114 protein-coding genes and 1 tRNA gene (1 of these 115 running past the window's edge) are annotated in these 112,249 nt (G+C 66.4%); 59 read left to right on the top strand and 56 right to left on the bottom strand.

What is annotated here, in order from left to right; translation table 11 throughout:
* From CR156_RS14080 to pilG, 7 genes are all read right to left on the bottom strand, one after another.
* On the bottom strand, nucleotides 1–275 hold the 5' portion of the coding sequence (locus tag CR156_RS14080) for a chemotaxis protein CheW (protein WP_100553281.1). 190 nt of this gene lie to the left of the window's left edge; 275 of the gene's 465 nt are visible here — the first part of the coding sequence; the start codon lies at nucleotides 273–275; its stop codon lies beyond the left edge, outside the window.
* A complete protein-coding gene (locus CR156_RS14085) occupies nucleotides 272–1,606 on the bottom strand; it encodes a chemotaxis protein CheB (protein ID WP_100554178.1) in 1,335 nt (444 codons plus the stop codon). Before CR156_RS14085 ends, CR156_RS14080 begins: the two co-directional genes overlap by 4 nt.
* Nucleotides 1,593–8,276: an Hpt domain-containing protein gene (locus CR156_RS14090; RefSeq protein WP_100553282.1), complete on the bottom strand. Its 6,684-nt coding sequence runs from the start codon at nucleotides 8,274–8,276 to the stop codon at nucleotides 1,593–1,595. Before CR156_RS14090 ends, CR156_RS14085 begins: the two co-directional genes overlap by 14 nt.
* 100 nt (nucleotides 8,277–8,376) lie before the next feature.
* Nucleotides 8,377–10,413, bottom strand: coding sequence for a methyl-accepting chemotaxis protein (locus tag CR156_RS14095; protein ID WP_089236528.1), 2,037 nt, complete (start codon nucleotides 10,411–10,413; stop codon nucleotides 8,377–8,379).
* A gap of 41 nt (nucleotides 10,414–10,454) precedes the next feature.
* Nucleotides 10,455–10,985 carry a chemotaxis protein CheW gene (locus CR156_RS14100; RefSeq protein ID WP_025877750.1) on the bottom strand — a complete coding sequence of 177 codons (531 nt, stop codon included), beginning with the start codon at nucleotides 10,983–10,985 and terminating at the stop codon, nucleotides 10,455–10,457.
* Complete coding sequence (locus CR156_RS14105) at nucleotides 10,985–11,347, bottom strand: response regulator (RefSeq protein ID WP_025877749.1); 363 nt, start codon at nucleotides 11,345–11,347, stop codon at nucleotides 10,985–10,987. Before CR156_RS14105 ends, CR156_RS14100 begins: the two co-directional genes overlap by 1 nt.
* A gap of 18 nt (nucleotides 11,348–11,365) precedes the next feature.
* Nucleotides 11,366–11,767: a twitching motility response regulator PilG gene (gene pilG, locus CR156_RS14110; protein WP_005418455.1), complete on the bottom strand. Its 402-nt coding sequence runs from the start codon at nucleotides 11,765–11,767 to the stop codon at nucleotides 11,366–11,368.
* Between the two features lie 240 nt (nucleotides 11,768–12,007).
* Here pilG and gshB point away from each other — a divergent pair, with 240 nt between their 5' ends.
* On the top strand, nucleotides 12,008–12,955 hold the full coding sequence (gene gshB, locus CR156_RS14115; RefSeq protein ID WP_100553283.1) for a glutathione synthase: 948 nt from the start codon (nucleotides 12,008–12,010) through the stop codon (nucleotides 12,953–12,955).
* Nucleotides 12,955–13,839, top strand: a complete 885-nt coding sequence (locus CR156_RS14120; RefSeq protein ID WP_100553284.1) for an energy transducer TonB family protein — start codon at nucleotides 12,955–12,957, stop codon at nucleotides 13,837–13,839. The genes gshB and CR156_RS14120 overlap by 1 nt, the downstream gene beginning before the upstream one ends.
* Nucleotides 13,840–14,359: 520 nt before the next feature.
* Here the strand turns inward: CR156_RS14120 and tsaB are convergent.
* The 4 genes from tsaB to mrcB form a co-directional block, all read right to left on the bottom strand.
* A complete protein-coding gene (gene tsaB / locus CR156_RS14125) occupies nucleotides 14,360–15,073 on the bottom strand; it encodes a tRNA (adenosine(37)-N6)-threonylcarbamoyltransferase complex dimerization subunit type 1 TsaB (protein WP_100553285.1) in 714 nt (237 codons plus the stop codon).
* Between the two features lie 9 nt (nucleotides 15,074–15,082).
* Nucleotides 15,083–17,131, bottom strand: coding sequence for an ATP-dependent DNA helicase (locus CR156_RS14130; RefSeq protein WP_100554179.1), 2,049 nt, complete (start codon nucleotides 17,129–17,131; stop codon nucleotides 15,083–15,085).
* A gap of 574 nt (nucleotides 17,132–17,705) precedes the next feature.
* The gene (locus CR156_RS14135) at nucleotides 17,706–18,242 is read right to left on the bottom strand and encodes a hypothetical protein (protein ID WP_100553286.1); all 537 of its coding nucleotides are present in this window, start codon (nucleotides 18,240–18,242) and stop codon (nucleotides 17,706–17,708) included.
* On the bottom strand, nucleotides 18,239–20,680 hold the full coding sequence (mrcB, locus tag CR156_RS14140; protein ID WP_100553287.1) for a penicillin-binding protein 1B: 2,442 nt from the start codon (nucleotides 20,678–20,680) through the stop codon (nucleotides 18,239–18,241). The genes CR156_RS14135 and mrcB overlap by 4 nt, the downstream gene beginning before the upstream one ends.
* 95 nt (nucleotides 20,681–20,775) lie before the next feature.
* On the opposite strand from mrcB, the gene CR156_RS14145 reads away from it, so the two are divergent.
* The gene (locus CR156_RS14145) at nucleotides 20,776–22,875 is read left to right on the top strand and encodes a glycosyltransferase (protein ID WP_100553288.1); all 2,100 of its coding nucleotides are present in this window, start codon (nucleotides 20,776–20,778) and stop codon (nucleotides 22,873–22,875) included.
* Here the strand turns inward: CR156_RS14145 and CR156_RS14150 are convergent.
* The gene (locus CR156_RS14150) at nucleotides 22,872–24,437 is read right to left on the bottom strand and encodes a hypothetical protein (protein WP_100553289.1); all 1,566 of its coding nucleotides are present in this window, start codon (nucleotides 24,435–24,437) and stop codon (nucleotides 22,872–22,874) included. The genes CR156_RS14145 and CR156_RS14150 overlap by 4 nt on opposite strands.
* Nucleotides 24,438–24,467: 30 nt before the next feature.
* A complete protein-coding gene (locus CR156_RS14155) occupies nucleotides 24,468–26,624 on the bottom strand; it encodes a RelA/SpoT family protein (protein WP_165780994.1) in 2,157 nt (718 codons plus the stop codon).
* 130 nt (nucleotides 26,625–26,754) lie between these two features.
* Between CR156_RS14155 and CR156_RS14160 the strand changes: the two genes are divergently transcribed.
* Entirely contained in the window at nucleotides 26,755–27,291 is a 537-nt protein-coding gene (locus CR156_RS14160) for a hypothetical protein (RefSeq protein WP_100553291.1), read from the top strand.
* 107 nt (nucleotides 27,292–27,398) lie between these two features.
* Here CR156_RS14160 and hrpA read toward each other — a convergent pair whose 3' ends face one another.
* The gene (gene hrpA / locus CR156_RS14165; RefSeq protein WP_100553292.1) at nucleotides 27,399–31,484 is read right to left on the bottom strand and encodes an ATP-dependent RNA helicase HrpA; all 4,086 of its coding nucleotides are present in this window, start codon (nucleotides 31,482–31,484) and stop codon (nucleotides 27,399–27,401) included.
* Between the two features lie 86 nt (nucleotides 31,485–31,570).
* On the opposite strand from hrpA, the gene CR156_RS14170 reads away from it, so the two are divergent.
* The 6 genes from CR156_RS14170 (at nucleotide 31,571) to CR156_RS14195 (ending at nucleotide 38,498) form a co-directional block, all read left to right on the top strand.
* Complete coding sequence (locus CR156_RS14170; RefSeq protein WP_025879374.1) at nucleotides 31,571–32,119, top strand: Dps family protein; 549 nt, start codon at nucleotides 31,571–31,573, stop codon at nucleotides 32,117–32,119.
* Between the two features lie 579 nt (nucleotides 32,120–32,698).
* Nucleotides 32,699–34,504 carry a DNA helicase RecQ gene (gene recQ / locus CR156_RS14175; protein ID WP_099818829.1) on the top strand — a complete coding sequence of 602 codons (1,806 nt, stop codon included), beginning with the start codon at nucleotides 32,699–32,701 and terminating at the stop codon, nucleotides 34,502–34,504.
* A 164-nt stretch (nucleotides 34,505–34,668) separates the two neighbouring features.
* On the top strand, nucleotides 34,669–35,055 hold the full coding sequence (locus CR156_RS14180; RefSeq protein WP_089236541.1) for a CopL family metal-binding regulatory protein: 387 nt from the start codon (nucleotides 34,669–34,671) through the stop codon (nucleotides 35,053–35,055).
* Nucleotides 35,056–35,130: 75 nt separating this feature from the next.
* Nucleotides 35,131–36,942, top strand: coding sequence for a copper resistance system multicopper oxidase (locus tag CR156_RS14185; RefSeq protein WP_100553293.1), 1,812 nt, complete (start codon nucleotides 35,131–35,133; stop codon nucleotides 36,940–36,942).
* Complete coding sequence (locus tag CR156_RS14190; RefSeq protein WP_100553294.1) at nucleotides 36,939–37,904, top strand: copper resistance protein B; 966 nt, start codon at nucleotides 36,939–36,941, stop codon at nucleotides 37,902–37,904. Before CR156_RS14185 ends, CR156_RS14190 begins: the two co-directional genes overlap by 4 nt.
* An 81-nt stretch (nucleotides 37,905–37,985) precedes the next feature.
* The gene (locus CR156_RS14195; RefSeq protein ID WP_100553295.1) at nucleotides 37,986–38,498 is read left to right on the top strand and encodes a GNAT family N-acetyltransferase; all 513 of its coding nucleotides are present in this window, start codon (nucleotides 37,986–37,988) and stop codon (nucleotides 38,496–38,498) included.
* Nucleotides 38,499–38,504: 6 nt separating this feature from the next.
* Here the strand turns inward: CR156_RS14195 and CR156_RS14200 are convergent, their stop codons facing one another.
* A complete protein-coding gene (locus CR156_RS14200) occupies nucleotides 38,505–38,828 on the bottom strand; it encodes a TFIIB-type zinc ribbon-containing protein (protein ID WP_025874650.1) in 324 nt (107 codons plus the stop codon).
* A 278-nt stretch (nucleotides 38,829–39,106) separates the two neighbouring features.
* Here CR156_RS14200 and CR156_RS14205 point away from each other — a divergent pair, with 278 nt between their 5' ends.
* Nucleotides 39,107–39,529, top strand: coding sequence for a response regulator (locus tag CR156_RS14205; protein ID WP_100553296.1), 423 nt, complete (start codon nucleotides 39,107–39,109; stop codon nucleotides 39,527–39,529).
* Nucleotides 39,530–39,592: 63 nt separating this feature from the next.
* Here the strand turns inward: CR156_RS14205 and CR156_RS14210 are convergent, their stop codons facing one another.
* From CR156_RS14210 to CR156_RS14240, 7 genes are all read right to left on the bottom strand, one after another.
* Nucleotides 39,593–40,528: an alpha/beta hydrolase gene (locus CR156_RS14210; protein ID WP_100553297.1), complete on the bottom strand. Its 936-nt coding sequence runs from the start codon at nucleotides 40,526–40,528 to the stop codon at nucleotides 39,593–39,595.
* An 87-nt stretch (nucleotides 40,529–40,615) separates the two neighbouring features.
* A complete protein-coding gene (locus CR156_RS14215; protein ID WP_100553298.1) occupies nucleotides 40,616–41,461 on the bottom strand; it encodes an alpha/beta hydrolase in 846 nt (281 codons plus the stop codon).
* Between the two features lie 146 nt (nucleotides 41,462–41,607).
* Entirely contained in the window at nucleotides 41,608–42,072 is a 465-nt protein-coding gene (locus tag CR156_RS14220) for a lysis system i-spanin subunit Rz (protein ID WP_100553299.1), read from the bottom strand.
* A 3-nt stretch (nucleotides 42,073–42,075) separates the two neighbouring features.
* Nucleotides 42,076–42,612 carry a glycoside hydrolase family protein gene (locus CR156_RS14225; protein WP_100553300.1) on the bottom strand — a complete coding sequence of 179 codons (537 nt, stop codon included), beginning with the start codon at nucleotides 42,610–42,612 and terminating at the stop codon, nucleotides 42,076–42,078.
* A complete protein-coding gene (locus CR156_RS14230; protein WP_025874660.1) occupies nucleotides 42,609–42,806 on the bottom strand; it encodes a hypothetical protein in 198 nt (65 codons plus the stop codon). The genes CR156_RS14225 and CR156_RS14230 overlap by 4 nt, the downstream gene beginning before the upstream one ends.
* 124 nt (nucleotides 42,807–42,930) lie before the next feature.
* Nucleotides 42,931–43,359, bottom strand: coding sequence for a hypothetical protein (locus tag CR156_RS14235; protein ID WP_100553301.1), 429 nt, complete (start codon nucleotides 43,357–43,359; stop codon nucleotides 42,931–42,933).
* A complete protein-coding gene (locus tag CR156_RS14240; protein WP_025874662.1) occupies nucleotides 43,349–43,609 on the bottom strand; it encodes a helix-turn-helix domain-containing protein in 261 nt (86 codons plus the stop codon). The genes CR156_RS14235 and CR156_RS14240 overlap by 11 nt, the downstream gene beginning before the upstream one ends.
* A gap of 85 nt (nucleotides 43,610–43,694) precedes the next feature.
* Here CR156_RS14240 and CR156_RS14245 point away from each other — a divergent pair, with 85 nt between their 5' ends.
* From CR156_RS14245 to CR156_RS22755, 3 genes are all read left to right on the top strand, one after another.
* Nucleotides 43,695–44,201, top strand: a complete 507-nt coding sequence (locus CR156_RS14245) for a hypothetical protein (RefSeq protein ID WP_100553302.1) — start codon at nucleotides 43,695–43,697, stop codon at nucleotides 44,199–44,201.
* Between the two features lie 88 nt (nucleotides 44,202–44,289).
* Nucleotides 44,290–44,523, top strand: coding sequence for a hypothetical protein (locus tag CR156_RS14250; protein ID WP_025874663.1), 234 nt, complete (start codon nucleotides 44,290–44,292; stop codon nucleotides 44,521–44,523).
* Nucleotides 44,524–44,614: 91 nt separating this feature from the next.
* A complete protein-coding gene (locus CR156_RS22755; RefSeq protein WP_133120090.1) occupies nucleotides 44,615–44,806 on the top strand; it encodes a hypothetical protein in 192 nt (63 codons plus the stop codon).
* A 139-nt stretch (nucleotides 44,807–44,945) separates the two neighbouring features.
* On the opposite strand, the gene CR156_RS14255 is transcribed toward CR156_RS22755, so the two are convergent.
* Entirely contained in the window at nucleotides 44,946–45,455 is a 510-nt protein-coding gene (locus CR156_RS14255) for a hypothetical protein (protein WP_100553303.1), read from the bottom strand.
* Nucleotides 45,456–45,915: 460 nt separating this feature from the next.
* Nucleotides 45,916–46,344: a BLUF domain-containing protein gene (locus tag CR156_RS14265; protein ID WP_100553305.1), complete on the bottom strand. Its 429-nt coding sequence runs from the start codon at nucleotides 46,342–46,344 to the stop codon at nucleotides 45,916–45,918.
* Nucleotides 46,345–46,470: 126 nt separating this feature from the next.
* Between CR156_RS14265 and CR156_RS14270 the strand changes: the two genes are divergently transcribed.
* Together CR156_RS14270 and CR156_RS14275 are read left to right on the top strand one after the other, a co-directional pair.
* Complete coding sequence (locus CR156_RS14270) at nucleotides 46,471–47,136, top strand: SOS response-associated peptidase (protein WP_100553306.1); 666 nt, start codon at nucleotides 46,471–46,473, stop codon at nucleotides 47,134–47,136.
* Nucleotides 47,137–47,835: 699 nt separating this feature from the next.
* Entirely contained in the window at nucleotides 47,836–48,591 is a 756-nt protein-coding gene (locus tag CR156_RS14275) for a DUF5677 domain-containing protein (protein WP_100553307.1), read from the top strand.
* Between the two features lie 50 nt (nucleotides 48,592–48,641).
* On the opposite strand, the gene CR156_RS14280 is transcribed toward CR156_RS14275, so the two are convergent.
* The 4 genes from CR156_RS14280 to CR156_RS14295 are packed head-to-tail and all read right to left on the bottom strand — an operon-like array spanning nucleotide 48,642 to nucleotide 52,291.
* The gene (locus tag CR156_RS14280) at nucleotides 48,642–49,352 is read right to left on the bottom strand and encodes a DNA-methyltransferase (RefSeq protein ID WP_100553308.1); all 711 of its coding nucleotides are present in this window, start codon (nucleotides 49,350–49,352) and stop codon (nucleotides 48,642–48,644) included.
* Entirely contained in the window at nucleotides 49,270–49,527 is a 258-nt protein-coding gene (locus CR156_RS14285; protein WP_331273765.1) for a Com family DNA-binding transcriptional regulator, read from the bottom strand. The genes CR156_RS14280 and CR156_RS14285 overlap by 83 nt, the downstream gene beginning before the upstream one ends.
* Complete coding sequence (locus CR156_RS14290; protein WP_100553309.1) at nucleotides 49,524–50,534, bottom strand: phage portal protein; 1,011 nt, start codon at nucleotides 50,532–50,534, stop codon at nucleotides 49,524–49,526. The genes CR156_RS14285 and CR156_RS14290 overlap by 4 nt, the downstream gene beginning before the upstream one ends.
* Entirely contained in the window at nucleotides 50,534–52,291 is a 1,758-nt protein-coding gene (locus tag CR156_RS14295; RefSeq protein ID WP_165780995.1) for a terminase ATPase subunit family protein, read from the bottom strand. The genes CR156_RS14290 and CR156_RS14295 overlap by 1 nt, the downstream gene beginning before the upstream one ends.
* A 154-nt stretch (nucleotides 52,292–52,445) precedes the next feature.
* Between CR156_RS14295 and CR156_RS14300 the strand changes: the two genes are divergently transcribed.
* The 25 genes from CR156_RS14300 (at nucleotide 52,446) to CR156_RS14415 (ending at nucleotide 71,997) form a co-directional block, all read left to right on the top strand.
* Entirely contained in the window at nucleotides 52,446–53,309 is an 864-nt protein-coding gene (locus CR156_RS14300) for a GPO family capsid scaffolding protein (protein ID WP_100553311.1), read from the top strand.
* A 33-nt stretch (nucleotides 53,310–53,342) separates the two neighbouring features.
* Nucleotides 53,343–54,392: a phage major capsid protein, P2 family gene (locus CR156_RS14305; protein WP_100553312.1), complete on the top strand. Its 1,050-nt coding sequence runs from the start codon at nucleotides 53,343–53,345 to the stop codon at nucleotides 54,390–54,392.
* Nucleotides 54,393–54,396: 4 nt separating this feature from the next.
* Nucleotides 54,397–55,104 (top strand): phage terminase small subunit, encoded by a 708-nt coding sequence (gene gpM, locus CR156_RS14310; RefSeq protein WP_100553313.1) that lies wholly within the window; start codon nucleotides 54,397–54,399, stop codon nucleotides 55,102–55,104.
* A gap of 104 nt (nucleotides 55,105–55,208) precedes the next feature.
* Nucleotides 55,209–55,676, top strand: a complete 468-nt coding sequence (locus CR156_RS14315; RefSeq protein ID WP_100553314.1) for a head completion/stabilization protein — start codon at nucleotides 55,209–55,211, stop codon at nucleotides 55,674–55,676.
* Nucleotides 55,676–55,891: a tail protein X gene (locus CR156_RS14320; RefSeq protein ID WP_033833604.1), complete on the top strand. Its 216-nt coding sequence runs from the start codon at nucleotides 55,676–55,678 to the stop codon at nucleotides 55,889–55,891. The genes CR156_RS14315 and CR156_RS14320 overlap by 1 nt, the downstream gene beginning before the upstream one ends.
* Before the next feature lie 2 nt (nucleotides 55,892–55,893).
* Nucleotides 55,894–56,247: a putative holin gene (locus CR156_RS14325; protein ID WP_033833603.1), complete on the top strand. Its 354-nt coding sequence runs from the start codon at nucleotides 55,894–55,896 to the stop codon at nucleotides 56,245–56,247.
* Complete coding sequence (locus tag CR156_RS14330) at nucleotides 56,240–56,515, top strand: phage holin family protein (RefSeq protein ID WP_100553315.1); 276 nt, start codon at nucleotides 56,240–56,242, stop codon at nucleotides 56,513–56,515. The genes CR156_RS14325 and CR156_RS14330 overlap by 8 nt, the downstream gene beginning before the upstream one ends.
* 1 nt (nucleotide 56,516) lies before the next feature.
* On the top strand, nucleotides 56,517–57,152 hold the full coding sequence (locus CR156_RS14335; RefSeq protein ID WP_165780996.1) for a glycoside hydrolase family 19 protein: 636 nt from the start codon (nucleotides 56,517–56,519) through the stop codon (nucleotides 57,150–57,152).
* Nucleotides 57,152–57,673, top strand: coding sequence for a hypothetical protein (locus tag CR156_RS14340; protein WP_100553316.1), 522 nt, complete (start codon nucleotides 57,152–57,154; stop codon nucleotides 57,671–57,673). Before CR156_RS14335 ends, CR156_RS14340 begins: the two co-directional genes overlap by 1 nt.
* Entirely contained in the window at nucleotides 57,670–58,155 is a 486-nt protein-coding gene (locus CR156_RS14345; protein ID WP_165780997.1) for a phage tail protein, read from the top strand. Before CR156_RS14340 ends, CR156_RS14345 begins: the two co-directional genes overlap by 4 nt.
* Nucleotides 58,152–58,613, top strand: coding sequence for a phage virion morphogenesis protein (locus CR156_RS14350; protein ID WP_100553318.1), 462 nt, complete (start codon nucleotides 58,152–58,154; stop codon nucleotides 58,611–58,613). The genes CR156_RS14345 and CR156_RS14350 overlap by 4 nt, the downstream gene beginning before the upstream one ends.
* 86 nt (nucleotides 58,614–58,699) lie before the next feature.
* Entirely contained in the window at nucleotides 58,700–59,590 is an 891-nt protein-coding gene (locus tag CR156_RS14355; protein WP_100553319.1) for a baseplate assembly protein, read from the top strand.
* Nucleotides 59,583–60,134, top strand: a complete 552-nt coding sequence (locus CR156_RS14360) for a phage tail protein I (RefSeq protein ID WP_100553320.1) — start codon at nucleotides 59,583–59,585, stop codon at nucleotides 60,132–60,134. The genes CR156_RS14355 and CR156_RS14360 overlap by 8 nt, the downstream gene beginning before the upstream one ends.
* 5 nt (nucleotides 60,135–60,139) lie before the next feature.
* Nucleotides 60,140–63,340, top strand: coding sequence for a tail fiber protein (locus tag CR156_RS23195; protein WP_243381834.1), 3,201 nt, complete (start codon nucleotides 60,140–60,142; stop codon nucleotides 63,338–63,340).
* 10 nt (nucleotides 63,341–63,350) lie between these two features.
* On the top strand, nucleotides 63,351–63,926 hold the full coding sequence (locus CR156_RS14370; RefSeq protein WP_100553321.1) for a hypothetical protein: 576 nt from the start codon (nucleotides 63,351–63,353) through the stop codon (nucleotides 63,924–63,926).
* Between the two features lie 111 nt (nucleotides 63,927–64,037).
* Complete coding sequence (locus CR156_RS14375) at nucleotides 64,038–64,604, top strand: phage baseplate assembly protein V (protein WP_100553322.1); 567 nt, start codon at nucleotides 64,038–64,040, stop codon at nucleotides 64,602–64,604.
* The gene (locus tag CR156_RS14380) at nucleotides 64,601–64,960 is read left to right on the top strand and encodes a GPW/gp25 family protein (RefSeq protein ID WP_100553323.1); all 360 of its coding nucleotides are present in this window, start codon (nucleotides 64,601–64,603) and stop codon (nucleotides 64,958–64,960) included. The genes CR156_RS14375 and CR156_RS14380 overlap by 4 nt, the downstream gene beginning before the upstream one ends.
* 15 nt (nucleotides 64,961–64,975) lie before the next feature.
* Entirely contained in the window at nucleotides 64,976–66,148 is a 1,173-nt protein-coding gene (locus tag CR156_RS14385; protein ID WP_100553324.1) for a phage tail sheath protein, read from the top strand.
* Between the two features lie 22 nt (nucleotides 66,149–66,170).
* A complete protein-coding gene (locus tag CR156_RS14390) occupies nucleotides 66,171–66,680 on the top strand; it encodes a phage major tail tube protein (RefSeq protein WP_100553325.1) in 510 nt (169 codons plus the stop codon).
* 60 nt (nucleotides 66,681–66,740) lie between these two features.
* Nucleotides 66,741–67,067 (top strand): phage tail assembly protein, encoded by a 327-nt coding sequence (locus CR156_RS14395; RefSeq protein WP_100553326.1) that lies wholly within the window; start codon nucleotides 66,741–66,743, stop codon nucleotides 67,065–67,067.
* A gap of 8 nt (nucleotides 67,068–67,075) precedes the next feature.
* Nucleotides 67,076–67,192 (top strand): GpE family phage tail protein, encoded by a 117-nt coding sequence (locus CR156_RS14400; protein ID WP_100553327.1) that lies wholly within the window; start codon nucleotides 67,076–67,078, stop codon nucleotides 67,190–67,192.
* Between the two features lie 12 nt (nucleotides 67,193–67,204).
* The gene (locus tag CR156_RS22985) at nucleotides 67,205–67,342 is read left to right on the top strand and encodes a hypothetical protein (RefSeq protein WP_165780998.1); all 138 of its coding nucleotides are present in this window, start codon (nucleotides 67,205–67,207) and stop codon (nucleotides 67,340–67,342) included.
* Between the two features lie 22 nt (nucleotides 67,343–67,364).
* The gene (locus tag CR156_RS14405; protein ID WP_100553328.1) at nucleotides 67,365–70,568 is read left to right on the top strand and encodes a phage tail tape measure protein; all 3,204 of its coding nucleotides are present in this window, start codon (nucleotides 67,365–67,367) and stop codon (nucleotides 70,566–70,568) included.
* Between the two features lie 11 nt (nucleotides 70,569–70,579).
* Nucleotides 70,580–70,978 (top strand): phage tail protein, encoded by a 399-nt coding sequence (locus tag CR156_RS14410; protein ID WP_100553329.1) that lies wholly within the window; start codon nucleotides 70,580–70,582, stop codon nucleotides 70,976–70,978.
* A complete protein-coding gene (locus CR156_RS14415; RefSeq protein ID WP_100553330.1) occupies nucleotides 70,975–71,997 on the top strand; it encodes a phage late control D family protein in 1,023 nt (340 codons plus the stop codon). The genes CR156_RS14410 and CR156_RS14415 overlap by 4 nt, the downstream gene beginning before the upstream one ends.
* Nucleotides 71,998–72,314: 317 nt before the next feature.
* Here CR156_RS14415 and CR156_RS14420 read toward each other — a convergent pair whose 3' ends face one another.
* On the bottom strand, nucleotides 72,315–72,776 hold the full coding sequence (locus CR156_RS14420) for a helix-turn-helix domain-containing protein (RefSeq protein WP_100553331.1): 462 nt from the start codon (nucleotides 72,774–72,776) through the stop codon (nucleotides 72,315–72,317).
* A 117-nt stretch (nucleotides 72,777–72,893) separates the two neighbouring features.
* On the opposite strand from CR156_RS14420, the gene CR156_RS14425 reads away from it, so the two are divergent.
* From CR156_RS14425 to CR156_RS14445, 5 genes are read left to right on the top strand one after another with little or no spacing between them, the layout of a single operon-like run.
* Nucleotides 72,894–73,076, top strand: coding sequence for a helix-turn-helix domain-containing protein (locus tag CR156_RS14425; protein WP_207764201.1), 183 nt, complete (start codon nucleotides 72,894–72,896; stop codon nucleotides 73,074–73,076).
* Between the two features lie 9 nt (nucleotides 73,077–73,085).
* Nucleotides 73,086–73,412: an ogr/Delta-like zinc finger family protein gene (locus tag CR156_RS14430; protein WP_108724049.1), complete on the top strand. Its 327-nt coding sequence runs from the start codon at nucleotides 73,086–73,088 to the stop codon at nucleotides 73,410–73,412.
* 11 nt (nucleotides 73,413–73,423) lie between these two features.
* Nucleotides 73,424–73,744 carry a hypothetical protein gene (locus CR156_RS14435; RefSeq protein ID WP_100553332.1) on the top strand — a complete coding sequence of 107 codons (321 nt, stop codon included), beginning with the start codon at nucleotides 73,424–73,426 and terminating at the stop codon, nucleotides 73,742–73,744.
* Nucleotides 73,741–73,959 (top strand): hypothetical protein, encoded by a 219-nt coding sequence (locus CR156_RS14440; protein ID WP_032975115.1) that lies wholly within the window; start codon nucleotides 73,741–73,743, stop codon nucleotides 73,957–73,959. Before CR156_RS14435 ends, CR156_RS14440 begins: the two co-directional genes overlap by 4 nt.
* 7 nt (nucleotides 73,960–73,966) lie before the next feature.
* Entirely contained in the window at nucleotides 73,967–76,669 is a 2,703-nt protein-coding gene (locus CR156_RS14445; RefSeq protein WP_100553333.1) for a toprim domain-containing protein, read from the top strand.
* Nucleotides 76,670–76,719: 50 nt separating this feature from the next.
* Here CR156_RS14445 and CR156_RS14450 read toward each other — a convergent pair whose 3' ends face one another.
* The gene (locus CR156_RS14450) at nucleotides 76,720–77,022 is read right to left on the bottom strand and encodes an addiction module antidote protein (RefSeq protein WP_100553334.1); all 303 of its coding nucleotides are present in this window, start codon (nucleotides 77,020–77,022) and stop codon (nucleotides 76,720–76,722) included.
* 75 nt (nucleotides 77,023–77,097) lie between these two features.
* The gene (locus CR156_RS14455; protein ID WP_100553335.1) at nucleotides 77,098–77,385 is read right to left on the bottom strand and encodes a type II toxin-antitoxin system RelE/ParE family toxin; all 288 of its coding nucleotides are present in this window, start codon (nucleotides 77,383–77,385) and stop codon (nucleotides 77,098–77,100) included.
* Between the two features lie 382 nt (nucleotides 77,386–77,767).
* On the opposite strand from CR156_RS14455, the gene CR156_RS14460 reads away from it, so the two are divergent.
* From CR156_RS14460 to CR156_RS14495, 8 genes are all read left to right on the top strand, one after another.
* Nucleotides 77,768–78,007 carry a hypothetical protein gene (locus tag CR156_RS14460; RefSeq protein ID WP_100553336.1) on the top strand — a complete coding sequence of 80 codons (240 nt, stop codon included), beginning with the start codon at nucleotides 77,768–77,770 and terminating at the stop codon, nucleotides 78,005–78,007.
* Nucleotides 78,004–78,276: a hypothetical protein gene (locus tag CR156_RS14465; protein ID WP_032975121.1), complete on the top strand. Its 273-nt coding sequence runs from the start codon at nucleotides 78,004–78,006 to the stop codon at nucleotides 78,274–78,276. Before CR156_RS14460 ends, CR156_RS14465 begins: the two co-directional genes overlap by 4 nt.
* A gap of 70 nt (nucleotides 78,277–78,346) precedes the next feature.
* Nucleotides 78,347–78,754 (top strand): hypothetical protein, encoded by a 408-nt coding sequence (locus CR156_RS14470; protein WP_100553337.1) that lies wholly within the window; start codon nucleotides 78,347–78,349, stop codon nucleotides 78,752–78,754.
* Nucleotides 78,747–79,127, top strand: a complete 381-nt coding sequence (locus CR156_RS14475) for a hypothetical protein (protein ID WP_133120091.1) — start codon at nucleotides 78,747–78,749, stop codon at nucleotides 79,125–79,127. The genes CR156_RS14470 and CR156_RS14475 overlap by 8 nt, the downstream gene beginning before the upstream one ends.
* Nucleotides 79,124–79,402 (top strand): hypothetical protein, encoded by a 279-nt coding sequence (locus CR156_RS14480; protein WP_100553339.1) that lies wholly within the window; start codon nucleotides 79,124–79,126, stop codon nucleotides 79,400–79,402. Before CR156_RS14475 ends, CR156_RS14480 begins: the two co-directional genes overlap by 4 nt.
* Entirely contained in the window at nucleotides 79,402–79,605 is a 204-nt protein-coding gene (locus CR156_RS14485; RefSeq protein ID WP_243381836.1) for a DUF7696 family protein, read from the top strand. The genes CR156_RS14480 and CR156_RS14485 overlap by 1 nt, the downstream gene beginning before the upstream one ends.
* On the top strand, nucleotides 79,602–79,823 hold the full coding sequence (locus tag CR156_RS14490; RefSeq protein WP_100553340.1) for a hypothetical protein: 222 nt from the start codon (nucleotides 79,602–79,604) through the stop codon (nucleotides 79,821–79,823). Before CR156_RS14485 ends, CR156_RS14490 begins: the two co-directional genes overlap by 4 nt.
* Nucleotides 79,823–81,019: a site-specific integrase gene (locus tag CR156_RS14495; RefSeq protein WP_100553341.1), complete on the top strand. Its 1,197-nt coding sequence runs from the start codon at nucleotides 79,823–79,825 to the stop codon at nucleotides 81,017–81,019. The genes CR156_RS14490 and CR156_RS14495 overlap by 1 nt, the downstream gene beginning before the upstream one ends.
* Before the next feature lie 67 nt (nucleotides 81,020–81,086).
* On the opposite strand, the gene CR156_RS14500 is transcribed toward CR156_RS14495, so the two are convergent.
* Nucleotides 81,087–81,162, bottom strand: a tRNA-Lys gene (locus tag CR156_RS14500).
* Between the two features lie 146 nt (nucleotides 81,163–81,308).
* Between CR156_RS14500 and CR156_RS14505 the strand changes: the two genes are divergently transcribed.
* A complete protein-coding gene (locus CR156_RS14505; RefSeq protein WP_100553342.1) occupies nucleotides 81,309–82,268 on the top strand; it encodes a DUF2268 domain-containing putative Zn-dependent protease in 960 nt (319 codons plus the stop codon).
* Between the two features lie 72 nt (nucleotides 82,269–82,340).
* Here CR156_RS14505 and queC read toward each other — a convergent pair whose 3' ends face one another.
* The 19 genes from queC to aspS all read right to left on the bottom strand — a co-directional run bounded on the left by queC (nucleotide 82,341) and on the right by aspS (nucleotide 98,980).
* Nucleotides 82,341–83,006: a 7-cyano-7-deazaguanine synthase QueC gene (gene queC / locus CR156_RS14510; RefSeq protein ID WP_100553343.1), complete on the bottom strand. Its 666-nt coding sequence runs from the start codon at nucleotides 83,004–83,006 to the stop codon at nucleotides 82,341–82,343.
* A gap of 77 nt (nucleotides 83,007–83,083) precedes the next feature.
* On the bottom strand, nucleotides 83,084–83,785 hold the full coding sequence (gene queE, locus CR156_RS14515) for a 7-carboxy-7-deazaguanine synthase QueE (protein WP_100553344.1): 702 nt from the start codon (nucleotides 83,783–83,785) through the stop codon (nucleotides 83,084–83,086).
* Nucleotides 83,786–83,924: 139 nt separating this feature from the next.
* Nucleotides 83,925–84,743, bottom strand: a complete 819-nt coding sequence (ybgF, locus tag CR156_RS14520) for a tol-pal system protein YbgF (RefSeq protein ID WP_088100990.1) — start codon at nucleotides 84,741–84,743, stop codon at nucleotides 83,925–83,927.
* A gap of 3 nt (nucleotides 84,744–84,746) precedes the next feature.
* Entirely contained in the window at nucleotides 84,747–85,265 is a 519-nt protein-coding gene (gene pal, locus CR156_RS14525; RefSeq protein ID WP_100553345.1) for a peptidoglycan-associated lipoprotein Pal, read from the bottom strand.
* Nucleotides 85,266–85,329: 64 nt separating this feature from the next.
* On the bottom strand, nucleotides 85,330–86,649 hold the full coding sequence (tolB, locus tag CR156_RS14530; RefSeq protein WP_100460130.1) for a Tol-Pal system beta propeller repeat protein TolB: 1,320 nt from the start codon (nucleotides 86,647–86,649) through the stop codon (nucleotides 85,330–85,332).
* Nucleotides 86,650–86,792: 143 nt separating this feature from the next.
* A complete protein-coding gene (locus CR156_RS14535; protein WP_100553346.1) occupies nucleotides 86,793–87,209 on the bottom strand; it encodes a TonB C-terminal domain-containing protein in 417 nt (138 codons plus the stop codon).
* 9 nt (nucleotides 87,210–87,218) lie between these two features.
* Nucleotides 87,219–88,271: a cell envelope integrity protein TolA gene (tolA, locus tag CR156_RS14540; protein WP_100553347.1), complete on the bottom strand. Its 1,053-nt coding sequence runs from the start codon at nucleotides 88,269–88,271 to the stop codon at nucleotides 87,219–87,221.
* Entirely contained in the window at nucleotides 88,261–88,689 is a 429-nt protein-coding gene (gene tolR / locus CR156_RS14545) for a protein TolR (protein WP_100553348.1), read from the bottom strand. The genes tolA and tolR overlap by 11 nt, the downstream gene beginning before the upstream one ends.
* 24 nt (nucleotides 88,690–88,713) lie before the next feature.
* Nucleotides 88,714–89,493: a protein TolQ gene (gene tolQ, locus CR156_RS14550; protein WP_025874672.1), complete on the bottom strand. Its 780-nt coding sequence runs from the start codon at nucleotides 89,491–89,493 to the stop codon at nucleotides 88,714–88,716.
* A 10-nt stretch (nucleotides 89,494–89,503) separates the two neighbouring features.
* Nucleotides 89,504–89,953 (bottom strand): tol-pal system-associated acyl-CoA thioesterase, encoded by a 450-nt coding sequence (gene ybgC, locus CR156_RS14555; protein ID WP_100553349.1) that lies wholly within the window; start codon nucleotides 89,951–89,953, stop codon nucleotides 89,504–89,506.
* Nucleotides 89,943–90,983: a Holliday junction branch migration DNA helicase RuvB gene (ruvB, locus tag CR156_RS14560; protein WP_089236560.1), complete on the bottom strand. Its 1,041-nt coding sequence runs from the start codon at nucleotides 90,981–90,983 to the stop codon at nucleotides 89,943–89,945. Before ruvB ends, ybgC begins: the two co-directional genes overlap by 11 nt.
* A 514-nt stretch (nucleotides 90,984–91,497) precedes the next feature.
* Nucleotides 91,498–93,417, bottom strand: a complete 1,920-nt coding sequence (locus tag CR156_RS14570) for a potassium transporter Kup (RefSeq protein ID WP_089236561.1) — start codon at nucleotides 93,415–93,417, stop codon at nucleotides 91,498–91,500.
* A 49-nt stretch (nucleotides 93,418–93,466) separates the two neighbouring features.
* A complete protein-coding gene (gene ruvA / locus CR156_RS14575) occupies nucleotides 93,467–94,060 on the bottom strand; it encodes a Holliday junction branch migration protein RuvA (protein ID WP_089236562.1) in 594 nt (197 codons plus the stop codon).
* A 13-nt stretch (nucleotides 94,061–94,073) separates the two neighbouring features.
* The gene (gene ruvC / locus CR156_RS14580) at nucleotides 94,074–94,595 is read right to left on the bottom strand and encodes a crossover junction endodeoxyribonuclease RuvC (RefSeq protein WP_089236563.1); all 522 of its coding nucleotides are present in this window, start codon (nucleotides 94,593–94,595) and stop codon (nucleotides 94,074–94,076) included.
* 129 nt (nucleotides 94,596–94,724) lie between these two features.
* Complete coding sequence (locus tag CR156_RS14585; RefSeq protein WP_089236564.1) at nucleotides 94,725–95,456, bottom strand: YebC/PmpR family DNA-binding transcriptional regulator; 732 nt, start codon at nucleotides 95,454–95,456, stop codon at nucleotides 94,725–94,727.
* Nucleotides 95,457–95,609: 153 nt separating this feature from the next.
* The gene (locus tag CR156_RS14590; protein WP_025874679.1) at nucleotides 95,610–96,242 is read right to left on the bottom strand and encodes an esterase/lipase family protein; all 633 of its coding nucleotides are present in this window, start codon (nucleotides 96,240–96,242) and stop codon (nucleotides 95,610–95,612) included.
* A 77-nt stretch (nucleotides 96,243–96,319) separates the two neighbouring features.
* Nucleotides 96,320–96,841 (bottom strand): GNAT family N-acetyltransferase, encoded by a 522-nt coding sequence (locus CR156_RS14595; protein WP_100553351.1) that lies wholly within the window; start codon nucleotides 96,839–96,841, stop codon nucleotides 96,320–96,322.
* A 32-nt stretch (nucleotides 96,842–96,873) separates the two neighbouring features.
* Nucleotides 96,874–97,212: a DNA primase gene (locus CR156_RS14600; RefSeq protein WP_100553352.1), complete on the bottom strand. Its 339-nt coding sequence runs from the start codon at nucleotides 97,210–97,212 to the stop codon at nucleotides 96,874–96,876.
* Between the two features lie 16 nt (nucleotides 97,213–97,228).
* Nucleotides 97,229–98,980, bottom strand: a complete 1,752-nt coding sequence (aspS, locus tag CR156_RS14605) for an aspartate--tRNA ligase (RefSeq protein WP_089236568.1) — start codon at nucleotides 98,978–98,980, stop codon at nucleotides 97,229–97,231.
* Nucleotides 98,981–99,140: 160 nt separating this feature from the next.
* On the opposite strand from aspS, the gene CR156_RS14610 reads away from it, so the two are divergent.
* The gene (locus CR156_RS14610) at nucleotides 99,141–99,893 is read left to right on the top strand and encodes a DUF3011 domain-containing protein (RefSeq protein ID WP_100553353.1); all 753 of its coding nucleotides are present in this window, start codon (nucleotides 99,141–99,143) and stop codon (nucleotides 99,891–99,893) included.
* Between the two features lie 99 nt (nucleotides 99,894–99,992).
* Here the strand turns inward: CR156_RS14610 and CR156_RS14615 are convergent, their stop codons facing one another.
* The 3 genes from CR156_RS14615 to blaL2 form a co-directional block, all read right to left on the bottom strand.
* Complete coding sequence (locus tag CR156_RS14615) at nucleotides 99,993–100,634, bottom strand: hypothetical protein (RefSeq protein ID WP_100553354.1); 642 nt, start codon at nucleotides 100,632–100,634, stop codon at nucleotides 99,993–99,995.
* Nucleotides 100,635–100,690: 56 nt separating this feature from the next.
* Entirely contained in the window at nucleotides 100,691–101,905 is a 1,215-nt protein-coding gene (locus CR156_RS14620; RefSeq protein ID WP_100553355.1) for a cation:proton antiporter, read from the bottom strand.
* 117 nt (nucleotides 101,906–102,022) lie between these two features.
* Nucleotides 102,023–102,934: a L2 family extended-spectrum class A beta-lactamase gene (gene blaL2, locus CR156_RS14625; RefSeq protein ID WP_100553356.1), complete on the bottom strand. Its 912-nt coding sequence runs from the start codon at nucleotides 102,932–102,934 to the stop codon at nucleotides 102,023–102,025.
* A 175-nt stretch (nucleotides 102,935–103,109) separates the two neighbouring features.
* Between blaL2 and ampR the strand changes: the two genes are divergently transcribed.
* Entirely contained in the window at nucleotides 103,110–103,973 is an 864-nt protein-coding gene (gene ampR / locus CR156_RS14630) for a LysR family transcriptional regulator AmpR (protein WP_100553357.1), read from the top strand.
* 91 nt (nucleotides 103,974–104,064) lie between these two features.
* Here the strand turns inward: ampR and CR156_RS14635 are convergent, their stop codons facing one another.
* A complete protein-coding gene (locus CR156_RS14635) occupies nucleotides 104,065–105,930 on the bottom strand; it encodes an ABC-F family ATP-binding cassette domain-containing protein (protein ID WP_100553358.1) in 1,866 nt (621 codons plus the stop codon).
* 334 nt (nucleotides 105,931–106,264) lie between these two features.
* On the opposite strand from CR156_RS14635, the gene CR156_RS14640 reads away from it, so the two are divergent.
* Nucleotides 106,265–108,652, top strand: a complete 2,388-nt coding sequence (locus CR156_RS14640; protein ID WP_100553359.1) for a TonB-dependent receptor plug domain-containing protein — start codon at nucleotides 106,265–106,267, stop codon at nucleotides 108,650–108,652.
* A gap of 170 nt (nucleotides 108,653–108,822) precedes the next feature.
* On the top strand, nucleotides 108,823–110,523 hold the full coding sequence (gene ybaL, locus CR156_RS14645) for a YbaL family putative K(+) efflux transporter (protein ID WP_099820893.1): 1,701 nt from the start codon (nucleotides 108,823–108,825) through the stop codon (nucleotides 110,521–110,523).
* 386 nt (nucleotides 110,524–110,909) lie between these two features.
* On the opposite strand, the gene CR156_RS14655 is transcribed toward ybaL, so the two are convergent.
* Nucleotides 110,910–112,196 (bottom strand): O-acetylhomoserine aminocarboxypropyltransferase/cysteine synthase family protein, encoded by a 1,287-nt coding sequence (locus CR156_RS14655; protein ID WP_100553361.1) that lies wholly within the window; start codon nucleotides 112,194–112,196, stop codon nucleotides 110,910–110,912.
* Nucleotides 112,197–112,249: the final 53 nt, after the last annotated feature.

Raw genomic sequence — 112,249 nt, forward strand, 5'->3', positions numbered from 1 at the left:
CGCTCCGGGTTGCCGCTGAGGGTCTTGAGCACCACCACCTTGTTGTGGCCGGCCACCGTCTCTTCGCCCAACCCGGAGAGCCGTGCGAACGACACCAGCGGCACCTGCCAGCCGTGCCAGCCGATCTCACCCACCAGCCAGCGCGGAGCGTCGGCCACCGCCTGCACCGGTACCCGCGACATCATCTCGGCCACGGTTGCATTGGGCAGCAGGACCCGTTCGGCACCGGCCGAGATCAGGACGCCGCGGATCTCATCATTGCTGGCGTAGCTCATGCCGCATCTCCGTCGTCATCCAGGCCCCAGCGCGCGGCGATCACCTGCGCCAGTTCCTGCGGTTCACCGGCCACCATGCCGGCAGCGACCACGGCCGTCGCCGCAGCCGGGTCGTAGCAGCCTTCGCCCACCTGCCCGGCTACCCAGGCGCCGGCGGCGGCGAGGTCCAACGCCGGGCCCACATGGGCCAGGTCGGCACCACTGAGCAGCACCAGCGCGCTGTGTTCGGCCGACAACGCGGCAATCGAGATGCCCTGCGCTTCAGTCTGGAAATACAGGCCATCGGCAGCAGCGTGCACGCCGATGTCATCGGCCAGCACATGCACTTCGCCCGCGGTGGCGCGCTGGCCGGCTTCGGCCAACTGCACCGGCAGCGGTGATACGCGCGCCATCTGCTTGACCAGGTTGCCGTAGCGGCCGCCGTCCAGGCGCATGTGCACCAGCACCGGCACGGCCAGCCCGCTGGGCAGTGCCGCGAGCAGGCGGCGCAACGCATCGGGGCCGCCGATACCGGCCAGGACCAGCAGCGCACCGGCGCGGCTGCCTGCGGGTGCGGCGGCGTCCAGGTCGACCAGTGACAGATGCTCGGTGTCGAACGCCGGTTCCGGCGCCGCGACCGTCGCAGCAGCACGCGGCTCTGCCGGCGCATCGCTGGCCTCGTCGACCAGCGACCAGGCCGTGTGATCGGTGAACGCCGTCGGTGGAGCTGCCGGCACCGGCGGCGGTGCAGCCGCTGCATCAGCGGGCGTCGCCGTCTCCGCCAGCACCGGCTGCAGCGCCGCCAGTGCCTGCTCCAGCGCGATCGGCTCATGCAGATGTGCCGGCGGCGAATAGAGGCCATCTGCCGGCACGTCGTCGGCCCACGAACGGGCCTGTTCCAGGTGCGGCTGCAGCGCGGCTTCCTTCGGCACCGGCGGCGGCGTCGACGGCCGGCCCGGCTCAAGCTGCAGTGCCGGTTCGTCCTCGGCACCCGGCGGCAGCACCTGCTGGTGGCCGTGCAGCTTGGCGGCCAGGTGGCGGCCCCAGCGCTGCGCTTCCCACCCATCGCGGCGCGCGGCCAGTTCAGCCTCGTCGAACACCAGGGTCAACCCGGGCGCCGACAGCGCCGGTTCCAGGCGCTCCAGCGCATCTTCAATGGCCGCTTCCAGCGCGATCACCACGAACTGCGGGCGTGCATCCTGCAGCGCCTGCGGCTCCAGCGTGATGGGATCGTCTTCCAGCACGATCTGCACGTCGGCATGGGCCAACGCCTCGCGCAGGCGCTCGCGCGCCGCGCCCGGGCGGGCCAGCAGGGCTACGGCCGGAACCGGATCGAGGTCACTCACGGACACGGGCAATCCCCAGCAAGTCGTACACGTTACGCATCAGGTCCAGCTCCTGGTACGGCTTGCCCAGGTAGCGCTGCACACCGATTTCGAAGGCGCGCTGGCGGTGCTTGTCGCCGCTGCGCGAGGTGATCATCACGATCGGCACGTCCTTGTAGCGCGGGTCGGCGCGCATTGCGGTAGCCAGCTCGTAACCGTCCATCCGCGGCATTTCGATATCCAGCAGCATCAGGTCCGGCACGCGCTCTTCCAGCTGTTCCAGGGCTTCGACGCCATCGCGGGCGACGCTCACCTCGAAGTTGTGACGCTCCAGGATGCGGCCGGTGACCTTGCGCATGGTCAGCGAATCGTCCACCACCATCACCAACGGCACCTGGCGTTCCTGGCGGGGTGCATTGACCAGCACCGGCGCGGTCGGGTTGGCCAGGAAGCGACGCACCAGCGGGGCCACGTCCAGGATCACCACCACGCGGCCATCGCCGGTGATGGTGGCGCCATAGATGCCCGGTACCGAGGCGATCTGCAGGCCCACCGGCTTGACCACGACTTCGCGGTTGCCCAGCACCTGGTCGATCGCAACGGCGGCGCGCAGGTCGCCCGCGCGGACCAGCAGCAGCGGCACCTGGGCCTGGCCGTCGGCGCGCGCCGGCGCCTGGCCGACCAGACTGCCGAGGTCGTACAGCGGATAGTCTTCGCCGCTGTAGCGGTAGCTGCTGTCGGCCGCTTCGAAGCGTTCGTGCGACAGCCGTCCAATGCCACTGACCGACGCCACCGGTACTGCGAAGGTGGTTTCGCCGATCTGCACGAACACCGCCTGGGTGACCGCCAGCGTCTGCGGCAGGCGCAGGGTGAAACGCACGCCCTGGCCACGTACCGACTGGATGTCGACCGAGCCGCCGAGCTGGCGCACTTCGTTGCCGACCACGTCCATGCCGACGCCACGGCCCGCCAGCTGGCTGACCTGGTCGGCAGTGGAGAAGCCCGAAGCAAAGATCAGGTTGTCCAGTTCCTGCTCGCTCGGCTGCGCATCGGCAGGCAGCAAGCCGCGTTCGATGGCGCGACGGCGGATCGCTTCACGATCCAGGCCAGCGCCATCGTCGGCCACGTCCAGCACGATTTCCGAGCCCTCGCGGTGCAGGCGGATGGCGATTTCGCCCTCTTCCGGCTTGCCGGCGGCACGACGTTGTTCCGGCGCTTCCAGGCCATGGGCAACCGAGTTGCGCAGCATGTGCTCCAGCGGCGCAACCATGCGATCAAGCACGTTGCGGTCGAGTTCGCCGTGGGTGCCTTCCAGGGTCAGGTGGACCTGCTTGCCGGTGTCCATGCCGGCCTGGCGGACCACCCGGCGCAGGCGCGGCACCAGGCCGTCGAACGGCACCATGCGCGCGCGCATCAGGCCGTCCTGCAGTTCCGAACTGACACGCGACTGCTGCTGCAGGAGCGAATCGTACTGGCGCGACAGATCGTCCAGCACGCCCTGCAGGCCACCCAGATCGGCGGCGGACTCGTTCAGCGCGCGGCTGAGCTGCTGCAGGGTGGAGAAACGGTCCAGTTCCAGCGGATCGAACTTGTGGTCGGCCTGGTCCTGCTCGCGTTGGTAGCGGGCAACGATCTGCGCTTCGGTTTCCAGGTCCAGGCGACGCAGCTGGTCGCGCAGACGCGCGTTGGTGCGTTCCAGCTCGCCCATCGCGCCGCGGAAGGCGCCGAGCTGCTGTTCCAGGCGCGAACGGTAGATCGCCACTTCACCGGCGTGGTTGACCAGGCGGTCGAGCAGATCGGCGCGCACACGCACCTGTTCCTGCTGCGGACGGGCCAGCGGGTCTTCTTCGGTGGAGCCTTCCACCGGCAACGGTGCCGACAACGGGGCGTCGACCACGGCCACGGCCGGAGTCGCCTGCGGGGCCTGCTCCGCCACGACGGCAGCAGCGGCTGCAGCTGCGCTGGCAGCGGCGGCGATGTCGGTCGTGGTCCGTGCTTCAAAGGCATCGAGCAGATCCTGTGCCGGCTCGACAATGCGGTGTTCGCCAGTGCGGGTCAGCAGCTGGTGCAGACGATCGAAACCGCGTTCCAGCAACTGCACGTCACGACGTTCGATCTCGGTACGCCCGCCGGCGACAGCCTCCAGCAGCGATTCGATGCTGTGGCCGAGATCGCCGATGGCGTTGATGCCCGCCATGCGCGCGCCGCCCTTCAGCGTATGCAGATCGCGCTGCAGGCCGGCCAGGGCTTCGCGGTCCTGCGGCGCTTCGCGCAGTTCGCTGATCAGCCCATCGCAATGATCCAGCAGGTCCTTGCCTTCCTCGACGAAGATGTCGACCAGCTCGCGGTCATAGACGCTGAAGTCGAGCAGGTCGGCGCTTTCTTCGGTCTCGGACTCGGTCTCGGACTCGGTCTGGGCCTCGAGCACAGCCGTATCCGCCGGCACCGCCGCGTCGGCGCTGTCGACGGCGACAGGTTCGGCGTCGATCGCCGCAGCCTCCATCGCGACCGGCACCACGATCATGCCGCTGTCCACCACGGCAGCCTGGCCCGGAGCATCTTCCAGTTCGAAGAAACGCGAGGGCGAAATGGCGTCCTGCGCCGTCTCCACGGGCCCGACGTCTTCCACCGTCGCCGGGGACGGCTGGTCGGTGCTCTCTCCTTCACCGACCGCCGCCTCCCCGCCGACGTCCGCATCCTCGGCAAAGGCTTCCGCCTCGCCAGGCGCGAGTTCGCTGGCCTGCAGGCCGAGCACGGGCCATTGCCCGTCTTCGTCCCGGTCCTGCTCCTCATCGATCACGTGAAGGCCGGCCTCGAGCGCGGCTTCCAGCGTGACCGGGTCTGCGAAGCCCGGCACAGCCATTTCATCCTGCAGGCTGGACAGCTCGCTGTCGAGCGGCACTGCAGCAGCGTCTTCATCCACCGCCATTTCAGGTGTGAACGGCAGCGGCGTATTCAGGTCGTTTGCGACATCCAGGTCGCGGTCGTCAACCGGCAGCGCGCTGGCGTCCAGATACGGCGACAGATCGTCCACCGCAGTCAACGCGGCGTCCTCCAACGCAGTGTCTTCCGATGTCACCACCGCCTGTCCGGCTTCAATCTCCGCGGCAACGAGCGTGGCAGCAGCCACTTCCAACGTCGATTCCGGTGCCGGGGCGTCCGGCATCGAAGGCCATCCTGCGTCGAAGTAACGCGACAGATCATCGCTGCCGGTCAACTCAGCGGACTCCAGGCCCGCGTCGCTCAACGCGTCCTCGCTGACCTGCACTGCATCCAGCACGTCGGCATCGGCAGCATCGACATCATCGGTATCACGCCCGGCTTCCGGCTCGATCCCGACCTCATGCGTCGACACGTCCACATCGGTATCGGCATCGGCGACCAGCGAAAGCAGCTGGTCGTCTTCGTCTTCGTCTTCGTCCTCATCCTCGACGTCCAGCCCGGTCATCGGCCAGCGTGCTTCCGGCAGTTCACCGGCCAGCGCCTGCAGGCGCTGCGCCAGTTCAGCCTGCGGCGCAATCCGCGGCTGCTCGGCCTGCAGCGCGTCCATGGTCGCGTTGATCGCCTGCGCGGTCTCGTCCAGGGCCGCCACGGCGTCATCACCGGGCACCACCTCGGCGGCCAGCGCGCGCTTGATGTACGACTCGGCGCCGCCGGTAACGGCGGTGATTTCCGGCACTTCGGTCATCGCGAAGGCGCCGTTCATGGTGTGCACCGCACGCAGCAACGCGTCGCTGACCGGGTGCGGCGCCTGTTGCGCCGAGCGCAACCAGCCCTGCAGCGTGGCCTGGTGCAGTTCCACCTCGGCTTCCAGGATCTCGCGCAGCACGCTGTCGATGTTGGCCGGCGTACCCGCCGCTTCGACAGCGCTCTCTGCCGGGACATCGACAACCGGCTCGGCGCTGCCAACGGGCTCGACAGCATCGGCCGCTGCCACCAGCGCCGGTGCAGCAGCGCCCGGCAGCGCAACGTAGAACGTCTCTTCGCCTGCACCTACGCGATCGGCGATGGCCTGCATCGCCTGCAGGTCCACGCTGACACGCTGGCCGTCGCGCAGTGCCGCGTTCAACTGCGGCAGTGCCGTGTATGCGTGATCGACCATCGCCAGCACCGCCGGCGTGGGGGCACGGGTGCCATCGAGCACGCGATTGAGCATGCCCTCGATCTTCCACGCGAACTCACCCAGGGTACGCGCGCCGACCAGGCGGCCACTGCCCTTCAGGGTGTGGAAGATGCGCCGGATCGGCCGCAGCCGATCCATGTTGTCCGGCTGCATGCGCCATGCCGGCAGCAGCGTGCCGAGATTGCCCAGCTCGTCGTCGAATTCTTCCAGGAACACCTCGCGGATGTCCTGGTCGATGTTTTCGGCATCGTCGTCGAAACCCGCCTCGAACCCGCCCTCGGCCACGGCCGGCGGTACGGTTTCGGTCGGCCCGGCAGTTGCCTGCATGGCCTGGGGGTTGAAGTCGGCGGCGGCGGCATTCAGCTCTGCGAAGAACTGCGCATCGGCTTCGCTGAAGTCGATTGGCGCAATGGTATCCACATCGACCAGAGACACGGTCGGCGCAGCCGCCGATGCCGGCAGGTCTTCGGACGCGCGCAGATCAGCGACCGGTTCGACGTAAGCCTCAGCCTCGGTCTCGGCGGTGGCGTCGGTCAATTCGGCAACGGCCAAGCCATCGTTCGCCTGCGGCACCGCAACTGCGTCAACGAGCTCCAGCGTCGCAGGCGACTCCTGTTCGTCGTCCAGCGACAGCGTTTCCATCGCCTCCAGCGAAAGCACGTCATCGGCGTTGTCCAGCAGGCTGCTGTCGAAACGGAACACCACATCGTCGTTCAGCAGCGGCGGACCGTCCTGTTCGGCGGCAACCGGATCGAACGCTGGCGAAATGACCGCATCCAGCGGCGCAGCAAACGACGCCTCGTCCAACGAGGTCGCCAGGAGGGCGTCATCGTTGACGTCTACAGCGGTTGCCTGCGCGTCGGCCTCTTCCAGCACCGGCGCTTCGGACAACGTCCAGGCAGCGGCGTTGGACTGTTCGACGGACAGCGGATCGAAGCTGACCGGATCGAAGCTGGCGAACGTCGGCGCACGCTCGTCGCTGTGTTCGGCAGCCGTACCTGCCGGCGCGTCGAACCCGCCCAGTTCCCATTGCGGCACTTCCGGCGCGGGTGCGCTGGAGGCGGCAAACAGCAGTGGCGCCGGGGTGTCGCGCGGTTCGGCAGGGACAGCCGGCGTAGCCAGCGATCCGAACATCAGGCCATTGTCGGCTGCCGGGGCCTCCGGCAGCGGATCAAAGGTGAAATCGGGCAGCGAGGCGGGCACGTCGCCCGGCGTCGGCGCGGCGGCCTGCACGATGGCGTCCAGCGGTTCGATCTGCAGCGGAACAGCCGGCACGGGCACGGCTTCGCGCTCGACCGGCTGCACCGGCTCGGCTGCGGCCACGCCACGCTCGGGCAGCGGCCAGTAGCGCAGCGCTTCCAGGCTGCTGCGGGTGATGTCGAGGATGTCCTCGCGACCCGGACGGCGGTCGCGCAGCGCTTCCAGGTAGTACTCCAGGCTGGCCATGGCATCGGCCAGGGTGTCCAGCTGGCGTCCACTGGGCACGCGCTGGCGACCGATCAGTTCGGCTTCGATGTACTGCTGCACGCCGCGCAGGTAGTCGGCGGCGGTGCCCAGATCGAGCATGCGCAATGCGCCGGAGACATCGCCGAGCAGGCGCGGCACATCCTGCAGCTCCGCGTGGTTCCAGCTGGTTTCAATGAAGGCGACGAAATGCTCGCGGGCGGCGGCGAAATTGGCGATCGCCTCGTGCGCCAGCACTTCCACCGTGCGCCGGTTCTCCACCGCGCTCGGATCATCCTGGCCACTGCCACTGGCACCGAGGTGTGCGACCTGGTCGTCCAGCGATGCATCGACATAAAGCAGCGCACCAGCGATATCCAGCAGCATGTCTTCGTCGATCTGCTGGCGGCCTTCGACAACCCCGCGCAGTGCATCACGCTGCTGCACGACCACGCCGCGCGCGGCGCCGAGGCCGAGCATGCCCAGCGTATCGGCCACCGAGCCCAGCTTGGTCACCTGCTCCTGCAGCTGTTGCGGCGCGCCGTCGGTACGCAGGTGCAGGTCCAGGGCGTCCTTGACCTGCAGCAGTTCTTCCTTGACCGCATTGCCAACGGTATCCAGCAGCTCGCGGTTGCGGCCGCTGAGGCTGCCACGTGCGTGGTCCAGTTCCGCTTCAGTGGCGGTCACCGAATCGGGCGCGAACGCGAACAGCACGCTGTCGTTGATCAGCGCTTCGCCACGGGCGGCGCGGATCTCGTTGAGCAGCGGCTGCAGCACGATCGGAATGTCACGGTGCCCGTTCTGCAGGCGCTCCAGGTAATCGGGCAGCAGCACGCTGCCGCGCATCAGGGTGGCGCAGGCCTCATCGCGCTCTGCCACCTCGCCCTTGCCGACAGCAATGGCGAGCTGTTCCAGCTCTTCGGCCACCATCGCCGGTGCATACAGTTCAACCATGCGCAGCGTGCCCTGCACCTGGTGCAGGTAGCCGGCGCAGATGCGCATGCGGCTGCTGTCGCCCGGGTCTTCGGCGAAGTACTCGACCTCGTTGCGCACCAGGCGCAGGGTCTCGTCCAGTTCGGGCTTGACCCAGCCCAGGGCCGCGTGGCTCATCGCATCGCGCAGGCTGCTCATGGATGCGCTCCGGTCGCCGCCGCGCGACGGTCGCGCGGATCCTGGCGTGGGAAATGGAAATGCTTCATCGACTGGTTCCTTGCTCGCCGCCCTGCCCGTGTCACGCCGGCAGCTTGAAGTCGGCCACCGAACGACGCAGGTCGGCCGCCAGCTGCGCCAGGTGGCCGATCGACTCGGCGGTCTGCCCGGCACCCTGCGAGGTCTGGCCGGTGATCTGGCGGATCACGCCCATCGTGCGGGTGATGTCCGACGCCGCCGACGACTGCTGCTGCGCGGCGATGGAGATGTTCTTGATGAGGGTGTTGAGTGCATTGGACACGCGCTCGATCTCGGTCAGTGCGGTACCGGCGTCTTCGGCCAGGCGTGCACCGGACACCACTTCGGCGGTGGTCTGTTCCATGGAGGTGACCGCTTCGTTGGTATCGGCCTGAATGGCCTGGACCAGGTTCTCGATGCGTCGGGTCGCACCGGAGGTGCGCTCTGCCAGGCGCTGCACTTCGTCGGCCACGACCGCGAAACCGCGACCGGCTTCACCGGCCGACGCCGCCTGCACAGCCGCGTTCAACGCCAGGATGTTGGTCTGCTCGGAAATGTCGTTGATCAGTTCCACGATCGAGCCGATCTCCTGCGAGGACTCGCCCAGGCGCTTGATGCGCTTGGAGGTTTCCTGGATCTGGTCGCGGATCTGGTCCATGCCCTGGATGGTCTCGCGGACCACGCCGGCACCTTCGGCGGCGATCACCACCGAACGCTGTGCCACGTCGGCCGACTCGGCCGAGTTGCGCGATACCTGCTCGATGCTGGCGGCGATTTCGCCGATCCGGTCCGACGCCGAGGTGATCTGGTTGGCCTGGTGGCCGGCCGCTTCGGCCAGCTGCATCGCCGTTGCCTGCGTTTCCTGGGTCGACAGCGCGACCTTGGCCGAGGTGTCGTTGATGGTGGTCACCAGGTGGCGCAGTTCATCCACCGCGTAGTTGATGGCGTCTGCGATCGCGCCAGTCATGTCCTCGGTCACCGAGGCTTTCACGGTCAGGTCGCCCTCACCGAGCGAGGAGATTTCATCCAGCAGCCGCATGATCGCCTGCTGGTTGCGGCTGTTGAACTCCACCTGGGTCTGGTAGCGCAGTTCCTGTTCGCGCGAGCGGCTGCGCACGTTGGTGGAGACGAAGCCGATGATCGCGATCAGCGACAGCGCACCGGATACCACGCCGATCCAGAAATTCGGGAACAGGCGGGTGTCGGACACCGAGCCGAACGAGGAGAACGCTTCGAACAGCTTGCGGCTGTCGGTCAGCATCTTCGCCGAACCCTGGCCCAGCGTGGCGGCAGCGGACTGCGCGGCGAACAGCTGGCGCGAGCTGGCCAGGATCGCGTCGGCGTCCTGCTTCATCGCCTCCCACTTCTGCTGCGACTGCTCCAGCGCCGCAACGGCGGCAGCGCCGCGCACGGCGGTGATGCCCAGATCCTCGTTGCCATTGCGCAGCGCATCGAGCACCTGCGAGAACACGGTGATGTCGCGGGCCAGCGCGTCACCGGCAGCGGCCGCAGCCGTGCCGCCGGCGCGTATTTCAGTCACGCGACGCGCCATCGAACCGGCCACCACCACCTGCTGCAGGGCACTGTAGACCTGCGACGCCGGGGCGCCGGAGGCGGACATCGCACGCACCAGTTCGTTCAACTGGGCCTGCAGGCCCGGCACCGCGCCGGAGAAGTTGTTGGCGTTGCCGGCCAGGGCCAGCACTGCCGGTTCACTGGCGACCAGCTGGCCTGCCTGCTTGCCCAGCGGCGTCCAGGTGTCGGCCAGGGTCGAGATCGCCCGCGACACGCCGGGCTCGTTGCCGTAGCGCCCCTGCAGGGTCGATACGTTCTGCTCGATCGCGTTGCGGGTGGCCTTGAAGGCGGTGAAGGCCTGCGCGTTGCCGCCCACCGCGTCACGACCCTGGTTGGCCAGCTGCTGCGACAGCACCTGCAGGTCCGCGGCCTTGGAGCCGGCATCGGCCAGGCGGCTGCCCTGCCAGGTGGACACACCCGTGTTCACGCCGAACAGGATCATCGACAGCGCCAACAGCGCCAGCCAGAGGTTGCTGCCGCCCAGCCGCAGCTTGCCGGACTTGGTGGCATCCGAAGCAGTACTCATCGTTCAACCTCGATTTTCAATGCAGGGGGCGATGCCCGGCCTCAGGCCGCGGCTTGCCGGAATTCAGGGGTGCGCGACAGCAGCGAGAGCGAGAACACGCCCCAGTCGTTGCCATCGGCATGGAAAGCGCGATCGACGAAGTGCCCGTAGCGTCCTTCAGCCAGTGAACCGGCCTCGATCTGCTGGGTCAGCTCGAAACTGCGCTGGCCGAACAGTTCGTCAATGGTCAGGGCGACGTCGCCACCGGCCTGGCGCATGATCAGCACGCGCTGGCCTTCCTGCTGGACGGTGCGCGCACCTTCCAGGAAGTACTTCAGGTCGACCACCGGGAACAGGTTGCCGCGCAGGTTGCCCACGCCCAGCAGCCAGGGCTGCGCGCAGGGCACCGGGGTCACCGGCGGCATCGGTACGATCTCCACCACTTCGCGGAAATCGGACACCAGCCGGCGCTGGCCGACACGGAATCCGACGCCACGCCACAGGTCCTGGGCGAACTGTCGCCCGGGCAGCTGCACCGCGTGGGCCAGGCTGCGCCGTTCGTAGGCTTCAAGAATGTCGAAGGGCGAGCGCATCAGGCCACCAGCTCGTTGATCCGCGCGATGAGTTCTTCCTCGCGCGGCGGCTTGACGATGTAATCGGCGGCGCCCTGGCGCAGCCCCCAGGCCTTGTCGGTTTCCATCGCCTTGGTGCTGACGATGATGACCGGGATGTGCTTGATCGCGGCGTCGCGGGCCATCGCCCGGGTCGCCTGGAAACCGCTCATGCCCGGCAGCACCACGTCCATCAGGACCAGCTGCGGCACCTGGTCGCGGACCAGCTGCAGGCCATCTTCGGCATTGTCCGCTTCCAGCACCTCATGGCCGGCACGGCGCAGCCATTGGGTGAACACCGCGCGGTCGGTCGGTGAATCCTCGATCAGGACGATACGAGCCATTGTGCCTTTCCCCCCTGGTCAGGCGTTGACGTACGTGCGGATGGCACCCAGCAGTTCTTCGCGCGTGAATGGCTTGGTCAGATATTGCTCCGAGCCGACGATGCGCCCCCGCGCCTTGTCGAACAGACCATCCTTGGACGACAGCATGATCACCGGGGTCGCCTTGAACAGCTGGTTGCCCTTGATCAGTGCGCAGGTCTGGTAGCCATCCAGGCGCGGCATCATGATGTCGACGAAGATGATCTGCGGCTGCTGGTCGGCGATCTTGGCCAAGGCCTCGAAACCGTCCGTTGCGGTCACTACTTCGCAGCCTTCGCGCTTCAGTAGTGTTTCCGCAGTCCTGCGGATGGTCTTCGAGTCATCGATGACCATCACCCGGAGTCCTGCGAGCTCCCCGCCCGCAGTCGTGTTTTCAGTCATTGCCATTCCCCAAGCGCGCGGCCCAATCTTTGGCGGGAGCCGCTGCGAAAGCGTATCTATATCGCACTTCCCGCGCCCGCTTCAAGGGCGGTCCGTGGCGCGGGGCGTGGCGCCGGGCTGAACGTGACCGGATTGGCAATCACTGCGCAGCCGGGCAAGGGACGCTGCGTTGCACATTGCCGGGGAGGCGCACAGCCGGCGTTGCCGCTACCATCAACGCCTTGCCTGACAGGTGCGCCCATGCCGTTGAACGTCATCGTGGTGATGGATCCCATCGCCCACATCAAGATCGCCAAGGACACCACGTTCGCCATGCTGCTGGAAGCCCAGCGCCGCGGCCATGCCCTGCACTACGTGCGCCCGGGCGGGCTGGCGCTGGAAGGCGGGGTGGCCGTGGCCTGGACCGCCCCCTTGCAGGTGCGCGACGACCCGGCCGGCTGGTACGAGCTGGGCGCATTCAGCCGGATTGAATTCGGCCCCGGCCAGATCGTGCTGATGCGCAAGGACCCACCGGTCGACGCCGAGTACGTCTACGACACCCAGGTGCTGGATGTCGCTGCCGCCGCCGGTGCCTGCGTGGTCAACAACCCGCAGGGCCTGCGCGACTACAACGAGAAGCTGGCAGCGCTGCTGTTCCCGCAGTGCTGCCCGCCAACCCTGGTCAGCCGCGATGCCAAGGCGCTGAAGGCCTTCGCGCTGGAACACGGCCAGGCCGTGCTGAAGCCGCTGGATGGCATGGGTGGGCGCTCGATCTTCCGCAGCGGCCAGGGCGATCCCAACCTGAACGTGATCCTGGAAACGCTGACCGACGGCGGTCGCAAGCTCGCCCTGGCCCAGAAGTTCATTCCCGACATCACCGCCGGCGACAAGCGCATCCTGCTGGTCGATGGCGAGCCGGTCGACTACTGCCTGGCGCGCATTCCGCAGGGCGATGAGTTCCGCGGCAACCTGGCCGCCGGTGGCCGCGGCGAAGGCCGCCCGCTGAGCGAACGCGACCGCTGGATCGCCGCCCAGGTCGGCCCGGAGATGAAGCGTCGTGGCATGCGTTTCGTCGGCCTGGACGTCATCGGTGACTTCCTGACCGAGGTCAACGTGACCAGCCCGACCTGCGTGCGCGAACTGGACGCGCAGTACGGCCTGAACATCGCCGGCACCCTGTTCGACGCGATCGAGGCCGATCTGCACTGATGGATGCCGCACCTGCCGTCCTCGCCCCGCCGCCGCGCGAAGCGCAGCGGCTGGGAGCCACCATCGCCCTGTCGGTGCTGGTGCACGCCCTGCTGATCCTCGGGGTCGGTTTTGCCGTGAAAGGCGATGCGCCACTGGTGCCGACCCTGGAAGTGATCTTCAGCCAGACCCGCACCGCGTTGACCCCGAAGCAAGCGGATTTCCTGGCCGCCGCCAGCCAGGAGGGCGGTGGCGAACATGATCGTGCGCAGCGCCCACGCGACAACCAGGCCGGCATCGTGCCGCAGGCGCAGTCCGGCATCAGCCCGGTACCGCAGCAGCAACAGTCGGCAGCACCGGTGCCGCCACCGCAGGCGCGCGTGGTCAGCAGCCGCAATGGCCAGGACACGGTGGCCCTGGCGCAGTCGCGCCCTACCCCGTTGCAGCCCACGCCGGATGCACCATTGACCGCACGCGAACAGCGCGATGCCGAGATGGCGCGGCTGGCGGCGGAAGTGCACCTGCGTTCGGCGCAGTACGCCAAGCGCCCGAACCGGAAATTCGTTTCGGCCAGTACGCGCGAATACGCCTACGCCAATTACCTTCGCGCGTGGGTGGACCGCGCAGAGCAGGTCGGCAACCTGAACTACCCCGACGAAGCGCGGCAGCGCCGGCTGGGCGGGCAGGTGGTGATCAGCGTGGGGGTACGCCGCGATGGCAGCGTGGAAAGCAGCCGCATCCTGCGCTCCAGCGGCACGCCCCTGCTTGATGAGGCGGCGCTGCGGGTGATCCAGCTGGCGCAGCCGTTCCCGCCGTTGCCCAACAGCGACGATCAGATCGACATTCTGCAGGTCACGCGCACGTGGGTGTTCCTGCCGGGCGGCGAACTGCGCGACGACCGGTAAGGTTTTCTGCCCGGGCCTGCGGCCCGGAACCCGCTGGAAGCAACTGCCACTGCAACGGCAAGATCAAGAGCGGCGGTTGGGCTGTTGGTTTGGCGGGGCGGTGTGGGCTTGCAGGACACGCCGTAAACCCGTCCATGGGGGCTCGATGGCGCCATCCATGGCGCCAACGGTCCTGCAAGCCCACACCGCCCCACCCCTGACAGATCGCGGCGCATCTTTGCTGTTGGTAGCTGCCGACCTTGGTCGACACGAGGCATCCACGCCATGCCTGCACGGTAGATCCACGCCACGCGTGGATGCGAGCGAAGCGATCTGCTTTTGACTTTGATTTTGTTTTTTTGATTTTGCGTGGCGGACGCGCACGGAAACTGTCCGTGGCCGGGCGGGTGGGTTGCGCAGGGGCGTGAGCCGCATGGATGCGGCGACCGAGCTTACATGGACGTACTTGCAGCGTCCCCTGCGCAGCCCACCCGCCCGGCCAACCCACGGCTTCTGCTTTCAGCGACCCGCCACGAGGGGCTCAGCCGTTGGCTTTCGCCTTCGCGGCCCGCGCAGCCTGCTGCTCGACCAGCGTCAGCGCCACGTTGTCACGCAGGTACGCCGGCTCGACCTTCTCCGCAGCAATGCCTTCGCCGCGTGCGAACGCCGGCACCGCCAGTGCCAGCACATCTGCTGCATGCGGCAGCGCCGTCGCATCGAAGCGGTGCAGACCCGCACCCAGCTGCGCGACCAGCGCGCCCTCCGCCGCGGCAAAACCGGTGCCGACCCCGTAGACGGATGCGTCTTCCGGCAACGACACCGCCGCCGGTACGCATACGCGCTCGGCATCACGCGCCACCGGCAGTCCATCCACGCGCTCGAAACGTGCCACGTACAACTCGCCCATCCGCGCATCGATCGCCGACAGGATCTGCTTTTCTTCCATCGGCGCGCGCAGTGCCAGCACCTGCAGCGTCGACACCGGCAGCAACGGGCGATCCAGCGCCAGCGCGATGCCCTGTGCCAAGGCGATCGCCAGGCGCACGCCGGTGAACGCACCGGGACCACGACTGAGCGCGATGCCGTCCAGCTGGCGGCGGCTGATGCCGGCCTCGGCCAGCAGCTCCTCCGCCCAAGGCAGACTCAGTTCGGCATGCCGGCGGGGGGCGATCTCGAAGCGTTCCAGTACCTGCCCATCGACATGCAGGGCTACGGAACAGGCTTCGGTGGCGGTTTCAAAGGCGAGCAGTTTCATCGGATCGGGTCAGAACAGGGGGAACGTGGCACCGGGGGCCGGCTCCGGGCCCGCCACGGCGGCGGTCGGGGCTGCGGCATCTGCCACGGGGCCCCATTGTGGCGCAAAGAAGGCCTGCACATCGGCCAGTGCCCGGGTTCGCCGGAACGGCGGCAGCGACTGCAGGAAGACCTTGCCATAGCCACGGTTGAGCAGACGCGGGTCGCACAGCACCAGCACGCCGCGGTCGGTCTCGCTGCGGATCAGGCGGCCAACGCCCTGCTTCAGGGCAATGACCGCCTGCGGCAACTGCTCGTCGCGGAACGGATTGCCGCCCTGGGTACGTATTGCTTCCAGCCGCGCCTCATACACCGGATCATCGGGCGTGGCGAAAGGCAGCTTGTCGATCACCACCACGCTCAATGCCTCGCCGACCACATCCACGCCCTCGCGGAAGCTGGCCGATCCCAGCAGCACGCCATTGCCGGATTCACGGAAACGCTGCAGCAGGGTCGCGCGCGGCGCTTCGCCCTGCACGAACAGCGGCCAGGGTCCATCACGCAATGCCTCGGCTGCTTCGCGCAGCGCACGATGCGAAGCGAACAACAGGAACGCCCTGCCCTGCGACGCCTGCAGCACCGGGCGCAGCACCTGGATCAATGCGGTTCCGAAACCGCGTGCGGCCGGATCCGGCAGATTTTCAGGCAGATAGCACAGTGCCTGCTCGGGCCAGTTGAACGGGCTGGGCTGCACCAGTGTCTGCGGATCGTCCAGGCCCAGGCGCGTGGCGATGTGCTCGAAGCCGCCGCCAACGGTCAGCGTGGCCGAGGTGAAAATCCATGCAGCATGACTGCGCTCGCGATGTTCGCGCAGCGGCGCGGACACATCCATCGGCGTGCGCTGGCAGCGGAAACCGCGCGGGGTCAACTCGTACCAGAGCACGTCGCCGGCGGCGGCGCTCGTTTCGGCGGGATCGGCATCGAAGTCGAGCGCGGGTTCTTCATCGCCCAGCCAACGGCCCAGCCGCGAAATCGCCTCGCGCGCGCGCGCATGGCAGGCATCCAGGCCGGCAGCGGCTTCGCGCAACGGTTGCAATGCCTGCTCCAGCACCACCAGGCTGGACATCACCGCATCGAAACCCTCGCGTACCTGCGGCATCGCCAACGCCCGCCACTGCGTACCGCGCGCGGGCAAGCCTTCCATCGCAGCACGCAGCGCAGACAAGGCCTGCTGCAGATGATCGACCGGTTCCTGCAATGCCGACTGCGCGCCACCCACGCCGCGCGCTTCAACCAGACAGTCACGGCCCAGCTCCTGCCAGGGGCGCATGCCGAAGCCCTCGCCGAAGAACTGCGCGGCCAGCTCGGGCAGCTGATGGGCCTCGTCGATGACGAAGGCCTGCGCGCCGGGCAACAGCTCACCGAAGCCCTCCTGCTTCAGCGCGAGATCGGCGAGCAGCAGATGGTGGTTGACCACGACCAGGTCGGCGGCCTGAGCACGCTGGCGGGCACGCACGACGAAGCAGTCATCCCAGAAGGGACACTCGTTGCCCAGGCAGTTGTCGACGGTGGAGGTGACCATCGGCAGCAGCGGCGAGTCATCGGCCAGGCCATCGAGTTCAGCGATATCGCCCGAATCCGAGCGGCCAGACCAGGCCAGGATGCGCTGGAACTGTGCCGCCTGTTCGGGGCTGGAGAATCGCGGTTCACCGCGTGCCTGCTGCAGGCGATAGCGGCACAGGTAATTGCTGCGTCCCTTCAGCAAGGCACTGCGCAGGCCGACGCCCAGCGCCTGGCGCACGCGCGGCAGGTCACGGTGATAGAGCTGGTCCTGCAGCGCGCGGGTACCGGTGGAAATGATGGTGCGCATTCCGGACAGCAGCACCGGCACCAGATAGGCAAAGGTCTTGCCGGTGCCGGTACCGGCTTCGGCGAGCAGCAGGTCGCGCTGCTGCATCGACGCGGCAATGGCCTCGGTCAGGCGCAGCTGCGCAGGACGCGGGACGAATGCATCCAGATGGGAGGCGAGCGCGCCGCCTTCGCTGAGGGCTTCGCGGCTGGCATGGACAAGGTCGGACATCAGATGGAAAGGATACCCGGCCGGGCGCTGCCCGGCACCCGTTTCAAGCCGGAGCACAGGCAAAAGCAACGGCAACCGCGTTTGTTCATGGCTCTGGGTTGCTACGTGCTGGGGTGGGTCGGACAGGACAGGCAGGACACGCCGTGAACCCATCCCTGGGGGCTCGATGGCGCCATCCATGGCGCCAACGGTCCTGCCTGCCCTGCCCGCCCCACCCTCGACAGTTTCCCGGTGACGGGAGGCAAAGGCGGAGCAGAAGCGGCTGGTGTAACGGGGAAAGTAGAAGGGGTCGGAGCTGTTTTCCTGCGGAAAACGGCTCCGACCCCTTAGCGAGCGCGCGCAGCGCGCGACCCGCGTTTGAGTTTGATTTTGTTCTTGCCTGCGGCGGCCACAGGAAACTGTCCGTGGCCGGGTGGGTGGGCTGGGCAGGGGCGTGAGCCGCATGGATGCGGCGACCGAGCTTACATGGACGTACTTGCAGCGTCCCCTGCCCAGTCCATCCACCCGGCCAACCCACATCAGACCATCAGCCCGCCCGCCGCAGAGGGGGCAGCGCCCGATGGAGGGGAATACCTCAGTACCGCTTGATCCCCGGCACCGTGCAACCTTCAATCTGCGCATGCGCCGACACCGCATTCTCCTTCTCGCCCCGCGCCAGGCGCGCCTGTTCGATCGTCGCCCAGTGCCGACGGCACAGCGGCCCCGTCTTCGAACCCAGGTCCACGGCCTTGCGCGCGAACGTTTCCGCCTCCGCCCACTGGCCCTGCAGCAGCGCCAGTTCCGCGCGTTCCTGCAATACCGACGGATCACCAGCCACGATCTGCAACGCCTGGTCCAGGCTGCCGGCCGCGCCGGCCAGATCGTTGGCCTGGCGCTGGGTCAGCGCCGTCTGCCGCAGATCCTCGACCTGCGAATCGCGCAGCGGCTGCACCGACAGTTCCTTGTCATCCGGGCCCGCGGCGGCTTCCACGGCTGCCAGTCGCTGTGCGGGCGTGGTGGTGTCCACCGGCTTGACCACCTGCGGCGCGCTGCTCACGCAGGCCGCCAGGGCCAGGCTGAGGCCACTCAGGACCAGGGGCTGGAACAGCGAACGGATAGTCATCGGCATCATCGGCTTGGAGGAGGAGTCGCTGCAGCGGGTGCTGCGGCAGGTTCAGTGGCGGGTTCCGGTTTACGGTCGAGGCCGAACCAGCTGCGCCAGCCGCCGCCCTCGCCTTCGGCACCACCCTGCGCGTCCGGCACGGCGGCCGGTGCACACGGCTCGTAAGCCGGCGCGTAGCCGACCACGAACGGGAACCGCCGCGCGCCCGGGCAGCCCTCGTCGGTACTGTTGGTACCGGTCGCCGCAACCGGTTGCCAGTCAAGGCCCTTGTTGCTGACCTTCAACGGCGCGGTCGGCAGGCGCTGGAAGATGCCCGACCACACCCGCATCGCACCGGTGGCGCCGTACAGACCCGCCTGTTCGTTCTGGTCGTTGCCCATCCAGATCACCGCCAGATGGTCGCCGGTATAACCCGCATACCAGCTGTCGCGGCCATCGTTGGTGGTGCCGGTCTTGCCGGCCGGCTGCAGGCGGCCCAGGCCATCGGCATTCAAGCGTTGCGCGGTACCGCTGGCCACCACCTGCTGCAGGCCGATGCTGATCAGGTTGGCGGCGATGGAGTCACCTTCCTGTGCCGGTGCAGGCGTCTTGTCGTAGCGCTTGAGCAGCTTGCCCTGCGGATCAAGGACGCCACGCACCGCGTGCAGCGGCTGGATCTCGCCGCCCGATGCCAGGAACTGGTACAGCTGCGCCATCGCGTACGGGCTCTGGTCAGTCGAGCCGAGGATCACCGCCGGATTCGGCTCGGCCTTGATGCCAGCCAGCACATGGATCAACTGGGTCACCCGCTCCGGGCCAACCTGCATGCCCACGCGTACCGTGGCCTGGTTGTAGGAATGGGCCAGCGCGTCGATCAGGCGCACGGTGCCATGGCTGCGGTTGTCCGCATTGCCGGGGTTCCAGTTGCGGCCACGGCTGAGCTGCACGGTCACCGGCGAATCGTCGACCCAGCTGGCCAGCGAATAACGGTCCGGCTGCGCGAGTGCCAACAGGTACACGAACGGCTTGAGCAGCGAGCCGACCGGGCGCTGCGCCTCGATGGCGCGGTTGAAGCCGACCTCGGATACTTCGCGGCTGCCGATCACCGCCACCACGTCACCGTTGTGCACGTCGGTCATCACCAGGCCGGCCTGCAGCTCGGGCCGACGCTTGCTTTCCAGCGACTTGATGGTGCGCGTGACCGCGCCTTCGGCATAGGCCTGCGCGGACGGCGACATGCCGCTCATCACGCTCAGGCCGGCGCCCTGCAGGGCAGATTCCGGATAGTCGTGGCCAAGCTGACGACGCACCAGGTCGACGTAGGCGGGGAAGCGGTTGGCTGCCACCAGGCCCGGGGTCTTGGGCACGCCCAGCGGCGCCTTCAACGCACGCTGGTACTCGGCATCATCGATCAGGGTCGCCTCGTGCAGCTTGCCCAGCACGAAGTTGCGACGGTCCAGCGCACGCTCGGGATTGCGGCGCGGGTCGTAGTACGACGGCCCCTTGACCAGGCCGATCAACAGCGCGATCTGCTCGGTTTCCAGCGAGGAAAGATCGCGCCCGAACCAGAACTCGGCACCGGAGGACATGCCGTGGATCGCCTGGCTGCCGCGCTGGCCCAGATACACCTGGTTGAGGTAGGCCTCGAAGATGGTGCGCTTGTCATAGCGCGCTTCCATGATCAACGCATACAGCACTTCGTTGAACTTGCGGGTATAGGTCTGTTCCTTGCCGATACCCAGCAGGCCACTGCGGGCCAGCTGCTGGGTCAGGGTGGAAGCGCCCTGCCGGCTCTGCCCGCCGGAACGGACCGTCACCCAGACCGCGCGCGCGATGCCGGACAGATCGATGCCGTGATGGCGGTTGAAATCCTTGTCCTCGACCGCCTGCAGGCCAGTGACCAACAGGTCCGGGGCCTCGTTCATGCGGATCAGGCGGCGCTCTTCCTGCTTCTGCCCATACAGCGTGGCGATGCGCGCAGGATCCATGCGGGCCGCCTTCAGCGCCTTGCGGCTGTCGGCGTCGCGCAGCGAGGCGATGCTGCCGCCGGACAGCGACAGCTCGACCCGACGCGCCGCGACCTGGCCGTCGACATCGTTGTAGCCGCGGCTGGAGATGACGAAGCGGCCGCCCTGCACCGCATAGGTTGCCGGTTCCTTGCCCTGGCCATCATCGCGATAGGCCGAGGCGGCCAGCTCGGTCTTCAGGGTCGCCGCATCCATCGCCTTGCCGGGTATCAGCACCAGCGGGCGTGCATAGACGCGCGTCGGGATCTGCCAGCGCAGTTCACCGAAACGTTGCGTCACCTGTTGGTTCAGGTACAGCGTATAGGGGATCAGGAAACCCAATCCCAACGCGACCGCCGCCATGCTCCAGGTGATCAGCCGGCGGCGCCAGAGCGGACCGGTGTCCTGCTGGTCGTCGTCGTCGAAATCGTCGATATCGTCTGAATCGTAGCGTCGGGGCACGGGAATGCGACAATGTAGGGTCTGGCGAGTCTACCCCAGCCGCTGCGGCAGGCGAATTCTCCCGGCCCCCCTGCTTAAGCTGGAGTTGCACCCGGATGGCGATGTCCCTGGCCGAAATCCGCTACCTGATCAATCGCCTGACCGGGCTGGCCCGCCGCAGCCTGGCCAGCCTGCGCACCCGCGGCTGGCGGGCCACCTGGCAGCGGATCCGCGTGCACAGCCAGCGCGCCGTCCCAGCACCGCGTAAACCGTTGTACCTGCCACCGGCACAGCCGTTCGCTCCCTTCACGGTGCCGACCAGCGATACGCCGGACGTCAGCATCGTCATTCCGGTCTACAACCACGTCGACCATACCCTGGCCTGCCTGCGCGCCCTGGCCGCGCACCCGCCGTCGGTGCCCTGCGAGATCCTCGTCGTGGACGACGGCAGCAGCGACGCGACGGTGCAGTGGATGCCGCAGATCAGCGGCCTGCGCTACGAAGTGCGCGAGCGCAACGGTGGCTTCATCGAGGCCTGCAACGATGGCGTGTCGCGCACGCGCGGTCGCTACGTGGTGCTGCTCAACAACGATACGGTGCCGCAGCCGGGCTGGCTGGAGGCATTGCTGGACACCTTTGCGACCGTCGCCGATGCCGGCCTGGTCGGCAGCCAGCTGCTGTACCCCGACGGCCGCCTGCAGGAATCGGGCGGGGTGATCTTCGCCGATGGCAGCGGCTGGAGCTACGGCCGTTTCGAAGCGGCCGATGATCCCCGCTTCGCCAGCCTGCGCGACGTCGATTACTGCTCCGGCGCCGCGCTGATGCTGCCCCGCGCACTGTGGCAACAACTGGGCGGCTTCGACACCCGCTACAAGCCGGCCTACTACGAAGACACCGACCTGGCCTTCCGCGTACGTGCGCAGGGCCTGCGCGTGCTGGTGCAGCCGGCCAGCCGGGTGATCCACGATGAAGGCACCAGCAACGGCACCGATACCGGCAGCGGCGTGAAGGCCTACCAGGTACGCAACCAAGGTGTTTTCGCAGCCAGATGGGCGGCTGAACTGGCCTCCCATCCGAAGGTCGGCGCGGTGCCCTCGCCGGCGCTGCTGCTGCGCGGCCGGCGCCAGGTGCTGATCCTCGATGAGGAAGTGCCGCGCCCGGAGCGCGACTCCGGCTCGCTGCGGCAGGTCAACCTGATCCGCCTGCTGTTGCAGGGCGGCGCCCACGTGGTGTTCGTGCCCACCCGGCGCGAACACGGCGGCGTGGCGACCGAAGCACTGCAGCGGATGGGCGTGGAAGTCTGGTACACGCCCTTCCTGGACGGTGTTGCAGGCTGGCTGCGCAGCCACGGCACCCGCTTCAACGTGGTGATGATGGTGCGCCACCACGTCGCCAACGAATGCCTGCCGCTGCTCAAACGCTATGCACCGCAGGCCCGCACCGTGTTCGACACCGTCGACCTGCACTACCTGCGCGAGCGCCGTGGTGCGGAAGTGGCGGGCGATGCTGGCCTGCTGCGCAACGCCGAACGCACCCGCGCCAGCGAACTGGCAGTGATGGACCGGTGCGACATCACCGTGCTGGTCAGCGCCGCCGAGCGCGAACAGCTGCAGGCCGATGCACCCCAGGTGCGGGTGGAGCTGATCTCCAACCTGCATGAGGTTGCCGGCGCGGGCGCGCCGTTCGCGCAGCGCCACGACCTGGTGTTCGTCGGCGGCTTCCGCCATCCGCCGAACCTGGATGCGATGGAGTGGTTCATCGGCGACGTGTTCCCGCGCATCCGCGGTGCGCTGCCGCAGGTGCGCCTGCATTGCATCGGTGCCGGCGCACCTGACACGCTGCAGGCCCTGGCAGCCAACCAGCCGGGCGTAGTGATGCATGGCTTCGTCGAAGACATCGTTCCGTACATGGACGGTGCCCGCATCGCCATCGCGCCGCTGCGTTTCGGCGCTGGCGTGAAGGGCAAGATCAATCTGAGCATGGCCCATGGCCAGCCCGTGGTCGGCACCACCTGCGCGGTGGAAGGCATGCATCTGCGTGCCGGCCAGGATGTGCTGGTGGCCGACGATGCAACGGGCTTTGCCGATGCGGTGGTCCGCCTGTACCAGGACCCCGTTCTCTGGCAGCAGCTGGCCGCCGCTGGCCTGGCCAACGTGGCCGAGCATTTCTCGCTGGATGCCGCGTCGGCGACCGTGCAGCGGGTGTTCTTCGACTAGTCGATGTGACCGCCTGCGTGCCGCAGGCGGTCCTCGAACGCGGCAAGCTCGGCCAGATCCGGCTGCAACCGCCGCACCTGCTCCACGGCCGAGGCGGCAAATTCCACATCCCCGCGGCCCAGCCGTTCGCTGCCGATCGCCAGCCAGCGCTGCGCCAGACGGGCACGCGCATCGGGCAATCCTGCGGCGGTCGGCGCCAGCGTCTGCCAGGCCTGCAGGCACGCACCTGCGGCCTGCACCCGGTTCTGTCGCAGGTTGTCATCGAAGCAGGACCTGCTGGCGGGCAGCAGACGCGCGGCCGCCGCCTTGACCCGGCTGTCGCGCGGCGCCAGTGCCTGCGCTTCGCGCAACGCATCGAAGGCGCTGTGACCGGGGGGGCTGATCCACTGCCCGGCACGCTCGGCACGATCGATCTGGCGCAACCGATCACGCAGCTGGCGCTCACGCTGGGCAGCGCTGATGCCCGGCTGCTGCAACGACTGGCGTGCCTGTCGCGCACGCTGCAGGCGCTGTGCCAGCTGCTGCTGCGCCGTCTGCGAGGCGCCCAGCCCTGCCGCCAGCGCAGCATCCTTGTCGGCCGCCTCGAACTGGAAGTCGTCAGCCCGCTTCTGGCTGCGCGCCAGCAACGCCTGCACGGTCTGCTCGCGCCCACGCAGTGCAGTGGGATCATCGGCGGTGACCGCCAGCACGGCCTGGAAACTGTCGGCAGCCGTCTCGAGCTGCTGACGTTTGAGCGCACGCTGACCTTGCTGCAGCCGCTGGTCGACGGCCTGGGCCAGCGCTTCCTGGCTGGCAGGAAGCTCGGAATGACCTGCATCGAACTGGCGTGCTCGCTGCAGGATCGCAGCCGCCGTGGCCAGTTCGCCGCGCGCGGCCTGGGCACGTGCCTGCTGCAGCAGGTCGCTCAATGCATCCTCGCGACCTTCCAGCGCAGGCAGATAGTCCGGCTGCAGCGCCAGCACACGCTGGAACAACGGCAGCGCGCTGCTATCGCCGTCGTCCAGCCGCCCGGCTGCAAAGGCATTGCGGGCCTGCGCAAGCAGCGCGCCGATGCCAGCGCCGGCACGACGACGCGCCTGCAGTTGCTGCGCCACCGCGTCTGCCTCGGCACGCGGCACCTGCAGCTCACGCGCCAACGCCAAGGCCTGCGCACTGCCGTCCAGGTCGCCCGCCTGCAGCCGCTCACGCGATTGCTGCAACGCCGCCGCGCCGGTGCGGGCCAGGCCCTGCCGCGCCTGCGGGCGGTCGCCATCCAGGGCCAGCACCGCCTGGTAGCGCTCGCGTGCGCCGCTGCCGTCGGCCGCAGTCAGGCGTCCTTCCGCCAGCGCGCGATCGCCCTCGGCCAGCAGTTGCTCTATCTGTGGCTCATCCCAGAACCAGTCGGCCAGCGGCTTGCGCACCAGCACCAGCAGCACGAACACCGCTGCAGCAGCCAACAGCGCCCAACGCCACACCCGGCGCGCATGGCGCGCCTGCAGCCACCACCAGCGGCTTTCGCGGCGAACGCGATCGAGCGCCGGATGTGCGGCGCCGTGTGAGCGATGCGGGGGCTCGCGTTCCATGCGTGCAGGGTAGCCGGGGCAGCGTGAAGCTCAGCCCAGACGACGCGCCTCGCTGACGCCCGGCAGCGCATCGAGCTTGCCCAGCAGATTCGACAACTGGCCGTAGTCGCTGACCTTCAGCCGCAGGCGCAGATGCGCGCGGCCGCTGTTGCGGACGTTGTCGCTGTGGATGTCCAGCACGTAGGCGTCTTCCTGTGCGATCAGGTTGGTGATGTCCTTCAGCAGCCAGCGGCGGTCAACTGCCTCGACCACCACGTCCACTTCATAGCCGCCGCCGGCCTGGCCCCATTCCACCGGCAGGATCCGCTGCGGGCTGGTCGCAGCCAGCCGCGCCAGTGCGACGCAGTCTGCACGATGCACCGTGACACCCCGGCTACGGGTCAGGTAGCCGACAATCGGTTCGCCTGCCACCGGCTGGCAGCAGCGCGCCAGCTGCACCAGCAGGTTGCCCACGCCCTGTACGGTGAACTTGGACTTGCCCAGGTTCTCGCGGCGCGCGGTCGGCCGCGGCAGGGTTGGCGGCGTGACCGGCTGGCTGGCCGCACGCTCGGCTTCCAGCAGCGAACGGCTGACCTGGTTGGGGCCGGTATCGCCGAGGGCGACCTGGATGTACAGGTCGTCGACACTGTCGGCATGGAATTTCTTCGCCGCCGCGGACAGGTCCGAATGCTGCAGGCCCAGCCGTTTCAGTTCGCGCTCCAGCAGCTCGCGCCCCGCCTGCACGTTGCGCGCACGGTCCAGCTTGTGGAACCAGCTGCGCACCTTCTCGCGCGAGCGGTTGCTGGCCAGGAAGCCGTTGGCCGGCATCAGCCAGTCGCGGCGCGGGTCGGCCTCCTTGCCGGTCAGGATCTCGACCCGATCACCGCTGCGCAGCCGGTAGGTCAACGGCACGATGCGGCCGTTGACCTTGGCGCCACGGCAGCGGTGCCCGACCATGGTGTGCACCTGGTAGGCAAAATCCAGCGGTGTGGCACCCTGCGGCAGGTCCAGCACCTCGTCCTTCGGGGTCAACGCGTAGACCCGGTCTTCGGTCAGCTCGGCATCGAGCGCGCCGGCCAGTTCATTGCCCTGCCCGTCCTGTGCCTGCTCCAGCAGCTGCCGCATCCAGGTGATCTTGCGATCGAACGACTTCTCCGCGCCCTTGCCTCCCTCCTTGTACTTCCAGTGCGCGGCCACGCCCAGCTCGGCCTGTGCGTGCATGTCGTGGGTCCGGATCTGCACTTCGATGGTGCGCCCTTCCGGGCCGACCACCGCCGTGTGCAGCGAGCGGTAGTCGTTGGCCTTGGGCCGGGCGATGTAATCGTCGAACTCGCTCGGCACCGGCGCCCACAGCGCATGCACCACCCCGAGCGCGGCGTAGCAGGCGGCCACGTCGTCGACCATCACCCGTACCGCACGGATGTCATACAGCTGGTCGAAGGCCAGGCGCTTCTTCTGCATCTTCCGCCAGATGCTGTAGATGTGCTTGGGTCGGCCACTGACCTCGGCGTGGATGCCCTGCACGCCCAGTTCGCGCGACAGCACCTTCTTCACGTTCTCGACGTAGCGCTCGCGGGCGATACGCGTTTCGTCGACCTCGCGCGCGATGCGCCGGTAGGTGTCCGGTTCCAGGTGGCGGAACGCCAGGTCTTCCAGTTCCCATTTCAGTTGCCAGATGCCCAGCCGGTTGGCCAGCGGCGCATGGATGTCGCGGGTCAACTGGGCCAGCGCGCGGCGCTGCTCCTCATCGAGCTTGTCGGCCGCGCGCATGCGCGCCAGCTGCCGGGCCAGCAGGATCGGCACCACCCGCAGGTCGCGGATGATGGCCAGCAGCAACCGGCGCAGGCCCTCGCTGTTGCGGCCCGCCTCGCGACCGGCGTGCAGGGCCCACACCGGGTCGGCCGCATCCTGGCCGTCGAGCAGGCCGATCACCGCCGCCTTGTGGCTGCCCAACGGCAGTGTGTCGAGGTGGACGCGCAGGCCGGGCAGATCGAACAGCAGGGCCGCCACCACGGCGCCCTCGTCTGCCGAGAGCATCGCCAGCGCGTCCAGGGTATCGCCCAGCACCGACCAGCTGGCACGCATCTGCGGGTCGCAGTCCGGCGATTCCCAATGCCCGCGCAGGGCCTGGCGCAGCGGAGCAGGCAGCACGGCTGCCGAGGGACGGTTCAACAAGGCATCCAGGCCGGGGACGGAAGCGCGGTTCACAGCATCGAGCAGGCAAGACAGAAGCCCCTACACTAGCGCCGCAGCCGTTCAGGAACAATCGCCACGGCCACCATCGCCGGGAATGTGGACATGCCGCTACACTCGCCGACATCCACGGGAGAGTTCCGCCATGCCTTCGATCACCCTGCCTTTCCGCCCGCGCCTGCTGGCCTGTGCCGCCCTGCTGCTGTCCCTGTCGGCACCCGCGCTGGCCCAGCGCGTGGTGCAGGGTGACCTGCAGCAGCAGATGTCAGCGGCCGAATTCAAGGCCGCCGGCCTGGACAAACTCAATGCCGCCGAGCTGGCCACGCTGAACCGCTGGCTGCAGGGCAAGGTTGAAGCCGCCACCACCGAAGCCGTCGCTGCGGTGCGCGAAGAAGCGCGCGAGGAAGGCCGTCAGGAAGTGATCGTGAAGAACCGCGGCTTCTTCGACTTCGGCAGCAACGAGCCGATCAGCGGCGTGCTGCAGGGCGAATTCCGCGGCTTCGGCAAGGGCCGGATCTACGTGCTGGACAATGGCCAGCAGTGGGAACAGACCGATGCCACCTCGGTTTCCGGCGTACGCAAGCAGTCGCCGAAGGTCAGCATCAGCCCCGGGGTGATGGGCGTGTGGTACCTGAAGGTCGAAGGCGTGAACACCCAGCCCAAGGTGCGCCGCACCAAGTAACGGCGCCATCGGCCGCTACCGCCGGGACCCGCAGTAGATCCACGCCATGCGTGGATGGCATTCCGCTTGACCCCACCGGCGAGCACCCGGCGGGGTCGGGCCAAGGGTTACGAGGCCTGGCGCAGTGCGGTCACCCGCTGCGCCAGTTTCTTCGCCGAAACGCCGGTGCGTGCGCCCAGCTCCTGCGCGAACAACGACACCCTCAGTTCTTCCAGGTCCCAGCGCAGTGCCTGCCACTGCGGCCGCTCGCGCAGGCCCTGCCGCTCGCCCACCTGCAACGCCTCCAGGAACGGATGCAGTTCCAGCATGCGCGCCTGGTCACGCGGCGGATCGCGCTTGGCACGTTCGGTACGCAGGATCATCGCTTTCAGGTAGCGCGGGTACTGCGCCAAGGCGTCAGCCGGCGTGTCACGCAGGAAACCCGGATGGATCAGCCCGACCAGCTGCGCTTCCATGTCATCCAGATTGCCGCGCGCCCAGCCCATCAACGGCGCCTCCAGCATCGGCTTCAATTCGGCCACCAGGGCGAGAATCGATTCGGCCAGCTTCAACCGCTGCATGGCTTCGCCGAACAGCGTTTTTGCTGCGTGTTCGCGGCGCTGTTCGAATGCCACCGCATCGCGGATATCGCCCAGGCCGTCGGCCAGTACGGCATTCATCGCTGCATCGACCAGATCGCCACGCAGGCGCTCCTGGGTTTCGATCGAGGCGTACAACAGGCCGGTTTTCGCTGCGACCGGCAACTGCTTGCGTGCCTGCTTGATCTTCTCGCCCAGGCCGATCTCCAGCAGCCGGCGCACGCCGAGCGGGTGTAATTCCTCGGCCTGTTGGCGATCGGCGTAGATACGCAATGCGACGCTGTCACCCTCATCCTTCAGCGCGGGATAGGCCGGCACGCCGGCTTCGCCCGGCACCTGCAGCGGAATCGGCGTGGCCGGGAACGTGCGCAGACCATCGGCCGCCATCTCGCGCCCGGCACGCGCGGCGAACGCATCGCCGGCCTGGCCGCCGAATTTCGCACGCAGCACATCCAGATCGCGCGACGTCGCCAGCACCTTGCCCTGCTCATCGCGCAGGCGCAGGTTCATGTGCAGGTGCGGCTCGATTGAACCGGGCTCGAAATCGGTCGCGGCCACGCTTGCCCCGGTTGCCCGTGACAGGAAGCGCGCCAGCTCACCGGTGATCGCATCGGCGCTGGGTTGCGAGAACGCTTCGTAGAAGGCGCGCGCGAAATCCGGCGCTGGCACGTAGTTGCGCCGCATCGCCTTGGGCAGGCTGCGGATCAACGCCGCCGCCTTGTCGGCAACGAAACCGGGCGCGAGCCATCCCAACTGCACCGCATCCAGCGCGTTGAGCAGATGCAACGGAACGTCCAGGGTCACGCCGTCATCCTCGGCGCCCGGCTCGAAACGGTAGTGCAGCGGCAGCCGCGCCTGGCCCAGGGCCAGGTACTTCGGGTAGCGCTCCTGCTCGCTGCCTTCACCCGGCAGCAGATCCACCAGCGACCAGTGCAGTCCCTTGCGCTGTTCCGGCGGCAACGCCTTCCACCACGCATCCAGCCCGGACGCGGAGTGGATCTGCGGCGGCACCCGGTCCAGGTACCAGCGTGCCTGCCAGTCCTCGTCGGCGACGATGCCGGCACGGCGCAGCTTGGCTTCTTCCTCGCGGGCCTGCTCCAGCACCTTCTGGTTGTCCGCCACGAAGCTGGCACGGGTGTTGATCTCACCGGTCACCAGTGCCTGGCGCACGAAGATGTCGTGCGCTTCGCCGGCATTGATGCGGCCGTAATGCACCGGTTTCTTCGGTGCCAGCACCAGCCCGAACAGGCTGATCTGTTCGGAGGCCAGCACCTGGCCCTGCGCACGCGACCAATGCGGATCGAAGTGCTTGCGCAGCAGCAGGTGCGGCAGTTCGGCAATCACCCAGTCCGGCTCGATTGCCGCCAGGGTCATGCCCCATACCTTCTGCGTATCCAGCAGGTTGGCCGCCAGCAGCCACGGCGGCGGCCGCTTGGACAGCGTCGAGCCGGGGAACGGCAGGAAACGCCGCTGGCGCGGCGCCTGGAAATCGCCCTTCTCGCTGCGATGGCCGATCTGCGTGGGCAGGCCCGCCACCAGCGCCCGATGCAGGGTCTGGTAGGCAGTGGCGCGGACACGTTCGCTGTAACCACCGCCGTCGGGCACCTGGTCCTTCTGCGCACGCGCGGCGACCGGCGCGGGCGCCGTTTCGGCCTTGCCCTCGCGGGCCAGGCGCGCGGCACGGTGCAGCTGGCCACGGGTCGCCTTTACCGCAGTGGCATCGTCGCGTGCGGCTGGCGGGGCACTGCTGCCAGCCAGCAGCGGCGCCATCGATACCTCATTGGTCTCTTCCTTCCAGCCCAGTTCCTCGCACAGCAGGCGCAGCTGCCGGTGCAGCTCGCGCCATTCACGCATGCGCAGGAAACCAAGGAAATGGCGGCCGCACCAATCACGCAGCTTTGATTGCGTCAGATCCTCATGGGACTGGCGATAGGCATCCCACAGGCGCAACACACCGACGAACTCGGAGCGGCCGTCAGCGAACTGTGCATGTGCGTTGTCGGCGGCGCCACGCGCTTCGGGCGGTCGCTCGCGCGGATCCTGGATGCCCAGGAACGAGGCGATCACCAGCATCGGCCGCAGACAACCGGCCGCCTGTGCGGCCACCAGCATGCGTGCCAGCTTCACGTCCACCGGCAGGCGCGCCATCTGCTTGCCGATCGCGGTCAGATGGCGCTCACTGTCGATCGCCCCCAGCTCGGTCAGATGCTGCCAACCATCAGCGACGGCCCGCTCATCCGGCGCCTCAAGGAACGGGAAGTCCTCGATGCGGCCCAGGCCGAGCTGCAGCATGCGCAGGATCACCCCGGCCAGGCTGGAGCGACGGATCTCCGGATCAGTGAACTCCGGCCGTGCCTGGAAATCGGCCTCGGCATAAAGGCGATAGCAGATGCCCTCGGCCACGCGGCCACAGCGGCCCTTGCGCTGGTTGGCACTGGCCTGCGAGATCGGCTCGATGTGCAGGCGGTCAAGCTTGTTGCGCGGGCTGTAACGCTTGACGCGGGCGAAACCGGGGTCGACCACATAACGGATGCGCGGCACCGTCAGCGACGTCTCGGCCACGTTGGTGGCCAGCACGATGCGCCGGTTCGGGCCCGGGTTGAACACCCGGTCCTGGTCCTGGTTGGACAGCCGCGCGTACAGCGGCAGCACTTCGGTATTGCGGTACTTGCGCCGTTCCAGTGACTGGTGCGCATCGCGGATCTCGCGCTCGCCCGGCAGGAAGATCAGCACGTCACCGCGCGAATCCAGGCGGGTGATTTCATCGATGGCCGAGACGATGGCATCGTTGACCGTGCGCTCGCCCTGCTCTTCGCCCTCGCCTTCCAGCGCGCGATAGCGCACGTCCACCGGATAGGTGCGGCCTTCGACGCTGATTACCGGTGCGTTGTCGAAATGCTGGGCGAAACGCTCGGTGTCGATGGTCGCCGACGTGACGATCAGCTTCAGGTCCGGGCGCTTGCGCAGCAGCTGCTTGAGATAGCCGAGCAGGAAGTCGATGTTGAGGCTGCGCTCATGCGCTTCATCGACAATGATCGTGTCGTAGTTCGACAACCAGCGGTCGCTGGCGATCTCCGCCAGCAGGATGCCGTCGGTCATGAACTTGATACGGGTGTCTTCGCCGACCTTGTCGTTGAAGCGCACCTGGTAGCCCACCAGCTGGCCCAGTTCGCTCTGCAGCTCCTGCGCTACACGGCTGGCCACCGCACGCGCGGCGATCCGTCGCGGCTGAGTACAGCCGATCATGCCCGCCTGGCCACGGCCGGCGGCCAGGCACAGTTTCGGCAGCTGCGTGGTCTTGCCCGAGCCGGTTTCACCGGCGATCACCACCACCTGATGGTCGCGGATCAGCTGGGTGATGGTCTCGGCTTCACGCGCAATCGGCAGCTGTGGGTCCAGAGTAATGGCCGGCTGTTGTTGCGCCCGCGCCTGCCGGCGCTGCACCGAAACCTGCAAGGCCTGCTCGAAGCTGGCGGCCAGCGCCGCATCCTGTGGCTTGGCCTGGCAACGCGAGAGCATTCCCAGCAATCGTCCACGGTCGCGGCTCATGGCGCCGTCGATGGCGGCACGCTGTTGGCGCTGGCGGGACTGCGGCATTTTGTCGATAGCGTTCATCAATCGGTTCGTTTAAAACTTTGAATGCGACCAGTCATCAAGACTGATTTATTGTGAAGGCCAACGATTCCACAAGGAGGAACCCCATGGCGAAGACCAAGAGCACGACCAAGCCCAAGACCGGCAAGCAGAAGCTTGCGGCTTCCGCGCCGTCGGCCCCCAACATCGATATCGGGATCACCCAGGGCGACCGCAAGAAGATCGCCGACGGTCTGGCGCGGTTCCAGGCCGATGCGTTCACGCTCTACCTGAAGACCCACAACTTCCATTGGAATGTCACCGGGTCGATGTTCAACTCGCTGCACACCATGTTCGAGACGCAGTACACCGAGCAGTGGGCGGCACTGGACGATGTGGCCGAGCGCATCCGCGCACTGGGCTTCAATGCCCCGGGCTCCTACCGGGAATTTGCTGCGCTGACCTCGATCGTCGAGGAGCCGGGCCTGACCGACAGTGCGGACTGGCGTGAAATGGTACGCCAGTTGGTGGTCGCCAACGAAGCGGTATGCCGTACGGCACGTGAAGTGCTGGACGTGGCCGACGACGCTGACGACGCCCCGACCGAGGATCTGATGACCCAGCGCCTGCAGACCCACGAGAAGTACGCCTGGATGCTGCGTTCCCTGCTGCAGTAAGGGTTGGGGGTTCTCGGCAGGGCTGCGCCCTGCACCCGCAGAGGCAGCTGCAACTGCAACGGCAACGGCCAAAGCAGGAGCTGGTTTCCTGCGGGTTGGCGGGGTGGGTCCGGTTGCGGGGGACGCCGTGAATACGTCCCTGTAGGCTCGGTCGCGCCATCCATGGCGCTCACGCCCCCGCAACCGGACCCACCCCGCCCTTGACAGACCTCCGCGATCTGTCGGGCCGGCGCTTGGGGTCGGATCCGTTTTCCGCAGGAAAACGGATCCGACCCCATTTTGTTTGTCGATATCTGACAGATTTCATCCACGCATGGCGTGGATCTACTGACCGTCACCGGGAAACTGTCGAAGGCGGGGCGGTGTCGGATTGCGGGGTGTCCGCGGCATGGATGCCGCGGCCAAGCCTACAGGGACGTACTTGCGGCGTCCCCGCACTCCGACACCGCCCCGCCAAACCACGGATCACCCCAGAGCCGGCTGTTGCCCTTGACGTTGACGTTGACGTTGACGTTGCTCTGGCTCATAGCAGGTGCCGGGTGCAACCCGGCCGAACCCCCGCCGGGGTAAACTAGCCGGATGGCTTCCCGTCCCGCGCACGACCTGCTCCGCCGCGTCTTTGGTTACGACGATTTCCGTGGTCCGCAGCAGGACATCGTGGAGCATGTGGCTGCCGGTCACGATGCCCTGGTGCTGATGCCTACCGGTGGCGGCAAGTCGCTGTGCTACCAGGTGCCCGCCCTGCTGCGTGACGGCTGTGGCATCGTCATCTCGCCGCTGATCGCGCTGATGCAGGACCAGGTCGAAGCCCTGCGCCAGCTCGGCGTGCGCGCCGAATTCCTGAACTCTACCCTGGACGCCGAAACGGCCGCCCGGGTCGAACGCGAACTGCTCGCCGGTGAGCTTGACATGCTCTATGTCGCCCCCGAGCGCCTGCTGACCGGCCGCTTCCTGTCGCTGCTGTCGCGCAGCCGGATCGCCCTGTTCGCCATCGATGAAGCCCATTGCGTGTCGCAATGGGGCCACGACTTCCGCCCCGAATACCGGCAGCTGACCGTCCTGCACGAGCGCTGGCCGGAGATTCCGCGGATCGCCCTGACCGCTACCGCCGACCCGCCGACCCAGCGCGAGATCGCCGAGCGCCTGGACCTGGCCGAGGCCCGTCACTTCGTCAGCTCCTTCGACCGCCCCAACATCCGCTACACCGTGGTGCAGAAGGACAACGCCCGCAAGCAGCTGAGCGATTTCCTGCGCAGCCATCGCAGCGAGGCCGGCATCGTCTACTGCATGTCACGGCGCAAGGTGGAGGAAACCGCCGAGTTCCTGTGTACGCAGGGTTTCAACGCCCTGCCCTACCACGCCGGCCTGCCCTCGGAAGTGCGTGCCAACAACCAGCGTCGATTCCTGCGCGAAGACGGCATTGTGATGTGCGCGACCATCGCCTTCGGCATGGGCATCGACAAGCCGGACGTGCGCTTCGTCGCCCACACCGACCTGCCCAAGTCGATGGAAGGCTATTACCAGGAGACCGGCCGCGCCGGCCGCGATGGTGAAGCCGCCGAGGCCTGGCTTTGCTACGGGCTGGGCGATGTGGTGCTGCTCAAGCAGATGATCGAGCAGTCCGAGGCCAGCGAGGAGCGCAAGCAGCTGGAGCGGTCCAAGCTCGACCACCTGCTGGGCTACTGCGAATCGATGCAGTGCCGCCGCCAGGTGCTGCTGGCCGGTTTCGGTGAAACCTATCCCAAGCCCTGCGGCAACTGCGACAACTGCCTGACCCCGCCTGCGGCCTGGGATGCCACCATCCCCGCGCAGAAGGCTTTGAGCTGTGTGTACCGCAGTGGCCAGCGCTTCGGCGTCGGCCACCTGATCGACGTCCTGCGTGGCAGCGAGAACGAGAAGGTCAAGCAGCAGGGCCACGACAAGCTGAGCACCTACGCCATCGGCCGCGACCTGGATGCGCGCACCTGGCGCAGCGTGTTCCGCCAGCTGGTGGCCGCCAGCCTGCTGGAAGTGGACAGCGAAGGTCACGGCGGCCTGCGCCTGACCGATGCCAGCCGCGATGTGCTGACCGGGCGCCGGCAGATCAGCATGCGCCGCGATGCGGTCAGTGCCAGCACTGGTCGCGAACGTAGTGCACAGCGCACCGGCCTGTCGGTGCTGCCACAGGACCTGGCCCTGTTCAATGCGCTGCGCGGCCTGCGCGCCGAGCTGGCGCGCGAGCAGAACGTACCGGCCTTCGTGATCTTCCACGACAGCACCCTGCGCAACATCGCCGAACAGCGCCCGACCTCGCTGGACGAACTGGCCCGGGTCGGTGGCATCGGCGGCACCAAGCTCAGCCGCTATGGCCCGAGGTTGGTGGAAATTGTGCGCGAGGAAGGGTAGCGCCAACCGTACGCTGATGCCCCTGTAGAGCCGAGCCCGCGCTCGGCTGCCGTTCGCGCAGAAGCGGCCGAGCATGGCTCGGCACTACATTGGTGCAACTCCAACCTTGAACGCACCATTCAGCATGAAGTGCATCCGGCCCCGCTTGCGGCTAAATTGACGCCATGTCCCTCGCCTCGACCCTGCTCCGTGTCGTGCTCATGCTCAGCCTGTTGCTCAACGGGCTGAACGCGGCCATGGCCAGCGGGCACGAAGAGATGGGTCGCATGGCCCATGCGATGACCTCGGCGATGACCGATGAGGGCGACGCGGACTGCCACCACCACGCCGGCATGACCGCCGACGAGGCGCCGCAGGCCAAGGCCCCCGCCCATGACGCGCACTGCCAGATCAAGGACTGCGTGCGCAGCTGCGCCCAGCACCCGCTGCTGGCGGTGCAGGCACTGCCGTTCCTGGCAGGCCCCGGTCTTTCCCTGACCCCGCAGCCGATGCCTGCCAACGGCCGCCCGGCACCGCCGCTGCCGCCGATCTCACGCCCTCCCATCGGCTGATCCAACACGCCTCGTGCGCGCTGCGCACTGAAGCCGGCCCTGCGCTGGCGTCTTTCCGTGTTTGGAGTCACCACCATGAGTACCCGTATTCCTCCCGGCCCGGGCGCTGTGCCCATGCCGTCGCGCCGTCTTTTCGTGCAGGGCATCGCTGCTGGCGGCGTGGTTGCCGGCATCGCCGCAGCCGGCGTCCCGCAGCGCGCGCTCGCCGCCGCCTCTGCCGCGCCACGCCTGGCCGGCGCGCCGGCGGTCATCAGCGATACCCGCGTTGAACTGGCCATCGGCGAGTCGCTGGCCAACTTCACCGGCCGCACCCGCCCGGCGATCACCGTCAACGGCTCGCTGCCGGCACCGATCCTGCGCTGGCGCGAAGGCCAGACCGTGGACCTGTTCGTGCGCAACACGCTCGGCCAGCACCCCACCTCCATCCACTGGCACGGCATCCTGCTGCCGGCCAACATGGATGGCGTACCCGGCCTGAGCTTCAACGGCATCGGCCCCGGCGAGACCTACCACTACCACTTCGATCTCAAGCAGTCCGGCACCTACTGGTATCACAGCCATTCGCTGTTCCAGGAACAGGCAGGGCTGTACGGTGCGCTGATCATCGACCCGGCAGAGCCGGCACCGTACCGGCATGACCGCGAGCACGTGATCATGCTGTCCGACTGGACCGACATGGATCCTGGCGCGCTGTTCCGGCGCATGAAGAAGCTCGCCGAGCACGACAACTACTACAAGCGCACCCTGCCTGACTTCCTGCGCGACGCCCGTCGCGATGGCTGGTCGGCCGCGCTGTCCGACCGCGGCATGTGGGGCCGGATGCGGATGACGCCCAGCGACATCTCCGACATCAACGCGCACACCTACACCTACCTGATGAACGGCACTGCGCCGGCCGGCAACTGGACCGGCCTGTTCCGCAGTGGCGAAAAGGTGCTGCTGCGTTTCATCAATGGCGCGTCGATGACTTACTTCGACGTGCGCATCCCCGGCCTGAAGATGACCGTGGTCGCCGCCGACGGCCAGTACATCCATCCGGTCAGCATCGACGAGTTCCGCATCGCCCCGGCCGAAACCTACGACGTACTGGTCGAACCCAGCGGCCAGGATGCCTTCACCATCTTCTGCCAGGACATGGGCCGCACCGGCTATGCCGCCGGTACCCTCGCTGTGCGTCATGGCCTGCAGGCACCGATTCCGCAACGCGACCCGCGCCCGTTGCTGACGATGAGCGACATGGGTCACGACATGGGCAGCGGTGGCCATGGTGGCCACGACATGGCGGCAATGAAGGGCATGGAAGGCGGCTGTGGTGCCAGCATGGGCCACGGTGCGCATGGTGGCGGCGATACCGCCAGCAAGGCACCGAAGCACCCCGCCAGTGAGCGCAACAATCCGCTGGTGGACATGCAGAGCTCGGCCACCGAGCCGAAGCTGGACGACCCCGGCATCGGCCTGCGAGACAACGGCCGCCAGGTACTCACCTATGGTGCGATGCGCAGCCTGTTCGAAGACCCCGATGGTCGCGAGCCCGGCCGCGAGATCGAGCTGCACCTGACCGGCCACATGGAGAAGTTCTCCTGGTCGTTCGATGGCATTCCCTTCGCCGGTGCCGAGCCGCTGCGCCTGAACTACGGCGAGCGCATGCGCATCGTGCTGGTCAACGACACGATGATGCAGCACCCGATCCATCTGCATGGTGTGTGGAGCGATCTGGAAAACGCACAGGGTGAATTCCAGGTGCGCAAGCACACCATCGACATGCCGCCCGGCACACGCCGCACCTATCGCGTACGCGCCGATGCACTCGGCCGCTGGGCCTACCACTGCCATCTGCTGTACCACATGGAAGCAGGCATGATGCGCGAAGTGAGGATCGAAGAATGAGCCGTTCCCTGCTTGCTCCGAGCCTGTTGACCCTCGGCATGTTGGCCGCGCTGCCCGCGTTCGCGCAGTCCCATGCCGGTCATGACATGACAGCGCCCTCGCCTCCTGCCGATACCGCACCAGCGGCAGCGGCCGACGTGGATCATTCGAAGATGGACCACTCGAAGATGGATCACGGCGCGATGGACCATTCAACGATGGATCATGGCGCGATGGATCACTCGAAAATGGGCCATGGCACGCCCGCGCCGACCGCGCCGCGCGAACCGATTCCTGTCCCCACCGATGCCGATCGTGCGGCCGCGTTCCCACCCATCGCGCATGGTGCGATGGAGCACGCTCCGGAGATCAACAGCCTGTTGCTGATCGATCGCCTGGAGCACTGGGATGGAAAGAACGGCAACGGCCAGGCCTGGGAGGCCAGCGGCTGGATCGGCGGCAACATCAACCGCCTGTGGCTGCGTACCGATGGTGAACGCAGCCAGGGCCGCACGGAATCCTCTGGCGTGGAAGCACTCTACGGGCGTGCCATTTCGCCGTGGTGGGACGTGCTGGTCGGCGTACGCCAGGACTTCCGCCCCGCCGATTCACGCACCTGGGCGGCGATCGGCATCCAGGGGCTGGCACCGTACAAGTTCGAAAGCTCGGCCACGCTGTACATGGGTTCCGGCGGCCAGGTGCTGGCCAAGGCCGAAGTCGAGTACGACGTGCTGTTGACCAACCGGTTGATCCTGCAGCCTCTGCTGGAAGCGACCGTGGCCAGCAAGGATGAACCCGAGTACGGCATCGGCCGCGGCCTCAACAAGGTCGAAGCCGGCCTGCGCCTGCGCTACGAGTTCAACCGCCGCTTCGCGCCGTACATCGGCATCAGCCACGAACGCGCGTTCGGCGACACGGCGGACTATGCCGGCGACCATGCACGCGATACGCGCTGGGTCGCCGGCATCCGCATGTGGTTCTGAGCAGCGGATCGTGAGCAGCAGCCAGCCCCGGCAACCACCGGGGCCGGCTACACTGCCGCACGTTCCATTGCAGGCTGCACCATGTCGTTGCATATCCGCCGCGCCACCCTGGCCGACGTCGACGCCCTGTCGGCGATCGCCATCGCCACCTATACCGAAACCTGGGGCGATTCCTATCCGCCGCAGGACCTGCACATCTTCCTGCAGGATCACTACGGCACCGCACCGCAGCGGGTCGAGCTATCCGACCCGCGCAGCGCGGTGTGGCTGCTGCTGGAGGGTGAAACGGTAGTGGGCTATCTGGCCGCCGGTGCCAACACCCTGCCGCATGCGGACGCGCGCGATGGCGACGTCGAACTCAAGCGTCTGTACGTCCTGGCCAGTCACCAGAACGGCGGCCACGGTGCGCGGCTGATGGATACGTTCATGGCCTGGCTGGACCAGCCACAGCGCCGCACCCTGTGGGTGGGCGTGTGGGAAGAGAACTTCGGTGCGCAGCGCTTCTACGCGCGTTATGGCTGCAGCAAGGCCGGCGAGTACGACTTCATTGTCGGCGACAGCCGCGACCGCGAGTTCATCCTGCGCCGGCCCTGAGCGACCTCAGAAATCGAACAGCTCGGAGAGGAAACTCTCCTTCTTCTTTTTCTTGTAACCCTGGCTGTACTGGCCACGGTTGTCGTCGTGGCGCTGGCCGAGATGACGGGTATCGCGATGCATCACCGGCGGCGGCGCGGCCTGCGGTTGCACAGGCGCGGGCCCTGGCGGCGGCATGGCGGCGCCTGCACCGTCAGTGGCGCGTTCGATGATCTTGTCGAGTTCGCCACGATCCAGCCATACGCCACGGCAGCTCGGGCAGTAGTCGATCTCGATGCCATGGCGCTCGGCCATCTGCAGGGTCTGGGTCTTGCACACGGGGCACAGCATTCGCATTGCTCCTGTCGGTCTGCCCTCGACTGTACCTGCGTACGGATGACTGTGCGGCAACGCATGACCGATGGCACAGGGACTTCCGGCGCGTGCCGCTGCCCCCGGCTGCCCAGCGCACTGCGCCTGCTGGCGGTGGCAGCACTGGCCTGGCATGCGCGCCGCCAGCGCAGCTAGGTCTTGTAACGCCCACTTAGCCAATCCTGCACACGGGGCTCACTGGGGGCTTGCGCATACTTGCGCGCCTTTCATGCCCTACCGTCCGGAGTTGTTGCGTCATGCTGCTGTCCAAGCGCCACGTTGAACCACGCGTCCTGCTGATCGAAGACGCCGAGGAAACCCGTGAACTGAGCCGGATGGCGCTGGAGAGCCAGGCCTGCCACGTCGCAGGCGTGAGCAGCGCCGAAGCCGCGCTGGGCCTGCTGGCGGCCGGTGAGCGCTTCGACCTGATGTTCACCGACGTCAATCTCGGCCGGGTCAGTGGCATCGAGGCCGCCAACCGCGTGCGCGGTCTGTACCCCGAGCTGCCGATCCTGGTGACCTCCGGCATGGACCAGCATGCCGTGCTGCCGCAGCTGCAGGACGGCATCCACTTCCTGCCCAAGCCCTACAACATGAGCGAGCTGCTGGATGCGATCCGGTTGTGCTTCCGTCATGCGGATGTCGGCGTGTTGACCGGGGCGGATGCACAGGCAGCGTGAGGCATTCATCCACGCATGGCGTGGATCTACTGGTGCATCTGCATGCGTGGATGGAATTGGCCGTCAACCGCCGGTGTACGGTCCTTCGCCCGGAAGTACCTGCAGCAGCGCGCGGGTGATCACGCGCGGATACACAGTGAGATGGTCTTCGCCATCAATCACGATGTTCTCCACCTGCAGCTTGCGACCGCTGCCCTGCAGCTGGCCGGCAAAGTCGGCGGTCTGCCGCAGCATGTCGTTGCCCGTTGAATAGCGTGGCCCCGGCTTGACCGTCTCGTAGCCGCCCACCGACAACAGCACACGGATGGGCTGTGAAGGCATTACCGCGGCGTCCTGCATGCGCGGCAGCAGGCCCTGGTCGAACCACAGCGACGGACTGGACAGGATGTAGGTGCCGAACATGTCGGGCTGGGTCGTCAGCACGTAAGCACCAAACAGCGCGCCATAGGAATGACCCGCGAACACGCGCCGGGCCGGATCGGTACGGTAGCGCGCATCGACCATCGGCAACACCTGCGCAGCCACGAAGTCGCGATAGTGCGCGGCACCACCGTAGATAACATCATCGCTGTAGTAGCCGGCTGGCGTGCGCACCGGGTTGCTGGGCGTGTAATCGCGCGAGCGGCTCTGTTTCGACGTCAGTCCTTCCTGCGGCGGCAACCCGACCAGGATGAAATCCTCGATATTGACCCCCTGCTGCCCCACCAGGTTGCGCACACTGCGCACCAGCGGAAAGCTGTACAACGCATCGGTCACGTACAGCACCGGATAGCGCTTCTGCGGATGTGCCGCGTAGCCAGCAGGCAATGCCACCCACAGGGCATAGTCGCGCCCGATCGGGTCATGCACGCGCAGTGACTCTGTATCGGGCAGCACCACGCCGGGCACGGCCGTCGCGCCCTCCTTCGCTTCACCCTGCGCGGCCGGCGGCGCCACCGACATCGCACAACCACTTACGGCCAGGCAGACCGCTACACTCCATCCACGCACACGCTGCATCCGTTCGCTCTCCCGTTGCGGGCGGCGCACGCAGGTGGCGCCGCTACCGCATCCTCACACGCCGCGTTGCCGTACGCCAAGCCACTCTCAGGGCGAAGCCGGCGGCGGTGCCGGGAACAGCGTCCGCAGGGCCTGCAGTGCCGCGGGGTGATAGATCGTCGCGTGGGTCTCTTCCGGCAGCGGCTGGTACTTCACCAGCGTTGCCGGTGATGCCTGCTGCATCACTGCCGCCAAGCGTGCGCTCGACGCGGCCAGCTCCGGCTGACCACTGCTGGCCAGGAACAGCCGTGCGCCACTGCGGGCAACTGACGGCAACTGCTTGCCTGCGCCAGACAGCAAAGCGCTGCGGTTCCACCACAGACTGGGATCCAGCGCGATGTAACTGTTGAACAAGGTCGGTTCCTGCAGCAGCGTCTCGACCACGAACAGGCCCGCCAGCGATTCGCCGATCAGCGCGCGCTCGTCGGTGGTCGGGTAGCGCTGGCGCACCTGCGGCATCAGTTCATCGCGCAGGAAATCGCGATATGCCGCCGAGCCACCAATACGTGGCGCGATCTTGCGATCCTCCGCCACGTTGCTGGGGCCGGTCATGTCGCGGCGGCGCTCGGTGTTCTCGATACCGACCAACAGGAATGGACGCATGCTGCCGTTGCCGGTCAGTACCTGCACAAGCCCGGCCACGTGCAGGAAGTCCTCGCCGATGCCACCGTCGGGCATGTAGAGCACCGGCAGCGGCGTCTTCGGGTCCAGGCCCCACGGCTTTGGGCGGTACACGTTGATGCGGCGGGTTTCGCCCAACGCCCTGGATTCGATGGTGAAGGTTTCGCCGATGGCCAGCGGCGAAGCGACCGCCGGCTCAGCCGCAGACTCGGCGGCCATCAGCGGCGCGGCGGAAACAGCGGACAACAACAGCGACAGCACGATCAAACGCATGGGGCGGCCCATCCTGGGAAAGACGCTGAGCATAACGCCACGCTGATCGCACGGCAGACTCCATCTCGACTCCGATTGCGAAGATCCGCTGCTGAACGCTCGTCATGGGTTACCGAAGGTCTGACCCCACCCCGACCCGCACGCTTTCAACGCCGGTCCAACGCGATCACCGCCTGGCAGCTCCTGAGCTGGTCGTCGGCGTCGCGTCCGATTCGAACAAGCGCTGCCGCAACCTCTGCTCGTAGTTGGGCGCCCGCATCACGTTCGCGGGCGCTGGCGGTGGCGTCGGACAAGCGACCGGTATGGCAGGCGGCGAGGTCGTTGCGCAACCGGAGACTGCCAGCACGCAGGCCAGCGACCACCTCGGCTTCCACTTCGGCCGCACGTTCGCGATCTTGTTCATGTCGTACTCCCAGCGAGGCCATCGCCCCGGTCTGTACCGCCTGCCGTTCGCGCGCTGCGCGCTCGGCCTGCATTGCCTCGGCGTGCTGCAGCGACGCAACCTCTGCCTTTGCGGCATCGCTGCGATCGCCACGCCAGCCCCAGCCTGCCGCGAACATCACCGACGACCACAGCACCAGCAGCGCAATCGCGATCAATGTGCGTGGCATCCTTCACTGCTCCGCCAGGCAGCGGGCATGACGCTGTTGCTGCCGTTGCCATACGCCCCAGCACACCGTGTTCGGCTGTCCGTTGACCCGGGTCGAACAGTCGTAGCCCCCTGCCCGCTTCCACAGCAGCAACGCATCGCATGCCTGGCGATACTCACCTCGCAGGAGGTGCCCGCGCATGGACGATCCATTCCAGTTGCCGATCCCATACTGGTAGAGGAAGTCGACATAGGTGTCGTACTCACCCTGAGTCAGCGCGACGCCCGGCAACGATGCGCGGAACTGCGATTCCTCGCGTGCCAGATGTGCTTCCACGGTACGCAGCGCACGGACCGGTGTAGTCCGGTCTCCGAGCCGCACCGGCGTGCCATCTTCGCGTCGGGTCGAGCCAAAACCATAGGTCGGCCGATCGTTGCGGGTCGGCACCACCGCCGCGTCGGTATAGCCCTCATGCTCGACAATGGCGATCAGGCCTGCGGCACTGAGGGCCAGCGCGGCAACCAGACGGCGCACCGGCAACGCTGTGGCCGGCCTGCTCATTCGCGTCCCTTCCGCCGCCACTCGCGCAACCAGCGCCAGCACAGGTAAGCGATCTGCGCGGCGAGATAGATGATGGTCAGGACCACCACCAGGCGGTCCAGGGTTATGCCGGCGGCAAGTGCACCGGCAACGGTTACCGGCGGAGCCGATTTGGCCGCCGCTGCGCCCACTGCGCTGAAGATTTCTTCTTTCATGGAAAGTCCAGGATTCGATGCTGGCCACAACGTACCGAGGTGGCCGGGAGAGGTGCCCGTCTCGCTGCCGGCTGGGCGCGAGGGTTCATCCGGTCGGGAGACGGGCGAAAGTTGCGCCCACCGCTCATGCGGCCTGGGCGATGCCTTCCATCCAGCCGCGCACGCGCTGGAAGCCCAGCTCGACCAGATTCAGGTAATGCCGGTTGGAGACCGGTCGCTGCCCGCAGTTGGCGAGCAGCAGATTGGCGGTCTCGAAGCGCTCGACCTTGCGACGGCCGCGACCGCAGTAGTAGCCACGCAGTGCGCAGGCCATCGCCACGTTGTCACGGGCAACTGCGGTGATGATGTCTTCGATCTGCTGCGCCAGCAGATCCGTCTCCAGTGGCTTGTACCCCTGCGCACGGCCTGGCATGTCGCCGCGATGCTCGATCAGGACAGCCAGCAGGTTGCGTGACTGGAAACCCAGGTATTCGCAGTCGCGATGCAGAGCGTACTCACCGCCCCAGTGTTCCAGACGGCTGCGGACGTATTCGCCGAACGTATCAAGCTGCATGGTGGGCTTCTCCTTGGATGGACGACGGACCCGGCGCGAACACATCCGGGCGCAGGAATTCGCGGCGGACCGCGCCGGCCGTGGCCAGCTCGATGCGGCGGCACAGACGGGCACCGGGCAACTTGTGGCCGCGGGCGATCATGTAGAGGGTCCGCAGCGCACAGCCGGTCTGGTGGGCCAGACGGCGCATCACGGGGCAACTGGGGGTGCCGTAGCCCCCTTGGGAGATGGCGTAGTCGATGAGGTTCATGGCTCACACATTACCGTGCAGGTAATGGATAGTCAATACCGTTTTGGTCATTTGCTGGATTGGTAATGCAGAGCACCATCTACAGATGGACGCCAGTACCGCCCGCACCCTCAACATGCGCCTCCGCGTTGCCGCTGCCGGCGGCCCGGCCGAATGGGCCCGCCTGTTCGGCGGCACCCGCTGGGCGCAGCCCCAGGTCAGCCAGTGGATTTCGGAGAGCAACCCGAAGAGCATCGGCCATCGCCTGGCCCGCGATCTCGAGTCGGCAATGCAGCTCCCGCACGGCACGCTCGATCGTGCCGATCAGGACGTTGATGTGTCGCTTCAGTCTCAATCTACGGGACTGGATTTCGAGAAGATGAGCGCTGCGGTCAAGGTGCTTTCGCACTACCTGGAGCTGGTCGGCGATCCACCGGAATGGATCTACGATCCTGTGCTGCTGGAGACCGCATTCATGGTCGTGGACGCGTTCGGTCAGCCTTCGGCGCCGGACAATGTGCTCGACCTGACGAAGCTTCTGGCAAAACGGATCAGGGAGGCGAAGGATGACTCACACGCGACTCGAGGAGCTCGCACAGCGGTTGGCCGCTAGGACCCAGGAACTGCGCGGCGGTCGCAGCCCGGCGCCGGCCTTGCGGGTGGTGGCCGGTGAGGCGCATGCAGCCCCGGGGGAACGGCGGATGGACGCCATCATGCGCGAGTGGCATTGCCGCATGATCCGCAACGTACGGCGGCGCTGGGGCGAGCCGATGCAGCATGTGATCGACCAGGCCTGTTGCGGAGTGGTGGACATCGACCAGCTCGCCGACGATGCCCTGATCCAGCTGCACAAGGACATGGAACGCGCCGAGGAGTGCATCCGCGAGGGGATTTCCTTCCACGACGCCGGGCTTCTACGCGCGCACTACGGTTGAAAAAGACCTGGCCGGTCGATTCTGACCGGCCAGAGTCGCACGATTTATTACTTCATATTCCCAAATTAATTACCTTAAAGGTAATTATTCGGTGTTGCTGGAAGATTTCCTGCGCCAGCGTCGCGGGCGTGGCCGCCCCTGGCTGCACGCGGGCAACAAAAAAGCGCCTCTCGGCGCTTTCTGGGTTGCGCGGCAGATGATGCCGGCGCTGTCTGCGATGGTGGGCCGTGATGGATTCGAACCATCGACCAAAAGATTAAAAGGCATCACGTTCACGCTTTGAAATCAACGACATGGCGCCTTCAATTTTTCCGGCGCTGCGTCGTGAAACGCCTGCAATGTATAGCGAGCGTGAGGCATTTTTCCGGTGATCGAGCGTCGGATCGCGCCTCAATCCTGATCTACACGCTGGCTAGGGTGCATCAGACCCCGCGCCGTAGATCCCGCAGCGCTGCGCTCACTCGCGCCTTTTGCGGGTCCCTCGCCCTGGGCTTCGTCGTCGTCGGCGGTCGGATTGGCTCGAGCGCAGCCTTAACCCGCTCCAGCTCCCTCGTCCCGGCCTCAGCGAGTCGCCGAGCCTGTTGCTGCTGCTCACGGGTCGGCGGCAGACCCGGCGTCGGCGGCGGCAACTGAATCGGGGTGCTGTCGGTCAGCCGGGCGACGGCCTCACGCAGAGGCAGGTCGGAATACAGCCTGGCCGCGCACCAGCGCTCGGCGTAGCGCTTCGCCTGCCGGACGTTGGCGGCGCGCACCTGCTTCACGTGCCACATCTTCTGGCCCTCCATCCATAGGCGGACCCCGGGGCCGCCGTCAGGAGTAACGCTGGCCGTCTCCCGGCCGTTGTACCAAAGCGCCCACCGCTCGCCCGTCTGGACCCAGCCAGAGGGGATCGAGGTGGCTCGGAAGCCTTGGTAGACGTGCGAGGGAAGCATGGCCGGAAGGATACGGCCGGGCGTCGCAGATCCTGCGAACACGGCACTGACCTCCCTGAATCATTAGGCGCGGGTATCGGCGCGGCGCTCCCCGCACGGCTGCGGCCCGTGCTGATCAGCCACCACAGCGTGTAAAGCTTCCGCATTCAGCGAGGTGTACCATCGCGGCAAAGGCAGCGATTGCGCACGCCAGGGAGTCTGCAGCGTGGCCGATACGGGCTTGTTCCTCCTTAGCGATGTCTCTGGCCAGGAAGATGGCGACGGCCGGCTGCTGCAGGTCACCAAAGTCATCTGCCGCTGCCTTCGGTGCTCGGGGCAATTCACTGCGCGGCCGAACGAAGGCCTCATCGATCTTGCAGGGGGCGCGGTTTTAATCTGCCCTCATTGCCCACAGCGCCAAGCCATAAGCTTGGCGCGGTTTTCGGACTTCCTAAAGACGAACCGGTAAGCGGGCCACGCGTCATGCAGCGACGGCATGTGGCTGAACAAGCGCACTGAGCAGCTCCATCGCGGTCGCCGGCACCACACCGTCATCCGTCCGTTGCACGAAACCAGTCCAGTCGGCCCGCAGCATTCTGGGCAAGGTTCCCGCTTCTACGTTCACCAACCGCATAGGCCAGTAGGGAACCCGGCGCTGCCCTACGCGGCCACGCGCTACCTCGATCAGCTGCGAATGACTGGAAGCGCCCCGCGCACGGGAGAACGCCACGTCCAGTGCATCGGGCGGCCCCTCCATGTAGGCGAGGAAACGACTCCCATCAAATAGCGTGACGCCGCTGACACCAACATCCCGATTGAATCGGGCAGCATCCGCCATGATCGAGGCCAACTTTGCCTCGCTCAGGTCGGCGCGCGCCTCACTGACAAATACCACAGCCCTGTTAGGCATGGCACGCTCCTGACACCTGGGGAGCCGGAGCGTAGCGCCGGCACCGTAAGCACAGTGTAGAGGCCGCCAGCCGCCGTCTTCGGCCCTACACGCCCTGCGCACGGTCGGCGAGGCTACTCTCCGGCCATGTGCGGCCGATTCGTCCAGCTCCCCATTGTCGACCTCGGCCAGCCTGATCTGGCTGACCTTGCCCCCGGCCTGGCCGAGATCCAGCCCAGCTACAACTTGGCGCCGACGCAGCGCGCCTCGATCGTCCTGGACCGCGACGAAGGCCGGCAGGTCACCCGGCTGGCCTGGGGCCTGCTGCCGTTCTGGGCGAAGGCCAAGGGCCTGCAGGGCTCGACCATCAATGCCCGGATCGAGACGGTGGCCACCAAGCCAGCCTTCCGATCGGCGTTCAAAAAGCGCCGCTGCGTGATCCCGATGGCCGGCTACTACGAGTGGTCAGTGAGCCCCGAGGACGGCAAGAAAGACCCGTGGTTCATCCACGCAACCGGGACGCTGCTGGCCGCCGGGCTGTGGGAGGATGCCAGCCCCCTGCTGCCCGAGGGGAACCTGGGCACCTTCACCATCATCACCGGCGACAGCAGCGGCGTGTCGGCAGACATCCACGACCGCATGCCCGTCTGGCTGCAGGCCGGCCAGATCGATGAGTGGATGGCCGCCAGCGCGGACGATGCCATGGCGATGCTGCTAGCCAGCGAGACGCCGGCAATGGAGGCCTATCGCGTCAGCAGGGCAGTGAACACCCCTCGCAACAACACCCAGCAGCTGCTGCTGCAGGTCGCCTGACGCCAGGGCGGCATGCGCCGGGTACAAGCGGCGGCAGGGCGGCAGCATGGGGGTGTGGGTAGAACCTCCCCCCTTTATAAGGCAATTTTCGATGTGCCCATGGCAAAAGGGTAATTCAGGTAACCACCCTCGGGAATTGCTCGAAAATTCCTTATATTTCAGATAGATAGAATACTTTTCATAAGGTAATAATGGGGTAACCTTTGAGTAACCACGTTACCTTTCAAGAGGGTAACCAACGGGCCAAAAATAGTCTTTTCAAATCAATCACATAACCTTTCCCGTCTTTAGAAATTACCCAGAATTACCCCATGAGGTAACCCCGAAAAGCCTTGCGGCAGTAGGGCCATCGGCCTTCGCCGCCGCTTGGGTTACCCGATTACCCGGTTCCGATGGGCACATCGAGAAACGGCCAGACGTTGAACCACGCCGTCAGGCGCCCTGGGAGCGCCTACAAAGGGCCGTTCCGCGCAGTGTTCCGCAGGGCCGACCGAAGGCTATAAACGCCCCGTGCAGCCATAGCGGGCGGGGCTTGGCCGGTTGTGCGGGGAATGCAGAAAAAGCACCCCATGAAGTGCGCAGGCGTGGCGGGGAGACGAGTGCGCACGCCGGGGGGTAGCCGCTGCCGTCCGTACCTGATCGGGGCAAACCGTATGCATTCCGTGTAACACTTCGCCTTCGGCCCACATGGACAACCGCATGAGCCTTGCGCAGCACGCCCTCGCCCTGTCAGTCCGTCAGGTCGATACGGTCACCGCCTTGATAGCCGAGATGCGCCCACCGCTCGATCCACCCGGCCGGCCCCAATGCGCGCTGTTCCTCACAATCGCGGAGCAGTTCGACGCCACGGTGTGCCTAGCGCAGGCCAACCTCCTGACCCATGGGGCCGTGCATGTGCGCTCGATGATCGAGGCCACCGCAGACCTGTTCATGCTTGGCCTGAGAGATAACCACGTACGACGCATGCAATATGAAGAGGCCAACGGCGCCAAGCGGTTCTATGAGCGCCTGCTCGAATCCCACCAGCTGACCGCTGCGGACCGCGAGATGATCGAAACCAATCTGGCCGAATGCCTCGCGCGTTACATCCCGCTGCATGAAGAGTTCAAGAAGGACAAGCTCTATGAGGTGGAGAAATTCACTGACACAGAGTTGCCTGAGTTCATCGGCATCTACTCGATGCTGTGCAGCTTCGTCCACAACGACCTCACCGCTCTGTCGCTGCGCCACCAGCGGGACACGCCAGGAATGATCTTTCGCGCACCGCTGGACGCCGGAATAGCGTTCCTGATCCTGCAAGCCGCTCAGCACGCAATGGTGCGCTCGGCCGAATACATCGGCGAAATCGCGTGGTTCCCGCCCGGTCACTTCGAGCAGCACATGGATACGATGCACAGGCTGTACCGGCAGTTGGTGGACAGTCGCCCTCTACAGCGAGCCGATGCGCCTGCGTAAACAGAAAAGCCGCCCGTGGGCGGCTTGTGGGGACTGCACTGCGTAAAGGCTTAGGGGCTGGGCAGTCGGGCACGCGCCACGTCGAAGTAGTGCCCGGTCATCTCGATGCCGGTCCAGCTGTAGCCCTCAAGATCCGCAGCCACCAGCGTCGTGCCCGAGCCGGCGAACGGGTCGAGGATGCGCCCGCCCTGCTCGCAGATCCGCACCAGCTGACGCATCAGGTCGGTCGGCTTACCGGTCAGATGGTGCTTGTCGGATTTGCGCACCGCCTCACGGAACACGCCCGGCAGCGTTGGCGCAGCCCGGCCCAGCGGCATCCCGCCCTTGCTACCCCACACGACGTACTCGGCCTGGTTGGAGAATCGGCCACGCTGCGGTCGCACGCCGCCCGTCTTGTCCCATACCGCGACACCACGCCAGGTAAAGCCGGCGCATTGCAGCGCGTCCGTGGTCAGCGGCAGTTGCCGCCAGTCGGTAAACAGCAACACCGGCGCGCCATCCCGCAGGACGCGATTGCATTGCGCCAACCACAGTTGCATCCATGCCAGGTGTGAGCGCTGGTCGCGTTCGTCGCTGGGGAAGTCAGCATGGAGATACGGCCCACTGCTCTGCATGTACTTCTCGTTCGGGCTGCGCTGGCGGGCAGAGGCATGCACGCCACCGCTGGCATACGGCGGGTCAGTGATGAGGGCGTCGAAGCTGTTGGCCGGCAGGGTCGGCAGGACGCTCAGTGCATCGCCGTGGATCAGTTCGTTTTTCATGGGTAGAGCCTTCTTCGTGGTGTCGCTCGCGGCGATCCGTGGAGAGGCTCTGGGCCTTCATATGGTTCATATCCCCACAGCGTGGGCATTTCATCTGTAGGTCATAGTCGCCGGCGGCCCTGGCCAGCAGTCGGGCACAAGCGCCGCAGCGCAGGTTCTGGCGACCGGTCATCATGCTGCCGCTCCCAGCTCAAAGGGGTTGAAGCGGATCACCTCATCGCCGAGCCACTCGTTGAGCGCGGTCAGCCGCGTCTGCAGGGGTGACAGTTCCATCGCAGTCCACACGGTCGCCGCCTCGCGGATCGAGCCGAACCCGCCGCTGTTCTGCGGCACGATGCCCAGTAGCTGGGGCGGTGTGCGTAGGGAGGCCAGCATGTCGTCACGGGTCACGCTCTTGATCCCGGTGAACTCGTCCTTCGCCGCAACCTCGCTGACGGGGATCAGCTTCAACCCGTCTTTGCTTCCGCCCGGCGAATGCAAAAACAGGTTGCGGAAGTTGCCCGGCCCGCGCGACTCGCGCAGTGCATTCCGGATGCCGTCCACATCGTCTTTCTCGGTCACCGAGTCGGTCAGGTACAGGATGAACCCGGCGTGCGAACCGTTGTTGTAATACTTCCGGCGAAACAGCGTCGCCGATTCGTTCAGCAGGGCCGACTGCACCGCCGGCATCCACTCAGGTAGCCCGTAAATCTCCTGGTCAACGTCTGCCTCTCGCAGCTGGAACACATCGCCGCGAGCAAACTCATGTTCAATCTGACCGGCGCGGATCTGAAAGAACTCGCCCGGTTCCACGCCTCGGCGGACGTATTTGGCCAGCGGCACTGCCAGGGAGTGATTGACACCGGACATAGCGCGGCGCCGCTCAACGTAGGCCATGCCGAAGGTGATGTAGTCCAACGCCAGCTGTGCGAACGCCTCGCGGCTGAGCAGCTTGTGCGGGCGGAATGTACTGACCAGCATGTTCCGCTTGAACGTCAGCCCGCTGTGCAGATAGGGATTGGCCCGCGTGGTGCGGGACAGCCCATGCAGATCCACAGGCGGCTCGAAGTAGCGCCCGTTGCGCCAGCATTCGAGATAGTCGAGGATGCCGCGCGAGTCCAGCACCGGCGTAGGGTCGCCAAAGGTGAACGCCTCGACGCCGGCAGGCGCGGTCGCGGTAGCGCCCTGGTCAGAGTCAGTCATCAGAAAATCTCCATGGAGCCGCGCGCAGCGGCGCCGCCTTCCAGCGGTTCGTTCTGCAGTGCGTGCATGAGTGCCCACGCCAGATCGGCGTGGCCTGTGGTGCGCGAGCGCCCGGCCGTATAGGTGACCTGGCGCCCGCTCGGGGTAATGGTTTTCTGGATCGCCAGCAGCGACTGCGTGACGTCGGTCCACCCTGCGTCGTACTCCAGACGCTCGTTCTTGATGACATCGAACGCCTTCAACACCAGACGGGTCTTCACCTCGGGCGAGTAGTTGAAGATCGTCACTCCGGGGAAGAACTGGCGCACCAACTGCGCCACGCCGGTGCCCATGCCGGTCGCGTCGATGCCGATGTAGGTCACCCAATACCGCTTGGTAACCTGCTGGATGAAAGCAGCCTGCGCCGCAAAGTCCATGCCCTTGAACTGATGGCGTTCCAGCACGCGGAACTTGCCGCCGGGCACCTGCGGCGGGGCCACAATGACGATGCCCGCGCTGTCGCCTGTCTCGGCCGGGTCATACCCGATCCACACCGCGCGGTCGCCGTAGGGGCGAATGGCCAGCGGCTTGAAGTCGTCGGCCCACTCCACCCAGCTATCGACCTGGCACGGCTGCAGCATGGTGAGCGGGAAAATGCTGGCGCTGTCGTCCACGAACTCGCACATCAGCAGATTGGCGAATTCCTCGGCGCTGTAGTCGCGGCGTAGTTCCTCGATATCGAACAGGTCGCAGCCTCGGCCTGCCGCATCCAAAACGGTCACGATCTGGCGCCACATGGCGTCTTCACAGCGGCGCCCGCCCATCAACCGCGCGTGGCTCACATCCATCTGGATCTGCTGGGAAACCGGGCGCCCCTTGTTGAAGCGGTCGCCGGTCCAGAAATCGAACGCTTCGTGCGCCATGGTCGATGGCGTGCTGAAGTAGGTCTTGCGCCACTTCTTGTGCATCGCCATGCCGCTGGCGACCTTGTTCAGCTGGTTAAAGCCATGGGTCCAGAAGAACTCGTCGAAGTAGAAATTGCCGTGGTAGCCCTGCGCGGTGCGGGCGTTCGTGCCGAGGAAGAACAGCTCGGCACCGTTGGCCAGGGTGATCGGATCGCCGGTCAGATCGCGGTCCAGCACCTCACGTACAAAGCCGCGCATGTAGCCCAAGAAGATATGGGCCTGGCTCTTTGAAGCACTGAGGAAAATCTGATTGCGACCCGTGGTCAGCGCGTCGATCAGCGCCTCGCGCGCAAAGTAGTAGGTGGCGCCGATCTGGCGGGATTTCAGGATCACCCGCGTGCGTTCGTTGCCAGCCCGATACCAATCCCGCTGGTAGTCGAAACAGCCATCCACGAACGCCGTCTGCAGGCGCTCGATCTCTTCGTCGCTGAACTCGTTCTTGCGTGCCTTCTTCTTCGGCGCGGCGTTGCGGTTGGCCACCGCAGGATTCAGATCGGCTTCGTTGCCGCCGCCCTGGTATCGCTGGATGCGAGCCTGCCGCTCAAGCTGTCGGTGCAGCAGATCGATTTCCTTGAAGTCGCCGCCGGTCTTCCCCTCCTTGTGGATCAGGATGGCCAAACGCGCTTCCAGTGCACCACCGATGCGCTCCACGGCATCGGCGCGGTCCCATTCGTCTCGCGCCTTCCAGCTGTGGATCGTCTTTTCATTCTCGCCGATCAGGCTGGCGATATCGCACACGCGCCACCCCATCCAGTACAGGAACTTGGCTTGGCGTCGTGGATCGACGTGGAGTTTTTCGGCTACGCTGGTCACGTGAACAGGTTGCCCGGCGCCACGCGCGCGCGACACGGAAAACCCACGTAGAACAGCGGCTTACACGCTCTGTGCGTTGCTGCAGCCTCGCCCTCATTCGACCATGGGTCATCGCATCGAGAACCGATGCGCACTGACACCAGCAGAGGGCGAAATGGCCGGCAAGACCGACAAAAAGAAGCTGCGTTCCAAGTTCTTCCGCGTCGCCGTCGAAGGCGCAACCACCGACGGCCGCGTAATCGAGCGTCAGCACATCACCGATATGGCCGCGTCCTACGATCCGCAGCTGTACGGCGCCCGCATCTGGGTGGAGCACCTGCGCAGCCTGATGCCCGACGGCCCGTTCAAGGCGTTCGGCGACGTCCTGGCCGTGAAGGCCGAAGAGGTCGAAGTGGGCGGCGTGAAGAAGCTGGCCCTGTTCGCCCAGATCGAGCCGACCGACGCCCTGGTGGCGATGGTCAACAACGACAAGCAGAAGCTCTACACCAGCATCGAGATTGCGCCGAAGTTCGCCGACACCGGGAAGGCATACCTGCAGGGACTGGCCGTGACCGACACCCCGGCCAGCCTGGGCACGGAAATGCTGGCATTCGCCGCTCAGAACCCGGACAAGAATCCGCTCGCATCTCGCAAGCAGGCACCCGACAACCTGTTCACGGCGCTGGAGGAAACGGAAATCGCCTTCGATGAAGTCGAGCAGCCGGCGCCGCGCCCGAGCAAGATGGCCATCCTGCTCTCGGGCATTGGGCTGCTGCCCAAGCCGGCACCGGAACCGAAGGACGACGCCGCACCTGACGCAGGCAAGTTTGCCGAGCAGCTGCTGGCGACCTTCAACGCCCAGGACGAACGCCTCGAGCAGCTGGCCGAGGAGAACCGCAGCCTGAGCGCCAAGGTTCAGAACCTCACCGCGCAGGTGGCCGGCGTCCGCAAGACGCTCGATGACACCCCGCAGACGTTCAACCAGCGCCCGAAGATTTCCGGCAGCGGCGGCAACGTCGGCGACGCCACCGACTGCTGATCCCCACCGGCCCCCTACTCACGGAGCAACGCAATGCGTACCGAAACCCGCACACAGTTCAACCAGTTCACCCGTCGCGTGGCGGAGCTGAACAACATCGAATCTGCCGCCCTGTCGTTCTCGGTCGAGCCGAGCGTGCAGCAGACCATTGAGCAGCGCATTCAGGAGAGCAGCGCTTTCCTGTCCGCCATCAACATGCCCGGCGTGATCGACCTCAAGGGCGAGAAGATTGGCGTGGGTGTGAGTGGCACCATCGCCGGCCGCACCGACACCAGCGGCAATGGCAAACGTGAACCGGCGGATGTGACCGCACTCGACAAGACCGGCTACGAGTGTGTGCAGACCAACTACGACACCGCCATTCCCTACGCACGCCTCGACGCGTGGGCACGTCAGAAGAACTTCCAGACCGTGCTGCGCGACGCGATCATCCAGCGCCAGGCACTGGACCGCATCATGGTCGGGTTCAACGGCACGAGCATTGCACCAACCACCAACAGCTCCACCAACCCGCTGCTGCAGGATGTGAACAAGGGCTGGCTGCAGAAGTACCGCGAGCATTCCGCCAAGCGTGTGATGGCCAAGGGCAAGGCCGGCGACAAGATCTTGATCGGCGGCGCCGACAAGGCGACGCGTGACTACGCCAACCTCGACGCGCTTGTCATGGACGTGGTGTCCAACCTGATCGACCCGTGGCATCAGCAAGATCCGGCGTTGGTCGTCGTGCTCGGCCGCAACCTGGTGCATGACAAGTATTTCCCGATCATCAATCAGGACAACAAGCCCACTGAGCAGCTGGCCGCGGATCTGGTGCTGGGCACCAAACGCATTGGTGGACTGCAGCCGGTCGTTGTTCCCTTCATGCCGGCCGATGCTCTGCTGGTCACGTCGCTGGACAACCTGTCCCTCTATTGGCAGATCGACGGCCGCCGCCGCTACATCAAGGAAGAGCCGGAGAAGAACCGCGTGGCGAACTTCGAGTCTTCCAACGACTGCTACGTGGTCGAGGACTATGGCCGTGGCGCTGTGGTCGAGAACATCAAGCTCGTTGAGCAGGATGAAGCTCCGAAGGTCGGAGGCTAAGCCCATGGCCGACAGTCCCGCCAAGCGGCACCTGCAGCGCGTGGAGGCCGAAGAAGCCGCCAAGCGCGCAGCGGGCAGCAACCTGATGGAGGGCACGCCGATCTATCAGCAGACCCTGCTGCAGATGGCCACCGACCGCGCTCGACTGAAACAGATCCAGTCGAGTCAGGCCAAGGGCCAACTCAAGGCCGCCCTGCTGCCGACCTACGATGCGTATATCGAGGGTGTCCTCGCTGCCGATGCAGGTGGCCAGGATGACGTGGTGTCCACGCTGATGCTGTGGAACATCGACGCGGGGCTGTACGACGCGGCGCTGAACATCGCCGCCTACGTACTGGCCCACGGCCTGGCAATGCCCGACCGATTCGAGCGCACCGCCGGCTGCGTCGTAGCCGAGGAAATCGGCATCGCCGCGCTCAACGCGTTGAAGACGGGCGCAGCGTTCGACCTCGGCGTGCTGAACCGGGCCGTCGAAGTTACCGACGGTCACGACATGCCCGATCAGGTCCGCGCCCGGCTGCTGCTGGCCCGCGCTCGCGGCCTGCTGGCCACCGACAGCGAAGAGGCACCGCTGAATGCGGAGGGCGTTGACAAGGCGGTCGAGGATCTGCGGAGGGCCATCCAGCTGCACGACAGCTGCGGCGGCAAGGAAGACCTCAAGCGCGCCGAGCGTTTGCAGAAGAAGTTCGAGGCCAGTCAGTCCAACGACTGACCTCACACCGAGCGTACCCCGCAACCCCGCCGGCTCGGGGCCGATCACCAAGACCACTCTCCCTTGGTGTGACGCCCCGACCACCGGCGACCTACGAGGCCACCATGAGCGGTTTTGTTGCCAACGCATCACCTGTCACCAAACAGCCCAACGTCACCGCCGGCGCCTTCTGGCCGGAAATCGACGTGGCCGTGCTGCGTGAAGCGATCCGTGTCCCCGGCGACATCCCGGCACCCCGGATGCGCAGCACTGTGGTGTCGGCCGTCATGGACGTAACGCGGGAACTGGAAGCGTGGCAGGCAGGCAAGGAAGCCGCCGGCTACACCGCCCTGGCCGATGTGCCCGCGCAGGTGATCGACGGCAGCACGCGGCTGGTGCATCTGTTCCTGCGCGCGGTCGGCTGCGCCACCGCCGTCGAACTGCACGAGCGCTACCGCTCCTATGACGCCACCGCACAAGGCAACCAGCGTGCGGAGGAACTGACACCGACCATTGATGAGATCCGCCGCGATCTGCGCAACGCCATCTGCGACCTGCAGGGCTTGCCGCGCGTCACGGTGGAACTGATCTGATGCGCGTCGTCTCGATGCAGGGCGACACGCTCGACGCGCTCTGCCACCGGCACCTGGGCACCACCGCCGGCATGGTCGAGAAGGCGCACGCACTGAACTACGGCATCAGCCTGCATGGGCCGGTCCTGCCCATCGGCACTGTCGTGGAGCTACCCGACGTACCCGCACCGTCCACCGGCGCCGCGATGCGCCCCCTTGTTCAGCTATGGGATTGATGATGACCGAACCAACCTCTACCGGCAGCATGGCAGCACTGGCAACGGGGGTCGGCCTTGCGTCGATCCTGCCGGGGATCCAAACCGATGCGTTCCTGGGCGCGTTCGCCGGCGCCACCCTGTTCGTCGTGTCGGCCAAGAACCTGCCGATCTGGAAGCGCCTGGTGTATCTGGCCATCAGCGTCGTGGCCGGCTACCTCGGCGGTACCGAGGTGATGCAGCGCTTCGGCGTGGTGTCCACTGGCCTTGCCGCGTTCATCTGTGCGGCGGTCATCGTCACCCTGACCCTAAGCCTGATCGAGCGCAGCCGCACCGCTGATGTGACCCGCCTGCCGCGTGGAGGCTCCGATGGCTGAGTTCCTGACCACTGCCACGCTGCTGTGCAGCCTGGCCATCTGCGTCCGCCTGCTGACCTACCGGCCAGCACCCGGCGCCAACCACCGCCCCGCCATCGCCTGGTGCGCATGGCTGCTGATCGCCTCCACCGGCGGCCTGGCGCTGCAGATCATGCTGCAGGGCGCGCGTGCCCACGTCACCGTCTGGCAGCTGCTGCTACTGCTGGTCCTGCTGGTGGCCACCTATCGTTCGCGCGGCAACGTCGCGCACCTGTTCGGGAGCAACTGACGTGCTGACCGCCCCACAACTGGCGCAAATCATGCAGTGCCCGCTGGCCCGCGCTCAGCGCTGGGTGGCGCCCTTCAATGCGGCCATGAAGCGTTTCGGGATCAACACGCCCGTGCGCGCCGCTTACTTCCTCGCGCAGGTCGGCCACGAGAGCCTGAGCCTGTCGCGTGTTGAGGAATCGCTCAGCTACAGCCGCGAGCGCCTGCTCGAAGTGTTCGGCAAGTACGTGGAAGGCCCCGAGGCCGCTGCGTTCGTCCACCAGCCGGCGAAGCTGGGCAACCGCGTCTATGCCAACCGCAACGGCAACGGCAACGAGGCCAGCGGCGACGGCTTCGTCTATCGCGGACGTGGCCCGATGATGCACACCGGCCGGGGCAACTACCGCCACATCGGCCAGCTGATCGGCCAGCCGCTGGAAGAGATGCCCGCCCTGCTGATCGAGCCGGAAATCGGCGCCATGGCAGCGGCCGCGTTCTGGCACGACAACCGCCTCAATGCCTACGCCGACCAGCGGGACGTGCTGAGCGTCAGCCGGGTGGTCAACCTGGGCAATGCCCGCAGCCGCGCCACGCCGAACGGGATGGCCGACCGCACCGCACGCACCACGCGCGCCCTGGCCGCGCTGGGCGCACGCTGATGCTCTACCGCGCCCTCGCCTTGGCCACCTTGATCGCGGCCACCGCCGGCCTTTTCAGCTGCCAGCAGGCGCGGGTGAACCGTGCCACCACCGCGCTGGATCAAGCCAACGTCGCCCTGGCCAGTGCCAACGCCGAGAAGAAGGATCTGGCCGGCAAGCTGGAACTGGCACAGGGCACCACCCGCGTCGTGACCAAGTACGTGGACCGCGTACAGGTGGTGCGCGAGCGCGGCGACACCATCACCAAAGAGGTTCCCGTCTATGTCACTCCGACCGCTGATGCCGCTTGCGCTGTGCCTGTTGGCTTCGTGCAGCTCCACAACGCCGCTGCGGCAGGCATCGCCCCCACCGGAACTGCCGGCGATCCTGATGCGCCCGCTGCCGGCGCTACGCTCTCTGCCGTCGCCGAAACCACCGCAGCCAACTACGGCCAGTACCACGCCGCCGCCGAGCAGGTGACGGCGCTGCAGCAGCTGGTCACCCAGCTGCACACCGCCCTGGCCGAGTGCGCGCGGCGATGAAGAAGCCCCAACTGCTCCGCCAGCACCTGGTCGCGGCCATGCCGTCACTGGCCACCGACCCGGAACGCCTGCTGGTGTTCGTGGACGACGGCGGGCTGGTGGCCAGCTTCACGGCGGGCCTGTCCTTCCAGTACCGCTACACCCTCGAACTGATCCTGCGCGACTTCGCCGGCCCACCGGAATCCGTCATGGTGCCGCTGCTGCAGTGGCTGACGCGGCACCAGCCCGAGCTGCTGGCCAACCCCGACAACCGCGAGAAGCTGGCCTTCGAGGTGGATGTGCTGAGCGACACCGTTGTCGACCTGGCCATTCGGTTGCCGCTCACGGAGCGCGTGCGTGTCGCGCAGGACGATGCCGGCGTGTTCCAGCTGCAGTACCTGCCCGAGCCACCCGCAGAGTGGGAACACCGCCATTCGCTGGCTGGCGGCCCGCTGGTGGCCGATGGCCAGCTGCTGGCAACACTGCCGGCGGTCGACGCGTGAGCGAGGATCTGCAGCGCCTTGAGGCATGGGTGGCACCGCTGCTGCAGCGGCTCAAGCCTGCCGAGCGCAGCCGCCTGGCTCGCAAGGTCGGTACCGCCGTGCGCCGCTCGCAACAGAAACGCATCGCCGGCCAGCAGAACCCTGACGGCACACCGTTTGCCAGGCGCCGCAACACACCCCCGCGCCGGGCCAAAGCGGGCCGCATCAAGCGCGGCGCCATGTTCGGCAAGATCCGGCAGGCCAAGCACCTGCGGGTGCGCGGCAGCGCCAACGAGGCGGCTGTTGGCTTCGCGGGGCGCGTCTCGCGCATTGCTCGCATCCACCAAGAAGGCCGCACCGATAGCGTGAGCAAAGGTGGTCCCCGCGTCACCTACGCGCGCCGCGTGCTGCTCGGCTTCACCAATGCCGACGAACAGCTGATACGCGAGCTGATCCTCGATCACCTGCACACGCTCTAGCGTAAGCGGCGGCGCTACACGCCACATTCCACGGCCTCGCGCGCGCGCGATGGGAATCTGGACCGGACCCATCAGCCGGTGCATCCGTGTCCTCATTTACCGCCATCGAAGTCGATAAGCTGCCGGCGCCGGACATCTTCGAGCAGCGAACGTTCGAGGCCATCTTGGCCGAGCGCCTGACCGAGTTCCGGCGCCTGTGCCCCGACTACACCGCCCTGGTCGAATCCGATCCGGTGATGAAGCTGCTGCAGGCCAGCGCATACCGCGAGCTGGTGCTGCGCGAGCAGTTCAACCAGCGCGCTCGCGGCCTGCTGCTGCCCTACTCGAACGGCGCCGATCTGGACAACCTCGCTGTGCCGTTCGGCGTACAGCGCAAGCTGCTGACCCCAGCCGATCCCAAGACCAATACCCCGGCCGTCTACGAGAACGACACCGCGTTTCGCCGCCGCATCCAGCTGGCGCCGGAAAGCCTGTCGGTGGCCGGTCCCGAGGGCGCCTACATCTTCCACACGCTGTCGGCGCATCCGGACGTGCTCGATGCGAGCGTGGCCAGTCCATCGCCGGGCAAGGTGGTGGTCACGGTGCTGTCGCGGCAGGGCAACGGCACACCGTCGGCGGCGCTGTTGAAGACCGTCGAGGCTGCGCTGCTCAACGACAACGTGCGCCCCCTGACCGACTACGTGACCGTGGCCCCGGCCACCGTGAAGCCCTTCGAGATCCGCGCACGGCTGGTCACCTTCAACGGTCCTGACAGCGCCCTGGTGTTGGCCGAGGCCCGCCGCCGCGTGTCGCTGTTCCTGCAGCAGACACAGCGCCTGGGCCGCGACGTGCCCCTGTCGGCGCTCTACTCCGCCCTGCACGTCGATGGCGTACACCGCGTGCAGCTGCAGATGCCCACGGCGGATATGCCGGTGGATGCGCAGTCGGCGCCGTTCTGCACCAGCGTGGTGATCGAACACGGCGGCACCGATGCCTGATGCCACGTCCCTACTGCCCCCCAACTCGACGCGGCTGGAACGCGCAGTGGAGCGCGCCGATGCTCAGCTGTCGGCAGTGCCCATGGTTCACGACACACTCTGGAACCCGTGGAACTGCCCGGCGGAGTTCCTGCCGTTCCTCGCGTGGAGCGTGTCCGTGGACACCTGGGACAGCAACTGGCCAGAGCGCATCAAGCGCGCCCGCATCGCCAGCTCGTTCCAGATCCAGCGCCACAAGGGCACCGCCAAGAGCATCGCAGACCTGATCGCCAGCTTTGGCGGTCAGATGCAGATCCGCGAGTGGTGGCAGACAACGCCGCAGGGTGAGCCGCACACGTTCAACCTGTTTCTGACCATCAGCGGCGACGGCGGACAGGAGTCGTCAGCCGAGTTCGTCCACCAGATCGTGGACGCGGTGAACCGCACCAAGCCCGTGCGCTCGCACTTCACTTTCACCCAAGGCATTCAGGCCGACAGCCAAGTCGGAACCGTCGCAGGTGCCCAGGCGGCGGTCTACCGCCGCCTGACGATGACCGGAGATTGACCCCCATGCGTATGAAGATCACCAACGCCGGCCGCGCCAAGCTGGTCAACGGCACCAACACCGGCACCAACACGGTGCTGATTTCTCAGATCGGGCTGACCTCCACCGGCTTCACCCCCACTGCGGCGATGACGCAGCTGCCGGGGGAGTTCAAGCGGATGACCAGCTTCGGCGGCGAGTCGGTTGCGGCCGACACGATCCACGTCACGCTGCAGGACAGCGGCACCGACAAATACCCGCTGCGCGGCTTCGGCCTCTACCTGGCCGACGGCACATTGTTTGCCGTGTACGGCCAGGCCGACGCGATCATGGAGAAGGCGAGCATCTCCACGCTGCTGCTTTCGGCCGACGTGGTGTTCGCCGATATCGACACGGCGCAGATCAAGTTCGGCAGCACACAGTTCCTGAACCCGCCGGCCACGGAATCGTTTGCCGGCGTAGTCGAGTTGGCAGACGGTCCCGAGACCATCTCGGGCGCGGACGCCGTGCGCGCAGTCACCGCTCGCGGATTGAAAGCGACGCTCGATAGCCGATTCGGCGCGAACGCACCTACTCCGTTCGTGAAGACGGTGCTGGCGCTGGCCACGGCGGCGGCTATCCGCGGTGCCCTTGAAGTGAGAGGCGCCGCGCTGAAGGACATGGGCCACGGTAAGGGGCTGGACGCCGACACCCTCGACGGCATGCACGCCGCCGACTTCCCGCAGGTGGGGAAGGTGCAGACCTTCGATGTGATTCCCAGCAACTCGAACCAGATTCGATGGATCAAGCTCGGCACCCTGCCGTGGCGCGGCGCCGCTGCAAGCATCCTGATGCTGGAGATCACCAATGGCGCTATCGGCAGTCCACGCTACGTGTGGGAACAGATCGCGGCCTCGACGCGCACCTACGGCGAGACAACCACGGTCCTGACGCAAGCCCTGGTCGATGCCATGGTTCACCAGACGCGCACCGGCCTTGGCGACGCGCTCGACCGCCCATCCCAATTCGGCCTCACCCTGACTACGGACGGCGCCGGCAAGTCCACCGGCGTCGAACTGTGGATGCAGCAGCGCGAGTACAACCAAGGCCATGCGGTTCGTGTCGTGAACGCGACCGGCGCAACCTTCAACGGCGTTGGCACGTATGTCGCCACTGAACCTGCGGGCATCATCTATGCCACTGCGCAGCCGCTGGCCTACGTCAGCGATCTGCGCAAGGTGATCGATGCCACCGAAAACCGTTGGGGCCGACGCCAGACGTTCGCCCTGGGTGCGGCACTGGCAGACGATCAGACCATCGACCTTGGTAGCACCGGGGCGGCGCTGCGCGGTAGCGCGGTCGGCAGCGTGGTTCTGTCTGCCGCCGCCAGTGCCGACGGTGGCTTCGTCTACCTGCGCCCCAATGGCAACACCAGCCCAGCCGGCCAGCTGGTGGTCTACAAGAACGGCGTGGCGGAGATGGCCAGTGCGCGTGTGGGTACTGGCACGGGCGATGGCAGCGTGCTGCTTGAGTTCTATTCCCAGCGTCCGTGGCAGTTCAAGCAGGGAGGCGTTGACGGCCTCACCGGCTTGGAGCTGCACGACAGCACCGGTGGAAAAGAGTTTCGACTGACCACGACCGCCAACGCCAGCAAGATCGTGCTTAACCCCACCGGCAGCTGGATCAGCGCCGCCGAGTTCAGGGGCAAGCTGACGGGCAACGCTGACACCGCCAGCAAACTCGCGGCGCCACGCGCGATCAATGGGACCAACTTCGACGGCGCCAACGGCATCACTACCGCAACGTGGGGCACTGCGCGCACGATCCAGATCGGCGATGCGTCCAAGTCGGTGAATGGTGGCGCGAACGTATCGTTCACGCTGGCCGAGATTGGCGCCGGGTCCGCAGCGGATGTAGCTGCGCGCGTGGCCTATCTCACCCCGACCAACAACGATGACACCTGGGTCGATACGTGGAACGCGCTGCGAATCAACAGGCAGGGCAACCCCTCGCCTACCACCATGCCGGCGCAGTACACCATCGCCTGGTCGCTACCGAGCTATGACAACTCCCGTGGCCTTGCCCTCGCTGCCGACTACGGCGGCGGGAACCGCTTCTGGTTGCGCTCGCGCCGCGATACCGCAGCGGCCGATCAACGCTGGAAGGCTTGGGCGGAGGTGTGGACAGATGCCAATTTCAACCCAGCCACCAAGGCAAGCCTTGCCGGTGCCGATTTCACCGGAGCCGTTACGGCCCCGTCATTCAAGGCAACGTCGAACGGATTCATCGGCGGCGCAAAGTACGCAGTGCTTGCCCCCGATGCCCTGGATGGCGAGGTTCTGCTGCGCCCAAACGGCGGCGGCTCCGTTGTCGGCCAGTTGAGCGTCACCAAGGCTGGCATTCGCTGGGATGGGAAGGGCCTTTGGCATTCGGGCAACTTCGAGCCGACCACCAAGGCCAATCGCATCGCTGGCCAGGTCATCATGTTTGCCGGCAAAAGCGCCCCGGCCGGCACCCTGCTGTGCGACGGCGCCCCCGTGTCCCGAACCACGTATGCGGACCTGTTTGCCGCCATCGGTACGCTTTACGGTTCGGGCGACGGCAAGACGACCTTCAACCTGCCGAACATGCACGAAGGTGCCGTCGTCGCGCACACCACCAAGCCCGAGTCGGTCGGCACCGCGACCGTAGGCGAAGTGATCGGCCACACCCACACCGGTAGCGCCGCGAGCGCCGGCGCGCACACCCACACCGTAAGCGTCGCAGCTGGTGGCGCGCACTCCCATGGCGCGAGCGCCAGCGCGGTTGGCGACCATGCCCATGGTGCTTGGACCGACCAACAGGGTCATCACGCGCACACCGGCGGCACGTCCTGGATAGGCGATCACCAGCATTTGACCGCCTTCGCCGAGTCGGGCATCGCTTACCCGTGGGGCGCCGACTACGGCCAGCACCCCGGCTCACGCGGTAATGCCGATAACGACAATCCTTGGCCGAACACCAGCCCGGCCGGTGGTCATGCGCACAGCTTCACCACGGACGGCGCTGGTGGTCACGGCCACAACATCGGCATGAATGGGGCAGGCGCTCACTCGCACGACATTTCCATCGCCCAAGTCGGCGACCACGCCCATACCGCAACTGCTGCCAGCGGTGGCGCTCACTCGCACACCGTCACCGTGGACAGCACTGGCGGCGAACGCAACTTGGCTGCAGGTCTGCGAATGATCTACTGCATCACGTACTGAGGAACGGAGCATGTCCAACCAACCCCGCTTTGCCCACGCCTTCGACCCCATCACCCGCGCCTACATGGGCGCGGTGCGGCTGCAGCCATCCCCGGACGGCGCCTGGCACCTGCCGGAGCGCACTGTGGACGTGGCACCCAAGCGAAGCGCTGGCGAGTGCCAGGCACTGCGCCTTTCCGACGACGGTAAGCGGTGGGATGTGGTGGCCGACTACCGCAACCGGATGCTGTGGGACACCCGCACCGCGATGCCGGTTCCGAACCGCCTCACGCTGGGGGAGCTGCTGCCCGAAGGGCTCACCCTTGCCGAGCCGTTCCGGCTCGATGGCACCACGCCACAGTGCAACGCGTGGGACGATGGCAAGGCCGCGTGGGTACTGCTCCCCGACTACAGCGGCCGGCCGATCTGGAACAAGGCCGATGGCACCTTTGCGGCCCCGGTGACGCGTGGCCAGCACCTGCCGCCGTCGGTCACGGACCACGCCCCGCCGTCAAACCGCAGCGCGCCGATCACCTACGACGACGCGACAGAAATGTGGGTTGCCACCGCAGTGGCCGAGCCGGAGGATGCTCCACCGGCCAGCTGATCCGGTACTGATCGGATCTCGGCGGCGCGACACGCTCGCCCGCCGTTGTAGCAGCCCTATCTACCGCCCGCGCCACGTGCGCGCGCGAAGGGGCGTCGGGAACATGGGGGCATGGATAGTGCGCTGCCCCAACAGATCAACAACCTGCTCCGCGACGGCGTGGTGACCGAGGTCGATTACGCCCGGCATCTGTGCCGCGTGCAGACAGGCGAGGCGCACACCGACTTCCTTCCGTGGTTCAGCGCTGCCGCTGGCGAGCTGCGCACCTGGGCACCGCCGAGTAGTGGCGAGCAGGTGGCACTGCTGTGCTGCGATGGCGACCTGGCCAACGCCATCGTGCTGCGAGGGTTGTACTGCGCGCAGTACCCAGCACCCTCGGCCAGCGCAAGCCTGACCCTGATCCAGTTCAAGGATGGCGCCGTGGTCAGCTATGACCACGACGCGCACGCACTGTCCGCTGTTCTACCCGCCGGCGGAACCGTCGCCATCACCGCCGACGGCGGAACCACCATCACCGGCCCGGTGACTATCAAGGGCGCCACCCGCATTGAAGGCGCGGTGACGGTCAGCGGCAAGGTCGAAGTGTCCGATGACGTGACTGCCGCCGGCATCAGCCTGACCAAGCACAAGCACCCCGGCGTGCAGCCGGGCGGTGGCACCACCGGGGCGCCGGCATGATCGGCATGGACGGCCGCACTGGCGTTTTCAGCGACGACCTGGCGCACCTGCGCCAGTCCATCGCCGACATTCTGACCACGCCCATCGGCTCGCGCGTGCAGCGCCGCGAGTACGGCTCGCTGCTGCCCGAGCTGATCGACCAGCCCTTCAACGATGAGACCCGCCTGCGCCTGTTCGGCGCCACGGCCACCGCGCTGATGCGTTGGGAGCCGCGCATCAGCCTCACCCGTATCGACCTGGCCCACGGCGACGTGGCCGGCTCGTTCGTCCTCGATCTACAGGGCCAGCTGGCCACACCGAGCGGCGCTTCGCGCAACACCCGCCTTTCCGTACCACTCCGCTTTCACACCCCCTAACCGAAGGAGAAGCCCATGGCCGCCAGTGGCTATCATCACGGCGTTCGCGTCATCGAAATCAACGGCGGCGTCCGGCCGATCCGTACCGTATCCACCGCCGTGATCGGCGTCGTCTGCACGGGCGAAGACGCAGACAAGACCGTCTTCCCGCTGGATCGTCCGGTGCTGATTACCGACGTGCTGAGCGCAGTCGGCAAAGCCGGCATGACCGGCACCCTGCGCGCCACGCTGCAAGGCATCGCCGATCAGGGCAACCCGATTGTGGTCGTGGTGCGCGTGGCCAGTGCCAGCAATGACACCGACACCACCGCAAAGGTCATCGGCGGCGCCAATGGCGGCAGCTACACCGGCCTGCACGCACTGCTGGTTGCACAGGCACAGCTGGGCGTCCGTCCGCGCATCCTGGGCGCGCCGGGGCTGGACACCCAGCCGGTGACCGCCGCCATGGTTCCCATCGCCAAGAAGCTGCGCGCCATGATCTACGCCAGCTGCGCCGCCAGCGCCACGGTGTCGGAAGCCATCGCCTACCGCGAGCAGTTCGCGGCCCGCGAGCTGATGCTGATCTACCCCGACTTCATGGCGTTCAACACCACTTCCTCCTCGACCGGCATGGCCTTCGCCGTCGCCCGTGCACTGGGCGTGCGCGCCATGACCGACCAGCAGCAGGGCTGGCACAAGTCCATCTCGAACGTACCGGTTGCCGGCGTGACCGGCATCAGCCGCGACGTGCATTGGGATCTGCAAGACCCCAACACGGATGCAGGCCTGCTCAACGCCGGCGACGTGACCACCCTCGTCAATTCCAACGGCTACAAGTTCTGGGGCTCGCGCACCTGCAGCGAAGACCCGTTGTTCCAGTTCGAGACGGCAACCCGTACCGCGCAGATCCTCGCCGACACCATCGCCGAGGCGCAGGAAATCTACATCGACAAACCGCTGCACCCGACGCTGGTCCGCGATCTGCTGGAAAGCATCAACGCCAAGTTCCGCGAGCTGGTCTATGCCGGCTATCTGATCGGCGCCAGTGCCTGGTACGACGATGGCGCCAACCCGTCGCAGTCGCTGGCCAGCGGCCAGCTGGTGATCGACTTCGATTACACCCCGGTACCGCCGCTGGAAAGCCTGCAGCTGAACCAGCGCATCACCGACCGCTACTTCGCCGACTTCCCGGCCCGCATCAGCGGCTAAGGCCGCATAAGGAATCCATGCCATGGCTCTGCCCAGCAAGCTCAAAAACCTCAACCTGTTCAACGATGGCCTGAGCTACATCGGCCAGGTCACCGAATTCAAGCTGCCGACCCTGACTCGCAAGATGGAGGAATACCGCGCCGGCGGAATGCTCGGCCCCATCGACATCGACCTGGGCCAGGAAAAGATCGAAGCCGAATGGAAATGCGGCGGCCTGATGCTCGATGTGCTGCGCCAGTACGGCGCCGTCTCGCACAACGCAGTGCAGCTGCGCTTTGCCGGCGGCTACCAGCGCGAAGACAGCGGCGAGGTGGATTCGGTCGAAATCGTCATCCGCGGCCGCCACACCGAGATCGACGCCGGCACCGGCAAGGTCGGCGATGACACCGAGTTCAGCGTCAAGACCACCGCCAGCTACTACAAGCTGACCGTCAACGGCCGCACCGAGATCGAAATCGACTTGGTCGGCATGGTCTTCATGGTCAACGGCGTTGACCGTCAGTCCGCCCTGCGTCGCGCCATCGGCGCCTGATCCCTTCCCCCCCTTGCCCAGCCGTTCCCATGGCTGGGCCAACCCTGTGAGAGACACACCATGAACACCGAACCCACCACCACCGTCGCCGACGAAACCACCGGCACCAACGTGATCGTGCTCGAAACCCCGATCCAGCGCGGCGAGCAGGTGATCCGCTCAGTTCGCCTGCGCAAGCCGACCGCCGGTGACCTTCGCGGCATCAAGCTGTTCGACCTGGCACAGATGGATGTGACCGCGCTGACCACGGTCCTGCCGCGCATCAGCCAGCCGATCCTGACCACCGCCGACGCCGGCAAGCTGGAACCGGCCGATCTGATCGAGTTTGCGCGCGTCATCGGCGATTTTTTCGTGCCGAAAGCAGAGAGGGAATCCCTGTCTGCGTAGAGGATCTGATGGCCGATGTCGCGGTGATTTTCTCCTTTACCCTCACCGAGCTTTCGGCCCTCTCCCTGTCTGAATTGATCCAGTGGCGTCAGCGCGCCTATGAACGAAGTGGAGCCCAGCAGTGATACAGTCCGCCCATGGACACCCTTATCGCCATCGTCTTTGCGCTGTTTCTGCTGACCACGGTCGGTGGGCTGTTGCTGTGGGCGTTCAGCGCTGCGTGTCGCCTCCTGGCCGCGCTGGTAGCCGATCCTACGGACACCACGACGCCGTAAGACCCGCATCGGTTGTCGTCGCATGAGCGGCGGCAACCTTCGCCTGCAGGTGGTGCTGGAAGCACTCGACCGTGCCAGCGCCCCGTTCAAGAAGGTCATGGCCGGCAGCAAGGGCCTGTCCACTGCCCTGCAGGAACAACAGGCCAACCTACGGCGCCTCAATGCCGCCCAGCGTGACGTTGCGGCCTACCGTCAGCAGCAGCAGGCTGTGCGTGCCACCGAACAGAGCCACCTGGCCGCGCAGCTGCGCGTTGCCGCTCTCGCCCGTCAGATCAAAGAGGCCGGCACCCCTACCCGCAAGCTGAGTCGTGAGTTCAACCAGGCGCGCGCCGCCGCCGCCCAACTCAAGGGCCAGCATCAGCAGCAGTCGGTGGAGCTGCAGCGCCTGCGTAGCGGTCTGGACCGCGCCGGCATCAGCACGCGGCAGCTCGGCACCCATGAGCGCAAGCTGCGAGGCGAGATTGCCGCCGTCTCGACGCAGATGGATGCCCAGCGCACGCGCTTGGCTGCGCTCGATGCGGCGCAGGCCCGTAGCCGCAAGATCCACAGCGCCGGCATGAACGCGGCTGCCCACGGCACCGGCGTAGCGCTGGCCGCGTTCGGCGCCCTGCGCGCGCAGACGCTGCCCATTGCGCAGGCCATGAGCTTCGAGTCGGCCATGGCCGATGTGAAAAAGGTGGTGGACTTCGACACGCCGGACGGCTTCGAGAAGATGGGCCGCGACATTGAGGAACTGTCGCGCCGCTTGCCGATGGTGCCCACCGATATCGCCAAGATCGTCGCAGCCGCTGGTCAGGCGGGTATCGCCAGCAACGAGCTGACGCGCTTCGCCGAGGATGCGGCGAAGATGGGCGTGGCCTTCGACACAACGGCCGAAGACGCCGGCCAGACGATGGCCACATGGCGTACCGCGTTCCGTATGGGTCAGGACGACGTTGTCGTGCTGGCCGACAAGATCAACTACCTGGGCAACACCGGCCCGGCCAGCGTCCAGAAGATCAGCGAGGTGGTGAACCGCATCGGTGCGCTGGGCGAGGTGGCCGGCCTCGGCAGCGGCCCGCTGGCTGCGCTGGGCGCTACCGTCGCCGGCATGGGTATCGAGTCCGAAGTGTCTGCCACCGGCATCAAGAACATGCTGCTCACGCTGTCGTCGGGCGACGCGGCGACCTCGCGCCAGATCGCATCGTTCGAGAAGCTGGGGCTGAAGGCCGGCGATATGGCCAAGGCGATGCAGGACGACGCCGGCGGCGCGATCCTGCAGGTACTGGAAAAGCTCAAGCAGCTGCCCAAGGCCGAGCAGGCGGCGACGATGACGCAGCTGTTCGGCCGCGAATCCATTGGCGCGATCGCGCCGCTGCTGACCAACCTCGATCTGCTGAAAGAGAACTTCGGCAAGGTCACCGACGCGCAGAAGTACGGCGGGTCGATGAACGCCGAATACGCCGCGCGCGTGGGCACGGCAGAGAACGGCTTGGTGCTGCTCAAGAACAGCGCCACCGTGCTTTCCCAGCGCCTCGGCAAGACGCTGTTGCCGACGGTAAAGGAACTGGCAGCGCGTGTGGCCAAGGTCGCCGACCGGATGGCCGAATGGGTGACGAAGAACCCGCAGCTGGTGGCCACCATCGCTAAGCTGGCCATCGGCGGTACCGCCCTGGCCGCTGCGCTCGGTGGTCTGCTGGTTGCCGGCGGCGTCGGCGCCATGGCGCTGACCCAGATCCACAAAGCCGTGATGCTGCTCAGCGGCGGCGGTGGCATTGGCAAGCTGGTCGGCCAGGTACTGTCGCTGGGTGGCCGGGCATTCCCAATGCTGTTCAACGTTGGCCGCATGCTGCTGCCGCTGCTGGGTGGCATCAGCCTGCCGGTGCTGGCCATCGGCGCTGCGGTCGCAGTGGTCGCCGCGCTGGTCTGGAAATACTGGGAGCCGATCAAGGCGTTCATGATCGGCGTCTGGCAAGGCGTGCTCGATGTGGTCAACCCGATCATGGCCGAGCTGATGACCGCGCTTGAACCGCTCGGCCCGGTGTGGGACACGATTTCCGGCGCCATGAGCCAGGCATGGGATTGGGCAAAGAAGCTGTTCACGCCGTTTGAAGCCACCAGCGAGCAGCTGCAGGGCGCAACTGACGCCGGCCGAGGCTTCGGCCAGATCCTGGGCACCGTGCTGACCGTAAACCTGCGCATGGCGGTGAAGGCCATCGGCTGGCTGGTCGATGCATTCACCACAATTCTGCCGGTAATCCAGAACGCCGTCGGCGGTGCATGGACCTACCTGCAGGGCGCGTGGGATCTGATCGTGGGCCTGTTCACCCTCGACGGCGGCAAGATCCGCGCTGGCCTGACTGCCATGTGGGAGGGCGCCAATCAGATCCTGCTGGGCTGGCCCGCGAAGATGATGCAGGCCGGTGTCGATATGATTACCGGCCTCATCAACGGCGTGAAGTCGATGGGTGGCGCGGCGTTCGATGCCATCGCCGGTATCGCCGAGGGGGTGACGGTCAAGTTCAAGAGCATGCTCGGCATCCATAGCCCGTCGCGTGTCTTCGCGCAGTTTGGCGACTTCACCATGCAGGGCCTGGCTGGCGGTTTGGACCGCAGTCAGGGCGAGCCGCTGCAGCAGGTGACCAGCGTTGGCGACCGCATTACGCAGGCCGGCGCCGGCATGGGCGAGCGCATGCAGCAAGCGGGCATTGGCGGCACCGATGCGTCAGCCAGCCGCCTTGATGAACTGCGGCAACGACGCATCGACCGGAATGGTGGTGATGCTGACACCGCCCGTGCCACCGCCAGCCGTGACCGCCTGCGTGCTGCAGCAGTTGGGGGCGAGCGCGTGACGCAGATCGGCGCTGGCATGACTCAGCGCATGCAGGCCAACGATAGCGACACCGCACCCTCCCGGCTTGATGCGCTGCGCGAGCGACGCATTGCGCGCGGTGGCGACACCGCCGCCGCCGCGCGTGCCACCAGCAGCAGGGACAAACTGCGTCAGGCATCGGCCGGGCTGGCGCTGGGGGCCGCTGCGTTGCCCGTCATGGCCGCAGCTGCCCCGGTGGTCGCTCCGGCGGCTGCGCAGGCCGCAGCGGGCGGCACAGGCGCTTCCAGCTACACCATCGAGATCAACGCACCAGCTGGATCTGATGAGCAGAAGATCGCGGACTTGGTGCGGCAGACCATTGAACAGATTGAGCGCGACAAGGCCACCCGACGCGGTGCCCGGCTCAGCGACTGAGGACCACCACCATGCAGATGACCTGGGGCACATTCGTGTTTTCCCTCTCCACCGCCGCCTACGGCGAACTACAGCGCCAGATGACCTGGCGCCACGCCAGCAGCGAGCGCGTTGGCGCCCGCGCGGCCCGGCAGTACGTCGGGCCAGGCGATGACACCATCAGCCTGCAGGGCACCATTGCCGGCGAGCTTGTGGCCGACCTGCAGGTGCTGGACAAACTGCGCGAGCTGGGCGACCAGGGCAAACCGCAGGCGCTGGTGGAGGGCACGGGGCGCGTCTACGGCGCGTACCTGCTGACCAGCCTCAGCGAGACACGGCGCGAGCTGTTCAACGATGGCACGCCGCGCCTGATCGACTTCCAGATGCAGCTGGAGCGGGACGACGACGGCGCAAGCGAGGCCATCGCATGAGGGCGACGCCATATCCGATTCCCGCATGGCGGGTAGTGCTCGATGGCAAGGATCTGACAGACCGGCTGGCGCCGCGCCTGCTGGATCTCTCCCTGACCGAGAGCCGTGGGGATGAAGCCGACCAGGTGGATCTGCGCGTGCATGACCACGACGGCATGCTTGCGCTGCCGCGCCGTGGCGTCACCCTGCAGGTGGCCATTGGCTATGAAGGTAGCGGCCTGTTCGACAAGGGCACCTTCAAGGTGGACGACGTAGAACACAGCGGCTCGCCGGACATCATCACGATTCGTGCGCGCTCGGCTGACCTGACCGGGGCTGTGCGTCGCCGCCGCGAACGCAGCTGGCACGACACCACCCTGGGCGACATTCTCGGCACCATCGCAGGCGAGCATTCGCTGCGTTCGTCCATCGCCGCGGATCTGGCCAGCGTGCAGATTTCACACCTCGATCAAGCCAACGAGAGCGATATCAACCTGCTGACGCGGCTTGGCAAGCGATTCGACGCCATGGCCACGGTGAAGGCCGGCACGCTGATATTCGCGCCCATCGGCGCTGGCACCACGGCCAGTGGCCAGCCGCTGCCGGGCGTGCAAATCACTCGCGCCTCTGGCGACCAGCACCGCTACAGTGTGGCCGACCGCGAGAAGTTCACCGGCGTGCGCGCGTACTGGGGCGACCGCAAGGCAGCACGTCGCACGGGCGTGCTGGTCGGCACGTCCGAGAACGAGAAGAAGCTGCAGGCCACCTACGCCACGGCAGAGGAAGCGCGGCAGCACGCTGATGCCGAGTTCAGACGGCTGGACCGTGGCACCGCGCAGCTGAGCTATCGGCTGGCCTTGGGCCGTGCCGATATTTACCCGGAGCAGGCCGTTACTGTCAGCGGGTTCAAGCCGGAGATCGATGGCACCGACTGGCTGGTGGCCAAGGCCACCCATACCATCGACGGCAGTGGGGGGTTCATCACTGCCTTGGAGCTGGAGCGTGGCGGCGAAAGCTCGCCCTCAGCCGATGCTCAATAACGGCAGCATGTGACGGTCCACGTGCGGCGGCCGGAAACGGGTACCGCGACGTCATGGTTCAAGTCGGCACTAGACCGTGCCGATCCTTATCCCGGTCAGGCGGTGAATGTCGCGGGCATCAAGCCCCCAATCGGCGGCTCGGCCTAACTGTTGGCGAAGACGATGCACGCCATTGATGGTGGACCCGGCTTTGCCACGTCCCTTGAACTTGAACGTTGGGCAACGGCGTAGGCGCCTGTCGCGTTTACCTCTACAGGCGCCCTTGCCACGGTCGATATTTTGGCCAACAGCGAGTATCAGCTGTCCAATGTTCAGCTCTAGCGTTTCCGACCGCCCTTGTTGCGCGAACCGATCTGGAAGCTGACATCGCCCTGGGTCACCGTGCCCGCATTGACCTGGCCGGAATTGTTGCCGCCCACCATCGGCGCCGCGCCAGCTTCGGCGTGCTTCGCAGCGGCCTCCTTCGGTGCCGTCAGCATCAGCCGCACCGCAAAGCGCATTTCAGGCGACGCCGACCGGTAGCGGGCCAGCATCTCGCCGTCCTCGTCGTCCAGTTCTGTCGGGAAGCCGGTCAACACATACCCGATATCCACACCGAGCGCGGCCAGGTCATGCAGATAGGCGGCGGTGGGCGAGTTCACGCCCGTCTCGTAACGCATCTGCGTGTTTTTGTTCTTGCCGGCGCGCGAGCCCATTTCCTCTTGGCTCAGGTCCAGGCGCTCGCGCTCCGCGCGCAGCCGTGCACCTACGCCGAGCTTGGGATCTTCAGTAAGTGACATTTTTCGAACTCTCCATGTTGACTGGTGCGCTTTTTCGCACTATCGTTGCCCCAAGTACACAATAATCACACTTTGGTGCCCGATATGTCCAAACCTGTCCTAAAAACCGCACCACAGGTGCGAGAGGAACTTGACCGGAAGGGCATCTCTATCGCCGAGTTCGCCCGCACCCACAACCTCGACCAGCGCGCCACGTGGCTGGTGCTGTCCGGTCGCAACAAGGGTCGCCGCGGCGAAGCGCACAAGGCCGCTGTAGTGCTGGGCATCAAGGCCGGCACCATCGATCCCGCGTCGAACTGAGGGCCGGTCATGTCGTCGCACGGTGCACGCAAGAAGGTGGTCTTTCGCTGCGATTTCTGCCACTCCCCCCTGGTCAAGCGCACTAGCCACCTGAGCCATGACCATCTGCGCCATGACTCGTTCAATTGCACGAATCCGGTCTGTTCTGCTGCCTTCACAGGGCACACGGAGTTGACCGGCGTAGCCAGTCCCAGCGGCCTGCCCCACGCACTGCCTACGGACCTTCCCCCTAGCCCCGCATACGCACGCGAGATCGCGCAGCGCGCACACCGCCTGCAGCTGTGCGGCAGCCAGCCCGATCTGCTGGACGCACTGCCACTCCCGGCCGACCACTAAGGAAACCAACCATGGCTGTTCTTGAACTGGCGATGCTCTCGCCAATGGCGAAGCTTTGCCTGCAATCCACCATCCGCTACGGCGGCTTGGTGGTTGGCGCTCGCGGCTATACCGGCCTGCAGGCCGAGGCCGGCGACGCCTTCACCGCCAAGCCAGTGTGGCAGTTGATGGCCCTGGGCCTGGTGCGTTGCGCCCCCCGCAATGACCGCCTGCTGGAAGCGACTGATCGCGGTATCGAGTTGAACGACTGCGGCGTGGTCGAGATCAAGAACCCGCCCGAGGGGCTGGGCCTGATCGACGCCGAGACCGACCAAGGCGAGGCCACCCCATGAGCCAGCGCGACGCATGGTCGACCGCACAGGTGCCCTTCCTCGTCCCCGGCCCTGCCGGATACGTGCCTACCGATCCTGCCAAGAAGGCAGAAGACGCCGCCACGTTGGCCGCGCGGGTAGCCGCGTTCCGCAAGGCAGGCGGCAAGGTCGAAGTCATCACCGAACCCACCTACCGCCCGCAGAAAAGCAGCAAGCGCCGCAGCGCGAAGGCCTGAACCGATCATGCAAGAAGACATCCGCCAGCAAGTTCTGCAGCGCATCGAGCGGGACTACGGCCTCAAGCACCGTCCCAGCACGGAATACATGCGCGGCGGCAAGTGCCCTGCCTGTGGTCAGAGGGAGCTTTACACCAGCTTCCAGAATCCGTGGGTGCTGCGTTGTGGCCGCCAGGCAAAGTGCGGGCATGAGGTCAGCGTCAAGGATGTCTACGACGATCTGTTCGATGACTGGTCAAAGCGCCACGAACGCACGGAGACGGCGCCGCACGCTGCGGCGGACGCCTACCTGCGGTACTCGCGCGGCTTCGATCTGACCGCGCTCCGTGGCCTCTACACGCAGGAGAGCTACTTCGACCGCAAGTCCAGGGAAGGCACCGCGACGGTACGGTTCCCGCTGACCAAGGGCGGCTATTGGGAGCGCCTGATCGACCGCGCTCACCGCTTCGGTAAGCAGAAAGCGCGCTTCATGCCGGGCCAGAGCTATGCGGGCGCCTGGTGGATCGCCCCCGCTGCGGCCGACATGCTGCCGACCGCGCGTGAGGTCTGGATCACCGAGGGCATCTTCGACGCTATCTCGCTCCTGCAGCATGGCATTGCGGCTGCATCCGGTATGTCCAGCAACGGCTATCCCGAGGAATCGCTGCGCGCCCTGCGCGACCAGCGCGGCGGCAAGCTGCCGGTGCTGGTATGGGCCTACGACAACGAGCCAACCGCACGTGATTACGTGCGCAAGCATGCCCGCCGGGCCGAGTCGCTGGGCTTCAAGAGCCGTGCAGCACTGATCCCGCAGAAGCCAGGGAAAAAGACCGACTGGAACGACCTGCATCTGCGCGCGTCGACCACCAACGACGCCGACGCACGCCAGGCTCAGTGGGACGCCGACATCGCGGAGGCGCGCTATCACGGCGACGTGCTGCTGGCGAAGTCCGCCATCGAGAAGGGCCTGCTGATGTATGCCCACACGCAGCGCCGCGAGTTCCACCTTGAACACCGCTCGCGCCTGTTCTGGTTCAGCTTCGATAGCGTGAAGTTCGACAAGCTGTGCCAAGAGCGCGCCAAACGCAAGGAAGACCCGGACGAGGAACTCGACGCCGACGAGGCCGAGAAGATCCGCCGCGCCTGCTGCAGCGTGGAAGAAATCGCCAACTGCTATCCAGAGGCGCTCTACTTCCAGAGCCATGAGGTTACCGACGAAAGCTGGTACTTCTTCCGCGTCAGCTTCCCGCACGATGCGCCGCCCGTAAAGGGCACCTTTACCGGTGCGCAGGTCGCAAGCGCCAGCGAGTTCAAGAAGCGCCTCATCAGCATGGCGCAGGGTGCGGTGTTCACCGGCACCGGCCACCAGCTGGATTGCATCATCCGCGACGTGCTGTATGACATCACCAAGGTCCAGACCATCGACTTCGTGGGCTACAGCGAGGATCACAAGTCCTACATCCTGGGCGACGTGGCGGTGCGCGACGGCGAACTGAGCCTCGCCAATGCCGAGGACTACTTCGAGTTCAAGAACCTGCGTGTCAAATCCACGCAGAAGTCGATCCGACTGGACATTCAGCGCGACCCCGAAAAGCAGCGCAATGACTGGCTGGCGTGGCTGTGGATGTGCTTCGGCACCCACGGCATGATCGCGCTCACGTTCTGGTTCGGCTCGCTGTACGCCAACCAGATCCGCAGCGCGCACAAGTCGTTCCCCTTCTTGGAAGCGACGGGCGAGGCCGGCGCCGGCAAGACCACGCTGCTGACCTTCCTGTGGAAGCTACTCGGCCGCAGTGATTACGAAGGCTTCGACCCGGCGAAGTCATCCAAGGCCGGCCGCGCCCGCGCCATGGGCCAGATTTCCGGTATGCCGGTGGTACTGCTGGAAGCCGACCGCAGCGATGCCGATCGCTCGCACGCCAAGTCGTTTGAATGGGATGAACTGAAGGACTACTACGGCGGCGGCACCCTCGCCACGCGCGGCGTGCGCAATGGCGGCAACGACACCTACGAGCCCCCTTTCCGGGGCACCATCGTCATCAGCCAGAACGCCGCCGTGGACGCCAGCGAGGCGATCCTGACGCGTATCGTCAAGCTGCACTTCCGCAAGCCGCAGGTCACCACTGAAAGCCGCATCGCGGCCGACAACCTCAACGCCCTGCAGGTGGAGGAACTGAGCCACTTCCTGATCCGCGCCGTCCGCGCCGAAAGCCAGGTCATGGAGAAGTTCGGCGAGCGCGTGCGCTTCTACGAGGGCAAGCTGCGCGAGCGCGGCGAGCTGCGCATGGAGCGCGTCATCAAGAACCATGCGCAGATGCTGGCGCTGTTCGACGCCCTGCGCCTGGTCATGGAGATCCCCGAGGAAATGGTGGTCGCCACGCGCGAAGCGCTGGTTGCGGCCGCACTGGAGCGCCAGAGCGCGGTCAGCGCCGATAACGCCCTGGTCACTGAGTTCTGGGAGGTCTACGAGTATCTGGAAACCACCAACGGCGGCCTGCCGGCGGTGAACCACTCGCGCGATGCATCGCGGATCGCCATCAACCTCAACGAGTTCGCCGCCAAGGCAGCGCACCATTCGCAGCAGCTGGCAGACCTCAAGGTGCTGCGCACGCTGCTGCGTGACTCGCGCCGGCACAAGTGCCTGGACACGAACGTAGCCGTGAACAGCGCTATCCGTCAGGGCACCATGGGCGCCGCCGCCACGGTCAAATGCTGGGTGTTCAAGGTATGAACACCCTAGCCGTTCGCCAATCCCCAACGCCTGCGCGCCAGGCCCATCGGTCAGGCAGCGCTCGCGTGCAGCTGCACGCCGAGGGCACGCGTCACCTTGAGGATGGTGGCAAAGTCCGGGCTGCGCTCGCCGGACAGGGCGCGGTACAGGCTTTCGCGCGACACACCCGCGTCGCGGGCAACCTTGCTCATGCCCTGGGCGCGGGCAATATCGCCGAGCGCCTTGGCGATGAATGCAGAGTCGCCATCGCTTTCGGCAATGCACGCGTCCAGATACGCGGCCATTTCCTTGGGGGTACGGAGGTGTTCGGCGACGTCGAACGCTTCCAGCTGAATCTTCTTCTTGGCTGCCATGACTGTGTTACTCCGTTTGCTTCGTTGTTCCGTGACTTTGTTGTTGCATTGCTTCGTGTTGCTCTTGCCCGCCCCTCAGAGGGAGCGGGCCAACTTCTTCGCTTTCTCGATATCTCGCTGCTGGGAGCCCTTGTCACCGCCGACCAGCAGGATCACCAGTTCGTTTCCGCGCTGCGTGTAGTACACCCGGTAACCCGGACCCACATCGATCCGCAATTCCGATACGCCGCCGGTCAGGTTCCGGTGGTCGCCGGGATTGCCCTCACCCAAGCGGCGGATACGGGCCAGAATTCGGGCGCGTCCGACCACGTCTTTAAGGGCGTCGAGCCATGCTTTGAATTCGGGGTGGGTCGTCGTTTCCATGGAAACTACTGTAGCCCAACGGCTACACATGGTCAAGAACTTTGTAGCCCTACGGCTACGGGCCAATCGGCGCCAAATGCGCGCCTTGAATCATTCACCCAATGCTTGACACCTGCAAAAAACGAGGGCAAAGTCCGCTGCAAGGAGACTCAAAACTCCGAGATCACAGCGGAAACCGCGCCCGTCAGCATTGCGGTTTTTTTGCGCCTGAAATTCAAGCGCACCGACGTCTTCTGCGTCGGGAGGGCGGCAGCTATACAACACCCGCAAGGGGAAATCTGCCCGCCGGTCTGTGATCCGGTTTTGAGCCTCCCGACACCCTCGGAGCGACGACTCAAAACGTCTCCCCGAGGTTCCAACTCGATCACAGGAGACGTCTCCGATGTCGCACGACACCCAAGTTGCGCCTGCTCATGCTGCGCGCCAGCTCGCACACTTTTTCGGCCAGATCGCCGACACCACCGAATGGAACCACGCCTGCTGGCAGGGTCTCTTTGCGCGCCTGCTCGGCGCGGGGAAGACGCCGGCAGAGTTGACGCTGGGCGAGATCCAGAACGCCGTCGACCAAGTAAAGGCCCGGTGGGCAGATTGCCAGGACGCCGGCCCGAGGGCGCTGTCATGAGCGCACACACCCGCAACGGCACCCGCACGGCGGCGGACGTGGTGAACAGCATCCACTTCGTGGTGCACGAAAACGACATCGACCGTCTCTGGCAGGCCCAGCAAGCCGTTGACCTGCTCGCGCTGCTCGATACCGATCAGCCCTCCCCCATCACTCTCGACCACATCGCCGCAGTCGCGGCGTACGTGGCGGAGGATCTGCGCCACGTGCTGGGCAATGCCCACCGGGCCGACCAGCTGCCAGCCGTAGACCTGGCGGACACCCTGTAAGAACGGGTCCGGCCGGTGGCGCGCCAACGCCACCGCTGGGCCTTCCCTCCACGACGCTCGGAGAAGAGCCATGTACCAGCAAACTGAGTCATCCCCAGCCGCCGCATGTTCGCAGAGGGCCGACACCGGACCCGCCGCGCAGGCTACCACGCAGCCGGAATTCACCACGGCAGCCGACAACAAGGCGGTGCTGCAGTTCACCATCAGCCCCGATGAGATCATCGTGACCGCGATTCTCGCCATGGGGTCGACGCGGTGCATCGAGCAGCGCTGGAAGCGCCGGACCCGCAGCAGTTTTCTGCTGGCTGCAGGGCCGGTACTTTGGGAAATGGAGAAGGATTCCATCGGCCACGACCTGGCCGACTTCCTCGACCGTGCCGGCGTGCCCCTGGCCATCGCCAACATGCTGCCTCGGCCAGCCAGTACCGCCGCGTCCGCGGCGATCGCTGCCGCAGCGCAGGAGGTGGCCAATGTTTGAGAGCAAGCCATGCCGATGCGCACGGTGCGAGACGACACCCGCCAACGCCCGCCATTGGGTCAAGCACCTGACGGAGCAGGCCGAGTACGCAGCAGAACTACCACCCTACGAGCGCGTGGTGGGCCTGCATCAAGCCCAGCAGGCACTGGCGGCCGTGCTGACCGCGCGCACCTCGCCTGCACCCCAGCCGCTTTCTGGCCGGGAGGTTCTGACGGCTGCGGTGATCGCTGCGGTGAAGCGTCATCGCTCCCTGGTGCACTCGCCTCACAGTGTCTATGCAGCGGAACTGGCCGCTGCGAGCCAACAGGTCGACGCCGCTTTGGCGGCACTGACTGCCCACGACTTCGATGCCGGCGAGGTGGTCACCGTATGAAGTACCTCACGACCCAACGGCAGATCGCGGCGCCGTGGCCGATGCCCAGCTGCAGGGCTGGGCATACGGCACGACTGATGGAAGACCGCCGCAGAGCCGATGCCGGCGGCGGCCATTTCATCGAATGCCAATGCGGCCGCACCCACAAGCACCCCAGCGCACATCTGGCCCTGCAGGAGTGGACCCGCCTGTACGGGCGCGCGACACCGGTAGCGTCCCCAGCCAACAACGTGGTCCAGCTGGGGCTGGGCCTGGGCGACAGAAGCACCGGGTAATGGACGACGCCATGGAGCAGCACCGGCGGGCCTGCGAGGCCCGCCACTGGATCAGGCAGGGCTACAACAGCGGCAGATGGGTGGACGAACTGATTACCCGGATTGCGGGTAAACGTGGCGCCGCTGCCGCTGAAGCCCTACGGGAAGAAATGCGCCGGCAGTGGTTACGCAGGCGCGAGTGGATGGAGGCGTCCGAGCTTTGAGCAGCCGCATTGTGCAATTCAACGCCCTGCAGGAACTATGCGCCCCGCACGGCCCACCGCCCCGCGCGGCGACGGTCCGACGCTGGGCAGAACGGCAGGGCATCCGGTACAAGTACGACCGCCACGGCGGGATCTGGACCACCCTCGACGCGCTGAACGCCGCGCTGGGGCTGGTCGAACCGCTCCAGCACGAAGTACGGGAAGAGGACAACATCTGATGACACGCGGCAGAAAAAGGAAGTTCAACCCGGCGATACCTGGGCACATCGAGCAGGACGCATTGCCGAAGGGGATCTACTGGCACGACGACCGCTGGTTCGTCTACGAAGATCACGCGGAGGGCGGCCGGCGCGTAAAGCGCACGGTCGCCCACGCGAGCGCCCGCCTGTCCGACCTGCATGCCATCGTGGAAGAGATGCGCACAGGCGTGGGACGCGGCACGCTGCGCTTTCTCTTTGACCGCTACCACGAATCCAGCGATTTCAAACGACTCGCCGCCGGCACCCGCAAGAACTACGAGGGCTACGCCGAGGTGCTGGCCACCTACGTCCGCAAGGATGGAACGCCGCTGGGGTCTATCCAGGTCGACCGCATCACAACGCCAGTCGTGCAGCGGCTGGTGGAGACGTTTGCTGCAGGCCGCCCAGCGAATCGCACCCAACCCGCCCTACCTGCGTACCCCAGCAAGGCCAATCATTTGCACCGCTACCTGCGGCTCACGCTTTCGTGGGGCGTACGCATGGGCTACTGCAAGACCAACCCAGCCAAGGGCGTGCGCCAGGCGAAAGAACGCGGCGACGCACGCATGCCGTCGCAGGAAGCGTTTCGCGCAGTGCTGGCTTTCGCGCGCGAACGCGGGGCGCTCCCGTCCAACGCCAAGGGCAGCTTCCCCGACTACCTGGCGCCGGTGATGATCCTGGCCTACAGCGTCCGCCTGCGCGGCATAGAGGTCTGCACGCTGACCGACGCGCACCGCCAGGCCGAGGGGGTGCATAGCAATCGCCGCAAAGGGTCGCGTGACAACGTGACGGAGTGGGACGCAGCGATGATCGAAGCATGGGAGCAGCTGCTGGCGCGCCGCCACCGCATCTGGAACCGGAAGGGCCGAGTCCGCCCTGTTCCCCTGCGCGCCAGCGACAGGTTCTTGCTGGTGGAGCGAGGCGGCGAGCCGATCACCAAGTCCGCCCTCGACAGTGCCTGGCAGCGCTTCATTACCGAAGCGGTCCGCGTCGGGGTTATCTCCAAGGCCGAGCGCTTCGCGCTGCACGGATTGAAACACCGGGGCATCACCGATGGCGACAACAAGGCTGCCGGCGGGCACGTTACCGAAACGATGCGGCAGCGCTACGACCATGAACTGCCGGTAGTTCAGCCGCCCGGCAGGAGGAACGCACTTGAGCGTGGAACCACTTAATTTTTCCGGCAATTTTTCCGGGGACACGAAAAAGGCGCCGCAAGGGCGCCTAAGTCGTTGATGCAATTGGTGGGCCGTGATGGATTCGAACCATCGACCAAAAGATTAAAAGTCTTCTGCTCTACCGACTGAGCTAACGGCCCATGCAACATCCCTGCCTGTCGGCGGGGTGGGCATTCTACCCTACTTTGCGCGGCAGAGAGAAATCATTGCAGTATCGGCCTGCAGTTAAACCGTTCCATGCACCGGACGCATCTCATCCACGATCCTTCTTCCTTCGGAGCCACGGATGCGCCTGTCCTTCTGTCTGTACGCCTGCCTGCTGCTGCCCTGCGCCATCACCACTGCTGCGACCCCATCGGTACAGACAGATGACATCGCCCGATTCTGGAGTACCTACGATGCGGTGCTTGCCGAGCCCGATGGCGCGCAGCGGGTGGCCCTGGTCCGGCAGCACTACATCGAGCCGGGTAGTGCCGGCCTGCATGCACTGATGAAGGTGCGCAACTACACCGCCGTCGAGTACGCCGACGCAATGCTCGCCTGGCCGCGCTTCTGGGCCTCGGTGCGGCCGCTGACCGCCAACGCCCAGCAGGCCAGCGCCACGCTTGAGCGGGATCTGGCGGCGTTCCGCAGGCTCTACCCCGCCCTGCGCCCGGCCAGCATCACCTATGCCGTGGGCGTGCTGCGCACAGGTGGCACCACGCTGGGCAACCAGGTGCTGATAGGCGCGGAGATGGCACTCGGCGATGCAAGCGTGGATGTCAGTGAACTGCCGGAGCCGTTGCGCAGCCGCCTTCGGGTCTTCTACGACAGCACTCCCGGCGCGAACAACGCGCAGAACAACCTGCACGAGTACGTGCACACCCAGCAGCACGAGACAACCGGCTCGCTCGCACAGTACGCGGTGCGCGAGGGCGTGGCCGAGTACATCGCCGAACGGATCAGCGGTCGCCGACCGGCGCTGCCGCTGTACACCTACGGGCCGTTGCATGAATCCGACATCCGCGCTCGCTTCATCGTGGAGATGGACGGCAATGATCTGGACAACTGGCTGTACAACAGCGCACGCAATCCGTTCGGGGTGAGTGATGTGGGCTACTACGCCGGTTACCGCATCGCGCAGGAGTACATGCGCCAGCAGCCGGATGAGCAGGCGGCGATCGCACGGATGATCGAGCTGGATTACACAGATCCGGCCACGGTGCGGGCGTTTATCGAGGCGTCGGGGTGGTTGCAGCAGCGGTAGCGCCGGACCGTGCCCGGCGCACAGTGCCAACCAAGGTTGGCACCTACCATTGGGGCATCAGCCCCCATTACCTCAGGCGTACAGCGTCGGGTCGGCCACGCCGGCATCGGTGAAGCCCTGCGCACGCAGGCGGCAGGCGTCGCAATGGCCACAGGCCGCGCCGTTGGCATCGGCGTTGTAGCAGGACACGGTCAGGCCGAAGTCCACGCCCAGGCGCACGCCTTCGCTGACGATCTGGCCCTTGCTGAGGAACTGCAGCGGCGCATGCACGGTGATGCCCGCGCCTTCCACGCCCGACTTGGTCGCCAGGTTGGCCAGCGCCTGGAAGGCAGCGATGAACTCGGGACGGCAATCCGGGTAACCGGAGTAGTCCACGGCGTTGACGCCGCAGAAGATGTCGTTGGCACCGAGCACTTCGGCCCAGCCCAAGGCCAACGACAGCATGATGGTGTTGCGCGCCGGCACGTAGGTGACCGGGATGCCCTCGCCGCCCGCCTCGGGCACGTCGATGTCATCGGTAAGCGCCGAGCCGCCGATGCTGCGCAGGTCCACGTCCACGGTCTTGTGCACGATCACACCCTGGGCCTTGGCCACGCGCGCGGCGGCATCCAGCTCGGAGGTATGGCGCTGGCCGTAACGCACGCTCAGGGCATGCACGGCGAAGCCCTGTTCCTGGGCCATGGCGATGACGGCGGCTGAATCCATGCCGCCGGAGAGAAGCACGACTGCCTTCTTCATGGGTAAATCATCCGGTTTGGGGGAAAAGCCAGCACGCTGTCCCGCGCCGGAACTACATCAAGGAACAACAAACGGGCTCAGCGGCCCGGCTCGTCATTCCACAGAATCTTATGCAACTGCATCTGGAAGCGCACCGGCAGCCGGTCTTCCACGATCCAGTCCGCCAGCTGGCGGGCAGTGATCTCGCCCTTGCTGGGCGAGAAGAACACCATCGTGCGCTGTACCAGTTCGTGTTCGGCGACCATGGCCTTGGCCCAGTCGTAGTCTTCGCGGTTGCAGATCACGAACTTGATCTGGTCGCGCGTGGTCAGCAGCGGCAGGTTCTCCAGCCGGTTGCGGGCGACCTCGGCCGAGCCGGGGGTCTTGATGTCGACCACACGCGACACGCGCGGATCGACCGCACCGACGTCCAGCGCACCGGAGGTTTCCAGCGACACATCCAGGCCGGCATCACACAGCTTCTGCAGCAGCACCAGGCAGCGCTTCTGTGCCAGCGGCTCGCCGCCGGTCACACAGACGTGACGCACGCCCTGCGCCAGCACCTCGGCGACGATGTCGTCGATGTCCCACCAGGTGCCGCCGTGGAAGGCGTACGCGGTGTCGCAGTACTGGCAGCGCAGCGGGCAGCCGGTCAGGCGCACGAACACGGTCGGCCAACCAGCGGTATCGGCTTCGCCCTGCAGCGAGGTGAAGATCTCGGTGATCTTCAGGCGCGGCAGTGGCGACTGCACGATTTCGCTGGGCGTGGCGACGGCGGCGGACGGGGAAACGGCGGTCATGGCAAACAATTCTTCATGGGACGGGCGACGGATGTATCGGCGCCGGAAACGAAAGCAGCCGAGCATGGGCTCGGCTCTACAGGAGGCTGCCGGGAGTCAGCCCGGCGCCAGGGTGCGTATTGTACGCCCGGTCAGCGGATCAGCGGATCTGATTGCCAAGGCGGATCGATTGCAGGCGGTCCTGCGCGGTACGCGCGGCATCCGAGCCCGGGTATTGCGCCACGACGGTCTCCAGCGTCTGCTGGGCCTGGTCGACCTTGCCCTCGCCATACTGCGAGAGGCCGACCTTGAGCAGGCCACCTGCGGCCTTGTCGTGGGTGGGATAGCGCGAGAGCAGTTCGCGGAACTGGGACTCGGCCATCGGGAAATTGCGGGTAGCGTAGTAGCTCTCGCCCAGCCAGTACAGCGCATTGGGGGCGTAGACACCGTTCGGGTACAGCTCCAGGAAGCTCAGGAACAGCTGCGCCGAATCATCGTACTTGCCTGCCTTCAACGCATCGAAAGCCACGTTGTAGGACGTACGCTCGTCACCGGTGACGGCCAGACTGCCCGGGTCACCATGGACGGAAGGCGGCCGCTCGGAAGTGGCCGCCGCTGCGGGTTTTGCCGGGGCTGCAGGAGCCTTCGGTGCGCTCGCCGGAACAGCAGGCAGGGCCGGGGCGGCAGAGCCCCCTTCCAACCGGTTCAGGCGGCTGTCCAGATCCAGGTACTGGTCCTGGGCGGACTGCTTGAGCTGGGCGTTGTCGTGCTGGAGTTGCTCGATCGAGGCCTGCAGGCTGGTGACCTGCTGCCGCAGCTGGTTGATCTGGTTCAACAGGTCCTGGTTGGCACTGTTGTTGTACATCTGCTGCTCGAGCGAACCGACACGGTCGGCCAGACTCTGACGTTGTGCATGCGCCGGTGCGGCAGCCACGAGGGCTGCCGCAACGACCAGCATCAGTTTGATGCCAAGGCGCATGGATTACTGCGCGGTGTAGACGATTTCGACGCGACGGTTCTGCGACCAGCAGGACTCGTTCGACTCGGTGCAGACCGGACGCTCTTCACCGTAGGACACGACGGTCAGCTGCGAAGCCGAGCCACCGTTGGCCTGCAGCGCCGAGTTGACGCCGTTGCCACGACGCTCGCCCAGGGCCTGGTTGTACGCGCGCGAACCGCGCTCGTCGGTGTGGCCCTGCAGGGTGATGCGCGAAGACGGACGGTCACGCAGGTACTTGGCGTGGCAAGCCATGATGGCCTGGAATTCCGACTTCACTTCTTCCTTGTCCAGGTCGAAGTAGACAACGCGCTGACGCAGGCAGGCATCGGTGTCCAGATCGCCCGGGCCGTACAGGCCGGAGGTGGACGGACCGGTCGGGGTGGTGGTCGAGGTGCCGGTATCGACCGGAGCCGGGGCTTCTTCCTTGACCTTCTTCGAGCAACCGGCCAGGACGGCCACGGACAGCAGGGAAACAAGCAGAACGCGGGTGGACTTGTTCATGGCGATACCTTTGTGGCTCCTAAGCCGATGAGGGGTTCAATACAGAGAAAATATTAACACTCTTTTAGCGCTGGGTACGGTATGGGGACCATGCCGGCTCGCGCACATCACCGTCTGCCAGGACCAGGCGCTGGCGCACGCGCGCGTCGGCCGAGACGGCGTACAGCACACCACGACCACCCTCACGGGCGGCATACAGCACCATGCTCGCGTTGGGCGCGAAGCTCGGCGATTCGTCCAGCGAACCCGGCGACAGCGTGCTCCAGCGCGGCGAGCCCAGCGAGCTGTCCATCAGCGCGATCTTGTAGCTGTTGCCCGAACCCTGGGCGACAGCGATCTTCTTGCCGTCGTAGGACACCGACGGCTTGGCGTTGTAGTTGCCCTGGAAGGTCACACGCTCGGCGCTGCCACCACCGGCCCCGACCTTGTAGACCTGCGGACGGCCGCCGCGATCAGAGGTGAAGTACACCGCGCTGCCGTCCGGGGCCCAGGTCGGCTCGGTGTCGATGGCGAAGTGGTTGGTCAGCTGGGTCAGCTGCTTGCTGCCCAGGTCCATCACGTAGATTTCCGGGTTGCCCGAACGCGACAGGGTCAGGGCCAGCTTGCGGCCGTCCGGCGAGAAGGCCGGTGCGCTGTTGATGCCGCGGAAGCTGGTGACCAGCTCACGGGCGCCGGTGGAGATGTTCTGGATGTAGATGGCGGAGTTGCCACGCTCGAAGCTGACGTAGGCCAGCTTGTTGCCATCCGGGCTCCACGACGGCGACAGCAGCGGCTCGGCCGAACGCACGATGGTCTGCGGGTTGAAGCCGTCCGAATCGGCGACCATCAGCGCATAGCGCATGGCGTCGCCCTTGCCGCTGGCGGTCACGTAGGCGATGCGGGTCCAGAAGGCGCCACGGACACCGGTGATCTTTTCGTAGATGGCGTCGGCCATCTGGTGGGCGACGTCGCGCATGGCGTTGCCGCGCGCGGTCATCGCCAGGCCCAGCAGGCGCTCGCCCTTGGGCACGTCGAACAGTTCGTACTCGACGCGGTAGGCGCCGGCGCCGGCGTCCATGACCCGGCCGACGACGATGTAGTTCTGCTTCAACGCGCGCCAGGTGGCGAACTGGATGTCACCGCCACGGATCGGCTTTTCCACGATCTGCGCTTCGGGCAGCGTGCGGAACTGGCCCGAACGCTCGAGATCGGCACGGACCACACCGGCGACGTCGGTCTGCGGGGCGGCGGCCGAACCCTGGTAGGGCATCGGCACGATGGTGATCGGGAGGGCGGAGGCATTGCCGCCGATGATGTCGATATCCAGCCCCTTCTGCTGCGCGACGGCAGCAAAGGGCAGCAACAGAGCCGCAAACACGGCAAGCCAGCGAGGCATCTTCTTCATGGAGAGCTCAAAAAAGGGAAACCGGAACGAGGGATAGCAAAACGGGAGTGAACCGCTTCGCAATCATGAACCAAGGGTACGTGAAAGGAGAGTCACTTGGGGCAAGACAATCACGCGCCTTTAACGAAAACGCAGGATCTCTACTACTCCGCGACAAAGGTCAGCTGTAGATGTCGCACGTAGACAGACTGGAATCCCTCGATGGGCAATGGCTGCGCCCTGCGGACGGCATCCTCCAGAGACGACCGCCCCACGGCATCGAACTGGCAGTCGGACTGCGTCTCTACGGAGATGACGGTGCCGGTGGGCAACTGCAGGACGCGCGCGGAGCACCGTTGGCCCGGCAGCACCGAAGCTGGACGAAGCCAATGCTCCACGATCCGCGCGCGGACAGCGTCGGCGTAGGCCTTCTGCAATGCCAGATGATCATTGCGGGGCGAGCCTGCGTGCTCTGCTGCCGATAACGACAGCGCCATCGGCAACGACAGCGCGAACGCACACAGACGCAGGGCTCCCTTCGTCGCGGGTCCTCCACAGCGCGGGGGGCGGGCGTTGGTCATTCTGTTCCGTCAGTCCTGAGCAGTGAAGGTCAGGTTGAGCGTGCGGTTGAACACCTTCTCGAAGCCCCGGTATGGCAACGGCTGGGCGTTGAGAACGGCCGCTTCGATCGAGCGCCTGCCCGCTTCATCATAGGCGCAGTTGGAACTCACCTTGGCCTGCAGCACCTGCCCGCCCGGAATCTGGGTGATGGTGACCTGGCACTTCTGCCCCAGCGGTACGCTGTCCGGACGTGTCCAGGTATCGCGCACCTTGGCCTGGATGGCCGCAGCGTACTTGGCAGACAGGTCGTCGCTGCTGCCACCACCACCGGCAGCCGGCTGAGCGGCGCCGCTGGCGCCTGCGGCAGCAGCGCCGGCAGCGTTACGCGCGGCAGCGACCTGACGCAGCTTCTGCTCGGCCAGCTTGGCTTCCTTCTCGGCCTGCTCGCGGCGGGCACGGATGTCGGCGATCTTCTTCTGCTTCTCGGCCTCGGCCTTGTCGGCCGCCAGACGCTCCTGCTCGGCCTGCTTCTTCTTGGCGTCCGCTTCCTGCTGCTTGGCCAAGCGCAGCTTCTGCTCGGCCTCTTCCTGGCGCTTGCGCTCGGTCAGGTCGATCTGCTCCTGGCGGCGCTTGGCTTCCTGCTCCTGCTTGGCCTTTTCCTGCGAGATCGCCAACGCGCTGACCGCATCCTGGTCCTTGGTGTCGGGCTGCGCCACGCGCTCCTGCGCCTGTTGCTGCTGCGGCGTCGGCGCGTCCTGCGGGCGCGGCTCTTCAATTGGCTGCGGCGGCGGGATGGTGTCTTCCGGCACCGGGATCGGCTCGGCCACCGGCGGCGGCAGGTCTTCCAGCTTCTCCGACTGGCGCAGGGCCTGGCGCGCGGCAGCCGCCTCGGAGGCGGACAGCGCCAGGCTGGCCTCCACCGAGGGATCGCCTGCGGCGGCATCGGTATTGCGCTGGGGCGACCACAGCCAGGCGCCGATGAAGATCAGCGCCACCAGCAGGTGCACCAGCACGGCCAGCACCAGGGGCAGGCCCCAGCCCGGTTCCTCCGTATGCGGCGGCGGCAGGGCGTCAGCGTGCATCGGTGGCCAGGCTCACCTTGTCGACGTGGGCACGCTTGATCACATCCATCGCATCGATGACCTTTTCATAGGCCACGGCACGGTCGGCGGCGACGATCACGCGCACGTCCTTGTCCTGCGCGGCGATGCCGGACAGGTGGCCCTGCAGTTCCTCGGCGGTGACTGCGGTGGGCTCCTTGGCGTCGGGCAGCTTGAGGCTGAGCTGGCCGTCCTGGCGCACCGAGACGATCAACGGATCCTGCTTGCTTTCCAGCGCCTTGGCGTTGGAATTGGGCAGGTCGACGTCGAAGGTCAGGGTGAGCATGGGCGCGGTGACCATGAAGATGATCAACAGCACCAGCATGACGTCGATATAAGGAACGACGTTGATTTCCGATTTCAGCTTGCGGCGCTTGCGGCGACCGATGGCAGCGGACATGGCTTGGACTCCCGGGTCTGGCGCTTACTCGTCGCCAGCGCTCTGGCGCTGCAGGATCGAGCTGAACTCGTCGGCGAAGGTCTCGAAACGCACCGACATGCGCTCCACGCGGGTGGTGAAGCGGTTGTAGGCCCACACTGCCGGAATCGCCACGAACAGGCCGATGGCGGTGGCGAACAGCGCTTCGGAGATGCCCGGGGCGACGGCGGCGATACCGGCCTGGGCACCGCTGCTGATCATGTCGTGCATGGTCACCATGATTCCGAATACGGTGCCGACCAGGCCCACGTACGGGGCGGTGGAACCGATGTTGGCCAGCAGTTCCAGGTTGCGTTCGAGCTGGTCGACTTCGCGGGTGTAGGTGGTGCGCATCGCGCGCTGGGCACCTTCCAGCTGGGCACGGCCATCCAGCCGGCGCTTGTCGCGCAGGCGGGTGTACTCGCGGAAACCGGCTTCGAAGATCGCTTCCAGGCCGCCGACATTGCGGCTGCGGTCGGTGGCCGAGCTGTACAGCTTGCCCAGGTCGGCACCGGACCAGAAGCGGTTCTCGAACTCGTCGGCTTCGCGTGTGGCCTGCTTGAAGATGCGGGCCTTGCGGAAAATGATCACCCAGCTGACGAACGAGCCGACCAGCAGCGCCAGCACGATGATCTTCACCGGCAGGCTGGCCTTGGCCATCAGTTCGAGGTAGTTGATGCCGCCGCCGGTGGTGGCCTGGGCAAGGGTCTGGGTCGCGGCATTGCTGACGTCAGCCGGCAAAGCCTCGGTGACCGTGGCCTGCAGGGCCAGGAGCGTTGCGATCATCCGTTGTTCCTCAAGAGTTCTGTTCGGATTCGGGGTGGAGGTGGGGTTGCAGCGCGGCAAGGACCAGATCGTCCATGCCACGCGGGCGGAAACTGGCCGCGTCCAGTGCGGCGATGCGGACCTGCGCGGACAGCAGCAGCTGGCCGTCGCGCAGGACCTGCTGGTCGAAGACCATGCTGGCCTTCTTCAGCTGGACCAGGCTGGCGCTCACCTGCAGCTGGTCATCCAGCCGTGCCGGCTTGATGAAGTCCATCTGCATGGAGCGCACCGCGAAGACCATGCCGTGCTCGGTACGCATGCGCTCCTGGCCGAAGCCCAGCGCACGCATCCATTCGGTCCGCGCCCTTTCCATGAAGGCCACGTAGCGGGCGTGGTAAACCACTCCGCCAGCGTCGGTATCTTCCCAGTAAATGCGTGTCGGCCAACTGAATCGGGGTTCAACCGAGGGTTCAACCGACATCGGGGACCTCGGCGAACAGATCCTGCGGCGGGTTTTTCGGCTTCAGGCCCAGGTGCCGGTAGGCCTTGTGGGTAGCCATGCGGCCGCGCGCGGTGCGCACCAGGTAGCCCTGCTGGATCAGGTACGGCTCGACCACATCTTCGAGCGTGCCACGCTCTTCGGACAGCGCCGCAGCCAGCGATTCAATGCCAACCGGGCCACCGTCGAAGTAGTCGACCATGGTCTTCAGCAGCCGACGATCGAGCTCATCGAAGCCCTCCGGGTCGACCTTGAGCATCTGCATCGCCGCCTGGGCCACGGTCTGGTCGATGTGGCCACCCGCCTTGACCTGGGCGTAATCGCGCACGCGGCGCAGCAGGCGGTTGGCGATACGCGGGGTGCCCCGCGCGCGGCGCGCGATCTCCCCTGCCCCGTCGGCGGTGCAGTCGATGGCCAGGATGGCGGCCGAGCGACGCACGATGCGGGTCAGTTCTTCGACGCTGTAGAACTCCAGGCGCTGGACGATGCCGAAGCGGTCGCGCAGCGGCGCGGTCAGCAGACCGGCGCGGGTGGTGGCGCCGATCAGGGTGAACGGCGGCAGATCGATCTTGATCGAGCGTGCTGCGGGGCCCTCGCCGATCATGATGTCGATCTGGAAATCTTCCATCGCCGGGTACAGCACTTCTTCCACCACCGGCGACAGGCGATGGATTTCGTCGATGAACAACACATCGTGCGGCTGCAGATTGGTCAGCAGCGCGGCGAGGTCGCCGGCCTTTTCGATCACCGGGCCGGAGGTCACGCGCAGGGCCACACCCAGTTCGTTGGCGATGACATGGCTGAGGGTGGTCTTGCCCAGGCCGGGCGGGCCGAAGATCAGCACGTGGTCCAGCGCATCACCACGACCCTTGGCGGCCTGGATGTAGATATCCATCTGTTCGCGCACCGGCACCTGGCCGAGGTAGTCGGCAAGTCGCTTGGGTCGGATGCTGGCGTCGGCGGCGTCATCCTCGCGGGTGGCGCCGGCACCGATGATGCGGTCGTCGGTCATGTGCTGATTATGCGGCAAAAACGGGGGGATTCGGCCGGGCTGCGCCCGGCACCCGCGGAGGCCAAAGCAACGGCAACAGCCGAAGCAAGAGCAGAAGCAGGTTTCCCGAGGGATGGCGGGGGGGGCCCGGTTGCGGGGGACGCTGCAAGTACGTCCATGTAAGCTCGGTCGCGCCATCCATGGCGCTCACGCCCCCGCAACCGGACCCACCCCACCTTCGACAGATCTGCGCAATCTGCCGGAATGGCATGCCCTGCTCCTGGTAGGTGTCGACCTTGGTCGACACGGAATGGCCTGCTCTTGGTAGGTGTCGACCTTGGTCGACACGGTAGATCCACGCCATGCGTGGATGGAGTTGTGGAGCCGAGCAATGCTCAGGTCAGGACCGGGGCAATTCAGGAGGTAAAGCCCCCTTGTTGTTCAAGGGGGCGCGCCGGCAGGCGCGGGGATAAGGTGGAATGCTCAGGGGCCCGCGATTTGCGCAGCACATCGTGGGGCGTAGCGCAGGTGGAGATTAAATCTCCACTTGCGCTCCGAGCTCCACCAACCGGTTGCCCGGAATGCGGAAGAAGCCCGTCGCCGGGGCGGCGTTCCTGTGCATCAGCGCGAACAGCTTGTCGCGCCAGATCGGCATGCCACGGTTGGCGGTGGCGACGATGGTTTCGCGGCTGGCGAAGAAGGTGGTGTCCATCGGGTCGAAGTAGATGCCGCCGTGGTCGCACGAGCGCATCAGCGCCAGCGGGACGTCGGGGGTCTCCATGAAGCCGAAACGCACGTAGACGCGGTAGAACTCATCGCCCACCGATTCGATCTTCAGGCGCTGCCCCTCCGCCGCGTACGGCACCGGCAGGGTCACCACGTGCAGGAACACGTTGCGCTCGTGCAGCACCTTGTTGTGCTTGAGGTTGTGCATCAGCGCATGCGGGGCCACGGTCGGGTCGGCGGTGAGGAACACCGCAGTGCCCGGTACGCGTACCGGCGGCGCCAGCATCAGGCCCGGCAGGAAGGTGTCGATGCGGATGCCGTCCTTGCGGATCTCGTCGCGCAGCAGTTCGCGGCCACGGCGCCAGGTGCGCATCATGGTGAACAGGAAGATGCCCAGCACCACCGGGAACCAGGCACCCTGCAGCAGCTTGGCGCCGTTGGCGATGACAAAGCCCAGATCGATGACGAAGAACACCACGCACAGCGGCAGGATCCAGTTGCGTGCCTTCGGCCACAGCGAACGTGCGACCAGGGCCAGCAGCAGGGTATCGATCAGCATGGTGGCCGACACCGAGATGCCGTAGGCCACGGCCAGGTTGGACGAGCTGCGGAAGGCCAGCACCAGGCCGATCACCATCACCGCGATGCCCCAGTTGATGCCGGGGATGTAGATCTGGCCGATGGTGTCGTGCGAGGTGTGCTTGATGCGCATGCGCGGGATGTAACCCAGCTGCATGGCCTGGCGCGAGACCGAGAAAGCGCCGGTGATGACCGACTGCGAGGCGATCACTGCGGCCATCGTGGCCAGCACGATCATCGGGTACAGCGCCCACGACGGTACCGCCTCGAAGAACGGGTTCTTCACCGCCTCGGGGTGATTGAGCACCAGCGCGCCCTGCCCCAGGTAGTTCAGCACCAGGCACGGCAGCACGAAGAAGTACCAGGCGTGGCGGATCGGCTTGGCACCGAAGTGACCCATGTCGGCATACAGCGCCTCGCCACCGGTCACCGCCAGCACCACTGCGCCGAGGATGAAGATGCTGTGCCAGCCGTGTTCCATGAAGAAGCGGATCGCCCACCACGGGTTGAACGCTTTCAGCACTTCCGGCGCATCGACGATGTTGTAGATGCCGATCGCCGCCAGCGAAATGAACCAGATCGAGGTGATGGGGCCGAACAGCTTGCCGATCTTCTCGGTGCCAAAGCGCTGCACCGCGAACACCGCCAGCAGCACTACCACGGTGATCGGCACGATGAAGGCATGCAGCCCCGGCGCGGCAACCTCCAGGCCTTCGACCGCACCAAGCACCGATATCGCCGGGGTGATCACCCCATCGCCGAAGAACAGCGAGGCGCCGAAGATGCCGAGGATGCCGACCACATAGGCCGAGCGTGACCCGTTGCGCAGCGTGCGCTGGGTCAGCGCCATCAGCGCCATGATGCCGCCCTCACCGTCATTGTCGGCGCGCATGATGATGGTCACGTACTTCAGGGTGACCACGATGTTCAGCGCCCAGAACGCCAGCGACAGCACGCCCAGCACGGTGTCATGGTCGCTGGTGAGCCCGTAGTGCGGCGAGAACGCCTCCTTCAGGGTGTACAGCGGGCTGGTGCCGATATCGCCGAAGACCACGCCGATCGCACCGATGATCAGCGCCAGCCCCCCGGCGGGGGGAGCGTGACCATGGCCGCCATGGGCGGCGGTGTGCGGGGTTTGACTGCTGGACATGGGGCTCCTGGCGAAGCTCAGGCTGTAATGGAAAAGGGAACGGAGCGGCTCAACGCAGCGCCGACTGCAGGGCCTTGCGGATGACCATGGCCACTTCGTCGCCCTCGTTGAAGGCTTCGCGCGCCATCCGCGCCGCCTCGGTCGGCTTGTAGCCCAGCTGCTGCAGCGCCACGGTGGCATCGGACAGCGGATCGGCCGGGGCCGGGCCACTGCCGGTCGGCAGTGCGCCACCGGCGCCGAACTGCGCCGCGCGGTCACGCAGCTCCAGCACCATGCGCTCGGCGGTCTTCTTGCCGATGCCGGGGATGCGGGTCAGCGCGGTGATGTCGCCGGCCTGGACCATGCGTGCGAATTCTTCGACGGTGACGCCGGACAACACGGCCAGCGCGATCTTCGCGCCGATGCCGCTGACCCGCTGCACGTCGCGGAACAGGCGGCGCTCGCCTTCGCGCAGGAAGCCGTACAGCGAGACGCTGTCTTCCTTCTGCGAATAGTGGGTGTAGAGGATGACCTCACGGCCGAGCTCGGGCAGGTCGTAGAAGGTGCTCATCGGCGCCTCCAGCTCGTAGCCCACTCCGTTGACGTCCACCACCAGCCACGGCGGCGCCTTGTAGGCGACGATTCCGCGCAGTCGACCGATCATTGCGTGCAGCTCCTCATTTGCGGCCCCACGCCTGGCGGGCAGTCAGCCCCAGGCGGTTGGCCGTTGCCCTTACGTGGGCATGGGTGATGGCCACGGCCAACGCGTCGGCCGCGTCGGCCTGCAGCTTGGTTTTCAGGTTGAGCATGAGCCCGACCATGTGTTGAACCTGTTGCTTTTCGGCGCCGCCACGACCGACCACCGCCAGCTTGATCTCGCTGGCGGCGTATTCGTGCACCGGCAGGTCGCGCAGCACCACCGCCGAAATCGCCGCGCCACGGGCCTGGCCCAGCTTCAGCGCCGAATCGGGGTTGCGCGCCATGAACACCTTTTCGATGGCCACTTCCTGCGGCTGGTACTCGTGGCACAGCTCGGCCAGGCCCAGCACCAGCAGCTTCATGCGCTGCGGGAAGTCATCGGCCCCGAGCAGCACCAGCGGCTGGTGATGCACGTGGCTGACCCGGCCGCTGGCATCGACATCGATGATGCCGACCCCGGTCCGTTGTGAACCCGGGTCGATGCCGAGAATACGGGTCATGCGGCACGCACACAGGCGCCGCTGATCCGGGAAGGACGCATGCGGCGGTGATGGCTGGAAACGTCTGGGGTCATCATGGTCCGCATTGTCCGCTCACCGGCCGCCAAAGGCGACCGGTGGAGCGTACGTTCAGGCGTAGGCGTCCGCGCCGAGATCGGCGTTGGAGTAAACGTCCTGCACGTCGTCGAGGTCTTCCAGCATGTCCAGCAGCTTCTTGACCTGCAGGACGGTGTCGCCCTCGACCTTGATGTCGTTGTCGGCACGGAAGGTCAGCTCGGCATGGTCCGGCGTGCGGCCAGCCGCCTGCATCGCATCCTTGACCGCGTGGAAGCTGTCCGCGGCGGTGAGCACGTCGATCGCGCCATCCTCCGGGTAGACCACGATGTCATCGGCACCGGCCTCGATGGCCGCTTCGGAGATGGCGTCCTCATCGGCGCCAGCAGCGTAATGCAGCACGCCCACGCGCTTGAACATGAAGCTGACCGAGCCTTCGGTGCCCATGTTGCCGCCGCACTTGCTGAACGCATGGCGGACATCGGCCACGGTGCGCACGCGGTTGTCGGTCAGGCAATCGACGATGACGGCCACGCCACCGGGAGCGTAGCCCTCGTAGCGGATCTCTTCGTACTCGACGCCTTCCAGTTCACCGGTGGCCTTCTTGATGGCGCGCTCGATCACGTCCTTGGACATGTTCGCGGTCAACGCCTTGTCCACCGCCACACGCAGGCGCGGGTTGTTGTTGGGGTCGCCTCCACCGCCGCGCGCGGCGACGCCGATCTCACGGATGATCTTGGTGAAAATCTTGCCGCGCTTCGCGTCAGACGCGTTTTTGCGGTTCTCGATGGAGGGGCCTCTACCCATGGGTCTTTCCGTACGTGCGTTGATGGATAAGGCCGCGGATTCTACCTGATCGGGCCCGGCGACCGTGTCGAGGGCGGACAGATGCCGCAGGGCACGGCGCCCCGGTAGCGCCGGGCCATGCCCGGCGAGCGCAGCGGCGCTGGGTGACGTCGCTCAGGCCGCAGCGGCGTCCCGGCCATGGTCGAACTGGCCATGGCGGAGGAAATGCGCGGTCTGCCGCGCGGCATCGGGTGACACCACCAGGCCGCTGTGGCTGGTGCGCACCACGCAATGGTCGGCCAGGCCCGGCAGGCGGGTCTCGGCCAGTGCCACGGTACCGTCGGAATCATCATCCAGCGCCCCGAGCAGGCTGCCCAGCCCATGCGGCACCGAGCCGGCGATCAGGCCGACCGCGGCCTTGCCCTGCCAATCCGGCAGCCCATCCAGCAACAATTCGCTGCTGCGGCCCAGGGCCAGGCCCCAACCATGTTCGGACAACGAGCGTGCGGTGCCACTGCCACGCAGTGGCGAACCCAGGCAGACCACGCGCTGCACGGGCAGCTGCGGCTGCCGGCGCAGGGCTTCCAGCGCCAGCAGACCGCCAAGGCTGTGCCCGACCAGCGACAGCGGGCCTGCGTCTGCCAGCCGCTCCAGCAACTGCGGAACGGCCACATCGGGGCCGCCGAATACGGACGAGTAGCCAAAGGTATGGACCTGGAAGCCACGCGCGCGCAGGCGCCAGGCCAGTGGCCCGACCCAGGCACGGGCATTCCAGATGCCATGCAACAACAGAACGGGGGGAGTCATGTGCAACAGCCTGGCGGTCAGCGGGGCGGAACTACGGTGATTGAACAGAAGCCAGGGGCAAGCGGCGGTGAACGGCTTCAGGCCGGATGCGGCAGACGGCGCAGGATGAACTCAAGATCGTTGGTATCACCCACCGGGAACAGGTACTCGCCGGCCTTTTCGAAACCATACCGGGCGTAGAAACGCTGGGCACCGAAGTTTTCCGACCACACACCCAGCCACAGCGTGCGCGGGCCGTCGTGCTCCAGCCAGGCCAGCGCGGTTTCCAGCAGGCGGCTGCCCCAGCCGCAGCTCTGCTGCGTCTTGACCAGGTACAGGCGCTTGAGTTCGCCGTCACCGGGCTTCACGTCCGGGTGCGGCAGCCCACAGGGGCCGGCAGCGGCGTGGCCGACCGCCTCCCCATCCAGCTCCAGCAGCCACACCGCGTAATCGGGGTGGCCCAGGATCGTGCGCTGGCGCTCGACCGTGTAGGACTCGTCGATGAAGTCCTGCAGATCCTGCGGCGGATACAGATGTCCGAAGGTCTCGGTGAACGTGCGCGCGGCCAGCGCCGACAGGGTCGGCGCGTCGTCCACAGTGGCGCGGCGGATCGAATACATGGGTCGAGTTGACGTCAGGACAACGGTTCGGGTCAAGCCCGCTCCGCCGGTTCCTTTTCGTCTTCTTCTTCCTCTTCCTCTTCTTCGTATTCCTCGTCGTCCTCTTCTTCCTCGCCTTCGTCCTCTTCTTCGCCTTCCTCGTCCTCGTCGTACTCTTCCTCTTCGTCGTCTTCGTAATCCTCGACGCCGAAGTCTTCACCATCCCAGCGACCTTCGCCGTCGGCGACGAAGGTCAGGGCCATGGCCGACGGGTTGGTACCGACGCGGACCAGCCAACCACCGAAGACACGTGCACGCTCGGTGACCAGGTTGGCCTCGGAGCCTTCATTGCCCAGCTTTTCCCACTCCAGCGAAAACGCAAACTCGGTCATTGCCTGGATCTCCTGATCAGTTTTTCTTGGGGCGAACCTGGATGTGCACTTCGGCCAGCTGCTCGTCGACGATCGGCGACGGCGCGTCGGTCATCAGATCCTGTGCACCGGTGGTCTTCGGGAACGGGATGACGTCGCGGATCGACTCGGTGCCGGCCATCAGCGCGGCGATACGGTCGATACCGAAGGCGATGCCACCGTGCGGCGGCGCGCCGTAGTTCAGCGCGTCGAGCAGGAAGCCGAACTTGGCACGGGCTTCTTCGGCACCGATGCCGAGCAGCTCGAACACCGCGCTCTGCATGTCGGGGCGGTGGATACGGATCGAACCGCCGCCGATTTCATTGCCGTTGAGCACCATGTCGTAGCCGCGCGAAACGGCAGTCTTGGCGTGCGCGCGCAGATCGGCGATGTCGTCCACGGCCGGCGCGGTGAAGGGGTGATGCAGGGCGACGTAGCGCTGCGCTTCCTCGTCCCACTCGAACATCGGGAAGTCGGTGACCCACAGCGGCGCCCAGCTGTCGGCGACCAGACCGAAGTCCTTGCCGGCCTTCAGGCGCAGCGCGCCCATGAAGTCGGACACCTTGTTGTAGCCGCCGGCACCGAAGAACACGATGTCGCCGTTGCCGGCGCCGACGTGGGCCACCAGCGCGGCGAAGCCTTCTTCGCTGAAGAACTTCTGGATCGGCGAGCTGATTTCACCGTTCTCGCCCACCTTGATGTAGGCCAGGCCCTTCGCGCCGTACTTGGCGGCGTGCGCGGCGTACTCATCGATCTGCTTGCGCGACAGGCTGGCACCACCCGGGATGCGCAGCGCGGCGACGCGGCCATCGGCATCGTTGGCAGCAGCGGTGAACACCGGGAATTCGCTGGTCTTGACCAGTTCGGCCACGTCCACCAGTTCCAGCGCGATGCGCAGGTCCGGCTTGTCCGAACCGTAGCGACGCATCGCCTCGGCCCAGGTCATGCGCGGGAAGCTGGCCTCCAGTTCGACGTCGACCACTTCCTTGAAGATGCCGCGGATCATGTCTTCGACGAAATCCTGCACGTCGCGCTCGCGGACGAAGGCGAACTCCATGTCCAGCTGGGTGAATTCCAGCTGGCGGTCGGCGCGCAGGGCCTCGTCGCGGAAGCAGCGCGCGATCTGGTAGTAGCGGTCGAAGCCGGCCACCATCAGGATCTGCTTGAACAGCTGCGGGCTCTGCGGCAGGGCGTAGAACTCGCCCGGATGCATGCGCGCCGGCACCAGGAAGTCGCGTGCGCCTTCCGGGGTGGCCTTGGTCAGGATCGGGGTTTCGATGTCCTGGAAACCCTTTTCGTCCAGGTGGCGGCGCAGGGCCTGCACCAGCTTGATGCGGGTGCGCTGCATGCGCTGCATTTCCGGACGGCGCAGGTCCAGGTAGCGGTACTTCAGGCGGGTTTCTTCGCCCGGGTTCTCATGCGCGTGGAACGGCAGCGGTGCGGCCTTGTTCAGCACGGTGATGGCGGTGGCGATCACTTCCACCTTGCCGGTGCGCAGCTTGTCGTTGACCGCGTGGCGGGCGCGCACAACACCTTCCACCTGCAGCACGTCCTCATAGCCCAGGCTGGCGGCCACGGCGAACACTTCGGCGTTGTCAAGCTCCACCGTCACCTGCACGATGCCTTCATGATCGCGGAGATCGATGAAGCAGACGCCGCCCTGGTTACGGGCCACGTCGGTCCAGCCGGCGAGGGTGACAGTCTGGCCAATCAGGGTCTCATCGACCAGGCCGCAGAAGTGGGTACGCATGGGGGGAAAGCTCCGCTGGAGAACGCCGGCGCCTGATGGGGGCCGGAAAGCCTCTTATTCTGCGGCCGAGGCCCCGGCCGGGGCAAATGCAGACGGTCACGCGGGCTTGATCGCCCCCGTCCTTATAGTCGCGCACCTACTCCCGTATGGGGATGTCGCCATGAAACCGCAGTCCCTGGCCAGCCTGGCCGTGATCCTCGGTACCTTTACCGCGCTCGCCCTGCCCTCCGCCCCTGCCGCCGCGCAGGACGGGGTGGTTCGCTGCGAGAGCCAGAACAACCGCGAACGTGTCTGCAACACCGGCTGGCGCGACGCGCAGCTGGTCCGCCAACTGTCCGGCTCGGCCTGCGTGGAGGGCCGCACCTGGGGCACCCGCAATGGCAGCATCTGGGTCAACAACGGCTGCCGCGCCGAATTCACCCAGGGACGAGGTGGCTGGGGTGGCGGCAACGGTGGCGGTTGGGGAGGCGGCAACGGCAACGGCGGCACCGTGCGCTGCGAAAGCCAGGACAACCGCGAACGCAGCTGCCCGGTCGGCTGGCGCAACGCGCGCGTGGTCCGGCAGATATCCGGCACCCAATGCGTGGAAGGCCAGAACTGGGGCGTGCGCAATGGCGCCATCTGGGTCAACCGCGGCTGCCGCGCCGAGTTCGCAGAAGCCCGCGGTGGCTGGGGCGGCGGCAATGGTGGGGGCAATGGCGGCGGCTGGGGTGGCGGCAACAGCAACTACAGCGTGACCTGCAGCAGCAACAACAACCGCCAGCAGAGCTGCAACTGGGATGAACGCCAGGGCCGGCCGGTGCTGCAGCAGCAGCTGTCCGGAAGTGCCTGCCAGGAAGGCCGGACCTGGGGCTACTCGCGCGGCAACGTGTGGGTCAGCAATGGCTGCCGGGCGCGCTTCGGCACGCGTTGAGGGCAGGGTCGCATCCCTGGCCGACGGCCAGGGCTCTGCCCCTTGGATGCGTGCAATGCTGTGGTCGGAGCCCTCCACAGGAGGGATCCGACCCCGCAATCAGGGTGCCGGCGAAGCCTGATCCCCCCAGGGGGCGGGCGGCAGTGCGACCGGCTTGCTGAGGTCGAACTGGACCCGGAATCGACGGCCCTCCGGACGGGTCAGCTCGTAGACGAAGCGCTGGTCCGGCTCGATCTCCATCGCCCAGGTGTTGTGGGTTGAAGCCAGCATGTCGGCACGACGGAACATCGCCACCGATTCGCCATCGGCGGGGAACTGCTGGCGTTCGGCGGTGCCCGGCGGCTTGCTGTCGCCACCGTACAGGGTGATCGCATCGGGGCTGCCATCGGCATGGCGGTGGTCGTGCTTCAGGCGCACGCCGTGCTCGGTGCGGGTCAATACCCAGGTGCGCGAATGGTCATCGCCCACGTGGAACGGGATGCGCAGCTCATGCCCCGGGTCGGCACAGCCACGCACATGCATCACCAGCTTCTGCCCGGCAAAGGGATCGTTGCCGGTGGGCGCCGGCGTGTCTTCCACCACCTTGCCCTCGTAGGCCTGGCCGCAATGGGCTGCGATGGCGGCCATGAAGGCACCGGCCGGTGCGGTCGCCAGATCGTGGTTGACCGTATGCGATGGCTGCGAGCAGGCGGCGAGGCCGAGCAGGGCGATGGCGGAAGCAACAGCGGCGATCGGTTTCATGCCCCAACCCTAACGGCCATGGCCGATGCGCGCAAACCGCACTTCCTGGATCTGCCTCAGCGCTCGGCTGCAGGGGCGGCCGCAACCACTTCGGTCGCCGCCACCGGCGCATCTTCGCCCTGCCCTGCCGGCTCCTGCTCGACCGGGTCGACATCGAACGGCGTGCGGAACACCAGCGAGGGCAGCAGCGTGGTCAATGCGGCGTACAGCAGCAACGCGCCGAACAGCACCGCCGGAATCTGGAAGCGATCGCGCATGATCGCGGCCAGCACCAGGGTGAAGATCAACGTCGGTGCCAGCGCCAGCGACACACGCAGGCTGCTGCGGAAGCTTTCGCCGAACATCACGCGGCGCTGCAGCCAGACCACCGCGATGCGCAGCGGCAGCACCACCAGGGTGATGACGATGCCCAGCCCCAGCGCTTCCCAGCTCAGCGCTTCGCTGGGTACCTTGGTGCCGGCGTTGAAGAAATAGAACGGCACGAAGAACGAGGCGAACAGACGCAGCGCATGCAGGTTTTCGTGCGAGGCCAGCAGCGGCATGCGCTGGTGCAGCAGGCGCGCGACCAGGCCGGCGATGAAGGCGCCGACCAGGTAGTACACGCCCAGCAGGTAGGTGATGTACGCCGCTACCATGCCGACCATCACCAGCAGCGAGAATTCCGAGCCCGGCGCATGCGGTGCGACCCAGCGACCGAGCGCGATGAACACCAGCGGCAGGCCGACCATCATCGCCAGCAGCGCCGTGCTGGACAGCGCCATGTGCGCCGGATCCCCCGCCTGCAGCACGATGAACAACGCCGCCAGGGCCAGCAGTTCACCGGCAATGGCCTTGCTGGTGACCCAGAACCGTTCGTCCTCGCTCAGCCCCAGCCGCGACAGCGAATCCATGATGAAGCCGGTGGACGGGGTCAGCAGCGCCAGCGCCAGCAGCCCTGCCGCCTGCCATGGCAGACCGGCGTAACGCCAGGCCAGCCAACCGACGCCGAACAGGGTCGCACTGCGGATGAGCAGATGCGCCAGCAGCGGCCACATGCCGCGGCGCAGGGCCTGCAGGTCCACTTCCAGGCCGGCGAACAGGAACAGCGAAGAGATGCCCAGCGTGGCCAGCAGTCCGATGACCGCGTCGTGCGCCTGGTCGCCCAGCCAGAGCATGCCGATGATGCCGAACAGCAGGCAGGTCAGGGGCGCGGGCAGGCTGAACCGCTGCAGCGCGCGCGGGATCACCAGCAGCGCGAAGATCAGCAGCAGGTAGACCAGTTCATGACTCATCGGCGACTTCCATGTGGATCGAAGGCGCGCAGGATGCACGCCTGCGCGCGATGGGACAAGTAGAACACTGCTGAAAATCAGCCCCTGCCCTGCGACATCCATGCACAGCCGCTGCGGTCAGGCGATCAGCCCGTCGGCGATGCGACCGACCTGCGCAAGCACCGCCGCGCGCTGTTCGAAGCTGAGCGCGCCCGCCTGCAGATAGGCCGTCACGATCCAGGGCGAACCACCCTGCACCGGCCACAACACGGCGATGTCGTTGCGGGCGTCTTCACCATTGCTGCCGGTCTTGTCGCCCACCCGCCAGCGCTTGCCCAGGCCTGCACGAAGGCAGGCATCGCCGGTTTCGTTGTCGATCAGCCAGTCGGCCAGCTGCTGGCGTGAGGCCGGCTTGAGTGCATCGCCCAGCACCAGCCGCTGCAGCGTCGCAGCGATGGCCGCCGGGGTGGTGGTGTCGCGTGGATCGTCGATGGCGAAGCTGTTCAGCTCCGGCTCCAGGCGATCACTGCGGGTGATCGTATCGCCGCTGGCGCGCAGGAACGCGGTCACTGCCGGCGGCCCGCCGATCGCGGCGAACAACAGATTGGCGGCGGTGTTGTCGCTGGTGATCAGCGTGGCCCGGCACAGGTCACGCACGGTCAGGTCCTTGCCGACATGGCGGCGGGTGACCGGCGCGTGCTCGAGAATGTCCTGTGCCCGTACCGGCAGGCGCTGGTCCAGCAGTGCCGGATCACGCTCGGCCTGCTTGAGCACCGTAGCGGCCAGCACGCTCTTGAAGGTGCTGCAGAGTGGGAAGCGTTCGTCCTGGCGATGGCCGAGGCGGCGACCGCTGCCGGTGTCGAGCAGGGTCACGCCGAGTCGACCGCTGCACGCCTTTTCCAGCGCGGCGAAATCGCTGGCGGCGGCGATGGCGGCAGGGGTTGGCGCAGCGGCCATGGTTGTTGTGGCGGCACGGGCGAGCAGCGGTGCCGCGAGCGCGGAAGCGGCGGCAGCGCCACTGAACTGCAGGAATCGGCGACGAGCGAGCATTCGGGTTCTCCTGGGCGAATTCCGATTATCGGAGGCCATCAACGCTGGCTACCAGCGCGGATTTTCAGGAGGAGACATTAATTTAATTCATGTATAGCGCAGATATTCTGCCGCCATTTCAAAGACACCCGCCAACCAGATACGATCAGCCATCATTCCGGCTCACGGCTCACGCATGCTCCACCCCACCCTGCCGCTGAATGCGCTGCGCGCCTTCGAAGCCGCTGCCCGGCACCAGAACTTCACCCGGGCTGCTCTGGAACTCTGTGTCAGCCAGGCAGCGCTGAGCCACCAGATACGCGGGCTGGAAGACCGTCTGGGCGTCCGCCTGTTCCATCGCCTGCCCCGCGGCGTGGCACTGACCGAGGAAGGAGCAGCGCTGTACCCGGTGCTGAATGAATCCTTCGAACGCATTTCAGCAAGCATCGCCCGCTACACCGGCGGCCCGGCACGGGAAGTGCTGACGATCGGCGTGGTCGGTACCTTCGCCACCGGCTGGCTGCTGCCGCGGCTGGCCGCGTTCGACGCCGCGCACCCGGATATCGAGCTGCGGCTGCAGACCCACAACAACCGCATCGATCTGGCCGGGGAAGGCCTGGACCTGGCGATCCGTTTCGGTGATGGCGACTGGCAGGGGCAGACCTGCACGGCGATCCTGGACGCGCCGTTCGCACCCTTGTGTGCACCGGCGCTGGCACGGCGGCTGAAGCATCCGCGCGACCTGGCGACCTTGCCGCTGCTGCGTTCGTACCGCAGCGACGAATGGCCACGGTGGCTGCAGATGGCCGGAGCCAACGGCGTGGAAGCACGCGGTCCGGTGTTCGATTCGTCGTTGACGCTGGCCGTGGCTGCCGCTGGTGGCGCAGGCGTGGCCTTGCTGCCATTGCGCATGTTCGAGGCGGACCTGGCCGAGGGCCGGCTGCTGCAACCGTTTGCTACCACGCTGGAACTGGGCCGCTACTGGCTGACCCGGCTGCGCTCACGCGCAGAGCGGGAACCGGCCAAGCGGTTCCGCGAATGGCTGCAGGCGCAGGGATGAAACACGCGCGCCGCGGGTAGCGCCGGGCCATGCCCGGCGAGCGCAGCGGATGGGAAAAGCCGCCGGGCATGGCCCGGCGCTACCGATGGAATCAGGACTCCAGCAGTTCCATCCAGGCCGCTTCGGCCTTTTCCAGCTGCGCGGCGGTGGCTTCGCGGTCGCGGCCGAGCACCGCCATGCGCGTGGCATCGGCATAGTTGCTCGAGTCAGCAAGCTGCCGGTCCAGTTCGGCCAGCACGCCTTCCAGCTCGGCGACCTTGGCTTCGGCACTGGCCAGTTTGTGCGGGTTGACCGGCTTCTTCTGCACCATCTGCGCGACCGGTGCGGTCTTGACCACCGCCGGCTCCTCCACCTGCTCCATGCGTACCTTGGTGCCCTGCGCCTGCGGGCGCGTGCGCAGCCAGGCAGCGTACGCGTCGAGGTCGCCGTCGAACGGTTCGACCACGCCATCGGCCACGCGCCAGAAGGTGTCGCAGACCAGGCCGATCAGATGGCGATCATGCGAAACCATCACGATCGCGCCGTCGAAATCGGCCAGTGCTTCAGCCAGCGCTTCGCGCATTTCCAGATCCAAGTGGTTGGTCGGTTCGTCGAGCAGCAGCACGTTCGGCTGCTGGTAGGCGATCAGCGCCAACGCCAAGCGCGCGCGCTCGCCGCCGGAGAAGCCGTCCACCGGTTCAAAGGCACGGTCGCCCGGGAAATTCCACTTGCCGAGGAAGTCGCGGAACGACTGGTTCGGTGCATCCGGGGCCAGGTCGCGGAAGTGTTCCATCGGCGACTGGCCTTCATGCAGCGACTCGACCGTGTGCTGGGCGAAGTAGCCGATGCGCAGGTCCGGGTGCGCGGCGCGCTCGCCGGCGATCGGTGCCAGCTCGCCCACCAGGGTCTTCACCAGCGTTGTTTTACCGGCGCCGTTGGGACCCAGCAGACCGATGCGCTGGCCCGCTTCAAGGCCAAAGCCCACGTTGTGCAGGATCACCGAGTCACTGCCGTAGCCGGCCTCGACGTGGTTCAGGCGGATCAGCGAGAACGGCAATTTGGCCGGCGGCGCAAACTCGATGCGGAACTCGCGCTCGGCGCGCACTGCCTCGGTACCGGCCAGCTTGGCCAGGCGCTTCATCCGGCTCTGTGCCTGCGCGGCCTTGCTGGCCTGGGCCTTGAAGCGGTCGATGAAGCTCTGCAGATGGGCGCGCTCGGCCTGTTCCTTCTCGTGCGCGATCTGCTGCTGACGCAGCTGTTCGGCGCGCTGGCGCTCGAAGTCGGTATAGCCGCCCGGGTACAGCTTGGCGCCGCCACCGTGCAGGTGCAGGGTGTGGGTGGCCACGTTGTCGAGGAACTCGCGGTCATGCGAGATCAGCAGCAGGGTGCCCGGGTACTTCAGCAGCCACTGTTCCAGCCAGTACACCGCGTCCAGATCCAGGTGGTTGGTCGGTTCGTCGAGCAGCAGCAGGTCGCTGGGCATCATCAGCGCGCGGGCCAGGTTCAGGCGCACGCGCCAGCCGCCGGAGAACGAGGACACCGCGCGGTGGTGCGTTTCGGCCGGGAAACCCAGGCCATGCAGCAGCTTGCCGGCGCGCGCTTCGGCGTCGTAGGCGTTCAGCTCGGCCATGCGCGTATGCGCCTCGGCCACCGCTTCCCAGTCTTCACGGGCGGTGGCTTCGGCCTCGGCGGCCAGCACCGCTGCCACCTCGACGTCACCGCCCAGCACGAAGCTCAGCGCCGGGTCCGGCAGCGACGGGGTTTCCTGGGCGACGCTGGCGATGCGGATCTTGCCCGGCAGGTCGACGTCACCCTTGTCGGCCTCCAGCTCGCCCTTCACCGCCGCGAACAGGCTGGACTTGCCAGCACCGTTGCGGCCGACCACGCCTACCCGGTAACCGGCATGCAGAGTCAGGTCGACATTGGACAACAGCAGCCGCTCGCCGCGGCGCAAGGCGAAATTACGAAGCGAAATCATGGGGGGAGGCGTCCATATAACCGAATGGAATGTGCTGGTAAGCACTGTTCCTGCGACGCAATTCTAACGTTAACGAATACTTGACGCGCCCCGGGATGCGCGGCGGGCGACGTTCCTCTCTCCCACGTCCTGTCCGCGCGCCTCCCGGGCCCCTCCCCCCGTCACTGCCTGTCGCAGCTAAATGGTTGCTGCTGCAACGTTTTTTCTGATGACCGGCATTTGACAGGCACTGAATATCCCGTTAATTCCTGTATTGCGCACCGCAACAACCGTCGTCCGCTCACCCCCGTGATGTCGATTCCGGTGCCATCCCGCCAACCGGAGCCCCCTCCCGATGACCCGCAAGACCAGCCTGATCGCCGCCGCCGTCGCTGTCGCACTCGGTGGTTCTCCGTTCGTTGCCGCCGCCCAGCAGGCCGGCACCGCCGCCAACACCCTGGATACGGTGATCGTCACCGGCACACGCGTGGCCGACCGCACGGTCGCCGAATCGCAGTCGCCGATCGACATCATCACCCCCGAGATCCTGCAGTCCACCGGTACCGGTGAGCTGGCCACCGCGCTGTCGCGCGCGCTGCCGTCGCTGAATTTCCCGCGCCCGGCACTGACCGACGGCACCAGCGGTGTGCGCCCGGCACAGCTGCGCGGCCTGTCGCCGGACCAGGTGCTGGTGCTGGTCAACGGCAAGCGCCGCCACACCTCGGCGATGATCAACGTCAACGGCAGCATCGGCCGTGGTTCGTCGGCGGTGGATATCAACGCGATCCCGATCGCCGCCATCGAGCGCGTCGAGGTGCTGCGTGACGGCGCCTCCGCACAGTACGGTTCGGATGCCATTGCCGGCGTCATCAACATCGTGCTGAAGGGCAGCGGCAGTGGCGGTAGCCTGGCTGTCGACTACGGCCAGTATTCGGCCGGCGACGGCAACAAGTACCAGCTGTCCGGCGATACCGGCGTTGAGTTCGGCAACGGCCGTGGCCGCGTGCACGTGGCCGGCCAGATCAGCCAGCAGGACGAGAGCGACCGCGCCGGCCCGTACCGTGGCACCACGCCGAACACCGGCAACTTCCCCAGCGTTGGCCAGACCACCTTCATTGTCGGCGACCCGAAGGTGGACGCCACCGCTGCATCGGTCAATGCCAGCTATGACTTCAGCGACCACGTGACCGGCTATGCCAGCGCGCTGCTCAGCAACCGCGACATCACCTCGTTCGCGTTCTACCGTTCGCGCAACCACAGTGGGCAGAGCGCGCTGCTGGCGCAGACCTACCCGGACGGCTACGTGCCGCAGATCAACCAGTACTCCAAGGACCGCTCGCTGGTGGCCGGCGTCAAAGGCAACACCGACAACGGCTGGACCTGGGACCTGAGCCTGAACCACGGCGAGAACACTCTGGATTTCCACACCCGCAACAGCATCAACTACAGCCTGGGCGCCACCAGCCCGCGTTCGTTCTACGACGGTACGCTGAAGTACCAGCAGGACATCTTCAACGCCGACCTGACCAAGTCGCTGGACTGGGGCCTGGCCTATCCGGTCACGCTGTCCTTCGGCGGTGAGTACCGTCGCGAGAAGTGGGACCAGAACCCGGGTGAACTGAACTCCTACACCGGCACCGGCGCGCAGGGCTTCGCCGGCTTCACCCCGACCAACGAAGTGCACACCGACCGCCACAACTACGCGGTCTATGCGGGCCTGGAAGCGGACCTGACCGAGAAGTTCTCGGCCGGCATCACCGGCCGCTACGAGGATTACTCGGACTTCGGCGACCGCTTCTCCGGCAAGCTGTCGGCGCGCTACGCGTTCACCGACAAGGTCGCGCTGCGGGCCACCGCCTCCAGCGGCTTCCGCGCGCCGTCGCTGCCGCAGCAGGGCTACCAGGCGGTGACCAGCCAGTTCACCAACGGCGTATTCGTCGAACGCGGCACCTTCCCGACCACCAGCCAGGCCGCACAGGCGCTGGGCGCTTCGCCGCTGAAGGCCGAGACCTCCACCTCCTACAGCCTGGGCCTGGTGCTGCAGCCAATCGACCGCCTGTACGTCACCGTCGATGCGTACCAGATCGACATCGACAACCGCATCGCGCTGTCGTCCAGCATCACCACCAACGCCGCCTCCAGTGCGCTGCTGTCCGGGCTGGGCCTGCCGCAGGTGACCGCGTTCTCGTACTTCACCAATGGCCTGGACACCCGCACCCGCGGCGTTGACTTCGTGTCCAGCTACACCGTGCCGTTCAGCGCCAGCAGCCTGGAACTGACCGCGGCGTACAGCTACAACGACACCGAAGTGCAGCGCGTGGGCGGCACGCCGGCGGTGTTCGGCACGCTGGGCCTGACCCAGTCGCTGATCGGCCGCGATGAGATCGGCCGCATCGAAGACAGCTACCCGCACGACAAGACCATCCTCAGCGGCACCTGGCGTTCGGACCACTGGGAGCTGGGCCTGGCAGCGACCCGCTACGGCAAGTTCACCGTGCGCAACTCGGCCACGGCCGCGCGTGACCAGACCTACGGCGACAAGTGGGTGCTGGATGCTTCGGCCAGCTACAAGCCGAGCGCGAACTGGACGCTGACGGTGGGCGCCGACAACCTGCTGAACGAGTACCCGGACCGCACCGAGGATCTGCAGAACTCGACCTTCGGCATGCTGCCGTACAGCAACTACTCGCCGTTCGGCTTCAATGGCGCGTATGTGTACGGGCGGATCAAGTACAACTGGTAAGCGGTAACGGGCGTGCCGGGCCCTGCCCGGTGGCTGCTCTGGTAGTGCCGGCCGCTGGCCGGCAACGACGCGTGGGCAAACCCGCAGGCACGGATCGTGGACTGCGGGTTTGCCGTATCTGGCCGCATCGGTGAAAATCGGGGTACCCCCCCTGTTTCCTGCGAGAGCCGATGCACCATGACACCGACCTGATCAACATCGTTGCCGTTGGTCTCGGGCTCGCCTTCATCTTCGGCGCGCTGGCCAACAAGCTGCGCTTGTCTCCTCTGGTCGGTTACCTGGTTGCTGGCATCTGCGTCGGCCCGTTCACTCCGGGCTTCGTCGCCGACCAGGCATTGGCCAACCAGCTGGCCGAGCTGGGCGTGATGCTGCTGATGTTCGGCGTCGGCCTGCATTTCTCGCTGAAGGACCTGATGGCGGTCAAGGCCATCGCCATTCCCGGTGCCATCGGCCAGATCCTGGTCGCGACCCTGCTCGGCTGGGGCCTGGCGGCATTGATGGGCTGGCCGGTCATCCATGGCGTGGTGTTCGGTTTCGCGCTGGCCACGGCCAGTACCGTGGTGCTGCTGCGCGCGATGGAAGAGCGCCGCCTGCTGGAAACCCAACGCGGCAAGATCGCAGTCGGCTGGCTGATCGTCGAAGACCTGGCCTGTGTGCTGGCACTGGTGATGATGCCGGTGATGGCCGGCGTGTTCGGGCCCGACGCGGCCAATGAACACCACACCATCGGCAGCGTGCTGGCCAGCATCGGCTGGACGTTCGTGCAGCTGGGCCTGTTCGTGGCGGTGATGCTGGTGGTCGGCCGCCGGGTCATTCCGTGGATCCTGGAGCGCATCGCCGGTACCGGCTCGCGCGAACTGTTCACCCTGTCGGTGCTGGCGATCGCGCTGGGCGTGGCGTTCGGCTCGGCGATGCTGTTCGGCGTATCGTTCGCGCTGGGCGCGTTCTTCGCCGGCATGCTGCTCAATGAATCCGAACTCAGCCACAAGGCGGCCAGCGATTCACTGCCGCTGCGTGATGCATTCGCGGTGCTGTTCTTCGTCTCGGTGGGCATGCTGTTCAATCCCGGCATCCTGATCGAGCACCCGTGGCAGGTGCTGGCTACTGCCGGCATCATCATGTTCGGCAAATCGGCGGCGGCGTTCTTCATCGTGCGCGCGTTCGGCCATCCCACCGGCACCGCGTTGACGATCTCGGCCAGCCTGGCGCAGATCGGCGAGTTCGCCTTCATCATCGCCGGCCTCGGCGTGACCCTGAAGATCCTGCCGCCCACCGGCCAGGCCCTGGTGCTGGCCGGCGCGCTGATCTCGATCATGCTCAATCCGCTGGTGTTCGGTCTGCTCGACCGCTGGCTGCTGAAGCACCAGGAAACCACGCCCACCGCGGTGGAGACCGAGCTGCCGCCCGGACCGTCGCTGGACCTGCACGACCATGCCATCGTCATCGGCTACGGCCGCGTCGGCAGCGCGCTGGCACAGGTGCTGCGCGACCGTGGCGTGCCGGTGATGATCATCGACGACAACAAGGAACACGTGGCCGAGGCGCATGCGGCCGGCCTGCCCGGCATCCGCGGCAGCGCCGCTTCGGACAAGGTGCTGGCCGAGGCCCATCCCGAGCGCGCCAAGATCGCGGTGCTGGCGATCCCGCAGCCACTGGAAGCCGGTGAGACCCTGGCCAAGCTGCGTGCGATCAACCCCAACCTGACCCTGCTGGCGCGCGCGCACAGCGATGCCGAAGTGAAGCATCTGCTTGAACATGGTGCCGACGGTACGGTGATGGCCGAGCGCGAGCTGGCTTACTCGCTGGCGGAAATGGTGATGGCGACCCCGCCGTATCGCAGTCTTGGGCAGCACAGCATTCCGGTGGTGTGAGGGGTGTGCGGCAGGGCTGCGCCCTGCACCCGCGGTAGTGCCGGCCGCTGGCCGGCAACCTAACAGCCGAAGCAACAGCAAAAGCGGGTTTCCTGTGGGTTGGCGGGGTGGCATGACCTGCTCTTGGTGGGTGTCGACCTTGGTCGACACGTCGATCCACGCCATGCGTGGATGTTCTTCGTTCACTCGTCGAAGAATTCGATTTCGATTGAGATTCATCCACGCATGGCGTGGATCTACCGGGGTTGGTTGCGCCCAAAAAAATCCCCGGCCGACCCGCATCGGCCGGGGATGATATCGCCACGCCCTTGGAGAGCATCTCTACCGTAGCGCGTTCCTGCAGCGATGGTGATCGCCTATGGCGATGACGACCAAGCCGCCAGCTATCAGGCGTCAGCCAACGCCTGCTCCAGGTCAGCGCGCAGGTCGCCGATGTGCTCGATGCCGATCGACAGGCGCACGGTGTCCTCGCTGACCCCGGCCCTGGCGAGCTCGGCCGCATCCAGCTGGCGATGGGTGGTCGACGCTGGATGGGTGGCCAGCGACTTCGCATCCCCCAGGTTCACCAGCCGGGTGAACAGCTTCAGTGCATCAAGGAAACGCGCGCCGGCAACGCGCCCGCCGGGCAGGCCGAAGGTCAGCACGCCGGAGCCGTGGCCGCCCAGATAGCGCTGCGCCGCCGCGTGTTCGGGATCTTCGGGCAACCCGGCATAGCGCACCCAGGCCACCTTCGGATGCGCGCGCAGGTACTCCGCCACGGCCAGCGCATTGGCGTTGATCCGCTCCATGCGCAGGGCCAGGGTCTCGATGCCCTGCAGGATCAGGAAGGCATTGAACGGTGACAACGCGGCACCGGTATTGCGCAACGGCACTACCCGCGCACGGCCGATGTAGGCCGCCGCGCCGAGCGCTTCGGTGTAGACCACACCGTGATAGCTCGGGTCGGGCTGGTTCAAGCGGGCAAAGCGTTGCGGCTGTGCCGTCCAGTCGAAACGGCCCGAATCGACGATCGCCCCGCCCAGACTGGTGCCGTGGCCGCCGAGGTACTTGGTCAGCGAGTGCACCACGATGTCGGCGCCATGTTCGAACGGGCGCAGCAGGAACGGCGTGGCCACGGTGTTGTCGACGATCAGCGGCACGCCCGCCGCATGCGCGACCTCGGCGATGGCGGCGATGTCGGTGACGTTGCCGCGCGGGTTGCCGATCGATTCAACGAACACCGCCTTGGTGCGCTCGTCGATCAGGGCTGCGAACGCAGATGGGTCAGCCGGATCGGCAAAACGCGTCTGGATGCCGTACTGCGGCAGTGTGTGGGCCAGCAGATTGAGGCTGCCGCCATACAGCGCGCTGGCGGCAACGATGTTGTCACCGGCCTCGGCGATGGTCTGGATCGCATAGGTGATCGCCGCCTGTCCGGAGGCCAGTGCCAACGCGCCGATGCCCCCTTCCAGCGCCGCCACGCGCTGCTCCAGCACGTCGGTGGTGGGGTTCATGATGCGCGTATAGATGTTGCCCTGCACCTTCAGGTCGAACAGGTCCGCCCCGTGCTGGGTGTCATCGAATGCGTAGGCCACGGTCTGGTAGATCGGCACCGCCACCGCGCGGGTGGTCGGGTCGGGACGATAACCGCCGTGCACGGCCAGGGTTTCCAGTTGCCACTGCGGATCGCTCATTGCGCCAGGCTCCATCCGGGGAAACGCCCACCATAGGCCAGCCTTCGACCGCC

The organism is Stenotrophomonas lactitubi (assembly GCF_002803515.1).
In the GTDB taxonomy this organism is placed as follows: domain Bacteria; phylum Pseudomonadota; class Gammaproteobacteria; order Xanthomonadales; family Xanthomonadaceae; genus Stenotrophomonas; species Stenotrophomonas lactitubi.

Coding starts and splice junctions, on each gene's coding strand:
- CR156_RS14145 (WP_100553288.1), top strand. CDS start 20,776: ATGGCGATGTCCCTGGCCGAAATCCGCTACCTGATCAATCGCCTGACC.
- CR156_RS14390 (WP_100553325.1), top strand. CDS start 66,171: ATGGCTCTGCCCAGCAAGCTCAAAAACCTCAACCTGTTCAACGATGGC.
- CR156_RS23195 (WP_243381834.1), top strand. CDS start 60,140: ATGCGTATGAAGATCACCAACGCCGGCCGCGCCAAGCTGGTCAACGGC.
- ybaL (WP_099820893.1), top strand. CDS start 108,823: ATGCACCATGACACCGACCTGATCAACATCGTTGCCGTTGGTCTCGGG.
- CR156_RS14105 (WP_025877749.1), bottom strand. CDS start 11,347: ATGGCTCGTATCGTCCTGATCGAGGATTCACCGACCGACCGCGCGGTG.
- CR156_RS14440 (WP_032975115.1), top strand. CDS start 73,741: ATGAGCCAGCGCGACGCATGGTCGACCGCACAGGTGCCCTTCCTCGTC.
- CR156_RS14130 (WP_100554179.1), bottom strand. CDS start 17,131: ATGTCCGACCTTGTCCATGCCAGCCGCGAAGCCCTCAGCGAAGGCGGC.
- CR156_RS14375 (WP_100553322.1), top strand. CDS start 64,038: ATGGATAGTGCGCTGCCCCAACAGATCAACAACCTGCTCCGCGACGGC.
- CR156_RS14430 (WP_108724049.1), top strand. CDS start 73,086: ATGTCGTCGCACGGTGCACGCAAGAAGGTGGTCTTTCGCTGCGATTTC.
- tsaB (WP_100553285.1), bottom strand. CDS start 15,073: ATGAAACTGCTCGCCTTTGAAACCGCCACCGAAGCCTGTTCCGTAGCC.
- CR156_RS14405 (WP_100553328.1), top strand. CDS start 67,365: ATGAGCGGCGGCAACCTTCGCCTGCAGGTGGTGCTGGAAGCACTCGAC.
- gpM (WP_100553313.1), top strand. CDS start 54,397: ATGGCCGACAGTCCCGCCAAGCGGCACCTGCAGCGCGTGGAGGCCGAA.
- CR156_RS14400 (WP_100553327.1), top strand. CDS start 67,076: ATGGCCGATGTCGCGGTGATTTTCTCCTTTACCCTCACCGAGCTTTCG.
- CR156_RS14635 (WP_100553358.1), bottom strand. CDS start 105,930: ATGATTTCGCTTCGTAATTTCGCCTTGCGCCGCGGCGAGCGGCTGCTG.
- gshB (WP_100553283.1), top strand. CDS start 12,008: ATGCCGTTGAACGTCATCGTGGTGATGGATCCCATCGCCCACATCAAG.
- CR156_RS14570 (WP_089236561.1), bottom strand. CDS start 93,417: ATGTCCAGCAGTCAAACCCCGCACACCGCCGCCCATGGCGGCCATGGT.
- CR156_RS14460 (WP_100553336.1), top strand. CDS start 77,768: ATGTCGCACGACACCCAAGTTGCGCCTGCTCATGCTGCGCGCCAGCTC.
- CR156_RS14090 (WP_100553282.1), bottom strand. CDS start 8,276: ATGAGCAGCCTGCGCGATGCGATGAGCCACGCGGCCCTGGGCTGGGTC.
- queC (WP_100553343.1), bottom strand. CDS start 83,006: ATGAAGAAGGCAGTCGTGCTTCTCTCCGGCGGCATGGATTCAGCCGCC.
- CR156_RS14200 (WP_025874650.1), bottom strand. CDS start 38,828: ATGCTGTGCCCCGTGTGCAAGACCCAGACCCTGCAGATGGCCGAGCGC.
- CR156_RS14270 (WP_100553306.1), top strand. CDS start 46,471: ATGTGCGGCCGATTCGTCCAGCTCCCCATTGTCGACCTCGGCCAGCCT.
- CR156_RS14470 (WP_100553337.1), top strand. CDS start 78,347: ATGTACCAGCAAACTGAGTCATCCCCAGCCGCCGCATGTTCGCAGAGG.
- CR156_RS14345 (WP_165780997.1), top strand. CDS start 57,670: ATGAAGAAGCCCCAACTGCTCCGCCAGCACCTGGTCGCGGCCATGCCG.
- CR156_RS14370 (WP_100553321.1), top strand. CDS start 63,351: ATGTCCAACCAACCCCGCTTTGCCCACGCCTTCGACCCCATCACCCGC.
- CR156_RS14300 (WP_100553311.1), top strand. CDS start 52,446: ATGGCCGGCAAGACCGACAAAAAGAAGCTGCGTTCCAAGTTCTTCCGC.
- ybgC (WP_100553349.1), bottom strand. CDS start 89,953: ATGTCGGTTGAACCCTCGGTTGAACCCCGATTCAGTTGGCCGACACGC.
- CR156_RS14385 (WP_100553324.1), top strand. CDS start 64,976: ATGGCCGCCAGTGGCTATCATCACGGCGTTCGCGTCATCGAAATCAAC.
- CR156_RS14220 (WP_100553299.1), bottom strand. CDS start 42,072: ATGCCACGCACATTGATCGCGATTGCGCTGCTGGTGCTGTGGTCGTCG.
- CR156_RS14655 (WP_100553361.1), bottom strand. CDS start 112,196: ATGAGCGATCCGCAGTGGCAACTGGAAACCCTGGCCGTGCACGGCGGT.
- CR156_RS14420 (WP_100553331.1), bottom strand. CDS start 72,776: ATGTCACTTACTGAAGATCCCAAGCTCGGCGTAGGTGCACGGCTGCGC.
- CR156_RS14465 (WP_032975121.1), top strand. CDS start 78,004: ATGAGCGCACACACCCGCAACGGCACCCGCACGGCGGCGGACGTGGTG.
- CR156_RS14255 (WP_100553303.1), bottom strand. CDS start 45,455: ATGCTTCCCTCGCACGTCTACCAAGGCTTCCGAGCCACCTCGATCCCC.
- CR156_RS14445 (WP_100553333.1), top strand. CDS start 73,967: ATGCAAGAAGACATCCGCCAGCAAGTTCTGCAGCGCATCGAGCGGGAC.
- blaL2 (WP_100553356.1), bottom strand. CDS start 102,934: ATGCTCGCTCGTCGCCGATTCCTGCAGTTCAGTGGCGCTGCCGCCGCT.
- CR156_RS14340 (WP_100553316.1), top strand. CDS start 57,152: ATGCTCTACCGCGCCCTCGCCTTGGCCACCTTGATCGCGGCCACCGCC.
- aspS (WP_089236568.1), bottom strand. CDS start 98,980: ATGCGTACCCACTTCTGCGGCCTGGTCGATGAGACCCTGATTGGCCAG.
- ybgF (WP_088100990.1), bottom strand. CDS start 84,743: ATGCGCCTTGGCATCAAACTGATGCTGGTCGTTGCGGCAGCCCTCGTG.
- CR156_RS14185 (WP_100553293.1), top strand. CDS start 35,131: ATGAGTACCCGTATTCCTCCCGGCCCGGGCGCTGTGCCCATGCCGTCG.
- CR156_RS14320 (WP_033833604.1), top strand. CDS start 55,676: ATGCGCGTCGTCTCGATGCAGGGCGACACGCTCGACGCGCTCTGCCAC.
- CR156_RS14585 (WP_089236564.1), bottom strand. CDS start 95,456: ATGGGTAGAGGCCCCTCCATCGAGAACCGCAAAAACGCGTCTGACGCG.
- ruvB (WP_089236560.1), bottom strand. CDS start 90,983: ATGACCGACGACCGCATCATCGGTGCCGGCGCCACCCGCGAGGATGAC.
- CR156_RS14135 (WP_100553286.1), bottom strand. CDS start 18,242: ATGATGCCGATGACTATCCGTTCGCTGTTCCAGCCCCTGGTCCTGAGT.
- CR156_RS14620 (WP_100553355.1), bottom strand. CDS start 101,905: ATGAGTCATGAACTGGTCTACCTGCTGCTGATCTTCGCGCTGCTGGTG.
- CR156_RS14395 (WP_100553326.1), top strand. CDS start 66,741: ATGAACACCGAACCCACCACCACCGTCGCCGACGAAACCACCGGCACC.
- tolR (WP_100553348.1), bottom strand. CDS start 88,689: ATGTCCGCTGCCATCGGTCGCCGCAAGCGCCGCAAGCTGAAATCGGAA.
- CR156_RS14235 (WP_100553301.1), bottom strand. CDS start 43,359: ATGCAGCTTGATACGTTCGGCGAATACGTCCGCAGCCGTCTGGAACAC.
- CR156_RS22985 (WP_165780998.1), top strand. CDS start 67,205: ATGGACACCCTTATCGCCATCGTCTTTGCGCTGTTTCTGCTGACCACG.
- tolB (WP_100460130.1), bottom strand. CDS start 86,649: ATGAAGAAGATGCCTCGCTGGCTTGCCGTGTTTGCGGCTCTGTTGCTG.
- pilG (WP_005418455.1), bottom strand. CDS start 11,767: ATGACTGAAAACACGACTGCGGGCGGGGAGCTCGCAGGACTCCGGGTG.
- CR156_RS14290 (WP_100553309.1), bottom strand. CDS start 50,534: ATGACTGACTCTGACCAGGGCGCTACCGCGACCGCGCCTGCCGGCGTC.
- CR156_RS14505 (WP_100553342.1), top strand. CDS start 81,309: ATGCGCCTGTCCTTCTGTCTGTACGCCTGCCTGCTGCTGCCCTGCGCC.
- CR156_RS14240 (WP_025874662.1), bottom strand. CDS start 43,609: ATGAACCTCATCGACTACGCCATCTCCCAAGGGGGCTACGGCACCCCC.
- CR156_RS14250 (WP_025874663.1), top strand. CDS start 44,290: ATGGACGCCATCATGCGCGAGTGGCATTGCCGCATGATCCGCAACGTA.
- CR156_RS14275 (WP_100553307.1), top strand. CDS start 47,836: ATGAGCCTTGCGCAGCACGCCCTCGCCCTGTCAGTCCGTCAGGTCGAT.
- CR156_RS14325 (WP_033833603.1), top strand. CDS start 55,894: ATGACCGAACCAACCTCTACCGGCAGCATGGCAGCACTGGCAACGGGG.
- ampR (WP_100553357.1), top strand. CDS start 103,110: ATGCTCCACCCCACCCTGCCGCTGAATGCGCTGCGCGCCTTCGAAGCC.
- CR156_RS14480 (WP_100553339.1), top strand. CDS start 79,124: ATGAAGTACCTCACGACCCAACGGCAGATCGCGGCGCCGTGGCCGATG.
- recQ (WP_099818829.1), top strand. CDS start 32,699: ATGGCTTCCCGTCCCGCGCACGACCTGCTCCGCCGCGTCTTTGGTTAC.
- CR156_RS14330 (WP_100553315.1), top strand. CDS start 56,240: ATGGCTGAGTTCCTGACCACTGCCACGCTGCTGTGCAGCCTGGCCATC.
- CR156_RS14095 (WP_089236528.1), bottom strand. CDS start 10,413: ATGAGTACTGCTTCGGATGCCACCAAGTCCGGCAAGCTGCGGCTGGGC.
- ruvA (WP_089236562.1), bottom strand. CDS start 94,060: ATGATCGGTCGACTGCGCGGAATCGTCGCCTACAAGGCGCCGCCGTGG.
- CR156_RS14450 (WP_100553334.1), bottom strand. CDS start 77,022: ATGGCAGCCAAGAAGAAGATTCAGCTGGAAGCGTTCGACGTCGCCGAA.
- CR156_RS14600 (WP_100553352.1), bottom strand. CDS start 97,212: ATGACCGAGTTTGCGTTTTCGCTGGAGTGGGAAAAGCTGGGCAATGAA.
- CR156_RS14590 (WP_025874679.1), bottom strand. CDS start 96,242: ATGACTCCCCCCGTTCTGTTGTTGCATGGCATCTGGAATGCCCGTGCC.
- CR156_RS14205 (WP_100553296.1), top strand. CDS start 39,107: ATGCTGCTGTCCAAGCGCCACGTTGAACCACGCGTCCTGCTGATCGAA.
- CR156_RS14535 (WP_100553346.1), bottom strand. CDS start 87,209: ATGACCAACGCCCGCCCCCCGCGCTGTGGAGGACCCGCGACGAAGGGA.
- CR156_RS14595 (WP_100553351.1), bottom strand. CDS start 96,841: ATGTATTCGATCCGCCGCGCCACTGTGGACGACGCGCCGACCCTGTCG.
- CR156_RS14170 (WP_025879374.1), top strand. CDS start 31,571: ATGGCGAAGACCAAGAGCACGACCAAGCCCAAGACCGGCAAGCAGAAG.
- CR156_RS14150 (WP_100553289.1), bottom strand. CDS start 24,437: ATGGAACGCGAGCCCCCGCATCGCTCACACGGCGCCGCACATCCGGCG.
- CR156_RS14100 (WP_025877750.1), bottom strand. CDS start 10,985: ATGCGCTCGCCCTTCGACATTCTTGAAGCCTACGAACGGCGCAGCCTG.
- CR156_RS14640 (WP_100553359.1), top strand. CDS start 106,265: ATGACCCGCAAGACCAGCCTGATCGCCGCCGCCGTCGCTGTCGCACTC.
- CR156_RS14475 (WP_133120091.1), top strand. CDS start 78,747: ATGTTTGAGAGCAAGCCATGCCGATGCGCACGGTGCGAGACGACACCC.
- tolQ (WP_025874672.1), bottom strand. CDS start 89,493: ATGATCGCAACGCTCCTGGCCCTGCAGGCCACGGTCACCGAGGCTTTG.
- CR156_RS14195 (WP_100553295.1), top strand. CDS start 37,986: ATGTCGTTGCATATCCGCCGCGCCACCCTGGCCGACGTCGACGCCCTG.
- hrpA (WP_100553292.1), bottom strand. CDS start 31,484: ATGAACGCTATCGACAAAATGCCGCAGTCCCGCCAGCGCCAACAGCGT.
- pal (WP_100553345.1), bottom strand. CDS start 85,265: ATGAACAAGTCCACCCGCGTTCTGCTTGTTTCCCTGCTGTCCGTGGCC.
- CR156_RS14380 (WP_100553323.1), top strand. CDS start 64,601: ATGATCGGCATGGACGGCCGCACTGGCGTTTTCAGCGACGACCTGGCG.
- CR156_RS14285 (WP_331273765.1), bottom strand. CDS start 49,527: ATGATGACCGGTCGCCAGAACCTGCGCTGCGGCGCTTGTGCCCGACTG.
- tolA (WP_100553347.1), bottom strand. CDS start 88,271: ATGCACGCTGACGCCCTGCCGCCGCCGCATACGGAGGAACCGGGCTGG.
- CR156_RS14120 (WP_100553284.1), top strand. CDS start 12,955: ATGGATGCCGCACCTGCCGTCCTCGCCCCGCCGCCGCGCGAAGCGCAG.
- CR156_RS14495 (WP_100553341.1), top strand. CDS start 79,823: ATGACACGCGGCAGAAAAAGGAAGTTCAACCCGGCGATACCTGGGCAC.
- CR156_RS14245 (WP_100553302.1), top strand. CDS start 43,695: ATGGACGCCAGTACCGCCCGCACCCTCAACATGCGCCTCCGCGTTGCC.
- CR156_RS14615 (WP_100553354.1), bottom strand. CDS start 100,634: ATGAAACCGATCGCCGCTGTTGCTTCCGCCATCGCCCTGCTCGGCCTC.
- CR156_RS14160 (WP_100553291.1), top strand. CDS start 26,755: ATGCCTTCGATCACCCTGCCTTTCCGCCCGCGCCTGCTGGCCTGTGCC.
- CR156_RS14225 (WP_100553300.1), bottom strand. CDS start 42,612: ATGAGCAGGCCGGCCACAGCGTTGCCGGTGCGCCGTCTGGTTGCCGCG.
- ruvC (WP_089236563.1), bottom strand. CDS start 94,595: ATGACCCGTATTCTCGGCATCGACCCGGGTTCACAACGGACCGGGGTC.
- queE (WP_100553344.1), bottom strand. CDS start 83,785: ATGACCGCCGTTTCCCCGTCCGCCGCCGTCGCCACGCCCAGCGAAATC.
- CR156_RS14215 (WP_100553298.1), bottom strand. CDS start 41,461: ATGCGTTTGATCGTGCTGTCGCTGTTGTTGTCCGCTGTTTCCGCCGCG.
- CR156_RS14610 (WP_100553353.1), top strand. CDS start 99,141: ATGAAACCGCAGTCCCTGGCCAGCCTGGCCGTGATCCTCGGTACCTTT.
- CR156_RS14435 (WP_100553332.1), top strand. CDS start 73,424: ATGGCTGTTCTTGAACTGGCGATGCTCTCGCCAATGGCGAAGCTTTGC.
- CR156_RS14210 (WP_100553297.1), bottom strand. CDS start 40,528: ATGCAGCGTGTGCGTGGATGGAGTGTAGCGGTCTGCCTGGCCGTAAGT.
- CR156_RS14315 (WP_100553314.1), top strand. CDS start 55,209: ATGAGCGGTTTTGTTGCCAACGCATCACCTGTCACCAAACAGCCCAAC.
- CR156_RS14410 (WP_100553329.1), top strand. CDS start 70,580: ATGCAGATGACCTGGGGCACATTCGTGTTTTCCCTCTCCACCGCCGCC.
- CR156_RS14415 (WP_100553330.1), top strand. CDS start 70,975: ATGAGGGCGACGCCATATCCGATTCCCGCATGGCGGGTAGTGCTCGAT.
- CR156_RS14180 (WP_089236541.1), top strand. CDS start 34,669: ATGTCCCTCGCCTCGACCCTGCTCCGTGTCGTGCTCATGCTCAGCCTG.
- CR156_RS14230 (WP_025874660.1), bottom strand. CDS start 42,806: ATGAAAGAAGAAATCTTCAGCGCAGTGGGCGCAGCGGCGGCCAAATCG.
- CR156_RS14280 (WP_100553308.1), bottom strand. CDS start 49,352: ATGAAAAACGAACTGATCCACGGCGATGCACTGAGCGTCCTGCCGACC.
- CR156_RS14305 (WP_100553312.1), top strand. CDS start 53,343: ATGCGTACCGAAACCCGCACACAGTTCAACCAGTTCACCCGTCGCGTG.
- CR156_RS14265 (WP_100553305.1), bottom strand. CDS start 46,344: ATGCCTAACAGGGCTGTGGTATTTGTCAGTGAGGCGCGCGCCGACCTG.
- CR156_RS14455 (WP_100553335.1), bottom strand. CDS start 77,385: ATGGAAACGACGACCCACCCCGAATTCAAAGCATGGCTCGACGCCCTT.
- CR156_RS14485 (WP_243381836.1), top strand. CDS start 79,402: ATGGACGACGCCATGGAGCAGCACCGGCGGGCCTGCGAGGCCCGCCAC.
- CR156_RS14190 (WP_100553294.1), top strand. CDS start 36,939: ATGAGCCGTTCCCTGCTTGCTCCGAGCCTGTTGACCCTCGGCATGTTG.
- CR156_RS14360 (WP_100553320.1), top strand. CDS start 59,583: ATGCCTGATGCCACGTCCCTACTGCCCCCCAACTCGACGCGGCTGGAA.